This window comes from Caballeronia arationis (genome assembly GCF_001544975.2).
In the GTDB taxonomy this organism is placed as follows: Bacteria; Pseudomonadota; Gammaproteobacteria; order Burkholderiales; family Burkholderiaceae; genus Caballeronia; species Caballeronia arationis.
Genome location: NZ_FCOG02000003.1, coordinates 1 through 111,689, shown reverse-complemented (window position 1 = coordinate 111,689; position 111,689 = coordinate 1). Strand labels below are relative to the sequence as shown.

The 111,689-nt window shown below is 65.5% G+C and carries 108 protein-coding genes and 1 pseudogene (1 of these 109 running past the window's edge); 59 read left to right on the top strand and 50 right to left on the bottom strand.

Features of this window, described 5'->3' with window-relative positions; all coding sequences use genetic code 11:
- Window positions 1–2,468: the 3' portion of an alpha-ketoglutarate dehydrogenase gene (mdeB, locus tag AWB81_RS02780; protein ID WP_062632369.1), read on the top strand. It extends 232 nt beyond the left edge of the window; 2,468 of the gene's 2,700 nt are visible here — the last part of the coding sequence; its start codon lies off the left edge, out of view; it ends in the stop codon at window positions 2,466–2,468.
- Here the strand turns inward: mdeB and AWB81_RS02775 are convergent.
- From AWB81_RS02775 to AWB81_RS02755, 5 genes are read right to left on the bottom strand one after another with little or no spacing between them, the layout of a single operon-like run.
- On the bottom strand, window positions 2,465–2,797 hold the full coding sequence (locus AWB81_RS02775) for a c-type cytochrome (protein ID WP_062632368.1): 333 nt from the start codon (window positions 2,795–2,797) through the stop codon (window positions 2,465–2,467). The two genes, mdeB and AWB81_RS02775, sit on opposite strands and share 4 nt — an antisense overlap.
- A gap of 4 nt (window positions 2,798–2,801) precedes the next feature.
- Entirely contained in the window at window positions 2,802–3,128 is a 327-nt protein-coding gene (locus AWB81_RS02770; protein WP_062632367.1) for a ribbon-helix-helix domain-containing protein, read from the bottom strand.
- 58 nt (window positions 3,129–3,186) lie between these two features.
- A complete protein-coding gene (locus AWB81_RS02765) occupies window positions 3,187–4,755 on the bottom strand; it encodes a GMC family oxidoreductase (protein ID WP_062632366.1) in 1,569 nt (522 codons plus the stop codon).
- A gap of 49 nt (window positions 4,756–4,804) precedes the next feature.
- Window positions 4,805–5,419 carry a twin-arginine translocation signal domain-containing protein gene (locus AWB81_RS02760; RefSeq protein ID WP_062632365.1) on the bottom strand — a complete coding sequence of 205 codons (615 nt, stop codon included), beginning with the start codon at window positions 5,417–5,419 and terminating at the stop codon, window positions 4,805–4,807.
- A 48-nt stretch (window positions 5,420–5,467) separates the two neighbouring features.
- Window positions 5,468–5,863, bottom strand: coding sequence for a VOC family protein (locus AWB81_RS02755; protein WP_062632364.1), 396 nt, complete (start codon window positions 5,861–5,863; stop codon window positions 5,468–5,470).
- Between the two features lie 170 nt (window positions 5,864–6,033).
- Between AWB81_RS02755 and bluB the strand changes: the two genes are divergently transcribed.
- Window positions 6,034–6,711 (top strand): 5,6-dimethylbenzimidazole synthase, encoded by a 678-nt coding sequence (gene bluB / locus AWB81_RS02750; RefSeq protein WP_062632363.1) that lies wholly within the window; start codon window positions 6,034–6,036, stop codon window positions 6,709–6,711.
- Here the strand turns inward: bluB and AWB81_RS02745 are convergent.
- The gene (locus tag AWB81_RS02745; RefSeq protein ID WP_062632362.1) at window positions 6,703–7,383 is read right to left on the bottom strand and encodes a phosphoribosyltransferase; all 681 of its coding nucleotides are present in this window, start codon (window positions 7,381–7,383) and stop codon (window positions 6,703–6,705) included. The two genes, bluB and AWB81_RS02745, sit on opposite strands and share 9 nt — an antisense overlap.
- Window positions 7,384–7,828: 445 nt before the next feature.
- On the opposite strand from AWB81_RS02745, the gene AWB81_RS02740 reads away from it, so the two are divergent.
- The 4 genes from AWB81_RS02740 to AWB81_RS02725 all read left to right on the top strand — a co-directional run bounded on the left by AWB81_RS02740 (window position 7,829) and on the right by AWB81_RS02725 (window position 12,464).
- Complete coding sequence (locus AWB81_RS02740; protein WP_062632361.1) at window positions 7,829–9,031, top strand: ammonium transporter; 1,203 nt, start codon at window positions 7,829–7,831, stop codon at window positions 9,029–9,031.
- A gap of 75 nt (window positions 9,032–9,106) precedes the next feature.
- A complete protein-coding gene (locus AWB81_RS02735) occupies window positions 9,107–9,385 on the top strand; it encodes a hypothetical protein (RefSeq protein ID WP_062632360.1) in 279 nt (92 codons plus the stop codon).
- A 225-nt stretch (window positions 9,386–9,610) separates the two neighbouring features.
- Window positions 9,611–11,797 (top strand): hybrid sensor histidine kinase/response regulator family protein, encoded by a 2,187-nt coding sequence (locus AWB81_RS02730; protein ID WP_235025704.1) that lies wholly within the window; start codon window positions 9,611–9,613, stop codon window positions 11,795–11,797.
- A gap of 379 nt (window positions 11,798–12,176) precedes the next feature.
- Window positions 12,177–12,464: a DUF6723 family protein gene (locus AWB81_RS02725; RefSeq protein ID WP_374730467.1), complete on the top strand. Its 288-nt coding sequence runs from the start codon at window positions 12,177–12,179 to the stop codon at window positions 12,462–12,464.
- 37 nt (window positions 12,465–12,501) lie between these two features.
- Here AWB81_RS02725 and motB read toward each other — a convergent pair whose 3' ends face one another.
- The 3 genes from motB to AWB81_RS02710 form a co-directional block, all read right to left on the bottom strand.
- A complete protein-coding gene (gene motB, locus AWB81_RS02720) occupies window positions 12,502–13,467 on the bottom strand; it encodes a flagellar motor protein MotB (protein WP_062632358.1) in 966 nt (321 codons plus the stop codon).
- A 24-nt stretch (window positions 13,468–13,491) separates the two neighbouring features.
- Complete coding sequence (motA, locus tag AWB81_RS02715) at window positions 13,492–14,361, bottom strand: flagellar motor stator protein MotA (RefSeq protein WP_062632357.1); 870 nt, start codon at window positions 14,359–14,361, stop codon at window positions 13,492–13,494.
- Window positions 14,362–14,534: 173 nt separating this feature from the next.
- Window positions 14,535–14,909 (bottom strand): nuclear transport factor 2 family protein, encoded by a 375-nt coding sequence (locus AWB81_RS02710; protein WP_062632356.1) that lies wholly within the window; start codon window positions 14,907–14,909, stop codon window positions 14,535–14,537.
- 150 nt (window positions 14,910–15,059) lie between these two features.
- Between AWB81_RS02710 and AWB81_RS02705 the strand changes: the two genes are divergently transcribed.
- Together AWB81_RS02705 and AWB81_RS02700 are read left to right on the top strand one after the other, a co-directional pair.
- Window positions 15,060–15,884, top strand: a complete 825-nt coding sequence (locus AWB81_RS02705) for a helix-turn-helix domain-containing protein (protein ID WP_062632472.1) — start codon at window positions 15,060–15,062, stop codon at window positions 15,882–15,884.
- A gap of 154 nt (window positions 15,885–16,038) precedes the next feature.
- Window positions 16,039–16,311 carry a hypothetical protein gene (locus AWB81_RS02700; protein WP_062632355.1) on the top strand — a complete coding sequence of 91 codons (273 nt, stop codon included), beginning with the start codon at window positions 16,039–16,041 and terminating at the stop codon, window positions 16,309–16,311.
- Window positions 16,312–16,399: 88 nt separating this feature from the next.
- On the opposite strand, the gene AWB81_RS45610 is transcribed toward AWB81_RS02700, so the two are convergent.
- The 3 genes and pseudogenes from AWB81_RS45610 to AWB81_RS02690 all read right to left on the bottom strand — a co-directional run bounded on the left by AWB81_RS45610 (window position 16,400) and on the right by AWB81_RS02690 (window position 19,655).
- Complete coding sequence (locus AWB81_RS45610; RefSeq protein ID WP_159938813.1) at window positions 16,400–16,549, bottom strand: hypothetical protein; 150 nt, start codon at window positions 16,547–16,549, stop codon at window positions 16,400–16,402.
- Between the two features lie 237 nt (window positions 16,550–16,786).
- Window positions 16,787–18,228: pseudogene (locus AWB81_RS02695) on the bottom strand (MFS transporter).
- 125 nt (window positions 18,229–18,353) lie between these two features.
- Window positions 18,354–19,655 (bottom strand): MFS transporter, encoded by a 1,302-nt coding sequence (locus AWB81_RS02690; RefSeq protein ID WP_062632354.1) that lies wholly within the window; start codon window positions 19,653–19,655, stop codon window positions 18,354–18,356.
- A gap of 435 nt (window positions 19,656–20,090) precedes the next feature.
- Between AWB81_RS02690 and AWB81_RS02685 the strand changes: the two genes are divergently transcribed.
- Window positions 20,091–20,822: a response regulator transcription factor gene (locus AWB81_RS02685; protein ID WP_062632353.1), complete on the top strand. Its 732-nt coding sequence runs from the start codon at window positions 20,091–20,093 to the stop codon at window positions 20,820–20,822.
- A gap of 64 nt (window positions 20,823–20,886) precedes the next feature.
- Here AWB81_RS02685 and AWB81_RS02680 read toward each other — a convergent pair whose 3' ends face one another.
- Window positions 20,887–21,792 carry a dihydrodipicolinate synthase family protein gene (locus AWB81_RS02680; RefSeq protein WP_062632352.1) on the bottom strand — a complete coding sequence of 302 codons (906 nt, stop codon included), beginning with the start codon at window positions 21,790–21,792 and terminating at the stop codon, window positions 20,887–20,889.
- Window positions 21,793–21,978: 186 nt separating this feature from the next.
- Between AWB81_RS02680 and AWB81_RS02675 the strand changes: the two genes are divergently transcribed.
- The 6 genes from AWB81_RS02675 to AWB81_RS02650 all read left to right on the top strand — a co-directional run bounded on the left by AWB81_RS02675 (window position 21,979) and on the right by AWB81_RS02650 (window position 27,277).
- On the top strand, window positions 21,979–22,938 hold the full coding sequence (locus tag AWB81_RS02675) for a 4-hydroxyproline epimerase (RefSeq protein WP_062632351.1): 960 nt from the start codon (window positions 21,979–21,981) through the stop codon (window positions 22,936–22,938).
- Window positions 22,935–24,062, top strand: a complete 1,128-nt coding sequence (locus AWB81_RS02670) for an NAD(P)/FAD-dependent oxidoreductase (RefSeq protein WP_062632350.1) — start codon at window positions 22,935–22,937, stop codon at window positions 24,060–24,062. Before AWB81_RS02675 ends, AWB81_RS02670 begins: the two co-directional genes overlap by 4 nt.
- Window positions 24,055–24,303, top strand: coding sequence for a (2Fe-2S)-binding protein (locus AWB81_RS02665; RefSeq protein ID WP_062632349.1), 249 nt, complete (start codon window positions 24,055–24,057; stop codon window positions 24,301–24,303). The genes AWB81_RS02670 and AWB81_RS02665 overlap by 8 nt, the downstream gene beginning before the upstream one ends.
- Window positions 24,300–25,574 (top strand): FAD-dependent oxidoreductase, encoded by a 1,275-nt coding sequence (locus AWB81_RS02660; protein WP_062632348.1) that lies wholly within the window; start codon window positions 24,300–24,302, stop codon window positions 25,572–25,574. Before AWB81_RS02665 ends, AWB81_RS02660 begins: the two co-directional genes overlap by 4 nt.
- A 213-nt stretch (window positions 25,575–25,787) precedes the next feature.
- Window positions 25,788–26,516, top strand: coding sequence for an AraC family transcriptional regulator (locus tag AWB81_RS02655; RefSeq protein ID WP_374730469.1), 729 nt, complete (start codon window positions 25,788–25,790; stop codon window positions 26,514–26,516).
- Window positions 26,517–26,863: 347 nt separating this feature from the next.
- Window positions 26,864–27,277, top strand: coding sequence for a response regulator (locus tag AWB81_RS02650; protein ID WP_062632470.1), 414 nt, complete (start codon window positions 26,864–26,866; stop codon window positions 27,275–27,277).
- A 57-nt stretch (window positions 27,278–27,334) separates the two neighbouring features.
- Here the strand turns inward: AWB81_RS02650 and AWB81_RS02645 are convergent, their stop codons facing one another.
- Window positions 27,335–27,529, bottom strand: coding sequence for a hypothetical protein (locus tag AWB81_RS02645; RefSeq protein ID WP_062632347.1), 195 nt, complete (start codon window positions 27,527–27,529; stop codon window positions 27,335–27,337).
- Between the two features lie 126 nt (window positions 27,530–27,655).
- Here AWB81_RS02645 and AWB81_RS02640 point away from each other — a divergent pair, with 126 nt between their 5' ends.
- The 4 genes from AWB81_RS02640 (at window position 27,656) to AWB81_RS02625 (ending at window position 33,056) form a co-directional block, all read left to right on the top strand.
- On the top strand, window positions 27,656–28,327 hold the full coding sequence (locus AWB81_RS02640) for a glutathione S-transferase family protein (protein WP_062632346.1): 672 nt from the start codon (window positions 27,656–27,658) through the stop codon (window positions 28,325–28,327).
- A 789-nt stretch (window positions 28,328–29,116) separates the two neighbouring features.
- Entirely contained in the window at window positions 29,117–30,754 is a 1,638-nt protein-coding gene (locus AWB81_RS02635; protein ID WP_062632345.1) for an ATP-binding domain-containing protein, read from the top strand.
- Window positions 30,754–31,251: a putative pterin-binding protein gene (locus tag AWB81_RS02630; RefSeq protein WP_062632344.1), complete on the top strand. Its 498-nt coding sequence runs from the start codon at window positions 30,754–30,756 to the stop codon at window positions 31,249–31,251. Before AWB81_RS02635 ends, AWB81_RS02630 begins: the two co-directional genes overlap by 1 nt.
- A complete protein-coding gene (locus tag AWB81_RS02625) occupies window positions 31,248–33,056 on the top strand; it encodes an ATP-binding response regulator (RefSeq protein ID WP_235025703.1) in 1,809 nt (602 codons plus the stop codon). Before AWB81_RS02630 ends, AWB81_RS02625 begins: the two co-directional genes overlap by 4 nt.
- A gap of 16 nt (window positions 33,057–33,072) precedes the next feature.
- Here AWB81_RS02625 and AWB81_RS02620 read toward each other — a convergent pair whose 3' ends face one another.
- Together AWB81_RS02620 and AWB81_RS02615 are read right to left on the bottom strand one after the other, a co-directional pair.
- Window positions 33,073–33,927, bottom strand: coding sequence for a helix-turn-helix domain-containing protein (locus AWB81_RS02620; RefSeq protein WP_062632342.1), 855 nt, complete (start codon window positions 33,925–33,927; stop codon window positions 33,073–33,075).
- Window positions 33,928–34,148: 221 nt separating this feature from the next.
- Complete coding sequence (locus tag AWB81_RS02615; RefSeq protein WP_062632341.1) at window positions 34,149–34,451, bottom strand: hypothetical protein; 303 nt, start codon at window positions 34,449–34,451, stop codon at window positions 34,149–34,151.
- Window positions 34,452–34,995: 544 nt separating this feature from the next.
- Between AWB81_RS02615 and AWB81_RS02610 the strand changes: the two genes are divergently transcribed.
- From AWB81_RS02610 to AWB81_RS02600, 3 genes are all read left to right on the top strand, one after another.
- Complete coding sequence (locus AWB81_RS02610) at window positions 34,996–36,015, top strand: hypothetical protein (RefSeq protein ID WP_062632340.1); 1,020 nt, start codon at window positions 34,996–34,998, stop codon at window positions 36,013–36,015.
- A gap of 60 nt (window positions 36,016–36,075) precedes the next feature.
- A complete protein-coding gene (locus tag AWB81_RS02605; RefSeq protein WP_062632339.1) occupies window positions 36,076–36,414 on the top strand; it encodes a hypothetical protein in 339 nt (112 codons plus the stop codon).
- 152 nt (window positions 36,415–36,566) lie between these two features.
- Window positions 36,567–36,890, top strand: a complete 324-nt coding sequence (locus AWB81_RS02600) for a DUF4148 domain-containing protein (protein WP_062632338.1) — start codon at window positions 36,567–36,569, stop codon at window positions 36,888–36,890.
- A gap of 185 nt (window positions 36,891–37,075) precedes the next feature.
- Here the strand turns inward: AWB81_RS02600 and AWB81_RS02595 are convergent, their stop codons facing one another.
- On the bottom strand, window positions 37,076–37,522 hold the full coding sequence (locus AWB81_RS02595) for an RDD family protein (protein WP_062632337.1): 447 nt from the start codon (window positions 37,520–37,522) through the stop codon (window positions 37,076–37,078).
- 213 nt (window positions 37,523–37,735) lie between these two features.
- Here AWB81_RS02595 and AWB81_RS02590 point away from each other — a divergent pair, with 213 nt between their 5' ends.
- Entirely contained in the window at window positions 37,736–38,350 is a 615-nt protein-coding gene (locus AWB81_RS02590) for an NUDIX hydrolase (protein WP_087134786.1), read from the top strand.
- 32 nt (window positions 38,351–38,382) lie between these two features.
- Here the strand turns inward: AWB81_RS02590 and AWB81_RS02585 are convergent, their stop codons facing one another.
- Window positions 38,383–39,633: a tryptophan leader peptide gene (locus AWB81_RS02585; RefSeq protein WP_235025701.1), complete on the bottom strand. Its 1,251-nt coding sequence runs from the start codon at window positions 39,631–39,633 to the stop codon at window positions 38,383–38,385.
- Window positions 39,634–39,994: 361 nt separating this feature from the next.
- Between AWB81_RS02585 and AWB81_RS02580 the strand changes: the two genes are divergently transcribed.
- From AWB81_RS02580 to lra1, 4 genes are read left to right on the top strand one after another with little or no spacing between them, the layout of a single operon-like run.
- Window positions 39,995–40,747, top strand: coding sequence for an SDR family NAD(P)-dependent oxidoreductase (locus AWB81_RS02580; RefSeq protein ID WP_062632335.1), 753 nt, complete (start codon window positions 39,995–39,997; stop codon window positions 40,745–40,747).
- A gap of 34 nt (window positions 40,748–40,781) precedes the next feature.
- Window positions 40,782–42,101, top strand: coding sequence for an MFS transporter (locus tag AWB81_RS02575; RefSeq protein WP_062632334.1), 1,320 nt, complete (start codon window positions 40,782–40,784; stop codon window positions 42,099–42,101).
- Window positions 42,102–42,126: 25 nt separating this feature from the next.
- Window positions 42,127–43,308: an L-rhamnonate dehydratase gene (gene rhmD, locus AWB81_RS02570; RefSeq protein WP_062632333.1), complete on the top strand. Its 1,182-nt coding sequence runs from the start codon at window positions 42,127–42,129 to the stop codon at window positions 43,306–43,308.
- An 11-nt stretch (window positions 43,309–43,319) separates the two neighbouring features.
- The gene (lra1, locus tag AWB81_RS02565; RefSeq protein ID WP_062632332.1) at window positions 43,320–44,102 is read left to right on the top strand and encodes an L-rhamnose 1-dehydrogenase Lra1; all 783 of its coding nucleotides are present in this window, start codon (window positions 43,320–43,322) and stop codon (window positions 44,100–44,102) included.
- Here lra1 and AWB81_RS02560 read toward each other — a convergent pair.
- Window positions 44,089–45,036: a LysR family transcriptional regulator gene (locus AWB81_RS02560; protein WP_062632331.1), complete on the bottom strand. Its 948-nt coding sequence runs from the start codon at window positions 45,034–45,036 to the stop codon at window positions 44,089–44,091. The two genes, lra1 and AWB81_RS02560, sit on opposite strands and share 14 nt — an antisense overlap.
- A 147-nt stretch (window positions 45,037–45,183) precedes the next feature.
- On the opposite strand from AWB81_RS02560, the gene rhaM reads away from it, so the two are divergent.
- From rhaM to rhaS, 6 genes are all read left to right on the top strand, one after another.
- The gene (gene rhaM, locus AWB81_RS02555; RefSeq protein WP_062632330.1) at window positions 45,184–45,498 is read left to right on the top strand and encodes an L-rhamnose mutarotase; all 315 of its coding nucleotides are present in this window, start codon (window positions 45,184–45,186) and stop codon (window positions 45,496–45,498) included.
- Window positions 45,499–45,535: 37 nt separating this feature from the next.
- The gene (locus tag AWB81_RS02550; RefSeq protein ID WP_062632329.1) at window positions 45,536–46,426 is read left to right on the top strand and encodes an amidohydrolase family protein; all 891 of its coding nucleotides are present in this window, start codon (window positions 45,536–45,538) and stop codon (window positions 46,424–46,426) included.
- Window positions 46,427–46,496: 70 nt separating this feature from the next.
- On the top strand, window positions 46,497–48,020 hold the full coding sequence (locus AWB81_RS02545) for a sugar ABC transporter ATP-binding protein (RefSeq protein WP_062632328.1): 1,524 nt from the start codon (window positions 46,497–46,499) through the stop codon (window positions 48,018–48,020).
- Window positions 48,017–49,057 (top strand): ABC transporter permease, encoded by a 1,041-nt coding sequence (locus AWB81_RS02540; RefSeq protein WP_062632327.1) that lies wholly within the window; start codon window positions 48,017–48,019, stop codon window positions 49,055–49,057. Before AWB81_RS02545 ends, AWB81_RS02540 begins: the two co-directional genes overlap by 4 nt.
- Window positions 49,050–50,054 (top strand): ABC transporter permease, encoded by a 1,005-nt coding sequence (locus AWB81_RS02535; protein WP_062632326.1) that lies wholly within the window; start codon window positions 49,050–49,052, stop codon window positions 50,052–50,054. The genes AWB81_RS02540 and AWB81_RS02535 overlap by 8 nt, the downstream gene beginning before the upstream one ends.
- Before the next feature lie 83 nt (window positions 50,055–50,137).
- The gene (rhaS, locus tag AWB81_RS02530; protein WP_062632325.1) at window positions 50,138–51,151 is read left to right on the top strand and encodes a rhamnose ABC transporter substrate-binding protein; all 1,014 of its coding nucleotides are present in this window, start codon (window positions 50,138–50,140) and stop codon (window positions 51,149–51,151) included.
- A gap of 165 nt (window positions 51,152–51,316) precedes the next feature.
- Here rhaS and AWB81_RS02525 read toward each other — a convergent pair whose 3' ends face one another.
- Window positions 51,317–51,925 (bottom strand): copper-binding protein, encoded by a 609-nt coding sequence (locus AWB81_RS02525; RefSeq protein WP_062632324.1) that lies wholly within the window; start codon window positions 51,923–51,925, stop codon window positions 51,317–51,319.
- A gap of 42 nt (window positions 51,926–51,967) precedes the next feature.
- Window positions 51,968–52,372, bottom strand: a complete 405-nt coding sequence (locus tag AWB81_RS02520) for a helix-turn-helix domain-containing protein (protein ID WP_062632468.1) — start codon at window positions 52,370–52,372, stop codon at window positions 51,968–51,970.
- A gap of 870 nt (window positions 52,373–53,242) precedes the next feature.
- On the opposite strand from AWB81_RS02520, the gene AWB81_RS02515 reads away from it, so the two are divergent.
- Window positions 53,243–54,223 carry a SphA family protein gene (locus AWB81_RS02515; protein WP_087134776.1) on the top strand — a complete coding sequence of 327 codons (981 nt, stop codon included), beginning with the start codon at window positions 53,243–53,245 and terminating at the stop codon, window positions 54,221–54,223.
- A gap of 162 nt (window positions 54,224–54,385) precedes the next feature.
- Window positions 54,386–54,781, top strand: a complete 396-nt coding sequence (locus AWB81_RS02510; RefSeq protein ID WP_062632323.1) for a hypothetical protein — start codon at window positions 54,386–54,388, stop codon at window positions 54,779–54,781.
- Window positions 54,782–54,865: 84 nt separating this feature from the next.
- On the opposite strand, the gene AWB81_RS02505 is transcribed toward AWB81_RS02510, so the two are convergent.
- The 5 genes from AWB81_RS02505 to AWB81_RS02485 all read right to left on the bottom strand — a co-directional run bounded on the left by AWB81_RS02505 (window position 54,866) and on the right by AWB81_RS02485 (window position 58,516).
- Window positions 54,866–55,174, bottom strand: a complete 309-nt coding sequence (locus tag AWB81_RS02505) for an H-NS family nucleoid-associated regulatory protein (protein ID WP_062632322.1) — start codon at window positions 55,172–55,174, stop codon at window positions 54,866–54,868.
- Window positions 55,175–55,509: 335 nt separating this feature from the next.
- Window positions 55,510–55,755, bottom strand: a complete 246-nt coding sequence (locus AWB81_RS02500) for a hypothetical protein (RefSeq protein WP_062632466.1) — start codon at window positions 55,753–55,755, stop codon at window positions 55,510–55,512.
- A 236-nt stretch (window positions 55,756–55,991) separates the two neighbouring features.
- Window positions 55,992–56,984 (bottom strand): luciferase-like monooxygenase, encoded by a 993-nt coding sequence (locus AWB81_RS02495; protein WP_062632321.1) that lies wholly within the window; start codon window positions 56,982–56,984, stop codon window positions 55,992–55,994.
- A gap of 179 nt (window positions 56,985–57,163) precedes the next feature.
- The gene (locus tag AWB81_RS02490) at window positions 57,164–57,979 is read right to left on the bottom strand and encodes a phosphate/phosphite/phosphonate ABC transporter substrate-binding protein (protein ID WP_062632320.1); all 816 of its coding nucleotides are present in this window, start codon (window positions 57,977–57,979) and stop codon (window positions 57,164–57,166) included.
- Between the two features lie 21 nt (window positions 57,980–58,000).
- Window positions 58,001–58,516, bottom strand: coding sequence for a GNAT family N-acetyltransferase (locus tag AWB81_RS02485; RefSeq protein ID WP_062632319.1), 516 nt, complete (start codon window positions 58,514–58,516; stop codon window positions 58,001–58,003).
- A gap of 159 nt (window positions 58,517–58,675) precedes the next feature.
- Between AWB81_RS02485 and AWB81_RS02480 the strand changes: the two genes are divergently transcribed.
- On the top strand, window positions 58,676–59,080 hold the full coding sequence (locus AWB81_RS02480; RefSeq protein WP_143753550.1) for a hypothetical protein: 405 nt from the start codon (window positions 58,676–58,678) through the stop codon (window positions 59,078–59,080).
- Window positions 59,081–59,104: 24 nt separating this feature from the next.
- On the opposite strand, the gene AWB81_RS02475 is transcribed toward AWB81_RS02480, so the two are convergent.
- Window positions 59,105–59,950, bottom strand: a complete 846-nt coding sequence (locus AWB81_RS02475) for a DUF3667 domain-containing protein (RefSeq protein ID WP_062632317.1) — start codon at window positions 59,948–59,950, stop codon at window positions 59,105–59,107.
- A complete protein-coding gene (locus tag AWB81_RS02470) occupies window positions 59,848–60,984 on the bottom strand; it encodes a fatty acid desaturase (RefSeq protein ID WP_087134775.1) in 1,137 nt (378 codons plus the stop codon). Before AWB81_RS02470 ends, AWB81_RS02475 begins: the two co-directional genes overlap by 103 nt.
- 418 nt (window positions 60,985–61,402) lie before the next feature.
- Here AWB81_RS02470 and AWB81_RS02465 point away from each other — a divergent pair, with 418 nt between their 5' ends.
- From AWB81_RS02465 to AWB81_RS02430, 8 genes are all read left to right on the top strand, one after another.
- On the top strand, window positions 61,403–64,408 hold the full coding sequence (locus AWB81_RS02465; protein ID WP_062632316.1) for a bifunctional glycoside hydrolase/polysaccharide deacetylase family protein: 3,006 nt from the start codon (window positions 61,403–61,405) through the stop codon (window positions 64,406–64,408).
- Window positions 64,389–68,315: a tetratricopeptide repeat protein gene (locus tag AWB81_RS02460; RefSeq protein ID WP_062632315.1), complete on the top strand. Its 3,927-nt coding sequence runs from the start codon at window positions 64,389–64,391 to the stop codon at window positions 68,313–68,315. The genes AWB81_RS02465 and AWB81_RS02460 overlap by 20 nt, the downstream gene beginning before the upstream one ends.
- 28 nt (window positions 68,316–68,343) lie before the next feature.
- Window positions 68,344–68,895: a hypothetical protein gene (locus AWB81_RS02455; RefSeq protein WP_062632314.1), complete on the top strand. Its 552-nt coding sequence runs from the start codon at window positions 68,344–68,346 to the stop codon at window positions 68,893–68,895.
- A gap of 30 nt (window positions 68,896–68,925) precedes the next feature.
- Window positions 68,926–70,407, top strand: a complete 1,482-nt coding sequence (locus tag AWB81_RS02450) for a PelD GGDEF domain-containing protein (RefSeq protein WP_062632313.1) — start codon at window positions 68,926–68,928, stop codon at window positions 70,405–70,407.
- The gene (locus tag AWB81_RS02445) at window positions 70,394–71,464 is read left to right on the top strand and encodes a tetratricopeptide repeat protein (RefSeq protein WP_062632312.1); all 1,071 of its coding nucleotides are present in this window, start codon (window positions 70,394–70,396) and stop codon (window positions 71,462–71,464) included. The genes AWB81_RS02450 and AWB81_RS02445 overlap by 14 nt, the downstream gene beginning before the upstream one ends.
- Window positions 71,461–73,044: a GT4 family glycosyltransferase PelF gene (pelF, locus tag AWB81_RS02440; protein WP_087134773.1), complete on the top strand. Its 1,584-nt coding sequence runs from the start codon at window positions 71,461–71,463 to the stop codon at window positions 73,042–73,044. Before AWB81_RS02445 ends, pelF begins: the two co-directional genes overlap by 4 nt.
- A gap of 25 nt (window positions 73,045–73,069) precedes the next feature.
- On the top strand, window positions 73,070–74,440 hold the full coding sequence (gene pelG, locus AWB81_RS02435; protein ID WP_062632311.1) for an exopolysaccharide Pel transporter PelG: 1,371 nt from the start codon (window positions 73,070–73,072) through the stop codon (window positions 74,438–74,440).
- A gap of 115 nt (window positions 74,441–74,555) precedes the next feature.
- On the top strand, window positions 74,556–75,470 hold the full coding sequence (locus AWB81_RS02430; protein WP_062632310.1) for a formate/nitrite transporter family protein: 915 nt from the start codon (window positions 74,556–74,558) through the stop codon (window positions 75,468–75,470).
- Between the two features lie 23 nt (window positions 75,471–75,493).
- Here AWB81_RS02430 and AWB81_RS02425 read toward each other — a convergent pair whose 3' ends face one another.
- From AWB81_RS02425 to AWB81_RS02400, 6 genes are all read right to left on the bottom strand, one after another.
- The gene (locus AWB81_RS02425; RefSeq protein ID WP_062632309.1) at window positions 75,494–75,808 is read right to left on the bottom strand and encodes a hypothetical protein; all 315 of its coding nucleotides are present in this window, start codon (window positions 75,806–75,808) and stop codon (window positions 75,494–75,496) included.
- A gap of 181 nt (window positions 75,809–75,989) precedes the next feature.
- Window positions 75,990–76,298, bottom strand: a complete 309-nt coding sequence (locus AWB81_RS02420; protein ID WP_062632308.1) for a hypothetical protein — start codon at window positions 76,296–76,298, stop codon at window positions 75,990–75,992.
- 262 nt (window positions 76,299–76,560) lie between these two features.
- Window positions 76,561–76,839: a hypothetical protein gene (locus AWB81_RS02415; protein ID WP_062632307.1), complete on the bottom strand. Its 279-nt coding sequence runs from the start codon at window positions 76,837–76,839 to the stop codon at window positions 76,561–76,563.
- Window positions 76,840–76,864: 25 nt separating this feature from the next.
- Window positions 76,865–77,194, bottom strand: a complete 330-nt coding sequence (locus AWB81_RS02410) for a hypothetical protein (RefSeq protein WP_062632464.1) — start codon at window positions 77,192–77,194, stop codon at window positions 76,865–76,867.
- Window positions 77,195–77,303: 109 nt separating this feature from the next.
- On the bottom strand, window positions 77,304–79,010 hold the full coding sequence (locus AWB81_RS02405) for a peptidoglycan D,D-transpeptidase FtsI family protein (protein WP_062632306.1): 1,707 nt from the start codon (window positions 79,008–79,010) through the stop codon (window positions 77,304–77,306).
- A gap of 10 nt (window positions 79,011–79,020) precedes the next feature.
- Window positions 79,021–79,845 carry an arylamine N-acetyltransferase family protein gene (locus AWB81_RS02400; protein ID WP_062632305.1) on the bottom strand — a complete coding sequence of 275 codons (825 nt, stop codon included), beginning with the start codon at window positions 79,843–79,845 and terminating at the stop codon, window positions 79,021–79,023.
- Window positions 79,846–80,059: 214 nt separating this feature from the next.
- Between AWB81_RS02400 and zwf the strand changes: the two genes are divergently transcribed.
- Genes zwf through AWB81_RS02385 form a run of 3 tightly spaced genes read left to right on the top strand, consistent with a single transcriptional unit; the run spans window position 80,060 to window position 83,308 of the window.
- On the top strand, window positions 80,060–81,619 hold the full coding sequence (gene zwf / locus AWB81_RS02395; protein ID WP_062632304.1) for a glucose-6-phosphate dehydrogenase: 1,560 nt from the start codon (window positions 80,060–80,062) through the stop codon (window positions 81,617–81,619).
- Window positions 81,620–81,632: 13 nt separating this feature from the next.
- A complete protein-coding gene (locus tag AWB81_RS02390; protein WP_062632303.1) occupies window positions 81,633–82,421 on the top strand; it encodes an ROK family protein in 789 nt (262 codons plus the stop codon).
- A complete protein-coding gene (locus AWB81_RS02385) occupies window positions 82,418–83,308 on the top strand; it encodes an HAD family hydrolase (protein ID WP_062632302.1) in 891 nt (296 codons plus the stop codon). The genes AWB81_RS02390 and AWB81_RS02385 overlap by 4 nt, the downstream gene beginning before the upstream one ends.
- Window positions 83,309–83,437: 129 nt before the next feature.
- Here the strand turns inward: AWB81_RS02385 and infA are convergent, their stop codons facing one another.
- From infA to AWB81_RS02365, 4 genes are all read right to left on the bottom strand, one after another.
- A complete protein-coding gene (gene infA / locus AWB81_RS02380; RefSeq protein ID WP_061162366.1) occupies window positions 83,438–83,704 on the bottom strand; it encodes a translation initiation factor IF-1 in 267 nt (88 codons plus the stop codon).
- Between the two features lie 84 nt (window positions 83,705–83,788).
- Window positions 83,789–84,079, bottom strand: coding sequence for a hypothetical protein (locus tag AWB81_RS02375; RefSeq protein ID WP_062632301.1), 291 nt, complete (start codon window positions 84,077–84,079; stop codon window positions 83,789–83,791).
- A 547-nt stretch (window positions 84,080–84,626) separates the two neighbouring features.
- A complete protein-coding gene (corA, locus tag AWB81_RS02370; protein WP_062632463.1) occupies window positions 84,627–85,604 on the bottom strand; it encodes a magnesium/cobalt transporter CorA in 978 nt (325 codons plus the stop codon).
- A 164-nt stretch (window positions 85,605–85,768) separates the two neighbouring features.
- The gene (locus AWB81_RS02365) at window positions 85,769–86,179 is read right to left on the bottom strand and encodes a bactofilin family protein (RefSeq protein WP_062632300.1); all 411 of its coding nucleotides are present in this window, start codon (window positions 86,177–86,179) and stop codon (window positions 85,769–85,771) included.
- Window positions 86,180–86,258: 79 nt separating this feature from the next.
- Between AWB81_RS02365 and AWB81_RS45605 the strand changes: the two genes are divergently transcribed.
- A complete protein-coding gene (locus AWB81_RS45605) occupies window positions 86,259–86,561 on the top strand; it encodes a hypothetical protein (RefSeq protein WP_062632299.1) in 303 nt (100 codons plus the stop codon).
- Between the two features lie 36 nt (window positions 86,562–86,597).
- Here the strand turns inward: AWB81_RS45605 and AWB81_RS02355 are convergent, their stop codons facing one another.
- Window positions 86,598–87,578 (bottom strand): M23 family metallopeptidase, encoded by a 981-nt coding sequence (locus AWB81_RS02355; RefSeq protein ID WP_062632298.1) that lies wholly within the window; start codon window positions 87,576–87,578, stop codon window positions 86,598–86,600.
- A 499-nt stretch (window positions 87,579–88,077) separates the two neighbouring features.
- On the opposite strand from AWB81_RS02355, the gene AWB81_RS02350 reads away from it, so the two are divergent.
- Complete coding sequence (locus tag AWB81_RS02350) at window positions 88,078–88,476, top strand: hypothetical protein (protein WP_062632297.1); 399 nt, start codon at window positions 88,078–88,080, stop codon at window positions 88,474–88,476.
- Window positions 88,452–88,661, top strand: coding sequence for a hypothetical protein (locus AWB81_RS02345; RefSeq protein ID WP_062632296.1), 210 nt, complete (start codon window positions 88,452–88,454; stop codon window positions 88,659–88,661). Before AWB81_RS02350 ends, AWB81_RS02345 begins: the two co-directional genes overlap by 25 nt.
- Before the next feature lie 40 nt (window positions 88,662–88,701).
- On the opposite strand, the gene AWB81_RS02340 is transcribed toward AWB81_RS02345, so the two are convergent.
- Entirely contained in the window at window positions 88,702–89,664 is a 963-nt protein-coding gene (locus tag AWB81_RS02340) for a LysR family transcriptional regulator (protein ID WP_062632295.1), read from the bottom strand.
- A gap of 192 nt (window positions 89,665–89,856) precedes the next feature.
- On the opposite strand from AWB81_RS02340, the gene AWB81_RS02335 reads away from it, so the two are divergent.
- The 3 genes from AWB81_RS02335 (at window position 89,857) to AWB81_RS02325 (ending at window position 93,032) form a co-directional block, all read left to right on the top strand.
- Window positions 89,857–91,395, top strand: a complete 1,539-nt coding sequence (locus AWB81_RS02335; RefSeq protein ID WP_062632294.1) for a CoA-acylating methylmalonate-semialdehyde dehydrogenase — start codon at window positions 89,857–89,859, stop codon at window positions 91,393–91,395.
- A 64-nt stretch (window positions 91,396–91,459) separates the two neighbouring features.
- Window positions 91,460–92,386 carry a 3-hydroxyisobutyrate dehydrogenase gene (gene mmsB, locus AWB81_RS02330; protein WP_327371395.1) on the top strand — a complete coding sequence of 309 codons (927 nt, stop codon included), beginning with the start codon at window positions 91,460–91,462 and terminating at the stop codon, window positions 92,384–92,386.
- Between the two features lie 298 nt (window positions 92,387–92,684).
- Window positions 92,685–93,032: a hypothetical protein gene (locus AWB81_RS02325; RefSeq protein WP_062632292.1), complete on the top strand. Its 348-nt coding sequence runs from the start codon at window positions 92,685–92,687 to the stop codon at window positions 93,030–93,032.
- 83 nt (window positions 93,033–93,115) lie between these two features.
- Here AWB81_RS02325 and AWB81_RS02320 read toward each other — a convergent pair whose 3' ends face one another.
- The 4 genes from AWB81_RS02320 to pdxY form a co-directional block, all read right to left on the bottom strand.
- A complete protein-coding gene (locus AWB81_RS02320) occupies window positions 93,116–94,564 on the bottom strand; it encodes a dihydrolipoyl dehydrogenase (protein ID WP_062632291.1) in 1,449 nt (482 codons plus the stop codon).
- A gap of 82 nt (window positions 94,565–94,646) precedes the next feature.
- Window positions 94,647–96,500, bottom strand: a complete 1,854-nt coding sequence (locus AWB81_RS02315) for a glycoside hydrolase family 15 protein (RefSeq protein ID WP_062632290.1) — start codon at window positions 96,498–96,500, stop codon at window positions 94,647–94,649.
- Complete coding sequence (locus tag AWB81_RS02310) at window positions 96,493–97,293, bottom strand: SDR family oxidoreductase (protein WP_062632462.1); 801 nt, start codon at window positions 97,291–97,293, stop codon at window positions 96,493–96,495. The genes AWB81_RS02315 and AWB81_RS02310 overlap by 8 nt, the downstream gene beginning before the upstream one ends.
- Before the next feature lie 259 nt (window positions 97,294–97,552).
- Complete coding sequence (gene pdxY / locus AWB81_RS02305) at window positions 97,553–98,434, bottom strand: pyridoxal kinase PdxY (RefSeq protein WP_062632461.1); 882 nt, start codon at window positions 98,432–98,434, stop codon at window positions 97,553–97,555.
- 547 nt (window positions 98,435–98,981) lie between these two features.
- Here pdxY and glgC point away from each other — a divergent pair.
- A complete protein-coding gene (gene glgC / locus AWB81_RS02300) occupies window positions 98,982–100,253 on the top strand; it encodes a glucose-1-phosphate adenylyltransferase (RefSeq protein WP_062632289.1) in 1,272 nt (423 codons plus the stop codon).
- Between the two features lie 46 nt (window positions 100,254–100,299).
- Window positions 100,300–101,766 (top strand): glycogen synthase GlgA, encoded by a 1,467-nt coding sequence (gene glgA, locus AWB81_RS02295; RefSeq protein WP_062632288.1) that lies wholly within the window; start codon window positions 100,300–100,302, stop codon window positions 101,764–101,766.
- On the opposite strand, the gene AWB81_RS48690 is transcribed toward glgA, so the two are convergent.
- A complete protein-coding gene (locus tag AWB81_RS48690) occupies window positions 101,763–102,551 on the bottom strand; it encodes an IclR family transcriptional regulator (protein ID WP_062632287.1) in 789 nt (262 codons plus the stop codon). The two genes, glgA and AWB81_RS48690, sit on opposite strands and share 4 nt — an antisense overlap.
- A 7-nt stretch (window positions 102,552–102,558) precedes the next feature.
- Entirely contained in the window at window positions 102,559–103,308 is a 750-nt protein-coding gene (locus AWB81_RS48685) for an IclR family transcriptional regulator (protein ID WP_062632286.1), read from the bottom strand.
- A gap of 211 nt (window positions 103,309–103,519) precedes the next feature.
- Between AWB81_RS48685 and AWB81_RS02280 the strand changes: the two genes are divergently transcribed.
- Complete coding sequence (locus AWB81_RS02280) at window positions 103,520–104,479, top strand: MBL fold metallo-hydrolase (RefSeq protein WP_062632285.1); 960 nt, start codon at window positions 103,520–103,522, stop codon at window positions 104,477–104,479.
- A gap of 110 nt (window positions 104,480–104,589) precedes the next feature.
- Complete coding sequence (locus tag AWB81_RS02275) at window positions 104,590–105,918, top strand: MFS transporter (RefSeq protein WP_062632284.1); 1,329 nt, start codon at window positions 104,590–104,592, stop codon at window positions 105,916–105,918.
- Window position 105,919: 1 nt separating this feature from the next.
- On the opposite strand, the gene AWB81_RS02270 is transcribed toward AWB81_RS02275, so the two are convergent.
- Window positions 105,920–106,390, bottom strand: a complete 471-nt coding sequence (locus AWB81_RS02270; protein ID WP_062632283.1) for a hypothetical protein — start codon at window positions 106,388–106,390, stop codon at window positions 105,920–105,922.
- Window positions 106,391–106,456: 66 nt separating this feature from the next.
- Window positions 106,457–107,335, bottom strand: a complete 879-nt coding sequence (locus AWB81_RS02265; protein WP_235025699.1) for an alpha/beta fold hydrolase — start codon at window positions 107,333–107,335, stop codon at window positions 106,457–106,459.
- A gap of 100 nt (window positions 107,336–107,435) precedes the next feature.
- Here AWB81_RS02265 and AWB81_RS44520 point away from each other — a divergent pair, with 100 nt between their 5' ends.
- The gene (locus tag AWB81_RS44520; RefSeq protein ID WP_143753549.1) at window positions 107,436–107,708 is read left to right on the top strand and encodes a hypothetical protein; all 273 of its coding nucleotides are present in this window, start codon (window positions 107,436–107,438) and stop codon (window positions 107,706–107,708) included.
- Window positions 107,709–107,769: 61 nt separating this feature from the next.
- On the opposite strand, the gene AWB81_RS02260 is transcribed toward AWB81_RS44520, so the two are convergent.
- Window positions 107,770–108,042 carry a hypothetical protein gene (locus AWB81_RS02260; RefSeq protein WP_062632282.1) on the bottom strand — a complete coding sequence of 91 codons (273 nt, stop codon included), beginning with the start codon at window positions 108,040–108,042 and terminating at the stop codon, window positions 107,770–107,772.
- Window positions 108,043–108,238: 196 nt separating this feature from the next.
- Between AWB81_RS02260 and AWB81_RS02255 the strand changes: the two genes are divergently transcribed.
- Window positions 108,239–110,422, top strand: a complete 2,184-nt coding sequence (locus AWB81_RS02255) for an FUSC family protein (protein WP_062632281.1) — start codon at window positions 108,239–108,241, stop codon at window positions 110,420–110,422.
- Here the strand turns inward: AWB81_RS02255 and AWB81_RS02250 are convergent.
- Window positions 110,343–111,290: a LysR family transcriptional regulator gene (locus tag AWB81_RS02250; RefSeq protein WP_062632280.1), complete on the bottom strand. Its 948-nt coding sequence runs from the start codon at window positions 111,288–111,290 to the stop codon at window positions 110,343–110,345. The two genes, AWB81_RS02255 and AWB81_RS02250, sit on opposite strands and share 80 nt — an antisense overlap.
- Window positions 111,291–111,689: the final 399 nt, after the last annotated feature.

The window sequence follows — 111,689 nt, the reverse complement described above, 5'->3', positions numbered from 1 at the left end:
CGGAGCAGCCGCGCTATCCGGGCAATCTCGAGATCGAGGAAAGGCTCGCCGCCGTGCTGCGCTGGAATGCGCTCGCGATGGTCGTGCGCGCGAACCGCGCATATGGCGAACTCGGCGGGCATATCGCGAGCTACGCATCGGCGGCCGACCTGTTCGAAGTGGGCTTCAATCATTTTTTCCGGGCGTCGGGCGAGGATGAGCAGCACGGCGACCTCGTCTATTTCCAGCCGCATTCGTCGCCGGGCGTTTATGCGCGCGCGTTCCTCGAAGGCTTTCTCGACGAGGAGCATCTGCGACACTATCGACGCGAGATCGCGGGGCCGGGGCTGTGTTCGTATCCGCATCCGTGGCTGATGCCGGACTTCTGGCAGTTTCCGACCGGATCGATGGGCATCGGCCCGATCAACTCGATCTATCAGGCGCGCTTCATGCGCTATCTGCAGAACCGCGGGTTGCAAAAGACCGACGGCCGCAAGGTCTGGGGCTTCTTCGGCGACGGCGAGATGGACGAGCCGGAATCGATCGGCGCGCTCTCGCTTGCGGCGCGCGAGCAGCTCGACGATCTCGTTTTCGTCATCAACTGCAACCTCCAACGGCTCGATGGTCCCGTGCGCAGCAATGGCCGCATCGTCGACGAACTGGAGGCGCAGTTCACGGGCGCCGGGTGGAATGTGATCAAGGTCCTGTGGGGCTCGGACTGGGACGCGCTGTTCGCACGCGACCGCACCGGCGCGCTCTTGCGCGCGTTCGCGCATACCGTCGACGGCCAGTTCCAGACCTTCTCGGCCAACGACGGCCACTACAACCGTGAGCGCTTCTTCGGTCAGAACCCCGAGCTGGCCGCGCTCGCAGCGCATCTCTCCGACGAGGACATCGATCGCTTGCGGCGCGGCGGTCACGATGTGCGCAAGCTGCACGCCGCCTACGCGGCTGCGCTCGCGCACGAGGGCCAGCCGACTGTGATCCTTGCCAAGACGATGAAGGGTTTCGGCATGGGCGCGACGGGCCAGGGCCGGATGACGACGCACCAGCAGAAGAAGCTCGATCTCGACGACCTGAAGGCGTTCCGTGATCGCTTCCGCCTGCCGCTTTCGGATGCGGACGTCGAAGAGGTGAAGTTCTACAAGCCCGCCGACGACAGTCCCGAGATGCGCTATCTCCATGCACGCCGCGTGGCGCTCGGCGGCTATCTGCCGCGGCGTCGCAAGGTGGCGTCGCAAGCCCTGACGGTGCCGCCGATGCAAAGCTGGGCGCAGTTCGCGATCGAATCGAACGGCAAGGAAATGTCGAGCACGATGGCGATCGTGCGCATGCTCGGCAGCCTGATGAAGGACGCGCGGCTCGGGCCGCGCATCGTTCCGGTGGTCGCGGACGAAGCGCGCACGTTCGGCATGGCGAATCTCTTCCGCCAGGTCGGCATCTATTCGCCGCTCGGGCAGTTGTACGAACCGGAAGACATGGGTTCGATGCTCTATTACCGCGAGGACACGCGCGGACAGATCCTCGAAGAGGGCATCTCGGAGGCGGGCGCGATCTCGTCGTGGATCGCGGCCGCGACGTCCTACAGCGTGCACGACCTGCCGATGCTGCCGTTCTACATCTACTACTCGATGTTCGGCTTCCAGCGCATCGGCGACATCATCTGGGCCGCCGCCGACCAGCGCGCGCGGGGCTTTCTGATCGGTGCGACGGCGGGCAAGACGACGCTCGGCGGCGAAGGATTGCAGCATCAGGACGGCAGCAGTCACCTCGTCGCATCGACGATTCCGAACTGCCGGGCGTACGATCCCGCGTTTGCGTACGAAGTCGCGGCGATCGTCGACGAAGGCATGCGCGAGATGGTCGAGCGCCAGCACGACGTGTTCTACTACATGACCGCGATGAACGAGAACTACGCGCATCCTTCGGCGCCCGGTGGCCTCGACGACGCGACACGCACCGGCATTCTCAATGGTATCTACCGGCTTTCAGCGAAGGACGGCGCGCGCGTGCAACTGCTTGGCGCGGGCGCGATTCTCGGCGAGGTCATCGCGGCGCGGGCGCTGCTCGAAGCGGACTGGAACATCGCCGCTGACGTCTGGAGCGTGACGAGCTTTACCGAACTGCATCGCGATGGCGCGGCCTCCGAGCGGGACGACCGGCTCGGCGCCGCGCCTGCCGAACCGTTCGTGACGCGCGCGCTGGCGTCGACGAGCGGCCCGGTGATCGCCGCGACCGACTACGTGCGTGCGGTGCCCGAACTGATCCGGGCGTACGTGCCGCGCCGCTACGTGACGCTCGGCACTGACGGCTTCGGGCGCAGCGACACGCGACAGTCGCTGCGCGAGTTCTTCGAAGTGGACCGCGCGTCGATTGTCATTGCGGCACTGAAGGCGCTCGCGGACGGTGGCGCCATCGACGCGGCACTGGTCGCGAGCGCGCGCGAGCGTTACGGCAAGCGCCCGGCCGGCGCGCCGTGGCAGCGCTAGTGCTCCGGCGCACCGGCCAGTATCCACGCGATCACGGCGTGCAGGTCGTCGTCCGGGATGCCCGGATTCGGCGGCATCGCGACCTGTCGCCAAACGCCGGTGCCGCCGTTGCGGACCTTGCTAAAGAGCTTGTCGGGCGCGCCGGCGTCGCCCTTGTACTTCTTCGCGACGTCGCGATACGAAGGCCCCACGACCGGCGCATTCACCGCGTGACACGCGAGGCAGTTGTTCTTCTGCAGGATCTCCTTGAGCGCGGCGGCGTCGGGGGCGGCGAGTGCGGATGCCGTCGCGAGCAAGAGAACCGAAGCGCAAAGGTGTCGTAACGTCATCGGTCTACCCCGTCACTTTGTCGGCGACGGCCACTCCCGTCACCCGGCTGCGAAAACCAAGCGACGCATCGGCTTTTAAACCCTGATAGCGCAGGCACGTGACCCGCAGGAACGAAGCGAAGTTGGTCGCCTCGCCGAAGTGCTGCGTGACCTCCTCATGCAGCTTCGCAATCATTTGGTTGGTGGTCATGTCGTTGTCGGCGGCGAGTTCGGAAAGCGTCTGCCAGAAGAGATTCTCGAGGCGGATGGTCGTCGTCACGCCGCTGATGCGCATCGAGCGGCTTCGGCATTCGTAAAGGATCGGATCGGTTTGCGCGTAGATCTTGCACATGAGAGGTTTCCTCGTGACGGGCGGGCCACCGGAGCACAGTACCGGTCGCCCGCGCGGTTCAGATGTTGCGGCGGCGCATCTGGTCGGCGATGTAGTCGGACTGGCGAATAGCCAGCGTGACGATCGTGAGCGTCGGGTTTTCGGCGGCGCCGGTGGTGAACTGGCTGCCGTCGGAGATGAACAGGTTCTTCACGTCGAACGTCTGGCCGTACTTGTTGCACACGCCGTCGCGCGCATTCGCGCTCATCCTGCACGTGCCGAGATTGTGCGTCGACGGATACGGCGGCGTGCGCAGCGTCTTTGTCGCGCCTGCCGCCATATAGATCGCCTCGCCCTGCTGGTACGCGTGGTTGCGCATCGCGATGTCGTTCGGATGGTCGTCGTAATGGACATTCGCAACCGGCAAGCCATACTTGTCCTTCACGTCCCGATTGAGCGTCACGCGATTGCTCTCGCGCGGCATGTCTTCGCCGACGATCCACATGCCCGCGAGGTTCGTGTAGTTGTCGAGGTAGTAAGTGAAGTCCTGCCCCCACGCGCCGGGATTCAGGAAGGCCGCCGCAAACGGAAGGCCGAGCGAGATCGTCTCCATTTCGTAGCCGCCCGCGAAGCCGCGCTTCGGATTGAAGGCCGCTTCGTCGGTGACGATGCCCGCCATCACCGTGCCGCGATAGAAGTGCACCGGCTCCTTGAACACGGCGTAGACGGAGCCGGTCGTGTGCCGCATGTAGTTGCGGCCCACCTGGCCCGAGCTGTTGGCGAGCCCGTTCGGATGCTTCGACGACTCCGACAGCATGAGCAGCCGCGGCGTCTCGATCGAGTTGCCCGCGACGCACACGACCCGCGCGCGCTGGCGTTGCTGCTTTCCGTCGCCGTCCATGTAGACGACGCTGCTCGCCTTGCCCGCCGCGTTGGTCTCGATGCGCATCACGTGCGATTCGGGACGCAGGTCGAGCTTGCCGGTGGCTTCGGCGGCGGGGATCTCGGTGTAGAGCGTCGACCACTTCGCTCCCGACTTGCAGCCCTGGAAGCAGAAGCCGAGCTGCATGCAGCGCCCGCGGCCCGCGCGCGGCTCGCTGTTGATCGCCATGTGTCCGGTGTTGACGGTCTTGTAGCCGACCTTGGTCGCGCCGTCGTACATGATCTTGAAGTTGTTGTTGCCCGGCAGGCCCGGCACGTTGTTCGTGCGTGTCACGCCCATCTTGTCCTCGGCGCGCGCGTAGTAGGGCGCGAGGTCGGCGAGCGTGATCGGCCAGTCGTGCAGGTTTGCGCCGTCGATTGCGCCGTAAGTGGTGCGCGCCTTGAACTCGTGCTCGTGAAAGCGCAGCGACGCGCCCGCCCAGTGCGTGGTCGTGCCGCCGACCGTCTTGCAGATCCACGCGGGCAGCCCGGGAAAGTCCTGCGCGACGCGCCAGTTGCCCGATGTCGTGCGCTTGTCGGTCCAGGCAAGCTGCCCGAACGATTTCCATTCGTCGTTGATGAAGGTCGCGGATGACTCGCGCTTGCCGGCCTCCAGCAGCACGACCTTCACGCCCTTCTGACACAGCTCGTTCGCAAGCGTGCCGCCGCCCGCGCCCGAGCCGACGATCACGACGACCGAGTCGTCGCTATAGTCGAACTTGGCCATCTCTGCCTCCTCGGCATGGTTGGTATGGTTGACGCGTGAAGCGAGTCGTTCAGGTCGCGACGGGCGGACTCGCTTCCGGAGGCGGGTTCGGCAGCCAGGTCAGGTCGTTGAAGCCGCGGAAGATGTAGCCGCCCTTGCTGAACGCCTCGCCCTGATAGCCGAAGTGCGCATACGCCATGTCGTTGTCATAGAGCGACGTGATGCACTGGCCGCGCACGAGCTGCACGAACGGATCGGTCTGGTTCGCCGTGACGAGCGCAGTGCGCTTCTCGGGATCTAGGCTCGCGAACTTGCCGCCCGCCGCCTGGTCGAGCTTCGTGACGCCGGTCGCGATGAGCGCGGCGGTTGGCGGATCGCTTGCCTTCGCGTCGAGATCCTTGGGGACGAGTGCGTAGACTGCGTCGGGCAGCGTGGCGTGAGGGTAGAGCGTGCGCGCGAGCGCCATCAGCGCGTCGGCCTGTGCCTGGTCGATGTGGCTCAGTTCGACGGCCCACGCGCGGCTCGGCGCGAGGAGCGCGATCGGCGTGCCGGCCGCGAGCACGCCGGAGAGGACTGCGGAGCCTTGCAGGAAGCGCCGGCGCGCAATGCGCGCCCGGGGCGCGGCGGCAGCGGCGGAACCCGACGCGCTTGCCGAGACGACAGGGATGGGGATTGCCTTGGACATGATGCGTCTCCTTATATTTTGTGTACTGCGGGGTGCTGCTGTGCTACCTCATACGTAATGTCCCTCCCGTGAAAGCACTTCGATCTTGTAGCCATCCGGATCGGTGATGAAGAAGAAGCGTGCCACGAGCTGGTCGCCGTGACTGAGCGACTTGAGATCGCCGGGCGCGAGGCCGAGCGCGATCAGCCGGTCGCGGAACGCCTCGATGCCGTCGACGGCGAACGCCACGTGACCGTATCCGCTACCGTGCGTATAGGGCGTATCGGTGCCCTTGTTCAATGTGAGTTCGATTTCGCTGCCGCTCTCCGGCTCGCGCAGATAGACGAGGGTGAAGCTCGGGAAGTCGAGCCGGTGTGTCTCGGCCATGCCGAAAGCGTCCTGATAGAAGCGGATCGAGCGTTCGAGATGCGCGACGCGGATCATCATGTGAATGAGTTTTGGCATCGAAAGCCCCCGTTGAGTGGCGTCGGATCAGTATGCGACGTTGGCGCAAATTCGGGTAACAATCGGCTACTACGCTTGCGTCGCATCGGTAAGAATGCGGATGCGCCGATCCATTCTTCCTCGCGGACATCGCCAGTCAGCGAGCATCCACAGCACGGCAAGAAAACCCGATGACCGAACCCGACTCGTTCAACCGCTACTCCGACGCCGAAATCGCCGCCGTCTATCGCGCGATCCGCGAGCGGCGCGACATGCGCCACTTCACGGATCAACCGGTCCCCGCCGACCAGCTCGCGCGGCTGTTGCAGGCCGCGCATCACGCGCCGAGCGTCGGCTTCATGCAGCCGTGGCGCTTCGTGCGCGTGACCGACCGTGCGCTGCGTGTTGCGCTGCATGAAGTCGTCGAAGCGGAGCGCCGCGCGACCGCCGACGCGCTCAACGAACGTGCCGATGAATTCATGCGCCTCAAGGTGCAGGGCATTCTCGATTGCGGCGAAGTGGTGGTGGCGGGCCTGATGGAAAAGCGCGAGCGGCATGTCTTCGGGCGGCGCACGCTGCCGGAGATGGATCTCGCCTCGGTCGCGTGCGCGATCCAGAACCTGTGGCTCGCGGCGCGCGCGGAAGGGCTGGGTGTCGGCTGGGTGTCGCTCTTCGACGTCGATGCGGTGCGGCAACTGCTCCACATGCCCGCCGATGCCAAGCCGGTCGCGATCCTGTGCATCGGGCACGTCGAGCGCTTCTATGACGAGCCGATGCTGCAGTCGGAGGGCTGGGCGAAGCGGGTGCCGGGCGCGCTGTGCGTCGACGAGAACCGCTGGCCCGCGCCGCTCGCCGGCGATTCACGCTGAGGGTTTTTTCAGGCGCCGCGCTTCGCTGTCGCGGCGCGCTTCGCGCAGCAGGTCGAACACTTCCTCGTCGCTCGTCTGCGAGAAGTCGAAATAGAACTGCCCGACGCCGAAATAGCTGCGCGGCCGCATCGCGCAGACGAATTCGTCGACGACCGTTTCGACACGGGACTCCGAATCCGCCGGCGCGACCGGCAACGCGGCGACGATGCGCGCCGGCTTGCGGTCGCGCAAGGCCATCGCCGCGGCTTTCATGGTGGCGCCGGTGGCCATGCCGTCGTCGACCACGATCGCGATGCGTCCTTCCACTTCGACCGGCCCGCGATTGCCCCGATAAGCGCGTTCGCGCCGCGCCAGTTCGATGCGCTCGCTTGCGATCACGGCATCGAGTTCGGCTGGACTCACGCCCGCATAGCGGACGATGTCGTCGTCCAGATAGAACGCGCCGCCCGACGCGATCGCGCCCATCGCGAGTTCCGGCTGGACCGGCACGCCGAGCTTGCGCACCACGAGCACGTCGAGATCGGCGTCGAGCGCGCGCGCCACCTCGAACGCGACCGGCACGCCGCCGCGCGGCAGTCCGAGCACGAGGACGTCGTCGCGGTGCGCGTAGCCCGCGAGCAGTCGGGCGAGCACGCGGCCCGCCTCGGCGCGATTTTCATAGACCGATTCCATGCTGCGCTTCCATCGATGATCCCGGCGACACGAACGCACCCGACGCGCGCACGCGTTCCATAGGAACCTTAGTCCGCGCGTGGTGGAAGTCAACGCGGGCTTCGGGCAGCGACAGCGAGATGCTTCATGTCGCTCCGCCGTGGCGCCCCGCGACGGTAGCAAAGCGCGGCGCCCGCGAGCCATGTGCAAGTCATTGAATCGAAAGGATACTCGCCCGACGCGCGAGGGTGTTTCGCCATCACGGGGCATGGCTGCTCAAAATCGGTGCGCAAGCTTACGAAGGTTTCGGCGCAAGCACCGGATTCATGCATCGGTTGAATCCGCAACGGTGCGCGATGCACCATCCGAAACGGCTCGCAGCCCCGTCCCGCACCGGATCGGCGCGTATGGCACCAACATTGGTCCGGAACTTGCAATTAGAGCCGCTTTTTTTGGCCCGTCGAATATGCAGGCACTTCAATCCGGAACCAACACCCTTTTCCTGCTGCTGGGCGCGGCGATGGTCTTTGCGATGCACGCCGGTTTCGCGTTCCTCGAACTCGGCACGGTGCGCAAGGAAAACCAGGTCAATGCGCTCGTCAAGATCCTGGTCGACTTCGCGGTCTCGACGCTCGCGTACTTCTTCATCGGCTACAACATCGCCTACGGCGTGCAGTTCCTGCATGGCGCCCACGTGCTCGCCGAGCACAACGGCTACGCGCTCGTACGCTTCTTCTTCCTCCTGACCTTCGCGGCCGCGATCCCGGCGATCGTCTCGGGCGGTATCGCCGAGCGCTCGAAGTTCAACCCGCAACTGTTCGCGACCTTCGTGATCGTCGGCTTCATCTATCCGCTCCTGGAAGGCGTCGCGTGGAACGAGCGTTTCGGCATCCAGGCGTGGCTCAGAAGCGCCTTCGATGCCCCGTTCCACGATTTCGCCGGATCGGTCGTCGTGCATGCGTTCGGCGGCTGGATCGCGCTGCCCGCCGTGCTCCTGCTCGGCGCGCGCCACGGCCGCTATCACAAGGACGGGCGGATCGCGGCGCATCCGCCGTCGAGCATTCCGTTTCTCGCGCTCGGCGCGTGGGTGCTGGCGGTCGGCTGGTTCGGCTTCAACGTGATGAGCGCGCAGAGCGTCGACAAAATCAGCGGCCTTGTCGCGGTCAACTCGCTGATGGCAATGGTCGGCGGCACACTTGCAGCCTGGGTCGCCGGACGCAACGATCCGGGCTTCACCTACAACGGGCCGCTCGCGGGACTCGTCGCGGTGTGCGCGGGCTCGGACATCATGCATCCGCTCGGCGCGCTGATCGTGGGCGGCGTGGCCGGCGCGCTGTTCGTGCAGATGTTCACCTGCGTGCAGAACCGCTGGCGCATCGACGACGTGCTCGGCGTCTGGCCGCTGCACGGCCTGTGCGGCGCGTGGGGCGGCATCGCGGCGGGCATCTTCGGCCAAAAGGCGCTCGGCGGCATGGGCGGGGTGTCGGTGTGGTCGCAACTGATCGGCACGGGCGGCGCGATTGCGCTCGCGCTTGCGGGTGGCGCGGCCGTCTATGGCGCGATCAAATATACCGTTGGCCTGCGCCTCGATCGCGAAGACGAGTTCAACGGCGCCGATCTGTCCGTCCATCGGATCTCGTCCACGCCCGAGCGCGAGATGGCGGGCTGAGCGGCACATCGCTTGCTGAAACGGTTGACGAAGCGGCGGCTCTCGACGCCGTCCGCTCGGACAACCGGAGGAAACATGAAACATGGCAAGAAACTGGTCGTATCGACGCTGCTCGCGCTGACGTGCGGGGTCGCAATGGCGCAGAACGGCGGCGGCAGCGCCGGCGGACAGGGCGGCACGGGCGGCGGCAATGCGCACGGTGCGGCGACGGCCGGACCGACCGCGGGCGGCGATCCGGCATCGGGAGCGATGAGCGGCCCGAGCAAAAAGACGCACAAGACGCCAGGAAAGGCGGCGACCGACACCACCAATTTCCCCGGCGCCAACGCCAGCAGCGACGCCAAGGGGCAATGACACGCTCCCTGCCCGAGTCCGCGGATGCGTGCATCCACGGCTCATCCACGGCCTTCTTCGGCCTATTGCATTGCATCGCACCATGACGGGCGGCTGAGCCCGGGCCGGTGTGCCGACGTCGATTGACGCAGTGCCTAACACTGCATGAGCGTAGCCATCCGGCAAGCTCCATGCCGAGGCCCGCGCGCCGGTATGATATCGACTCGACATTCCGAGGCCCGACGCTTGAACCCCACAGAGACTGCGACCTTCGACCTGCCGCTGCCTTCGCGCAATTTTGCCGAGACGCGCCGCGTGCTCTTGATCGTGCTGATCGGGTCGATCCTGATCCCGCTCGCGTGTCTCACGGCTTACGGTTATTACGACTACCAGCGGCGCCTAGCCAATGCCGACGAACTGGTGGAGCGCGTGGTGCGGGTCGCGAACGAACACGCCGTCAAGGTCATGGACCTGAACCAGCAGCTCCAGACGCGCATCGTCGACATGCTGGGCGAAAGCGACGACGCCAGCGTCTCGGCCCGCGAATCGGCGCTGCATCACACGCTCGACGACATCGGCGGGGGCTTTCCGCAGGTCGCGGCGATCTCCGTGTTCGGCGTGAACGGCGATCTGCTTGCGAACAGCCGCTATTACCCGGTGCCGCGCGTGTCGATCGCGGAACGCGACGATTTCCGCTCGGCCCGTGCGATGGCGCCCGTCACGTATTTCTCGCTGCCGCTGCGCGGCAAGGTCGCGCAGGCGGACGTCTTCACCTCGACGATGGGCCGCGTATCGCACGGCGGACAGTTTCTCGGCGTGGTGTCGATCGCGCTCAAGCGCGAATATTTCAGCGACTACTATCGTGAACTCGCCGCCGGCGACCCCGCTCTGACCATCGGCCTGTACCGGCGCGACGGCGGCATCATGGTGCGCTTTCCGCCCGAGCCGGCGGGTGCGCAGCCGGCGAGCAACACGCCGTTTACCAACGCGTTTCGCAACAACGAACTCTACGGCCGGATGCGCATGACCTCGACGGTCGACAGCGTCGAGAAGCTGCTCGCCTACCGGCGTGTCGCCGACTATCCGCTCTACGTCGCGGCGGGCTACGCGACCGATTCGATCTTCCAGAACTGGTGGCGCAATTGCCTCCTGGTCGGCGCGATCGCACTCGTGCCGTGCGTGGTCGTGTGGCTGCTCGTCGTGTTCTCGATCCGCCGCCTGAACGCCGAGCAGGCCGCGTGGGAACGCTGGCGGGCCGAAGTGGCGATCCGGCTTTCCATCGAGGCGTCGAGCCGCCAGTTGCGCCGCATGGGCGCGCTCGGCAATCTCGTCGCGAACGTCGCGCACGACTTCAACAACCTGCTGATGGTCGTGTCGTCGAACATGGAACTGGCGCGGCGCAAGAATTTCAACGACGTCGAAAGCGAAGTGCTGGCCGTCGAACGCGCGACCGCAGGCGCGGAATCGCTCGCGCGGCGGCTCATGAGCGTCGCGAGAAAGCAGCCGCTCAAGCAGGAACTCATCGATCCGGCCGTCTGGCTGCAGGGCATCGCCGAACTGGTGAAGACTTCGGTGCGGCCGAATATCCTGGTGTCGATCGAACTGTCGCCGGATCTGTGGACCGTGATGGCCGATCCGGTCGAACTCGAACTCGCGCTCGTGAACATCGTCGTCAATGCGAGCGAGGCGATGCCGCGCGGCGGACGCATTGTGATCCGCTGCCAGAACGTGCGCGTGAAAGCGGGGGAAACCGAACTGCCGAACGGCGAATACGTGCTTATCTCGATCTCGGACAACGGCGAAGGTATGAGCGATGACGTGCGCCAGCGCGCGTTCGAGCCGCTTTTCACGACCAAGGTGCGCGGCGCGGGCACGGGTCTCGGGCTCGTGCAGGTGCTCGCCGCGTGTGAGCAGGCGGGCGGCTCCGCGCGCATCACGAGCGTGCCGGGCGCGGGCACGACGGTGCGGCTCTATCTGCCGCACCATCATGCGCCGCATGTCGAGGAGCCGCCGCTGTCTGTCGCGGACGAGCAACTCGTGACTGCGCCCGCCGAGGAGCGCGGGCAGGAGTTGCGCGGGATATCCGTGCTGCTGGTCGAGGACAACGTGGACGTCGCGGCGGGCATCATGGCCGTGCTGGAAGTGTTCGGCTGCGCGGTGCATCACGAGGAAAACGCCGATGCCGCGTTCGACCTGCTCGGCCAGGGCTACGGATTCGATCTCGTGCTGTCGGACGTCCAGATGCCCGGGCGCATGAACGGCATCGACCTCGCGGAGCAGATCATCACGCGGCTGCCTTCGCAGAAAGTGGTACTGATGACCGGTTACGCCGACGAACTCGAACGCGCAAAGCACCTCGGCGTACCGATTCTGGCCAAGCCGTTCGATATGGACGACCTGCGCGAGCGACTCGCGCCCGGCGTCGCGCAGTAATTCAAGGGGCGGCTTCCGTCCCGTTTCCCATCTTCCTTGCAGGTCCGTTCCCGAGAGGGAACGGCGCATGCGTATTGCTTAGCCAGCAGGCCGGGCATCAGCACGCATCGGGCGTCGCAAGCACGTACACATGCATGCACCCCAGCGCCGCTGCGCCTTGCGCCGCGGGCATGTGCCTGTACGAAACGCGGCCTTTAGGCGTCGCAAAGTCGATGCGCTGACGCCCGTCGCTACTATGTAGTCTTGCTAAGAATGTCCAGTCCATTGCACTTCGTCTGGCCGCCGCGTGTAAAAGCGCGCGCGACGCTGGCAGAAAATGCAGGGCGCCCGTCCGAGGCGGGCATCTGGCAGGTGACTGTGTGAAACGAGGAGGCACGCAGTGAGAAAACCGAAACTGGCCTATTCGAAGGCGATGCGCAAGGCGGGGCCGCAGGTGGGACCGCCGACGGAGCAGGATTTCGAAATCTACGCGTCGTACCAGGTCAACGCGGCGGGACTGTACATCGGCACGCTGAAGGTGGTGCGCAAGACCGACGGCCGGCTGCTGTTTCCGTTCACGGGCGCGCCGGTCATCGGTCCGTTTCCTACTCGCCAGGAAGCGCGCACGGCGGCGGCGTCGTTCGGGAGCCGGATCGTCGCGGGGGATATCGACAATCCGGAAGCATGACGCAAGGCCCGGCACGCGGCGGGGCAGACTTCCATGCTCAGGACGACTTGCCTACCGCCGCCACTGGCATCACGCCGCCGGTCCCCGCCTTCGTCTCATCGACGGTCGTACGGCCGCCATCCCTGAAGAATGCCTGTTCCGCCGCCTTGTTGAGCACGAGGATGCTGATGCGCCGGTTGGTCGGCTCGTCGGCGACGTCCTTGTTGAGCGGCAGCACGTCGGCGAGGCCGCGCACCTGCAGCACCTTGCGTTCGCTCATGCCGCCCGCGACCAGCGCGCGGCGCGCGGCGTTCGCGCGCTCGCCCGACAGTTCCCAGTTCGAATAGCCGGCCTGGCCGCCGGAGTAGGGCACGGCATCGGTGTGGCCGGCGATCGACACGCGGTTGTCGACGTCGTTCAGCGATGCGCCGATCTGCGACAGAATCGTCGTCACGTAGCCTTCGAGGCGCGAGCTGCCGGAGGCGAACATCGGCCGCTTCAGCGAATCGACGATCTCGATGCGCAGGCCTTCGCTCGTGATCGCGATGCGGATCTGGTCCTTGAACGCCCGCAGCGCCGGCGTGTTCTCGATGAGCGCGGTGAGCTTCTGCTTCAGTTGCTGCAGGCGCTGCGAGTCGTCGGCGGCGACGGCAGCGCGCGCGATCGACTGCGGCACCGGCTGCGTCTGGCTCTTGTTGGCTTCGCCCGGACGCGAGCTCGACAGGTCGCGCCCGCCGCCTTCGATCACGCTCGTATGCGCGGCGCCGCTGCCGTCCTTGCCGCCGAACACGGCGGCAAGCGGCGTGTTGAAGTACTCCTCGATGCCCTGCTTGTCGTATTTCGACGTCGAGCCGAGCAGCCACATCAACAGGAAGAACGCCATCATCGCCGTGACGAAGTCGGCGTAGGCGATCTTCCATGCGCCGCCATGATGGCCGCCGTGGCCGCCCTTCTTCTTGCGGCGCACGACGACGGTCGGCGCGAGCACGGATTGCAGCGGGTCGCGTGAAGGTTTCTCAGCCATGATCTCGTTCGTTCGCTGCGAAAATTAGGCCGACTTCGGCATCTTGGTGGCGCGCACGGCGTCGTCGAGTTCCTTGAAGCTCGGGCGGTCGGCGGTGAAGAGCACCTTGCGGCCGAACTCGACGGCGAGCGTCGGCGCATAGCCGTTCATGGAGGCAAGCAGCACGGACTTGACGCACTGATACGGCTTGGCTTCGGCCTGGCCCTTGGCGTTGAGCAGGTCCGCGAGCGGGCCGATGAAGCCGTACGCGAGCAGAATGCCGAGGAAGGTGCCGACGAGCGCGCCGGCGATCATCTCGCCGAGCACGGCGGGCGCGGCACCGACCGAACCCATCGTGTGCACGACGCCCATCACCGCCGCAACGATGCCGAACGCGGGCAGGCCGTCGGCCATCTTCTGAATCGCGTTCGCGGCCACCGAAGCTTCGGTGTGGTGCGTTTCGAGCTCTTCGTCCATCAGGTCCTGCATTTCGAGCGCGTTCACATTGCCGCTCGACATCATGCGCAGATAGTCGACGATGAAGTCGAGCAGGTGATGGTCCTTCATCACGTCGTCGTACTTCTGAAAGAGCGGGCTGGATTCGGGCGCGTCGACGTCTGCTTCGAGCGCCATCATCCCTTCCTTGCGCGCTTTCTGAAGCAGTTCGTAGAGCAGCGCGATCAGCGCGAGATATTTCTCCTTCGTATAAGCGCCGCTCTTAAAGATGCTCGGCAATGCCTTGAGCGTCTTCTTCAGAGTGGCGGTCGGATTCGACACGACGAACGCGCCGAGCGCCGCGCCGAAAATGCACAGCAACTCGAACGGCTGCACGAGCGCGCCCAGATGCCCGCCGACGCCGACAAAACTTCCGATCACCGAGCCGATGACCACCACCCATCCGATTACGACAAACATTGATTTCTCCGCGAGAGTCCGGGGCTTTGCGCGCGGCGCCGGCATTTTCGGGCCTGCAACGCGCGCAAAGTCGTCTTCGGTCTTAACGGCTTCGTTAATCGGAGATTTAGGGCAGCAGAGAATAAAGTTTCCGGCGAACGTTTGCGAGGTAATTTTTACGGCGTCGCGCCGCGTCAGCCGGGCACTTCGTCGAGGAAGCCCGTGATCGAAACGATGCGTTCGCTCTCGTCGAGCGTGCCGAAATCGGTGCCTTTCACGATGGCCTGGCCCTGCGGCGTGCGCAATTCCCAGCTGAAACGCAGATGGTTCGCGAAGCCGTCGACATCGGTCGTGCGCCGGAAGGTGTGGGCCGGAAAGCGCTCGTGAACGGCGCGAATCATCGTGTCGATGCCGGCGTGGCCGTCGCCGCGCAAAAGCGGATCGCGATACGTCGCGTGCTCCGCATAGCTCGCGCGAATCAGCGTGGCGCGCCGTTCGGCGTCGGTTTCGTTCCATGCGTCGAAGTAGCGGTCGATCAGGGCATCGCGGGAAGGGGACTGGGTGTTCATGGTGCCTCCATTGGCGGGTTGTTGAGTCCGGCGCGGCAGCGGATGCGTGGTGGCTTGCCGCGTGACGGAACTATCGGAGACGCGCGAGCGTGTGTCGATTACGCGGGAGGCAATGGAAAGCCCACGTTGCCTTCGACTATGATCGCCCTCATGAACTCGACCCTTGCCCACGCCGCGCCGCTCCAGCCCGTCGGCGCATTGCTGCGTGAATGGCGGCAGCGCAGAAGACTGAGCCAGCTCGACCTCGCGGGCGACGCGCAGGTCTCCACGCGCCATCTGAGCTTCGTCGAATCGGGCCGTTCCGTGCCGAGCCGGGAGATGCTGATGCGCCTCGCCGAACAACTCGACGTGCCGCTGCGCGAGCGCAATACGCTCTTCGTCGCGGCGGGTTATGCGCCGCTGTATCGCGAGCGCAATCTCGCCGATCCGCAACTGTCCGCGGCGCGGCGGGCAGTGGACCTGGTGCTGAAGGGGCACGAGCCGTATCCGGCGCTGGCGGTCGATCGCCACTGGACGATGGTCGCCGCCAACGCCGCGGTGGCGCCGCTCGTCGCGCTCGCCGATCCGGCGCTGCTGGAAGGGCCCGTGAACGTGCTGCGGCTGTCGCTGCATCCGAAGGGACTCGCAAACGCGATCGTCAACTGGCACGAGTGGCGCGCGCATCTGCTCGCGCGCGTGCGGCGGCAGGTCGACGTTTCCGGCGATCCGGTGCTCGCCGATTTGCTGGGCGAACTGGAGTCGTATCCGGCGCCGCTTCAGGCGGGCGCGGGGTTTGCTCACAGTCCGAATGGCGAGATCGATGCGGTCGTCGTGCCGTTCAGGCTGCGCACGGCAACGGGCGTGCTGTCGTTCTTCAGCACGACGACCGTGTTCGGCACGCCCGTCGACATCACGTTGTCCGAACTGGCGATCGAGGCATTTTTTCCGGCCGACGCCGGGACCGCCGCCGCCTTGCGCGAGGCGGCGTCTGCGTGACGGCCGGCGCGGGCAAAATTGAACCTCCGGCCGGGCCGCCGATCAATGAAACAGGGTCGCATACGGCGGGCGTCGTTCGCGAAGGCGCCGAATCGCGCCTGAAGCACGGCCCGGCGAACCATCCAACGAAGCATCAGACAAGGGCGAGAAAGCGATGATCCATACCTTCGAGCAAACCATCGGCGGACAGCGGATGGAGTTCTGCGCCAGCATCGCCGAGGGCGGCGGGCCGCAGCGCGTGATCATCAGCCGCGCGGATTCGGCCGAGTCGCTCGTGATCGTCGACGCGACCGGCATCATCGGTGCGATCAAGGCGGAGGTGGAGGCGCCCGAGAGCTTCGTCGCCGATGCGGTGCGCAAGGCGCAGCAGGAAGCGCTGATCGAGCGCGCGCTCGAAACTGGCGAGGTCCAGACCACGAGTCTGTAGGTTTTCGGGCTCTGGCGGCTGACCGCTACGACGGCGCCCGCCCGCGGTTTTGCGGCGCGGGCGCTTTTGCGTGAACAGCGCGGCGCGCCTATATCCGGGCTGAAGCGCCGGGCGTGAACAGCAAGATGGAATCGGGACCGTCGGGCAGGTCGGGATCGTCCGGATTCGGCGATGCATCGGGGTCGAGCAACTCGTCCGGATCGGGATCGAGCGGCGTGTATTCGGGCGGCGTGGACATGTTGGCTTTCCTCAAGCGGCCTGCGGATCGCGTGTTTGCACGAAAGGCGCTCGCCTGACGCTGCAAAGGGCGTTCCCGCAGATGATGATCGGGATGGGGAGTGTCGGCGACCTCGTGGGCCTGCCGCGCTCAGGGCCTTCGCGCCGAAGCAGATTCGTCGGCGCTTTCGCATCGACTGTACGCCCGGTTCGGCATTCCCGAAGCGATCTGCCTGTACCTGTTGCGCAGGCGGTACGTTTACGCCCTCGGCGCCTGTCCCGCCATGCCTTTCGCCGCCAGCTGCGCGGCGTTGCGCACCCTGCGCGCCGTCAGCGCGCCGCAGATCAGGAGCGCTACCGAAATCCCTGCCGACCACTTCACGCCCGCGACGATGCTCGCTGTCTGGCTTCCGCCCGTGGCGTGACCCGCGAGCGCGCCGAACGCCGCGACGCCGATCGCCCCCGCTGCTTGGCGCGCCGTGTTGAGCACTGCGGACGCCGTCCCCGCGCGCTCCTGAGCGACCGTGCCGAGGATGGCCGTCGTCATCGCGGGCACGGCGAGGCCCATGCCGGTCGGGATCAGCAGGAACGGCAACAGCAGTGCGGCGGTCGACGTCGATGCACCGACGAACATGAGCGCCGCGAAACCGGCCGCATCGATCAGCGCACCGGCGATCATCGGCCCGCGCGAGCCGAAACGCGCGACCACCGGTCCGCTCGCCAGGTTCGACAGCAGGAAGCCGCCTGTCAGCGGCAGGAACGCGAGTCCCGTCTGCAAGGGCGTGTGGCCGAGTACGCGCTGCAAATACAGGCTCAGCACGAAGACCATCCCGTAGTACGTCAGGTTGGCGAACCCGCCGAACACCACTGCCGCGCTGAACGTGCGGTCCGCGAAGAGCGAGAGCGGCAGCATCGGCGCGGCGCTCTGCCTTTCGACGGCGACAAAGGCAGCGCACGCGGCAATCGCGAGCGCGATCCCGCCGAGCACGAGCGGATGCGCGATGCCGAGCGGCCGCAGTTCGATCATCGCGCCGACGAACGCCGTCAGCGCGACGATCGCGAGCGCCTGGCCGGGCAGGTCGACGCCGCTTGCCTGCGCCGGGCGCGGGGTGTCGTCGACCCAGGCGAAGGTCGCGACGATACCAATGACGCACAGCGGCAGGTGACCCAGAAAATCCCGCGCCAGCCGAACGCCGCGATCAGCATTCCGCCGACGATCGGGCCCGCGGCGATCGACACCGCCCCCGCCGCCGTCCACAGTCCGACCGCGTGCGCGCGCAGGCGCCGGTCGTCGCCGCACGACTGGTTCAGGAGCGCGAGGGAGTTCGGCAGCATCGCCGCCGCGCCGACGCCCTGCAAGGCGCGCGCGGCGACGAGCTGCGGCGCGTCGGCCGCGAACGCGCAGCCGAGCGACGCCAGCGCGAAGAGCGCGAGGCCCGCGACGAACAGACGCCGCGCGCCGAAGCGGTCGCCGAGCACGCCCGCCGAGAGCATCAACGCGGCGAACGCGAGGGCGTAGGCGTCGACGGTCCATTGCAGGCTCGCGAGGCTCGCGTTCAGGTCGTGGGCGATGCTCGCGAGCGCGACGTTGACGATCGACACATCGAGTTGCGAGACGACGAAGCCGACGCTCGTCGTGCCGACGATCAGCAAGTGTCGCGCGTCGAGGCCGGAGGAAGGGGAGGTGGGGTTCGAGTTCATGCGGACATCGTAGGCGCGTCGCGCACACGATGTTTCGGGGTGGCGTGAAACGTGGCCGCAGCGTCGAAGGCAAAAAAAGCGCGCCCGAAGGCGCGCCTTGCAGCGAAACCGGCAATGCCGCGTCTTCAGCGTTTTTCCGGCGCGTGACGGATGAAAAGCGTCGTCAGCGCGCCGACGACGCACAGCGCCGCCACGTACAGCGCGGGCGCCATCGGATTGGATTTCATCATCAGCGAGACGACGATCGGCGTGAGGCCGCCGAAAATCGCGTAGGCCACGTTGTACGAGAACGAAATTCCCGAAAAACGCACGACGGCCGGGAACGACTTGACCATCACGAACGGAATCGCGCCGATCACGCCGACGGTGAAGCCGGTGAACGCGTACCACGGCACGAGCACGGACGTATCCACGGCCAGTTGCTGGAACAGCGTGTAGTACGAGATCGCGAGCGCAATGCCGCCGACGAAGATCGTCTTGCCCGCGCCGATCCGCCCGGCGATCGCGCCCGCCAGCACGCAGCCTATCGTCAGGCAAAGCGTCGCGACGCAGTTCGCGATCAGCGCGGTCGCCGCGGGGATGTGGAACTGCTTCTGCAAAAGCGTCGGCGTCATCAGGATCACGACGACGATCGCGGCGGACAGCATCCACGTGAGCAGCATCGAGACGATCACGGCGCGGCCGTGGTCGCGCAGCACGGCCTTCAACGGAATCTCGGCCGCAAGCGACTTGCGCTTCTGCAGTTCGGCGAACACCGGCGTTTCATGCAGCCAGCGGCGCAGATAAACCGAGAACAATCCGAAGACGCCGCCGAGCAGGAACGGAACGCGCCAGGCGTAATCCGCGACTTCAGCCGGCGCGAAGTTCCGGTTGACGGCCGCCGCGATCAGCGAGCCGAGCAGGATGCCGGCCGTGAGACCCGCGGTGAGCGTGCCGCACGCGTAGCCGATGTGCCGCGACGGCACGTGTTCGGACACGAACACCCACGCGCCCGGGACCTCGCCGCCGACCGCCGCGCCCTGCATCACGCGGAACAGGAGCAGCAGCACCGGCGCCATCAGGCCAATCGACGCGTAGGTGGGAAGGAGGCCCATCAGGAGCGTCGGAACGGACATCAGCAGCACGGAAAGCGTGAACATGCGCTTGCGGCCGAGCAGGTCGCCGAAGTGCGCCATGATGATCCCGCCGAGCGGCCGCGCGAGATAGCCGGCCGCGAAAATGCCGAATGTCTGCAACTGGCGCAGCCAGTCCGGAATCGTCGCGGGGAAGAACAACTGGCCGATCACCGGCGCGAAGAACACGAAGATGATGAAGTCGTAGAACTCGAGCGCGCCGCCGAGTGCCGCGAGCGACAGGGTTTTATAGTCGCCGCGCGTGAGTGCGCGGCCAGCGGCGGGGGCGGCGCCCTTGAGTGGTGTTGCTTGCATCGATGAAAGAAGTCGGTAAATGGAAAAGCCGCGCGCACGGGGTTCGAAGGGTTGGGAGCGCGCAGGACGAGGCATCGCCCGACTGCGGAAAAGTTGCGCCGGATCAGCGCGAAAACCGCGGCCGCACGGCGCGGCTCAGAGCCGCGGCGCAGCCTGCTTTTACGATCTGCGGGTGGCAGCGCGAAAGCGGGAACTTTTTGCCAAACGCGGGATGTTACAGGATGCCGCGCGACGCACTGCCGAATGCGCCCTCTAGTTGAATCATTGTGTAAAAAAATAAGACTTATCCAATGTGACACGCCCAGGCCCTTCTTCAGAATCCGGCGTCTGTACTGGCTTTTGCGAAGCGACTGCTTCCGGAGCCAAGGCGAACCAAGCTCCGGCAGCCCCGGACCCCTTGTCGCCGCATTTTCCGACTCACCGGGCCCGACTTTCATGCGTGTCGCCGTTCTTCAAACCGATCCCACCCACCGTCTGCTGCTTGGCGAACTCGTCAAGCGGCTCGGCCATACCTGCGTCGTCTATGGCGATGGCCTCGTGCTCTCGAAAGCATTGTCGCGCTCGACCGTCGACATGCTGATCCTCGACTGGCATTCCACCGGCCTCTGCGGCCTCGACCTGCTGAAGTCGGTGCGTGCAAGCTTCGGCGAGCGCGTCCCGGTGTTGTTCGTCACCGCCGACGGCGCCGAGCACAACATCGTGCGCGCGCTAACGGCCGGCGCCGACGACTTCCTCGCCCACCCGGTGCGCGCCGCCGAATTCGGCGCACGCGTCGAGGCGCTTTTCCGGCGCGCGTATCCGTCGCAGACGTCCGCGGGCCTCGACGTCGGCTGCTATCACTTCGACGCGCGCCAGCAGAGCGTCACCGTGCGCGGCAAGCCGGTGCAACTGAGCGGCACGCAATTCCGGCTCGCGATGCTGTTCTTCTCGAACGTGGGGCGCGTGCTGTCGCGCGATCACATCTTCGCGATGGTCTGGGGGCGCGAGTTCCGCGAAACCACGCGTACCATCGACAGCCACGTGTCGCGCCTGCGCCTTGCACTGGACATCGAGCCAATCAATCACTTCCGGCTGCAGCCTGTCTACAAGAGCGGATACCGGCTGCTTCATCTCTACGGGGACGAAGCGGAACAACTCGAGCGTGAATCGCCGGGGGTCGCTGCCTGACGACTCCAACGAAAAATGCCGCCGCAAGACGGCATTTTTTTCGTCCGTACGCCTCGCGTATGCGTTACAGGGAAGGCAGCGCGGGCCGCGTTTCGATCGAGCGGCGGATCAGCGCTTCGACTTGCCGGCGCTCCTCGCCCGCGAGCGGCAGGCGCGGCGGCCGGACCGGCTCGGTGCCGAGCCCGACGATCGCTTCGGCAAGCTTGATGTTCTGCACGAGCTTGTGCGAAACGTCGAGCGCGAGCATCGGCGCGAACCAGCGGTAGATCGTCCGCGCTTCCTCGATGCGCCCGACGCGCAGCAGCCGGTAGATCGCCACGGTCTCGTGCGGAAATGCGCACACGAGTCCGGCAACCCAGCCATGCGCGCCCATCAGGATGGCTTCCATCGCGAGGTTGTCGACGCCGCAGAAGAGCGCGTAGCGGTCGCCGGTCTCGTTGATGAGATCGGTGATGCGGCGCACGTCGCCCGACGATTCCTTGATCGCGGCGAATTTCTTGTCTTCGGCGAGTTCGGCGAACATCTGCGGCGTCACGTCGACGCCATACGCGAGCGGATTGTTGTAGACCATGATCGGCAGCGGGCTCGCGTCGGCGACCATGCGGAAGTGGTTCAGCGTCTCGCGGCGGTCCGACAGGTAACGCAGGCCCGGCAGCACCATGTAGCCGGCCGCGCCGTGACTGGCCGCGCGCTCGGCCTGCCGGCAGCCGTCGAGCGTGCTGTTTTCCGCAATCGTCAGGAGGACCGGCACGCGGCCGCGCGACGCGTCCACGGCGATGTCGAGCACATCGAGCTTTTCGTCGAGCGACAGAGTAGACGCCTCGCCGAGCGATCCGCCCACGATGATGCCGTCGACGCCCGCGTCGATCTGCGCTTCGATATTCTTCTCCGTCCAACTGCGGTCTATGCTGAAATCCGCGTTGAACTTGGTGGTGACGGCGGGAATCACGCCTTCCCAGATATGCGCCACGGCGGCTCTCCTCGAGTGAATGTAGCCGCCAGTTTAGGCAGCGAAAATGGACGCGTCTTGCGCAAATCAAGCGTCTCGCGTGCCGATTTCGGCATAGTCCTGGAAACGCCCCGCTGTGCCGAAATCGTCACGAAAACCGGGTAGCTGCGCCAAGACGCGCCGCCGCCGCGTTTCTACGATAGCAGCATGAAAACACTCGACATCATCGATTCGCACACGGGCGGTGAGCCTACCCGCCTCATCGTGTCGGGCGGGCCAGATCTGGGGCGCGGCTCGCTCAGGGAAAGGCTCGACGTCTTTCGCACGCAATTCGACGGCTGGCGCGCGGGCATCGTCACGGAGCCGCGCGGCTCGGACGTGGTGGTCGGCGCGCTGCTGTGCGAACCGGACGATCCGGCGAGCACGGCCGCGGTCATCTTCTTCAACAACGTCGGCTATCTCGGCATGTGCGGGCACGGCACGATCGGGCTCGTCGTCTCGCTCGCGCATCTGGGCCGGATCGCGCCGGGGCCGCACCGGATCGAGACGCCGGTCGGCATCGTCGAGGCGACGCTCAACGAGAACGGCAGCGTCAGCGTGCGCAACGTGCCGGCGTACCGGCACCGGCAGGCGGTGAAGGTCGATGTGCCGGGCCACGGCGCGCTCACGGGCGATGTCGCGTGGGGCGGCAACTGGTTCTTTCTCGTCGCGGACCACGGGCGTGAACTCGTGCCGGCGAACATCGCCGGCCTGACGGCTTTCACCGACGCGATCCGCGACGCGCTCGCCGCGCAGAACGTCACGGGCGCCGACGGCGCATATATCGACCACATCGAACTGTTCGCGGATTCGCCGCGCGCGGGGCTCGACAGCCGCAGCTTCGTGCTATGCCCGGGCAGCGCCTACGATCGCTCGCCGTGCGGGACCGGCACGAGCGCGAAGGTGGCGTGCCTCGCTGCCGACGGCCTGCTGGCGCCGGGCGAAGTCTGGCGGCAGGAGAGCGTGATCGGCAGCGTGTTCGAGGCGAGTTACCAGCCGGGCGACGCCGGGATCATCCCGACGATCACCGGCCACGCCCACATCATGGGCGAAGGGCGTCTCTGCTTCGATCCCGCCGATCCGTTCGCGTGGGGCATTCCCGCCGTTCCCGCGAACGCGATCCGATGAGCGCGGATGTCATCGTCGTCGGGGCGGGGATTGTCGGCGCGGCGTGCGCGGCGGAACTGGCGGCGCACGGTCTCGCGGTCGAGGTGCTGGAGTCGCGCGGAATCGGCGGCGGGGCGACGGCGGCGGGCATGGGCCACATCGTGGTGATGAACGATTCGGCACCCGAATTCGCGCTCGCGCGTCATTCGCGCGAACTCTGGCTCGATCTCGCGCCGCAACTGCGCGCCTGCGATGCCTTCGCGCGCTGCGGCACGCTGTGGGTCGCGGAGGACGACGAGGAGATGGCCGCCGCCCGCGACATGCGTGAGGCGTTCGCGGCGCACGGCGTGCGCGCGGAAATGCTCGATACGCAGGCATTGCGGACGAGCGAACCTGCGCTGCATCACCGGTTTGCGGGCGGCCTGCTGGTCGGGGACGACTCCATCGTCTATGCGCCGCGCGCCGCCGAATGGCTGCTGACGCAGTCGCCTCATGCCTCGCGCATCCGCGTGTCGACGGGTTGCAGCGCGGCGAAAATCGGGCGCGGACGCGTCACGCTCGCGAATGGCGAGGCGCGCACGGCGGCGCATGTCGTCGTCGCGAACGGGCTGGCCGCGCGCGATCTGCTGCCGGGCGTGCCGCTCGCCGCGAAAAAGGGACATCTGCTGATAACCGACCGCTATCCCGGCCTGATCCGTCATCAACTGCTCGAACTCGGCTATATCAAGAGCGCGCATCACGCGACCGGGACCTCGGTCGCGTTCAACGCGCAGCCGCGGCCGACCGGCCAATTGCTGATCGGATCGTCGCGGCAGTTCGACACGCTCGATCCCGCTGTCGAATCGGACGTACTCGCCGCGATGCTCGCGCGGGCGGCGCGTTATCTGCCGAACTTGCCGGCGCTCAGCGCGATTCGCGCGTGGACCGGGTTTCGGGCAGCGTCTCCGGACGGCTTGCCGCTGATCGGCGCCGCGCACGACGTCGACGATGGCATCTGGCTCGCCGCCGGCCACGAAGGGCTCGGCGTGACGACTTCGCTCGGCACGGCGAAACTGCTCGCGGCGCAGATGCTGAACCACGCCTGCCCGCTCGATCCTGCTGCGTTCGCGCCGCGCCGCTTTTCGACAGAGCACGCGCATGACTGACACCGTGACCGTCACGATCGACGGGGAAGCGCTCAGCGTTCCGGCGTTCACGACCGTCGCCGCGGCGCTGGCGATGCACGGCGCGCTCGCGACGCGGCTTTCGGTGACGGGCGAGCCGCGCGGCCCGCTGTGCGGCATGGGCGTGTGTCAGGAATGCCGCGTGAGCATCGACGGACGCCCGCACGTGCTCGCCTGCCAGGCGCTTTGCCGCGACGGCCTCGCGATCGGGACCGTGCGATGAAGGTCGAACGCTACGACATTGCGATCATCGGCGCGGGGCCGGCGGGCTTGCGTGCCGCGCAAGTGGCCGCGGGCGAGGGCGCGCGCGTCGCGCTGATCGACGACAATCCGCGCCCCGGCGGACAGATCTGGCGGCAGGGCCCGGGCGTCGTGCCGCAGCCCCCGCTCGCGCTTTGGCTCGCCGACACCGCGCCGCGCCCGAACCTCGACGTGATGCAGGGCGCAAAGGTCATCGCGGCGATCGGCGCGAACCGGCTGCTGCTCGAATGCGCCGACCGACCCGCCTGCATCGAATCCACGCACCTGCTGCTCGCGACCGGCGCCCGCGAACGCCTCTTGCCCTTCGACGGCTGGACGCTGCCCGGCGTCACCGGCGCGGGCGGCTTGCAGGCGCTGATCAAGGGCGGCATGCCGGTCGCGGGCGAGCGCATCGTGATCGCGGGCAGCGGACCGTTGCTGCTCGCGGCGGCATCGACGGCGGCGCGGCGCGGCGCTGACGTGCGCGCGGTCGTCGAGCAGGCGGGCGCGGCCCGGGTGCTGCGCTTCGCCGCAACGCTCGCACTCACGCCGGCGAAGCTGGCGCAGGCGGTTGCGCTGATGCGCACGATCCGCAGGTCGCGCTACCGGACGGGCGCCGTTGTCGTGAAGGCGCATGGCGCAAAGCGCGTCGAAGCGGTGAGGATCCGCGCCGCTGGGCGCGAGCGGTCGATCGAAACGGACCGCGTCGCGTGCGGCTACGGGCTCGTGCCGAACGTTGCGCTCGCGCAGGCGCTCGGTTGCACGCTCGATTCGCACGGCGCGATTCGCGTCGACGACTCGCAGCGCACGTCGGTGCGAGGCGTGCTGGCCGCGGGCGAATGCACGGGCGTCGGCGGGATGGAACTCGCAAGCGTCGAAGGCGCGCTCGCGGCTTACGCGGCGCTTGGCATCGACGATGCGCGCGTCGCGACCGAACGTCGCTCACGCGAGCGCTGGCGGCGCTTTGCCGCACGTGTTGCCGCCGCGTTCGAATTGGGCGAAGAGGCGCGCCGGCTGCCTTCGCCCGACACGCTGATCTGCCGCTGCGAGGACGTGAGCATCGGCTCCGTCTCGACGCATGCGAACTGGCGCGACGCGAAGCTGCACACGCGCTGCGGCATGGGCCCGTGCCAGGGCCGCGTGTGCGGCGCGGCGGCTTCGACCTATTTCGGGTGGAACGTAGAGGCGCCGCGCGAGCCGTTCAGCCCGGCGCGCATCGACACACTGATCGCAGCCGGCGACATCGGCCCATAGAGCGGTCAAGTACTCACTTTTGAATGCCGCCGCGCGCCCTATAATCGAGCGCAGCCATGCCGCGCGACGACCGGCCGCGCGCATCCGTCCATGACAGGCAAAGTCGACCACGACGCGAGCGATACGCGCATGACCATCACGATGGACCGCCCCGCCGACGAACTCGGTACTGCCGCATTGCGCGCGAGCGCGGGCGGATCGACGCTCAACGCGATGCTCGGGCACTTCATGCTGCTCGAACCGGTCTTCGACGCCATGCCCGACGTCGTGTTCTTCGTGAAGGACGAGGAAGCGCGCTATGCGATGGTCAATCGCACGCTTGCACGGCGCTGCGGCCAGAAGGACAAGCGCGCGCTCATCGGCAAGACGGCCGAAGACGTGTTTCCGCGCCGCTTCGGGCGGATCTATACCGCGCAGGACAAGGCGATCATCGCGCAGGGCAATCAACTGATCGATCAGCTCGAACTGCATCTCTATGCCGGACGCGAGCCCGGCTGGTGCATGACCTGCAAGCAGCCGCTGCACGATGCGTCGGGCAAGGTGGTCGGCCTCGCGGGCATCTCGCGCGACCTGCAGGCGGCCGAAGGCACGCATCCCGCGTACAGCCGGCTCGCCGCCGTCGTGCAGCACATCCAGGAAAACTTCGTGCAGCCGCTCACGATGCGCGAACTGGCCTCGATGGCGAACATGTCGATCGCGCAACTCGAACGATATTTCCACAAGGTCTTTCACCTCACGCCGCGCCAGGTGCTGCTCAAGACGCGCCTCGACGCCGCCACTGCGCTGCTCGTCACCCACGACAAGGTCACCGATGTCGCCGCGCTGTGCGGTTACACCGACCACAGTGCATTCACGCGCCAGTTCAAGGCGACTGTCGGCATTACGCCGACCGAATATCGCGCGCTCCTGCACGCCGGCGCGGTGCCCGAAAAGTCTGACTAGAAAGCGGGCACGATCAATGGAGGATTTACACGGTCGTGCTTATCGCTGGAGGCGGGCAGTAGGCGCGCATGCCGCCGCGAGCCGCCCCGAAAGGGCCTGGCGGGTGCTGCAAGGCTCCGGCCTGCTTTTTGCTCAATCGGGTGCGGACGGGACCGGCGGCGAGTCGCGCTGCCGTTTCCTCCAGGCACCGCGCGCGTTCCGCACCGGACAAGCGTGGCCCACCAACCGATCAACAACGGTGCTGTCGGAATCCATGTCGCGACCCTGAAGCGAACAGGCTTAGGGGTCGAGCGGCTAGCAGTAGAATCGCCGGTATATGAATTCCGCTTTTGCAGTTTCAAAACAAAATGATGAACGAAGTAGCAAGACTGGGGCACACGAGGATCGTGCTGATCGAAGACGATCCGGAGAGCAGGGAATCATTGCAGATGTTGCTCGAGGAGGAAGGCGCGGATGTGGTTGCCGTCGCCGATGCCGAGGAGGGCGTGGAAACCGCGATCCGGCTTCTGCCCGATGCAGTGATTTGCGACATCGACCTTCCCGTGATGGATGGTTTCTACCTGATACAACGTTTGCGCGATCACGAGATTCGCGGCAACCTGCCGCCATCGGTGGCGATCGCGCTAACGGGCCACGACGGCGATGAATATCGATTGCGAAGTATCGGCGAGGGCTTCCAGCACTTCATGATGAAACCCGCGCATCCCGACGAACTGGTGATGTTGATCCACGACTCGCTGAACGCGCGCGCGGTGTCCTGAGTGAAGCGCTGGCTGGAGGCGCGCCGCGCGCGCTTCCTGGCTTGGTCGACGGCGATGCTATGACCGGTCGCGGTTGCGCGCTCGCGTTGCGCCCGTGATGACGGCGATGCCGAGCAGGATGACGGCCACGATGGCGATTGTGTGCTGCGCGACGTGCATTGCGACGAGCGCCCACGCCACGCCGCCGATGAAGATCAGCCAGCCGACCAGATAATGATGAGTGTCATTGAATTCTCCCTTTGCTTGCGTCATTGGTTTTGATCGAACGCGGCCGCTCTGGAAGAGGCCTTCTACATTCGACGCTTCGGCGCCGCGGATTCATTGGTATGCTGCGGCGCAACTCACCACGCCTTTGCAAATCACATTCCATCCCTGCACATGCTCACTGTCCATCACCTCAACAATTCCCGTTCGCAGCGTGTGCTCTGGATGCTGGAGGAACTCGGCGTCGAGTATGAACTGAAGCGCTACCAGCGCGATCCGAAGACGATGCTTGCACCGGCTGAGCTGCGTGCCGTGCATCCGCTCGGCAAGTCGCCGGTCATTACCGACGATGGTCTCACGATCGCCGAGTCGGGTGCGATCATCGAGTATCTGGTCGAGCGCTATGGCGAGGGACGCTTTGCGCCGCCGCACGGCGTGACGCCCGAGCGCGTGCGTTATAGCTACTGGATGCATTATGCGGAAGGCTCGGCGATGCCGCCGCTTCTGCTCAAGCTGGTCGCATTGCGTATCGGCAGTGCGCGGATGCCGTTCTTCGTCAAGCCGGTCGCGCGCCGGATTGCGGAGACGATGCAAAGCAGTTTCATCGATCCGCAGCTCAAGCTGCACTTTGGGTATGTCGAGGGAGAGCTCGCCAAGTCGGAGTGGTTCGCCGGTGATGCATTCACGGCGGCCGATGTGCAGATGAGTTTTCCGCTCGAAGCGGCCAGTCATCGGGCAGGGGCTAAGGCGCTTCCTCATATTCGCTCTTTCCTCGAGCGCATTCATGCACGAGATGCCTATAAGAGGGCGCTGGCGCGTGGGGGGAAGTATGACTTTGCTGATTGAGGGCTGATGTTAGTCGGGCTGTTGGGGCTGGTCGGGTTGCTTTCCGCCTCCATGGAACTTGATTTCTTAGTGGTCTATTAGCTCTGCCCCTGTCCGGGGCGGGACTTACTTTCTTTTCTGCTGCAAAGAAAGTAAGCAAAGAAAGCAGCTTTTTCAGGCAGCAGTCACAACACGTCAACGCACGAGCAATACCGAGTGGCCCAGCGCCTGAGTGTCGCCCTCAAAGGACCGCCCCGGCTTGGCGCGCGCACGCACTGACACCCCTCGCACCCCAACAGAGCGGTATGCACTCCGCTTCGGTCCGTCCGCGCTTCGCTCGGACGAGGGGCACAACCGAAAACCAGCGGACTGCAACCTCGACCGCGACCCTAAACCGCACGACTAATGCACCTTTCGTCCAGCGAAGCGAAAACGGATGAATGACTGCTGTGCCAATGTGCTCACTGCGCGATGACACAGTGCGCGCCGCGCACCAAGCCCCTGAAGTCCTTTGAGGGCGACACTTAGGGGCTGGGCCACTCGGTATTGCGAGGGTGGTCACGTCCTAATACCGTTGGCCCCCTAGCTGCTTTCTTTGCTTACTTTCTTTGCAGCAGCAAAGAAAGTAAGCCCCGCCCCGGACAGGGGCAGAGCAAATAGACCACAAAGAAAGCAAGTTCCATAGAAGCGCACATCAAACACCCGGCCCGAAGGGCGAAACCGCAAAAACGCGCGAGGCCCCGAGCGTCATGCGTACAATTGCGACTACCGTCCCCAACACCTTGCGCTGACGCGCAAAAAAGGCTGAGCATGGCTCGCATCGTCCCCGACGACTGGAAGAATCTCGAAGCAACCGGCGCCGCCGTGCGCGAACTCGAGACGCTGTCGCTCCTGGAAAAGCTCCCCGACGACTACACCGTCTACCACGGCGTTCACTGGACTCGCATCAACGAGGGGTTCTCGGTCTTCGGGGAAGCGGACTTTGTCGTCGTTGCCCCATCGGGCCGCGTGCTCGTCATCGAACAGAAGGCGGGCTTCCTGCGCGAAACGCCCTCCGGGCTCGTGAAGGTCTATCTGCAGAAGGAACGCAACGTCGCCGTACAACTTGCGCGCACGCTGGAAAATCTCCACCGGCGCTTCACCGCAGCGTTCGGCGCAGGTACCTATCGCATCGAAGAACTCCTGTACTGCCCCGACTACACGGTCAAGGACGACTCCATCGCAGGCGTGCCGCCCGCCCGCATCGTCGATGCGAGCCGCAAGCGCAAGCTGCCCTCCGTGGTGCTGGACATCCTGCCGCCCGATGAACCGCGCTTCGAATCGTCGACTCGCATCCATCACTTCCTCGCCGACGAACTTGCGCTCACGCCCGATACCAATGCGCTCGTCGGTCAGGCCGACATGCTCGTCACGCGCCTGTCCGGCGGCCTCGCGACCTGGGCGCGCCGCCTCGAATTCGAGCCGTTTCGTCTGCGCGTGATCGGCACGGCCGGCTCCGGCAAGACGCAACTCGCCGTGCAGGTGATGCGCGATGCGGTTGCGAAGTGCAAGAGCGTGCTGTACGTCTGCTTCAACCGGCCGCTTGCCGATCACATCCGGCTCGTCGCGCCCTCCGAGGCGAAGATCGCTAACTATCACCAACTGAGCGCGGCGGTCGCGCGCGATGCGGGCAGTCCGCCCGACTTCAGCCAGCCGAATGTATTTGCAACGCTTGAAGAACGCTTTGCGAACGTCGAGGTTCCGGAGCACTGGAAGTTCGATGTGTTGATCGTCGACGAGGGGCAGGATTTTCACGCGGCGTGGGTCGATGCCCTCGCGCGGCTCCTTAAGCCCGAAGGCGCCTGGTGGTGGCTCGAAGACCCGATGCAGAACCTTTATTTCCGCGAGCCCGTTCCGCTGCCCGGCTGGACGACGCTGCGCGAGAACACCAACTACCGCAGCCCGCGTGATCTGCTCGCCTACATCCGGCGCATCGTCGGAAACGAGGTGCGGCTCGATGCGGGCAGTCCCTTCGACGGCTCCGATGTCAGCATCTCGACCTACGCAAGCGGTCACGCCGACGAAGTGATCGAGGCGACCAAGCGCGCGATCACGCAGGCGCTCTCGCTCGGCTTTCGCAAGCAGGACATCGCGGTGCTGTCGTTTCGCGGGCGCGAAGGTTCGGTGCTGACCGCGGTCGAGCAGCTCGGCCCGCACCGGTTGCGCAGCTTCACCGGCGGCTACGACCTGTTCGGCAATCCCGAGTACCGCGAGGGCGATGTGCTGCTCGAATCGATCTATCGCTTCAAGGGGCAATCGGCCCCGTGCGTGATCCTGACCGAAGTCGACTTCGATGCGCTCGACGAACAGGCCGCGCGCAAGTTCTTCGTCGGCGCGACGCGTGCGACGATGAAGCTGATCGTCGTGGCTTCGGAGCGCGCCGCGAAGGCGTTCGACGAGGCGCGCTGATGGCGATCCCGTACTTGCGCATCGCCGTCCTGTGGCTGCTGTTCGCCATCGCGCCACTGGTTCGCGCGGCGCCGCCCCTCGCACTCGAAGTGCAGGGAAAAATTTCAAGAACCAACGACGCGTCGCACACGGTCTATCGCATTTCCGAAGCGGAACTGCTGAAGCTTCCGGTGCATACGATCGTCACTTCGACGCGCTGGACGCCCAAGTCGACCTTCACCGGACCGCTCTTCTCCGACGTGCTGAAGCTCGTCGGCGCGACGGGCCGCACGGTCGAATTTCTCACGCTCGACGACTACACGGTAAGCATGCCCGCAAGCAACGCCGAGCGTTACGGCGCGATCCTCGCGTACACCATGAACGGCAAGCGCCTCGAAGTGCGCGACTTCGGCCCGTTCTTTCTCGTCTATCCCCGCGACACGTATCCGTCGGAACTGACGGGCGCGGCCGCCGATGCCCGATTCGTATGGCAGGTCAAAGCACTGATCCTCAAATGACGCGCCCGTGGTACAGGCGCGTGTGGTACGCGGCGCTGATCGCGCTCGCGATTGCGCCGCCGATCGGCGCCGTCGCCTACATGCTCTACACGGGCCTGCTCGTGAAGCAGACGCCGCAACAGATCGTCGTTGCCTACGACGGCTTCTATTGGGACGCCGCGCAGCTGGAGATCGCCTACGAGCGCTTTGCGAACCAGGTGCTGCTGTATCGCGGCGGTATCGACGAGGACGCCGACGCGGTCCGCCTGCGCTACCAACTCGTCGAATCGAAGCTCAACGTCGTCGCCGGGTCCACGCAGATGCTCGGCAACCATGAGGCGTTGCGCAACCGGCAGGAAGAGATCTTGCGGCAGCTGGCGAACGCGATCGGGTCGATTTCTTCTGACGTCGATACGATCGACCAGGACCCCCAGCGCACGCTGCGCATCACGGGCGTGCTGCGGCAGAACCTCGCGGCGGTGAGCGAGCTGTCGAACGGCAGACGCATGGTGGACGTGGCCGAGCGAGAGGGCATCGTGAGCGACTTCGAGACCAAGCGGCGCTATCTGATCTATGGCGGCATCCTGCTCGCGCTCCTCTCGGCAGCGGCGACCACGCTGCTGCTGCTGAACGGCTACCGGCGCACGCGCCTGATCGAGCAGCAGCGCGCGGCACTGGCGGCCGAACATCAGGCGACGCGCGCCGCGCGCGAGGCGAGCGTCGCGAAGGACACCTTCCTCGGCATGATCAGCCACGAGTTGCGCACGCCGCTGCATGCGATCGTATCGTCGGTGGAATTGCTGGGCCTGAGCCTGCGCGACGACGCCGACCGCAAGATCATCCAGCGTCTGGAAACCGGCGCGCGTCATCTGGAAGCGCAGATGCGCGACCTGACCGACTACGCACGGCTCGGCGCCGGCAAGCTCGAACTGCGCATGACGGTGTTCGATCCGCTCGAACTGCTCGATTCCATCGTCGATGCGAACACGCCGGGCGCGACGGCGAAGGGCCTCGAATTGCGCGGCGAGTTCCTCGGACAGCGCGGCCCGCTCGAGAGCGACCAGCACCGCCTGAGGCAGATCGTGACGAACCTCGTCACCAACGCGATCAAGTACACGGACGCAGGCTCGATCGACGTGCGCTTCGAGCGCGCCGACGACCGCCTCGACATCTCGGTGATCGACACCGGCCCCGGCATCGCGCGCGAGCAGCTTCCGCTGATCTTTCAGGAGTTCACGCAGCTCGATTCGTCGAGCACGCGCCGTTTCGACGGCGCAGGCATGGGGCTCGCGGTGGTGCGCGGCCTCGTCGAACTGCTGGGCGGCAGGATCGAGGTATCGAGCGAAGTCGGGCAGGGCGCGGCGTTTCGCGTGAGTCTGCCGGCCGTGTCGGCGGACGCGCTGCCGGAGCGCCGCGAGCAGGCCGCCGAAAGCGCGCCGCTCAGGAAGTCGCGCGTGCTCGTGATCGACGACCACGAATCGATCCGCGAGTCGCTCACGGAAATGCTGACGCATCTCGGCTACGCTGCCGTCGCAATGGGCGACGTGGACAGCGCGCTCGCGTGGCTCGCGTCGAATCAGGCGGACGTGATCCTCGCGGACCTGCACATGCCCGGCAAGGACGGCTATTCGTTCGCACAGGAGTATCGCGCGCGGCTCGCGCCCGGTGCGAGCGTGCCGATCATCGCGGTGAGCGCCTACGCGCCCGAACTCGTCGACCCGGCCGCGACCATCCTGTTCTTCGATTATCTGCTGAAGCCGGTGCGCTACGAGGTGCTCAAGAGCGCAGTGGCACGCGCAGTGTCGGCGACGCGGCGCATCGCCTGAGCGCTCATGTTGATGCTCAGGCGCGCAGCAGGCGCTTGGAGAGATCGGCCACCAGAATCGCGAGACGAGCAGGCTTTTCGAAGCACGCGACGTTGTAGTCGCGAATGACCTGGCTGATGTCGGATTCGCTGGCCTTGCCCGTTGTGAGTTCGCCGGTGAGGACGAAGACCGGCGCGTCCGGGTTGTCGGACTCGCGCACCGCGCGAATCGCGCCCGCCGACGTATGCACGCCGAACAGCCAGTCGATCACGACCGCATCGAACACTTGCGTCTGCAGCGATTCCAGGAACGCGTCGAGGTTGTAGAACGCGATGGCCGTGAAGCCCGTGCATTCCAGATAGTCATGCAGGTTGTCGGCCGAGGCCTGATCGTCGTCGACGACTGCAATTACCGGCTTTTCCATGTCCGCGCGACGCGGCTGGATTTCGATCTTGTGGACGTCGAACGCTGCGTGGAGCAACACACCCTCGTGCTTGGTCACGAGCCAGCGGTTGTTCAGCTTTTGCACGATGAAATCGGGTCGACTGCCCGCATCGAGCGCCGCGCCGACCCACGCTGTGCACGGGATCTCCGTCGAGCCGATCTTGAACACGGCGTCGTGGGCGGTGCCTTCGGTATCGTCGACGTCGGTGTTTTTTGCATCGAAGAGCTGCAGCGCGGGTTCGTCGAATGCATCGGCGACGCGGCGGATCTGCGTGAGCGTCCACGGGCTGTTGCCGCGCAGCTTGCGATGGCCTTGCGAGAAACTGAGGTCGAGGATGCGGCACAGTTCGGCGGTCTGCTGCCGCTTGCCGATGCCATGGCGGCTCATGAGTTCGCGCACGCGCTCCGCGACGGCGAGCGATTCCGATGAAGATGTTTCAGTGACCATTGCCGGTTCGACGGTGAGAGAGGCGCCTCGTTCCCGCATGCGCGGTCCGCGAGGGTGTGATGCGTTCGACCGATTTCGTGTTTCGTCTTCTCGTGTTCGACTGCGGCGTCATTGTAAAGCGGAACGGCCGAGGCCCGTGTGCGGGATGCAATGGAAACGGCCGGAAACCGGTCCGGCCGTTTCATGGGCTGAAAGGCTTTCGTGATGCAAAGCCCGGAGCTTTACTGACTGCCGGAAGCGGGTGCGTCCATCGTCGAGGAGCCCTTCTTCTGCGTCTTCTTGTGCGACATGTTGGACTTCGACGAGCCCATCGAGTTGCCGCCGGTCGCGTTGGAGTTCGCGCCCGTTTCGCCGTTCGCGTTCGGCGTGCTCATGCCGGTGCCGCCCTGGCCCGCGCCGGTGCCGCCCGCAGTGCCGCCGCCCGCGCCACCGCCGCCGCCGGCCTGCGCATAGGCGGCTCCGGACAGGCTTAGGATGAACGCCGATATCAGCAGGCCTCTGGTTCCCTTCGCAGCGAGTTTCATGGTTATCTCCTTGAGTTTGGATAGGAGTCGCATTCAGTGCGATGCGACCCGCATGACTCTCACTGCAATCGTCGTGCCTCGGCCGAAAGGTCCGGTAAAGCGCAATGAAAACCCTGGCCGCCGATCTCATCGCGTCTGGCCAAATCCGACGACGACGCCACGCAAATGGTAATCTTTGGATTCAGTCCGGTCTTTTTCGGGGCCGCATCGATCGCACGCGGGCTTCATCGAAGTCCGCCTCCGCGCGAACGCCGGACCCTCTGGCGCGACGCCGGGTGGAACGGATTGCGCCACGCTTTGCACTCGACTGCCTTCGTCTCGTCACGCGTTCGCCTCGAGTGCGACCCGCCCCGCAGCCACGCGCGAACCAGCGAGCCTCGATGCCCGCCCGAAACAACCGAATGACCGGCATCGCCGCCCGCGCTTTCAGTCGCCTGCTCTGGATGGCGAAGGCAGTACGGGCTTTCTCCGGCGATGTCTTGCAGTGCTGCCACCGGGTACTCCCACACGGCGGTGTTTTTTCACGAACGACCGGGAGATGAGGATGAGCCACGCTGACACTCTGGAACGGCGCATCTGCCCTGTATGCAAGCGCTTTCCCGCGGGATACGCGGACAGCGACGTCTGCCTGATTTGCGGAGCCGATACGGTCCCCGTGCCGGGAACGGCCGACGGGCAGCAAAACACGGATGCGATGCATCCGGAAACCCGCGCGTCGCGTGGACGTGCCGACCGGTCGAATCCGGACCCGGCCGGTGGCGTGTTCTTTCCTTTCGAAAGCCATCGTCCGGTACGCAAACCGGTGTGGCCATATGTGCTCGCCGTTCTGGGCGCGGCCTTGTTCGTCACCGTCTACTTTCGTCACGAGAGTCCGCAGCAGCAGTCGCTGCAGCCCGAAATCGAATCGCAGCGCGGCTACGATTCGGGTGCGGTCGTCGCGCCGCCTGCGGGAGCGGCGCCGGATGCCGTGGCCGCAGCGAGCACGCCACCGCAGATGGCTCCAGTTCCTGCGCCGACCCCGGCTCCAGGTAATGCCAACGGCGAATCGACGGCGGACTCCGCTTCGCCGGAAGCTGCCGGCACGGTTTCCTCCGCTCTGACCGATGCGGCACCGCCGAGGCCAGCTGTCCCCGTTCCAGCGCCGAAAGCCGAGATTCCACCGGCGAAGAACGCGGTCACGGCGTCGGAACTGAACATTCTAAACAGCGTGCGCTACGCGCTGAAGCAGGGAGACCTCACCGACGCACGCGAGCGCTTTGGACGGCTGCGCCAGGGTGTACAAGCGCGACCGGAGGCTCGGCAGGTGTCGGACGAATTGATCCGGCGCGAGCGCGAGCGTGATGCCGCCTTGCAGCGCGCTCGCTATTGCGAAACGGGTAAGGACTGGTCCTGCATGGCGCAGAATGCCGCTCACGCAAAGGATCTCGATTCGGGCAGCGCGCAATCGCAGGTAATGCTCTCGATGGCGACGAGCCAGCTTCGGTGGGCGAAGAGCACGAGGCCTGCACCGCCGCCGAGGAGCGCCGTGCCGACGCCCGCGGGTCCGGTTGCTGCTGGCCAATGATTTTCAGGCGCGATGCATTGATTGCTCGCAACTCAGACAGGCATATACGACGGAGCTAGCATGACTACTGGTTCTGGTTTGGCTGACGGTCCGCTGGAAGAAACGCCCGGGGCGCTGCGGACGCTGATCGGGTACCTCGAGCTATCGCTCGACTCGGGGAAGGGCGTCGTCATGATGCGTCGCGATCCCGAGGTCTTTGCCGTCTGCCTCGGCAACCCCGAGAACGAGGAGGAGGGTCTGAAAAGCCAGGGAACCATTACTGCGGCCGTGGCGAGCGAGATCCTCGAACTGACGCACGTCGGCGTTAACCGGCTGACGGTCGGCGACCAGACCTACCGGTTTTTCAGGAGCTTTACGCACATCGCCGATGTCGGAGCGGTGGTCTTCGTTCCCGCGTAGGCCGCTTTGCGCTATATGACCGGAACCTGACCTCAAGCGGTCTGCGGTGTCATTCGCCACTCCATCGAGCTATGGTCGACTATCCTTAAGACAGTACTGTCAGACCATCGTTTTGTAACGAGCTAAAGCGCAAGCTTCGGAGGCAGGCGGTCATGAAATCCCTAATCTATTCAGTCGTTGCGGCGTCGGTGCTGGCCGCTCCGCTGGTGTCATTCGCACAATCGGATTCGTCGCTGACGAGAGCGCAAGTGCGCACCGAACTCAAGCAACTGGAATCGGCGGGCTATACGCCGGGCGGCGGCGACGAGCCGAATTATCCCTCCAACATCCAGGCCGCCGAGGCACGTATATCCCCGAGCGACGCTGCTACCGGTTACGGCGGAGCGGTCAGCGGTTCGTCGGCCTCCGGGGGCGGAACGGCGGTAAGGCCCGCCTCGCCTGCCGAAATGAACAAGCTGTATTTCGGCGGTCAGTGAATCGGGTGTCATTCGTCGGCAGCTTTCGCGCGGAAATCGCCGGAATCGCCGTGCGTTGATTGGTCTCACCACGTTCTCCGAGCGGCTGCGACCGTGAGAGCGTTAGGGCGCCACGAGAATCCTCGATGTGGCGCCTTTCTTTTTCTCATAGCCGTATCGGGTTCATCCGAAACCCAGCGTGACCGCTACGCCGCAGGACGACTGCCATCGCCGGACTCTTCCTCGATGACGATCGTATTCGCCATGCGATCGTGCAATCCCTGTCTTCGTTCGTTGAACAGAATCGACAGGAAGCCCGCGCCACACGTCGCGAAACAGATCAGGTAGCCGAGAGTGCGCAGAGCAGCCTGCTTCGCGGTCATCCGCTGCCCGCTATCCGCATCGACTATTCTCAGATGTAGCGCTCGTTTGCCCGGCGAAGTGCCCCAGATGACCCACATCAGGCCGGTAAGCAGTATCGGAACGCATTGGGCGAGGAGCGTCCACAGAAGGATCGTTGCAACGAGGGACTCCGGTTGCGCGAGGAGTTCCTCGGTCGACGGACCGAGCGGGACAAAAAGCACGATTACGGTCCACCAGATGGAATCGATGCCCAGTGCGCTCATGCGTCGGGAGTGTTTGGCGTATCGCATCAATGGCACGACGTCCGTATCGGGAGTAAGTCCATGTCCGCTTTCAGGAAATAATTTTCGAGGGCGCATGTGTCATAGTTCGGCTGGTTACTACGCGGAAAAACACATGGTGACATTAGAACAAATCCAGGCGCGCATGACGAAGCCGCAAGCGGCGGTGTGCGATGCACGCGGCTTGTCATTGTCAAGCCAACACAGATCGTAGAGGTCCGCTTGTCCATTCGACGACTGGAGCAAGCGCGCCGCTTGCTGGCACTGGCCCAAAGCGGCCTGCACTACACCGATGGCGCATTCGACAAGGAGCGCTATGAGGAGATCGCCGCTATCGCTCACGCGCAGCTTGGCGAACTGGCTGACATGGATGCGGAGAAGGTCGCTGAACTCTTCGCGCACGAAGCAGGCTATGCGAACCCGAAGCTCGACGTCCGATGCGCAGTGTTCAACGACGCAGGCGAAATCCTTCTGGTGCGCGAGGTGGCGGACGGATTGTGGTCACTTCCCGGCGGCTGGGCGGATGTCGGCGCATCGCCCTCCGATAACGCTGCCAAGGAAGTGCGGGAAGAAAGCGGATATACGGTTACCGTAGAGCGGCTGCTGGCCGTGTGGGATACAGCGAAGCATCCGCATCCGCCTTCGGTCTTTCATATCTGGAAGCTCATTTTTCTGGGCAGGATCGTGGCCTCGGGCGATGTCATCGGCGTTGAAACGGACGGCGTCGGCTTTTTCGATATCGACGCGTTGCCGCCACTGTCGCTTGGTCGAATCCTGCCCGAGCAAATCCGACGGCTCGACGCGCTTCGACGCGATGGCGGCATAGCGTTCGACTGAGGAGGGCGCAGCGGTTTGCGCTGCGCCGCCGTTCATGACGGGTCGTCCTGCGCCAACGCTTTAGGCTGCGTCTCGTCGAGGATCCGCAGCTTTTCGTCGATATCCGCAAGCGGATGGCCGCTCGCGCGGACCTCGGCCACGAGCCGGTGCGCGTAGGAGCGACAGTTCTCCAGCGTTCCATGCAACTCGGGCTCGCTTTTCAGCGCGGAAACTGCCGCTTCCATTTCGGCCGGGGTGTCGCTCAGCAACGCGGCGACAACCTCCTGGGGCGGGATGGGTGAAGCGTGACTGCGCAACTGGCGCATCCAGTCGGTCGCATACAGGGCGGCGCGTCGTCGATGCTCGTGCGCCTCGGCCGTATCGAGCGAGGAGAGGCTTTGTCTGCTGTTCCCGAGTGCGGAACGCCAGAGCGTCATCACGTTGCCTCGCATCTCGGCAATCGAGGTGCCAAGGGCCGCATTCTCGCCGCCAGTCATGAGACGCCGGTCTTCCAGCGAATCGAGCCGCCCGCGGAAGCCATTCAGGAACGGATGCCAGTCCGAGGGGAGTTCCTTGTGAGCGTAGAACTCGCTCGTCAGTTCCGTCAGCTCCTTGCGAATCTCGGCGAGCGTCTGATGGTCCGCGAGACGCGCCTCGTACACGTCCTTCGACGTCACGACCTGTCGATGCAGCGGGAAAAGCGGGTTGTTGTAGCGACGCTGCAAATGGCGCTCGATGGCGCCGGGGGCCGCGCTCCATTTCCACTGAGGCAGGGCGTGAGCGTCGAACTCCGGCAGGCCGCGAACCATTTCCCGAAAAAGGGGCATGGCGTGCTCGGTCGCATTGCGCAGGCAGGCGGCAACCCGGATGTCGTTGCCCTCCAGATCGCTGCCTGTCCGGCCGTAGTAAGGAGAGTCCGGAGCCTGTAGCAGGAAGCCTGTCGCCAGCACGAACTCCATCGGCAGTTCCAGAAGATTTCCATCGACGACGAAACTGCGTTGCTCGACGGGCGTAGCGTCGAAGGATTGAATGAGGCGGTTCTCGAGTTCGATCAGCGTGTCGAGCACGTCGCCGGTCGCAGGCTGGGCTTCATCCGCGAGCAGGCAGAACGTGTCGCGCGCCATCCGCGCCGCGACCACGCCGTGTTTTTCGGCGAACAGCCAGAACCAGAGCGCGAGTGCGTAGCCCTTGGTCGCGCTCTGAGCCGTGTTCTCGACTTCCGGGGTGAAAACGATGCCGGCCACGTTCCAGTTGGAAAAAGGCGGAGCGTCCGCCCTCATGAGCATGCCCAGCAGTTTGCGCAACGCTCCGTAGGTGTCCGAGGCCGACTCGGACGCTCCATGGGAAGGGGATGATTTGTTCCAGAACTTCCAGTCCACATTGTCCTCAGCTGAGCAAGGGAACACTATTCGGGGCGCGATACGCGCGCGCGTTCGAAGTCCAGCCAATCATCGCGGTTTGCGCCCGCGCAGGCAAGGTCCGCCTCGCGACGACGCGCGCCAGCTATGGTCAGAGCATTCCGCCCGGTCTCGCGGATTCGGCGCGCACCCGCCATGGCACTAACGATCCACTTTCGCTATCGCGTCATCATCAAGACGAATTGTCCGGCTATTGCCACTTCACTATAGTGGCTTGACTCGTGAAGACAACAGACAAGGAGACGCGATGAACCAGGTCGATCTGGCAGGACGCACGGTGGTGATTACGGGAGGCGCTCGCGGCATCGGTTATGCGGTTGCGCAGCGGTCGCTCAAGTCGGGCGCGCAGGTTGCGCTTTGGGACATCGACGCCGAGCGCCTGCAGCGCGCCGCCGATGAACTCGACGGGGCGGACAGGGTCAGCGCGACGGTGGTCGAACTCACCGACGAGGCATCCGTCGAAGCCGCCGTGCAGAAGACGCTCGCCGCGCACGGCAAGATCGACGTGCTGGTCAACAATGCGGGCATCACGGGCGGCAACGGCACGACCTGGGAACTCGCGCCCGACGTGTGGCGCCGCGTCATCGACGTGAACCTGACCGGCCCGTTTCTCACCTGCCGCGCGATCGTGCCGCACATGCTGAAGAACGGCTACGGGCGGATCGTCAATATCGCTTCGGTGGCGGGCAAGGAAGGCAATCCGAACGCGTCGCACTACAGCGCGTCGAAGGCAGGGCTGATCGGGCTCACCAAGTCGCTCGGCAAGGAACTCGCGACGAAGAACGTCCTCGTCAACGCGGTCACGCCGGCTGCGGCGAAGACCGAGATCTTCGATTCGATGTCGCAGCAGCACATCGACTACATGCTCTCCAAGATTCCGATGAACCGCTTTCTCCTGCCGGAGGAAGCCGCGTCGCTGATCCTCTGGCTCTCTTCCGAAGACTGCGCGTTCAGCACCGGCGCAGTGTTCGACCTGTCGGGCGGACGCGCCACCTACTAGCCGCCGCGCGGGACAAGAATACCGGAGACAACCCATGAGCGATCCGCGCCACGCGGAGGACGCAGTGACCGCGAAGGTCATGCGTCGTCTGCTGCCGTTCCTTCTACTGATGTACGTGCTCGCGTTTCTCGACCGCGCGAACATCGGCTTTGCGCAAAAGGCCCTGCAGCAGGACACGGGGCTCTCGAACGCCGCGTTCGCGTTCGGCGCGGGCATCTTCTTCGTCGGCTATGCGCTCTTCGAGGTGCCGAGCAACCTGCTGCTGCATCGCGTGGGCGCGAAGCTGTGGATGTGCCGGATCATGGTGACGTGGGGGCTCGTCTCGGCGGCGATGGCCTTCGCCCATTCGACCACCACGTTCTATGTCCTGCGCTTTCTGCTCGGCGTGGCGGAGGCGGGCTTCTTTCCGGGCATCGTCTATTACCTGACGCGCTGGTTTCCGCAGTCGGCGCGTGCGCGTGCGCTCGGCGTCTTCTACTTCGGTGCGCCGCTCGCGTTCATCTTCGGCAGCCCGCTGTCGGGCTTGTTGCTCGACCTGCATGGCGCGCTCGGTTTCGCGGGCTGGCAGTGGCTCTTCCTGATCGAAGGCGGCCTCGCATCGATCGTCGGCGTGTGGGCGTTCTGGTATCTCGACAACGAACCAGCCAGGGCACGCTGGCTCACGTCCGACGAGCGTTTGCTGCTCGCTGCGCGGATCGAAAGCGATGCGCGCGCCGCATCGTCGCATGGGCCGCACAGCGTGCTCGCCGCGCTCGTCGACGTGCGCGTGCTGATTCTCTCGACCGTCTACTTCCTGATCCAGGTGGCGGTCTACGGCGTGATCTTTTATCTGCCGCAACAGGTGTCCGCGCTGCTCGGCGCGAAAGTGGGCCTGAAGGTCGGACTCGTGACGGCGATACCGTGGATCTGCGCCGTCGTCGTCACGTGGATCGTGCCGCGCTATGCGGATGCGAGCGGCCTGCACCGGCGCCTCGCGGTGCTGATGCTGCTGGTCGCGGGCGCGGGCATCGCCGTGTCCGGGCTCGCGAGCCAGCCGGTCGTATCGATGATTGCGCTCTGTTTTGCCGCGAGCTGCTTCATTGGTGCGCAGCCGCTCTTCTGGACTTTCCCCACCCGCTATCTCACAGGCGCAGCGGCCGCGGCGGGCATTGCGCTGATCAATTCGCTCGGCAGCATTGGCGGCTTCGTCGCGCCGATGCTGCGAACGGCGGCCGAGGCGGCGTATGCATCGAAGAGTGCGGGGCTCGTCGCGCTCGGTGCGGCGAGCGTGCTGGCAGCGCTTGTCATCGTCGTGTTCGTGCGCCAGCCGAAAGCCGCCGGGTATGCCCGGGCCAAGCCCGTGAAAGCGTCATAACCAGAACATTCAACGGAGTCAGATCATGTCCATGCCAACCATCCGGCAAGTGCGCGCCTTCACCGTGCGGGGCGGCGGCGCCGATTACCACGACCAGGGCGCCGACCACTGGATCGACGACCATGTCTCGACGCCGATGGCACGCTATCCCGAGTATCGGCAGAGCCGGCAGTCATTCGGGATCAACGTGCTCGGCTCGCTCGTCGTCGAAATCGAGGCCAGCGATGGCACCGTCGGCTTCGCAGTGACGACGGGAGGCGAAGTGGGTGCGTTTATCGTCGAGAAGCATCTGGCGCGGTTTCTCGAAGGGCAGCGCGTGACCGACATCGAAAAGATGTGGGACCAGATGTACTTCGCGACCCTTTACTACGGCCGCAAGGGCATCGTGCTGAACGCGATTTCGGGCGTCGATCTCGCACTCTGGGACTTGCTTGCCAAGGTTCGGAAGGAGCCGGTGTTTCATCTGCTCGGCGGGCCGGTGCGCGACGAACTGCAGTTCTACGCGACGGGTGCGCGTCCGGATCTCGCGAAGGAGATGGGCTTCATCGGCGGCAAGATGCCGTTGCAGCATGGCCCGGCCGAGGGCGAGGAGGGGCTCGCGAAGAACATCGCGAAGCTGGCCGACATGCGATCGAAGGTCGGTGATGATTTCTGGCTGATGTTCGATTGCTGGATGAGCCTGGATCTGAACTATGCGAAGCGCCTGGCGTCGGCGGCGCACGAGTATGGGCTGAAGTGGATCGAGGAGGCGCTTCCTCCTGACGATTATTGGGGTTACGCCGAACTGCGCCGCTCGGTGCCGCGCGGCATGATGGTGACGACCGGCGAGCACGAGGCGACGCGCTGGGGCTTCCGGATGTTGTTCGAGATGGGGTGCGCGGATCTGGTCCAGCCGGACGTGGGCTGGTGCGGTGGCATCACGGAGCTGATCAAGATTTCCGCGCTCGCGGATGCACATAACGTGCTTGTCGTGCCGCATGGCTCCTCGGTGTACAGCTATCACTTCGTGGTCACGCGGCATAACTCGCCGTTTGCGGAGTTCCTGATGATGGCGCCGAAGGCCGATGAGGTCGTGCCCATGTTCACGCCGCTGTTGCTTGATGAGCCGGTGCCGGTGAACGGACGAATGAAGGTGCCGGAGACGCCAGGGTTCGGGGTGCGCCTCAACCCCGAATGTGCTCTTGTTCGGCCTTACACACACGATTGAGGAGCAAGCCCGTGCTACTGGAGAACAAGGTGGTCATCGTCACCGGCGGATCGCGAGGCATCGGCCGCGCGATCGCTGTAGCAAGCGCCAAAGAGGGCGCGGACATCGCCATCAACTACTGGGGCGACAATGACAAGTCCTACGGCCGCATGTCGGCGGTCGAGGAAGTGGTCGGCGAGATCGAAGCGCTGGGCCGCCGCGTGATCGCGATAGAAGGCAATGTCGCGGACCGCGAAACCGGCGTGCAGCTCGTCAAGCGCACCGTCGAAGCGTTCGGCCACGTGGAAGTGCTCGCGAGCAACGCAGGCATCTGCCCGTTCCACGCATTCCTCGACATGCCTGCATCCGTCTACGAGACGACCGTCGCCGTCAATCTGAACGGTGCGTTCTACGTGACGCAGGCGGTCGCAAACCAGATGAAGGAGCAAGGCACAGGCGGCGCGATCGTCGCGACCAGTTCGATCAGCGCGCTCGTTGGCGGCGGCATGCAGACGCACTACACGCCGACGAAAGCCGGCGTGCATTCGCTGATGCAATCGTGCGCAATCGCGCTCGGGCCGTACGGCATCCGTTGCAACTCGGTGATGCCGGGCACCATCGCGACCGACCTGAACGCCGACGACTTGTCCGATACGGAGAAGCGCGCGTATATGGAAAAACGCATCCCGCTCGGCCGTCTCGGCGACCCCGACGACGTCGCGCAGTGCGTCGTGTTCCTCGCATCCGATCGCGCGCGCTACGTGACGGGCGCGGCGCTGCTCGTCGATGGCGGGCTCTTCGTCAACCTGCAATGAGCGAAGACGCCGAATACTTGCGCAAGAGCGCGATGAAGTATTCGGCGGGCTCGGAGAGCGTCTCATGCTTGCGCCGCAACAGGCCGAAGCCCGCCAGGCTCTTGCCGATCTCGACAGGCAATTCGACCAGCAATTGCGCGCGCAGGTAATCGCGCACGACGGATTCGGGCAGCATCGCGACCGCTTCGCTGTTCTGCAGCAATTGCAGCGTGGCGAAGATCGACGCGCACTCGACCACGTTCGAAGGCGACGTGAGGCCCGCCCGCGCGAGTTCCTCCTCGAACAGGCCGCGCGCCGGGCTCGTGATCGGCTGGAGAATCCACGGCCACGCGATGAGCGCATCGAGCGCGAGCGGCGTCTTGCCGGCAAGCGGATGTTTTGCACGCACGACGAGCCGCATGGCTTCGCGCGCGAGCGGTTCGAAATCGAAATCGTTGTGTTGCAGCGGCGTCGTAAGCCGGCCGAGCGCGAGATCGACTTCGCGGCGGTGCAGCAGTTGCACGACCTGATCGCTCGTTTCACCGAGGATGCGTACGTTGAGAAGCGGCCGTTCCGACTTCAGTTCGGCAACGGCCATCGCGAGCACGTCGGGCGCGGCGCCCATGATCGCGCCGACCGTCAGTTGGCCGTGGCCGCCGCGCCGCTTGCTGTCGAGGTCGGCGGCGAAGCGCGTCAGGTCCGCGAGCGAGCGGCGCGCGTAGGCGAGCGTCGCGGTGCCGAGCGGTGTCGGCTGCATGCCGCGCGCGTTGCGCTCGAACAGCTGGAAGCCGAACGCTTCCTCGATGTCGGACAGCATGCGGCTTGCGCTCGGCTGCGCGACGTTGATGGTGTCCGCGGCCTGATGCAGGTTGCGTGCGTCGTCGAGCGCGACGAGCAGCGCGAGATGCTTGAATTTCAGCCGGTTGACGAGTGCGTGGGAGATGTTTTCGTTCATCGCGATTCGCCTGGGCGATACGGTTTTGCGATCGGCCAATCCTGCAATCGGATTGTGATGTTATCGGTCGGCGCATTATAGTCGCAGCACAAGAGCCTGGACGCACCTGATTCAACGATCACAAAACCATCGAAAGGGCAGGCCGCAATGGAGACACTTGCGTTTCGAATGACCCTCAAGCCGGGCATGCGCGATGAATACGAGCGGCGTCATCGCGAGATATGGCCCGAGCTGGCCGAGGTGCTTCGCGCCGCCGGCATCCGCGATTACTGGATCTTTCTCGACGAATCGACCGGACACCTGTTCGCGACATTCAAGCGCGAGGCATCGCATTCGACCGATGCGCTGCCTACGTTGCCGGTGATGCGCAAATGGTGGGATTACATGGCGGAACTGATGGCAACGAATCCGGACAACTCGCCGGTATCGACGCCGCTCGTTCCTGTCTTTCATCTTCCCTGAATCGCTGGCTTTTTCGAACCGGCACGAGGACACCGCCATGCAGGTTGTCGATCCGCATATTCATCTGTGGGATTTGAAGACGCATCACTATCCGTGGCTTGCGAATCCGCAGACGTCGTTCGTCGGCGATGCGCGCGAGTTGCAGCACGATTATCTGATCAGCGATCTCTTGCGCGATGCCGGCGACATCGAAGTGCTGAAGCTCGTGCACGTCGATGCGAATCACGATCCGGCCGACCCGGTCGAGGAAACGCGCTGGCTGCAAGGCATCGCCGATGGCGAGGGGCGCGGCATGCCAAACGGCATCGTCGCTTACGCGGATCTTTCGTCCGATAACGCACCGGCGCTGCTGGAAGCGCACGCGGCGTTCAAAAACACCCGCGGCATCCGCCAGATTCTCAACGTGCACGAGAGTCCGCTTTATGACTACGGCGGCCGTCATTTCATGCATGAGGCGGTATGGCGCAGGAATTTCGGCTTGCTGAAACGCCATTCGATGTCGTTCGATATGCAACTATATCCGTCGCAGATGAACGATGCCGCCGCGTTGGCACGCAAGCATCACGACACGCAGTTCATCGTGAATCACACAGGCATGTTCGTGGACCGTTCGTCGGTCGAAGGCTACCGCGCATGGCGTGACGGCATGCGCGCGCTTGCTGCCTGCGAGAACGTCGCAGTGAAGATCAGCGGACTCGCGATGTTCGATCACGCATGGACCGTCGAGAGCTTTAGGCCCTACGTGCTGGAAACGATCGATGCATTCGGCTGCGAGCGCGCGATGTTCGCGTCGAACTTTCCGGTCGACAGGTTGTTCGGTTCGTACGGCGCGTTATGGAACGCGTATGCGTCAATAGTTGCGGATGCAACCGATGGCGAAAGGGAAGCGCTCTTCAGGCGCAACGCGGAACGCATCTATCGCATTTGAAGGTCGCAACAACCATGTTGCACGAGACCAGAGTGAGCGCATTGGATTACGCTAAGCGCCAGGAGACAGCATGACAGACACGAAAACGCCGAGGCTCGAGCTTCGGCATGCGAGCAAGTCGTTCGGACGCGTGCGCGCGCTCGGCGACGGCAGTCTCGCGCTATGGCCGGGCGAAGTGCATGCGCTGCTCGGTGAGAACGGCGCGGGCAAGTCGACGCTCGTGAAGATTCTCGCGGGCGTGCATCAGCCGGATACGGGCGAACTGCTCGTCGATGGCATCGGGCGCCGCTTCGCGAACCCCGCCGAGGCACGCGCTGCCGGGCTCGCTGTGATCTATCAGGAGCCGACGCTTTTCGCCGACCTCTCGATTGCCGAGAACATCTACATGGGCCGGCAGCCGCGCGATGGCCTGCGTCGCATTCGCTACGACGAAATGAACCGCGAAGTCGATACGCTGCTCGCGACGCTCGGCGTGAACCTGTGCGCGGAACGGCTTGTGCGCGGCTTGTCGATTGCGGACCAGCAGGTGGTCGAGATCGCCAAGGCGCTGTCGCTCAACGCGAACGTCCTGATCATGGACGAGCCGACCGCGGCGCTGTCGCTGCCCGAAGTCGAGCGGCTCTTTGCCATCGTGCGCGCGCTGCGCGAACGCGACGTCGCGATCCTGTTCATCACGCACCGGCTCGACGAAGTATTTGCGCTCACGCAGCGCATGACGATCATGCGCGATGGCGTGAAGGTGTACGACGCGCTTACCGCCGACATGACCATCGACGCGATCGTGAGCAAGATGGTCGGCCGCGATCTCGATACGTTCTATCCGAAGGCCGATGTCGAGCGCGGCGAAGTGCGCCTTTCCGTGCGCGGCCTGACGCGCGAAGGCGTCTTCAGCAACGTCTCGTTCAATGTTCACGCGGGCGAGATCGTCGCGCTCGCGGGTCTGGTCGGCGCGGGACGCAGCGAAGTGGCTCGCGCCGTCTTCGGCATCGATCCGGTCGACGCTGGCGAAGTGAAGATCGCGGGCAAGCCGCTCTCGCTCGGCAGGCCAGCCGCAGCGGTCCGCGCGGGCCTCGCGCTCGTGCCGGAAGACCGCCGGGCGCAGGGTCTCGCGCTCGAACTCAGCATTGCGCGCAATGCGTCGCTCACGGTGCTCGGCAGGCTCATGAAGCACGGCCTCATCTCGGCGAAAAGCGAATCGACGCTTGCCGCCGACTGGGGCAAGCGCCTGCGCCTGAAGGCGAGCGATCTCGATGCGCCGGTCGGCACGCTCTCGGGCGGCAACCAGCAGAAGGTCGTGATCGGCAAGTGGCTCGCGACGAATCCCAAGGTGCTGATCATCGACGAACCGACGCGCGGTATCGACGTCGGCGCGAAGGCGGAGGTGTATCGCACGCTCGCGGACCTGGTGCGCGAAGGCATGGCGGTATTGATGATTTCGAGCGAGCTGCCCGAAGTGCTGGGCATGGCCGACCGCGTGCTCGTGATGCACGAAGGCCGGATCAGCGCCGATATCGCGCGCGCGGATGCGAACGAGGAACGGGTGATGAGCGCCGCGCTCGGTGCATCGCCGCAAGCTCTGGGGCGCGCAGCATGACTCGACACTCATCCACCATGCCCGCGATGCATGCCCCCAAGCCCAAGCGGCCGAATCTCGTCGCCGGACTCGTGAAGAGCCGCGAAGCCACGCTCTTCATCGTGCTGATCGCGCTCGTCGCTGCGACGGCCGCCGTCAAGCCGGAGTTCCTCAATCTGCAGAACCTGCGCGACGTGCTGCTCAACGTATCGATCATCGGCCTGCTCACGGCGGGCATGACGGTCGTGATGCTCATGCGGCACATCGACCTGTCGGTGGCGTCGGTGGTCGGCGTGAGCGCGTATGCGGTCGGCAGCCTGTTCGTGATGTTTCCGCACATGCCAGTGGTGCTCGCGATGCTCGCGGGCATCGGCATCGGTCTCGCGATCGGCGCGCTGAACGGGGCGCTCGTGACGTTCGGCCGCGTGCCGTCGCTTGTCGCCACGCTCTCGACGCTCTACATCGTGCGTGGCGCCGATTACGCGTGGGTGCACGGCGGCCAGATCAATGCCACGAGCCTTCCCGATACCTTCGCGCTGATCGCTACCGGCTCGCTTCTCGGCATACCCAATCTCGTGTTGATCGCGTTCGTGGTGCTCGTCGCGCTTGCAATCTATCTTCGGCAATATCGCGGCGGACGCGAGCACTACGCGATCGGCTCGAACCCCGAGGCCGCGCGGCTCGCGGGCATTCGCGTCGAACGCCGCGTGATGATCGGCTTTCTGCTCTCCGGTGCGATTGCGGGGCTGGCCGGCGTGCTCTGGCTCGCGCGCTTCGGCACCGTCGATGCGAGTACCGCAAAAGGCATCGAGCTGCAGGTGGTCGCCGCGGCGGTAGTCGGCAGCGTTGCGATCACGGGCGGCGTCGGCACCGTGATGGGCGCGACGCTCGGCGCGCTCGTGCTCGGCGTGATCAACATCGCGCTCGTGGTGCTGCGCGTGTCACCGTTCTGGCAGCAGGCCATTCAGGGCCTGCTGATCGTCGCGGCCATCACGCTCGATACGCTGCTTGCCCGCTCCGTCGCCAAACGCATGATGAGGAAACGCGATCATGGCTAAACCCGATTCCGCTCTCTCCACGACCAAGCGCCGCCACCTGCAATGGGAAGCGATGCTCGCAATCGTGCTCGCCGTATCGCTCGCCGGCGGACGCGTGCTCTCGCCGATGTTCCTGTCGTCGGCGAATCTCTCGAACATGCTCGCCGACTTCACCGAGATCGCGCTGATCGCCTTGCCGATGACGCTCATCATCATCGCCGCCGAGATAGACCTGTCGGTGGCGTCCGTGCTCGGCGCTTCGAGCGCGCTGATGGGCGTGCTGTGGCACATGGGCCTGCCGATGCCGCTCGTCATCGCCATCGTGCTGGTTGCCGGCACGCTCGCGGGGCTCTTCAACGGGCTCGTGATCGTGCGGTTCAACCTGCCGTCGCTCGCGGTCACGATCGGCACACTCGCGCTCTTTCGCGGGCTCGCGTACGTGCTGCTCGGCGATCAGGCGATCGCGGATTTCCCCGCGGCGTACACCGCTTTCGGCATCGACACGATCGCGGCCACGTTCCTGCCGATGCCGTTCATCCTGGTGATTCTCGGCGCGATCGTGTTCACGGTGCTGTTGCAGGCGACGCCCTTCGGCCGCAGCCTCTATGCGATCGGCGCGAACCCGGTGGCCGCGCAGTTCTCCGGCATCGATGTCGCGAAGACCAAGCTCAGGCTCTTCATGCTGTCGGGCGCGATGGCGGCACTCGCGGGCGTCGTCTATACGCTTCGCTTCACGAGCGCGCGCGGCGATAATGGCGAAGGCTTCGAGCTTTCCGTGATCGCGGCCGTGCTGTTCGGCGGCGTGAGCATCTTCGGCGGACGCGGGTCGATGATCGGCGTGCTGCTCTCGCTTCTCATCATCGGCGTGCTGCGCAATGCGCTGACGCTCGCGGATGTGTCGAGCGAAACGCTGACCATCGTGACCGGCGCGCTGTTGCTGTCGTCGGTGCTGATACCGAATCTCGTCGCGCGCTTCCGGGCGACACGAGAAAAGCGCTTCATGACTCAGACGCTTTAACGCAGGTTTTATAACCGGCGCGCGGAGGACTTCGAGACTTCGCACTTAGCGAAGCCGCGCGCGATATCAGGAGACTCAAGGCCATGTTCAAACCATTACGCTCGATCCGCCATCCGGCGCTCGCGGCCGCGCTGCTGGCGGCCTGCGTCGCGATGACCGCCAACGCCGCCGACCTGAAGAGCGGCCTGAAGATCGCGTTCCTGCCGAAGCAGATCAACAACCCTTACGAAGTAATCGCGGACGACGGCGGCATGGCCGCGATCAAGGAAATGAACGGGCAGGGCAAGGTGGTCGGCCCGTCGGATGCGGGCGCGTCTTCGCAGGTCTCTTACATCAATACGCTCATCACGCAGCGGCAGGACGCGATCGTAATCGCCGCGAACGATGCCAATGCGGTCGTGCCGTATCTGAAGAAGGCGATGTCGCAGAACATCAAGGTCGTGACCTTCGACTCCGACACCGCGCCGGACGGCCGCCAGATCTTCGTCAATCAGGCCGACTCGGAAGCCATCGGACGCGGGCAGATCCAGTTGCTCTCGAAGCTCGTCGGCGGCGAGGGCGAGTTCGCCATTCTCTCGGCCACGCCGAACGCGACGAATCAGAACACGTGGATCAAGTGGATGCAGGAGGAACTGAAGAAGCCCGAGTATTCGAAGCTCAAGCTCGTGAAGATCGCGTACGGCAACGACGACGACCAGAAGTCCTTTGTCGAGACGCAGGGCCTGCTGCAGGCGTATCCGAATCTCAAGGGCATCGTCGCGCCGACATCCGTGGGGATTGCGGCGGCGGCGCGGTACGTCCAGTCGTCGCCGGCGAAGGGCAAGGTTGTCGTGACGGGGCTCGGCACGCCAAACCAGATGCGCGCGTTCGTGAAGAACGGCACCGTGAAGGCGTTCCAGTTGTGGGACCCGGGCCAGCTTGGTTATCTCGCGGCGTTCGCGGCGGCCAACCTCGCGTCGGGCAAAATCACCGGCAAGGAAGGCGATTCATTCGAAGCGGGCAAGCTCGGCAAGCGCACGGTGGGCAAGAGCGGCGAGGTGATTCTCGGGCCGCCGACCACGTTCGATGCGGCCAACATCGACAACTTCAACTTCTGATTTCGAGCACGTCAAAAGGCGCAGCGCCCGTCGGTCGCTGCGCTTTTTTCATTCGCTGCCGCTTCCAGGCACCGCGGGATAAATCCCTTGCCGATCAGCGCGTTGCCTGGTCCGCGCACGGGCTGTCCACAGGTCTGTCAACAGAATCTGTGGACAACTCCGCGCTCATTTCACCGCCGACCCGCCGCGCAGCACCTGGATCGCCGTGGCCGACACGAACTCGGCCCGCACGGTGTCGCCGGCCTTCAATCCGTCGAGCGAGACATCCGGCGCAAGCTCGAAGACTTCGGTGCGGTTCGGTCCGCGCAAAGTAATCTGGCGCTTCTTCGGATCGATCTTCTGGATCGTCGCGAGAATCTGCACGCTGCGTGCCGTCGAGGTCACGCCCCCGGAAGCGGGAATGGTCGCCTCGGTGTCGATGCGCTCGCGAATCCCCGTCGACTTGACCTTCGTTGCACGCACGACCAGCGCGTTCCGATACTGGATGTTGACCGTATCGCCGATACGCAGCTTCTTCACGTCGCCGACTTCGGGATTGACCGCGATCTCGACGATGCGTCCCTGCGGCCCCTGCAGGGCCACGCTGTTGGTCGCCGGATCGATGCCGACAACATGCGCCTGAACCTCCGCGACCGTCGCGGCGCCGCGGGCTTCGCCCGCCGCGCCCGATGCCGCGTCTTGCGCCAGGACCGGGTGTGCGAGCGCGATTGCGGCGATGGCGGCCGCGCGCACGAGGGCCGTATGCAGGACACGTGATTGAGCTTGAAGTGACATGCGGTACTCCTTGTGAGTGAAAAGACGTCCCGGGCGGCGCGACTAGCGCCGCGATTTCGACAGCAGGTGTCCGAGACCGAGGTTGGTTGCGATCTGCCAGATATAGACGCGCGAGAAACGCACGCCATAACGTTGTTCGATGAGCGCGCGCAGGCGTGAGTTGGTCCACGCGTCGCTTTCGAAGCCATGCGCGCGCGCCGGGCCTTTCAGTGCCGAGGCGATCCATTCGAGCGCCTGCTGGTCGAGCACCGAGGAGCGGCCGCCGACGCCCATCTTCTGCAATGCTTCGAGCCCTCCCGCCGACACGATGGCCTGATAGCGCTTAACTGTCTGCGTGGAAAGATGCAACTGCTCGGCAACGGCCTCGATCGACGCGCCGTCGAGCAGCATCTGCCCGGCTGTCATTCTCCGGACGACACTCGGAAGGTTTTCTGGTCGGGAAAGCATCTGCGCACTCGTCGTTGTGATCGCAGGAAAGCGGCTGATGCCGTGCGTGCGGCGAATGCCGCTACCGCCAGGACCGAAGCCGTTCGTGGAAAGCACAATCCGTTTTCCGATGCCGAAACCTCGGACTCCCTTACAGCATGTATCAATATACGTTTTCTCGGGAATTTGGGAAAAATGAACCGAAATTTTTTGCTTGAAATTCGATTTTCTTTTTCCTATGGCAAGAAATTCGTATTGAATCGGTCAGGGGAATACGTGCGGTGAAATGACGGGCGTATGTGTTGCGTTTTTCGGCGCGGTTATAAAAATGTTCTTGGCATGGACGAAAAACGTTTGTTAGCATCTGTAAAAAGAGGCAAAGAAGCTCTTTGTAAGAAACTCATCCGCGCCACCGCGGCTTCACGCGCCGCCCACGTTGTCCGAGGAACGTGTATGGCTTTCCCTCCCTAGCTGCCTGCAAGCCAGACTCGCCAGTCGAAGGCGCACGGACGCTTGCGTCCCCCTTTCGACTCATTGGCCGAGTCCGCCAGCGTAATCCGTATCGAGCGTTTTTCTAATTGCCCACGCAAAGGGCGGGAGAATTCGCGCGCGTTTTTTATCGATGTTCCGTTAAGACCAACGCAAGGATTGCCTTGAAATGGATCGTCGGAGTGGGGTAATGGCGCGGTTTCGATTTGCGGTCGTTTTCACCGCGGCACCTTTAATGTGCGTCGCTTTCGATCCCATTTTGCATCGAAGCCTGGCCGGTCAATTCGGGTTATTGCCCTCGCCATTACTGCCGTTCGACCCGTTCGGATCGCGCGAAGATCTCAAGAGCGACTCCATGAAGCGCGTCGTCTCACATCGCAACCGGTCGCCGGGGAGTTCGACATGACCGCATCGTGCTTCAAAGCGCATTCACGGCAGCGCTCGCGCAAGGCCGCCACGGCGTTCGCGATGGCCGGCGCATGCGCGGTGCTGGCTGCATCGATGCCGGCTCGCGCGACCGAAGGCGGCGTCGGGCGTCCGATCACGGGCATGCAACTGACGCCATACGCCGGCGTCGTTCCGCCCACCTCCGACTGGATCGTGACGCTCGCGACCATCTACTACGAAGGCTCGCTCGGCTCAAGCAAGACCTTGCCAGTGGCGGGCACGATCACGACAGGGCTCAACTACACCGTCGTCTATTCGCAGGCGAATTTGATCAAGACCTGGGGCATCACGGTGGGCGGCTGGAACTTCGCGACGTCGGTCGGCGTGCCGGTGCAGTACACGAACGCGTCGTCGTTTCGTGGCGTCCTGCCCGACGACCACGGCACGCAGTTCGCCGATCTCTTCTTTACGCCGGTGATCGCGGGCTACCACCTGACGAAGACCGATCACATCGCGCTGAGCCTGCAGATCTACGCGCCGACCGGCGCCTACAACCCGAACCGCCTCGCCAACGCAGGCCAGAACACCTGGACCTTCACGCCGACGGTGTCGTACACGAAGCTGTTTCCCGCGCAGGACGTGGAGCTCTCGCTGAACTACGGCGTGAACTTTTACACGACCAACAACGCGACCCAGTACCACAACGCCCCGCTCTCCGTGCTCGACCTGCTCGCGCTCAAGCGCTTCAAGAACGGCTGGGGTGTCGGCGTGGTGGGCGGCTGGATCCAGCAGCTCGGCGACGATACCGGCGGCCTCGCGGAACTCACGAACGGTGCGCGAGGCAATTCGGTCGGCCTCGGGCCAGTCATCACGTGGGCGGGGAAGGTCGGCAAGACGCCGGTTTCGGCGGGACTGCGCTGGGTCAATGAATTCGAGGCGCGTAACCGCCCGAAAGGAAACGCCGTGCTGCTTTCGCTCAGCGCGACGTTCGAGTGAGCGCGCCATGAGCACGCCACGCGTCATGCGGACAGATTCGCCCGGGTCCGGCGGGCGACGCACATAGGCATCGGCTTCGTGCGAACCGTTCCGCTCTGCAAGAAAGTGCACGCGAATCCGCGCACGCAAACCCGGACCTGAGCCTATGAAAAAGGAGCCGTCATGGACACCCCGATGACCGAACGCATCACCCGCGCCCTGGCGCGCGCCGCGGCGAACGAAGGTGTGCTGCCCTATGTGAAATTCCACGCGATGTTCGAGCGCACGGTGCCGCTCACCGAGCGTTATCGGCTGCTGGAGGCGGTCGTGCGCTCTTTTGCGGATGTCTCGTCGGTCGACTACGGCGTGCTGCTCGCATGCGACAACGGCCTGCCGGGCCCCGATTTCTTCCAGCGCTTTCGCCGGTGCCGCAACGGAGAATATGCCGCGGTGGTCGGATCTTCGCCGCTGCAGAACGCAACGATGAAGCAGAAGCGCCTCATCGCCGTCGCGGAGCGGGCTCGCGTGTACGAGCATGCGCGCGAGAAGGCCGGGCGAGCGGAAAAGGCGGTCGCGTAGCGTGAGTCCACGAGCGCTGCGCGCACGGCGGCGCAGCGCGGGGTGCGCTGCATGGCACTTTGTCGCGCGCTTGCGGACCCGCTGTCAGACCCGGTAGAACTCGATGTCCTGCCCGGCGTGAACGGCGCGCTTGAGCCACTCGGGCATGTCGCCGATGCCGTCCCACGTGTCGCCGCTGGCGTTCATGAACGCAGGCTTCGCGCCGTTGCCGGCATGCGGCACGGAGGGCAGTTGCGGCATGGGCCGCTTCGTGCCGTTCGTCTTCGGGGGGAGGGGAGTCGCTGCCACGTTTGCTTCGGCCAGAGCCTCGGCGAGCGCCGTTTCGGTTATGCCGAACTCGACCATTCGGCCACGCAAATAGGCAATGATGCTGTCTCTCTTTCTTTCGTCCACGGCTGTCCTGATTCAGCTTATTACTTTCTGGAAGGCGAACCGATATCCCGCGCGGACCGGGCGGTTCGATGAGTTAAATGGTTTTTACAAAGCGTGGCGCGCGGCGAACCACGCGTCAATTAGTGTAATACCGCAATTGCCGTAATTCCCCTGAAAACGCGATGAGGGGACGGCGGCGCTTCGGCTTTGGCTGGCGGACGTTGCGAAGGACAGGCGCGAAAGATGACACGTCAGGGTGCTCTTACGGAATCCGGGAAGCCGGCCAGCGATGCCAGGGCGCTTCGAAACCACGAACCCTTCTATTGTATGCCGCTTATTGTAATCGCTAAATCCTTTTAACGATTATGTTGCTCACCCGGCAATTCGGCGCCGTGCGCGCGAATGGCCGCGATCAATTCCGACGGCGTAATCTCATAGCGCACTTCGCGGTGAATGCCGGCTTTACGCTCGTCGATTTCGATCAGGAGGACGGCCTTGCCGTCGTCGGCCGGCACGAGACGCAGCGTGCGCAGTTCCTGACCGGTTGCTTCATCGCACTCCGTCAGCAAGGTCATCGATCCTGTGGCGGGACTTCTTGGCATCGACATTCTCCGTTCCGGTTATCGACGTGATCGCGTTCTCGTGCGCGCCTCGTCCCGCAGCGCACGGAAAATGTGCCGCGACAGGCGCAGCGCCCGCAGCCGCGTCAGCCGGACGAGCCGGCGACGATTCCATTATTGCTTGCCAAATCTCCGCGCGTCCAGAGGCGCGCGGATTATCGCGGGTGCGGGCGCCGACCGCCGTCGCGGCTCTGGACGCGCATCTCCGCGCCTCTCGCTCAGCGCGCTGCCAGCGCCGCGTGTGCTTGAGCAGTGATCTCGAACGAGCGCAGCCGCGCCGCGTGATCGAAGATCTGCGCCGTCACGATGAGTTCGTCGGCCTGCGTCTGGTCGATCAGCGAGGCCAGTCCGGCTTCGACCTCGGCCGGGTCGCCGACCACGGAGCACGCGAGCGAATGCTCGACGCCCGCGCGCTCCGCCTCGCTCCAAGCGATGTCGCGCGTCGGGGGCGGCAACTGGCCGGGCGTCCCGCGCCGCAGGTTGATGAACTGCTGCTGCAGCGACGAGAAGAGGAACTCGGCGTCCTCGGTGCGATCGGCGGCGAATACGTTCACGCCGACCATCGCGTAGGGTTTGTCGAGCGTCTTCGATGGACGGAACTGCGCGCGATACACCTGCAGCGCCGTCAGCAGGTAGTCCGGCGCGAAGTGCGACGCGAACGCGAACGGCAGGCCGAGCGCCGCGGCAAGCTGCGCGCTGAAGAGCGACGAACCGAGCAGCCAGATCGGCACGTTCAGCCCGGCGCCCGGCACGGCGCGCACGCGCTGGCCTTCGACCGGATCGGCGAAATAGCGCTGCAGTTCGACGACGTCGTCGGGGAACGAGTCCGCGCTGCCCTGCAATTCGCGGCGCAGCGCGCGGGAGGTGGTCTGGTCGGTGCCGGGCGCGCGGCCGAGACCCAGGTCGATGCGGCCCGGATACAGCGACGCGAGCGTGCCGAACTGCTCGGCGATCACAAGCGGCGCGTGGTTCGGCAGCATCACGCCGCCGGAGCCGACGCGAATCGTCTTCGTGCCGCCCGCGATATGACCGATCACGACCGACGTGGCCGCGCTCGCGATACCCGTCATGTTGTGATGCTCGGCGAGCCAGTAGCGCAGGTAGCCCCACTTTTCCGCGTGCTGCGCGAGGTCGAGCGAATGTCGAAAGGCGTCGGCGGCGGTGGCGCCCGCCGGAATCGGGGATAAATCGAGTACAGAAAAGGGGATCATTCGACGTGTCCGGTGTCTGGAGGCGCCGGGGCGCGCAGTGCGAATTGCACGGGGCGTGTGCAGATTGCGGGCGCGTCTCGCGACGCTGGATGAAAAGCCGATTGTGCCGAAAGTCGGGAAAACGTGCCCGTCACACCGGGTGTAGGGTTATTCGCGCGGCTTTTTTGGAACCTTGGCGATCACGCGAGCGCCGGATAACCGCGCTCGATGGCCGCGCGCTCGATGTCGAGGATCGACGCGTAGTCGGCGGCGGGGCGGCGCACGAAGCCTTTGAGTTTCAGCCGGCGCGCCAGCGCGGGATTTGCGTGGACGGCGTCGTCGAGCGCGTCGGCGAGAAGGGCGGCCGCTTCCGCCGGCAATGCCTTCGATGCGATGAACGGCAAGCCCGGCGCGCTTTGCGTCACGCCGATCTCGCGTATTGCACCGGCCAGCTCGGGCAGCAGGTCGCGCACGAACGCCAGCGTCACGCAGTCGATGGCGGCGACGTCGGCGCTTCGGTCGATCGCGAGCGCGCGCAGGGATTGCAGGTGGCCGCCCGTTCGCAGCACCGCGGAAAAGAACGGCTTGCCGAGCGCAAGCGGCGCGACGGCCGCGCGAAACAGGTTCATGCCGCTGTTGGAGTCGTCGTCGTTGAAGGCTGCGCGCAGGCCCTGGCATTGCGCGAGCGTCGTCGCGGTGACATGCGCACCCGTCACGAGCACGCTGCGATAGTTGCCATCCGCGCAACCGTCGATGTCGAATGCGGGCGTCGCGATCACGCGAACCCGCTTCCAAAGTGCGTGAACCAGCGGGTAGCCGCAGGTCTGCGACAACAGCAGATCGTCGCGCAGCCAGAAGCGTTCGAGCGGCTCGTCGGGCTCGACGAGTGCGAGCGAATCGCCGCGTGCCGCCAGCCAGCGTTCGAGCCGCCCTCCGGCATGCGCGAGGAGCGCGCGCCAGTCGGCGGCGAGCTCGGGCGTCACGTTGTACATCGGCAGGGCGGCGATCCAGTTCATGGGCGTTGGGAGCATTGGCTGCTATGGCGCGATGACATACCGGCGATCCGTCACAGGCGTTTCGCCGATGTAGCCGTCCACCGAGCCAGCGCGTTGCCAGCCGTTTCGTTCGTAGAATGCGATGGCGCGCGCGTTGCCTTCGAGCGTGTAGAGGTGCATCTGTTTTTCGCCCAGTTGCCGGGCCCAGGCGCGGGCTGCGTCGATCAGCAGTTTTCCCGCTCCGTGGCCCTGAAAAGGCGCCAGCACGTGGAGACAGTCGAGGAGCACGCCATACGCCGGATTAGGCAGCTTCTCGGCGCTGACGAAGCCGATGGGGTTGCCCTGCATCTCTGCCACCTCGACGAGGCCCCACATCGCTTCGGGGCGCGCCAGGTAAGACTGCCAGAGGGCCAGATGCTCCCGGGGCGCCTGGACGGCGAGGTACTCCTCGGGAAGAATATGGCGATACGCGGTTTGCCAGCTCGCGGTATGCAGCCCGGCGATGATTCGTGCGTCGCCGGGAGTGGCTCGGCGCAGGATGATCGGGTTTGCTGACATGACGTATCCATCTGCCAACCAGTCGGAATCGATGCGGCGAGCGTTTCTCGACGCAGAGGTGCAGTATAGTCGCCGGCTCCCGCTGCGTTGAAATCGCCGACGCGCGAGAGCGGGCCAGGGATGCCCGGGTTCGCCCGACATGACTTTGGGAGGCCGTCCGTGAGACTCATGCGATTCGTCGCTCTGGCGGGAATCCCGATATGCGCGTGCCTGCCGCCGGCAGTTCCCGTTGCGTACTCCGCACAATGGACGTTGTTCGCGAAAACGGGCGACGCGCTCGTCTATCTTGATCTCACGACGTATCGGCGCGCCGGGACGACGCGCTCCGGTTGGACCCGCGAGACTTTTTTCCGTCCGGTCACGATTCCGGGCACGCGAAAGCAGGGCGATATGCGTGATGTCCGCTTCGTCATCGATTGCGCGACGCGAAGCAAGTCCGACGGTGAATACAACTTCTATCTGCACGGCGCCTGGCTGGACCACGGCTGGGGCACGCCCGACGTGTTCAGCGTGCCGCGGGACGGCAGTGTCGACGAAATGCTGGTGGCGAAGCTTTGCCGCTAGCGGGACGCCCATATCGCTGGCCGGTTACGCGGTGTAGAGCGTGATCAGAAAAATGGCGAACCGGTAACCGAGCACGATGACGCCCGCCGCTAGCGCCATCGCGACCGCCTTGACGACGCGCCAGATTCCACGCGACGCGAACACGGGCTTCAGGGCCAGAAACGCATAACCACCGCAGACGCCGAGATTGACGATGGAAAGAATCTTGTCGACGACGGGCGAGCCGAGCCCCGCGCCGCCCAGCCTGACGTCGATGGCCGCGACGGCAAGCGCGAGCGAGACCAGCAGCAACAGGAACGCGTAGAGGTGCAACGAGAAATAGACGAACGCGACGAACGGCTTGCCCGCACGAAGCAGGATCAGCCACGACATCAGCGTGAACGGGACGACCATCAGAATGATCAGCGACTTGGCGTTGAGCACCGCGGCACGGTCGAAAACGAGGGTGTACTGCGCTGGATCCATCCGCAACTTCTCGACCCGTTCGGCCACCAGGGACTGCGCGAGCGGACTCCAGTCCTGATGATGAAGATGCGATTCGAGCGTCGAACCGAAGATCTGGGTGTCGGTCAGCGACTGCATCGCGAAGAAGAACGCGTTCGCGATCAGAAACAGCTGGAACGGCGGCACATACGGCATGCGCTGGCCGTTCAGGTGCGCGACCGTCAGCCGGCCCGGATGACGCAGCAGAAGCCAGAGCGTGCGAACCAGCTTGCCGTCGATGCTCGTTGCCGCGTGCAGCAGCTTCGTGCCGATCCCGCGCAGCGTCAGGTCTGGCGGCCGAACAGGGCTCTCGCCGCACTGTGGGCAGAAGGGGGTGGCGACGCGGATTGCGCACGTCGGGCATGTCCAGGGCTCGGTGGCAGACATGGCTTCCTCGGTTGGACCGCGCGCACGATGGCGGCGATTCCTGCGGCCGTCGCGTGCGTGCCGGACACCGCCGGACGATGCAGGATGCCGGCCGAGGTCCGGACATGCACGGGATGCGCTACAGCGGCGAACGCGAGGCGACGCGCCATCGCCCAATAACCCGCGTACATGAAGCCGTTACAACGTTTCAGGTAGGCCGGGCGGGCCTTCTCGTAGATTCCGGGGAGAGCGAACCAGGGGACGTGCGGCAGGTCATGATGGACTAAATGATAGTTGTTGTTCAGGAACAGCAGTCGCCAGAACCAGCCCGCTTCGTTGATGACGGTGCGCTCTGCCGGATCGGCGGCCTCGCGGTGTTCGTGAAACGAGCGGATCGCGCCGAGCGCGAGGGCCGGATAGCCGACCCCGAACAGGAACGCGAACCAGCCGATGCCGCAGCGGCTATCGAGCCAGTCGATCAGCACCGCGAGCAATGCGCCGTGCAGCGCCCAGCTGCCGGCGGCGCGCAGGTCCCCACGAACGATCGACGATGCCGCGCCGCGCAGCGTGCCCGCGATCGCGAACGCAGGCCCGATCAGCACGCGGCCGGGCAGCGTATTGCGGAATGCGAAGAGCGCGCGCAGGCACGTTCCGGCGCGCTCCCAGCGTTCGGCCGACACGAAAAAGCTCTCGGGATCGCGCGCGGGGTCGGTCAGATGGGCGTCGTCGTGATGACGCAGATGCGACTCGCGATACACCGCATACGGAAACCAGACCGCGAGCGGCGCGACGCCGAAGAGCGCGTTGACGAGGGGAAAGCGCGTCGGATGGCCGTGCAGCAGTTCATGCTGCAGCGACATGTACCAGCACGACAGCAGTGCCAGTGCGCCGAGCGCGAGCGGCATGCCGAGCGTGCGCGCATTGAGCGCGACGGCGAACCATCCGCCGTACACGCAGGCGATCAGGAGCCACGTCGGCCATTGGCTGCGCCAGCGCCACGAGGCGCGCAGACGGTGGATGTCGTGGCGTTGGGCATCGTCGAGATAGATGGACATCGGCGTTCGGTGACATGGCGAGCCCAAATGGTAGCGACGCCCGCCGCCCGGCCCAACCAACCATTGCGCCTAACCATGTGCCGCTGACGGGAAAGCTTTGCGCATCGAGGCGACGCGGTACGGCATTTGCTACCGGAGCCACGTCGCTTCGTGCCTTCTGACGGTTTTGGCACTAGTCTGAGTAAATCCGCGCAAAACGTTGAAGATGTCGCCGTTTGTGAGTGCGTGAGCGCCGGCTTAAAAAAAACTGAGAACAACAGATGACTTCCAATAACGCCCGTTCGGGATCGGCTGTCCCGGGCGCAAACGCAGCGCCGCAGCATCCGGGCCCGCGCCCGCTGCCCCGCGCGCACGGCGGCGCAGCGCGCCGCCCGGTCGACTGATGCGGTCTGCACGCCGCGCTCGCGCGTGCCCCCGCATGTGCCAGAAGCGCCGCCGCCGGCTGCAGGCCGTCGCGCTGGCGTGGTTCTCTGCCTTCGCCGCGATGCTCCTGCCGTGGTGCGCGCACGCCGCCCCAGCGGCCCGGCCGTCGATCGCGCTCTTCTATGGGTCGAAGGTGCCGGCCGCGCAGTTGTCTGCGTTCGATGCGGTCGTCGTCGAGCCGGACAGCGGCTTCGATCCGCGTACGCAAGCGGCACAACCGGCAGAAGCGGCACAAGCGGCACAAGCGGGCCAAGCGGCACAATCCGCGCCGGCCTCGAAATGGTTCGCGTATGTGAGCGTCGGCGAGGTGACGCCGTCGCGATCGTACTATCGCAAGATCCCGCCGTCCTGGCTCGTGGGCGGCAATGCGGCGTGGCAATCGCATGTCGTAGATCAGTCGGCGGAGGGCTGGCCGCGGTTTTTCGTCGACGAAGTGATCGCGCCGCTGTGGGACAAAGGCTATCGCGGCTTTTTCCTGGATACGCTCGACTCCTACCAGCTCGCAGCCCGAAGCGACGACGCTCGCGCGCGCCAGCAAGCCGGCCTCGTTGCGGTGATCCGCGCGATCAAGACGCGCTATCCCGACGCGCGGCTCATCTTCAACCGCGGTTTCGAACTGATGCCGCAGGTCCACGATCTCGCGTACGCGGTGGCCTTCGAGTCGCTTTATCGCGGCTGGAATCAGGCTCGCAAGCAATACGTCGCGGTCCCGCAGGCGGATCGCGACTGGCTGCTCGCGCAGGCGAAGACGCTGCGCGAGCAGTATGGCCTGCCGGTGCTCGCCATCGACTATTGCGCGCCCGCCGACCGTCGCTGCGCGCGCGAAACCGCCGCGAAAATCAGCGCCGACGGCCTGATTCCGTATGTCACCGATGGCGCGTTGAGCACGGTCGGCGGCGGCGCGGCGACAACTTCGGCCGATGAGCCGCAGCAGAACGCGCGGCAAAGCGCGCCGGGCGACCAGCAGGCGCTCGCCCGCACCATCCTCGTCGTTCAGAACGTGCCTGCGGGCACGAACCTGAACGTGACGCCGGGCGTGCGCTATGTGTCGATGCCGCTCAACTACCTCGGCTACCGCGTCGAATTCGCGGATGCATCGAAGCCGCTGCCCGCCGCGCCGCTCGACGGGCGCTATGCGGGCATCGTCGTCTGGCTCGACGGGCCGCCGCCCGATGCCGGCGCACTCCGCGCGTGGCTGCTCGCGCAGATCGACAGCGGCATGCACGTCGCGATGCTGACGAGCTTCGGCATGAATCTCGACGACGCGCTCGCCGCTAAGCTCGATCTGGAGCCGGTTCTAGGGCTTCCGGGCAAACGTTTGCGGGTCGATTCGATGGATGACGCGATGATGGGCTTCGAAATGAAGCCGCGTCCCGATCCGCGCGACACCACCGGCGTACGCGCGGGCCCGCACAGCCGTTCGCTCCTGCGCCTTCGCTCGGCGGACCTCGGCAACGACTACGCCATCGACGCCGCCGCGATCACGCCTTGGGGCGGCTACGCGCTGCGGCCGTTCGCGGTGTTCGACATGTCGCTGGCGAACCAGGCGCGCTGGGTCGTCCAGCCGATCCGCTTCTTCAAGGCGGCGCTGCGGCTGCCGGACGACATGCCGGCGCCCGATCCGTCGACGGAAAACGGCCGGCGTTTGCTGATGACGCATATCGACGGCGACGGCCTCGCGTCACGCGCCGAGTATGCGGTGGACGGCGGCGCGATGAACCCGAAGGCGCCGCAGTATTCCGGCGACGCGCTCTACGAGGTGATCCGCGAATTCGGCCTGCCGACGACCGTCTCCGTGATCGAGGGCGAGATTTCCGACGACGGCCCGTATCGCAGCATCGCGCCGCGCCTGCGCGAGATCGCGCGCAGGATGTTCGCGCTGCCAAACGTCGAGATGGCGAGCCACACCTACACGCATCCGCTGCAATGGATGCGCGTGACCGGCCTCGCCGCGAAACCCAGCGAAGACACCACGACCGAGGGCGGCAGCCGCGCGAACTACAACGGACTGTCGATCGACATCCCCGGCTACCGGTACGACACCGCGCGCGAGATCGGCGGATCGATCGGCTATATCGACCGCCTCGCGCCGCCCGGCAAGCGCGTGAAGGTGCTGCTCTGGAGCGGCGACTGCCAGGTGCCCGCGAGCGTGATCCAGGCCGCCGACGCGGCGGGCGTCTACAACATGAACGGCGGCGACACGCTGATCACGAAGAGCGACCCGACCTGGAGCGCGATCGCGCCGCTCGGCGTGAACAAGGACGGCTACTTCCAGGTGTTCGCGCCGAACCAGAACGAGGAGCCGTACACGCAGCTGTGGCAGGGACCGTACTACGGCTACACGCGCGTGCTCGAAACCTTCGACATGACCGGTACGCCGATCCGCTTCAAGCCCGTCGATGTCTACTACCACATGTTCAGCGGCACCAAGTTCGCCTCGGTCGAGGCGCTGAAGAAGGTGTACGGCAGGCTGCTCGCCGAGCCGCTGATGCCGGTGTACGCATCGGAATATGCGCAGAAGGTGCTCGATTTCGAGCGCATGAGCATCGCGCGCGACGGCGATTTCTGGCGCGTCCACGGCGGCGGCGCGCTGCGCACCGTGCGGCTGCCGCCGGGACGCGCGCCGGAGCTTGCAAGCGCCGAAGGCGTCGCGGGCTATCTCGCGGGGCCGGGCGGCGTCTACGTGCACCTGACGGGCACCGACGCGCGCTTTCGCACCGTCGATGCCGCGCGGGCGCAAAGCCTCCCGTATCTCGCCGATGCGAACGGCGCGATCTCGCGTTTCGCGCGCACCGCGAATGGTTTGTCGTTCGATCTCGCATCGCATGTCGCGCCGCGCTTTTCGCTCGCCGGGGCGCGCGCATGCCGCGTGAGCGCCGACGGCCGCGCGCTTTCGGCCACGCTGTCTCCCGGACCGCAGGGACGCGCCGGGTACGCGCCGCCGCGCCGGTCTTCCGCTGACACCACCACGGTCCACGTCGATGTCGCCTGTGGAACCTGATCGCGAGCGTTTGTTCTCGCCCTTCGTCATCGCCGCATTCGGGCTCCTCGTGATGCTCATGCTGATGCTCGCATTCCCCCGCGAGCGCCTGCAGGAGCGGCTGCTGCAGGGCCAGAAGACCGACACGCTGACCATCGCGTATCTGGAGGCGTGGCTGCGCATCGCGCCGGACAACGCCGAAGTGCTGACCGAACTGACGCGGCAGTATCTGAAGGCGGAACGCATCGCGGATGCCGAGCGGATGCTCGCCCGGCTCGCAATGTCGTCCGACGAGGACGCGCAGGCGCGCTCGCTGAAAGTGCGCATCGAACTGGCGCAGACGCAGGCGTATGCGTTGAAACCGGGCGATCCGGCGCGCGTCGAGCGGCTTCGGGAACTGGACCGGCTGCTTACCGTGGCGGCCGGGAAGCCGTGGCCGCCGGGCGAACTGGAAGCGTTCGCGGCGAAGGCGGCCGCGCTCGGCGACGCCGCGCTCGCGGGCCGCTACTACGCGCGTCTCGCGGAGGCCGAACCCGCGCGCGCGGGCGAATGGCTCGAGGCGAGCGCGAAGCTGAAGCTCGGCGCGCGCGACTATGCCGCAGCGGCCGACGCGTTCTTCGCGGCGCGCAGGAAGGCGCGCACCATCGACGAAGAGCGGCGTCTCTTCCTGAGCGGCGTGCAGGCGCTTCAGTCAGGCAACCAGTTGAACGAAGCATTGCTGGCGGCCGATCAGCAACTCGGCTCGCTCGCGCGCGACCGCGAGACGCTGCGCTTTCTGACGCGGCTTGCGCTGGCGGCGGGGCGGCCGGATGTCGCGGATCGTTATGCGCGGCGGCTCATCGACATGTCCGCGCGCGGGCGTGTCGATGGGGAGTCGCGGCAGGCGTCGTCGCAAATGGCCGCGGTGTGGCGGCGCGCGACGTGGCGTACCGAAGCGGCTTCCGAAGCGCCGGTTGTCCACGCGGACATGGCGTCGAATCGGGACGACAACCGCGCGGTCGGCGTAGTGAATGCAGTCTGGTCGCCCGGTCCGCGAAACACGCTGCACGACGGCCTGCGCCGGATCGCGTCCGATGCTCCGTCCGCAACGTCGCGGGAAGCCGCCCCGCGCGCCGCCTTCGACAACGACGACTACGAACTCGCCTTCAAGGTCTTCCTCGCGAACGGCAACGTGGCGAGCGCGCAGCGCGTCGCGCAAAGCGCCGTTGATCACGATCCCGATTCGATCGTCTGGCGCGAGCGTCTCGCGCAGGTCGCCGAATGGAATCATGCGCCGGACGTCGCGCTGAAGAACTACGCGATCCTCGCCCGCCGCCGCAACGACGCGGCAAGCTGGGCGCAGGTCGAGCGCCTCGCCCCGGCACTCGGCGACGACGCGGCGCTCCTCGAAGCGTCGATCTTCGAAGCGGACCGCGATCCCGCGGACATGAAGCGCGTCGATCACGTCGTGAATGCCTACGAACTGCTCGGCGATCCGGATTCCGCGCTGCGTTTCCTGAAGGAGCGCATCGATCGACAGCCGCGCGGCCCGAGCCGCCGCGCCTTGCTCGAACGCTACGCGGCGCTCGCCGAGCGCAAGGGCGACGACGATCTCGCGCTCTCCACCTACACGCGCCTGAACAACGAGTTCGGTCCCGACCCGAAGTACGCGTTCAAGCTCTGTATCCTGTATTACGTGCGCACGGACTTCGAGCGCTCGCTCGCGGTCCTGCAAAGCGCAAGGCGCGCGGCCTCGCCCGGCGACGGCGACTTCTGGCATCTCTACACGATGATGGCGTCCGTGAGTCAGGACGACGCCGCCGCGAAGGAGGGCTATCAAGAGCTCTTGCAGGGCGGAAAGGCGTCGCCGGAAGACATGGCGTCGATGGTCGGCCTCTACGACGACGCGCCGCTCGAAGCGGGGAGGCTTGCCGAATTCGCTTATCGCTCGACCGGCCGCGAGCGCCTGCTCGAACTCGCCGTCTACGAGTACACGCGCGCGCATGCGACGGCGCGCATCGCGTCGCTCCTGGCGTCGCTCGATCCGGCGCAGCTTGCCGCCGCCGAACGGCGCCCGGCGTTCCTGCTCGCGCGGGCGCAGTATCTGCGCGACGCGGGCGATCCGGACGGCGCGTTGCGCGACGTGCGCGCGGCGCTCGCGCTCGCGCCCGGCAATGCGGAAGCGCGCGCGGCGCTGATGTGGGCGCTCGTCGAGCGCGGCAGCGATGCCGAACTGCGCGCCGCGCTCAAACGCTACGCCCGCGATGCCGACGACGACGGTTCGCTGTGGGGACCGTTCGCGGCAGGCTATCTGCGTCTCGGCGACGGCCGCGGCGCGCTGCACATGATGCGCAAGCAAGCCGCGACGCGCCGCGACGATCCGCTCTGGGCGCTCGGCTATGCCGATGCGCTGGAGTTGAGCAGCCGTATCGACGAAGCCGGGCGCGTGCGCAATGCCGTCTGGCGCCGGCAGATGGCGCAACGCGCGGGCGGCGCCGGCGCGAGGCTCGACGAAGCGCAGCGCGCCGATCTGCGCGCGCGGATGGTCGGCCTCACGGACCTGTTCCGGGGCGGCGATGCATCGCGGGCCGTGCTGATCGAATTGCTGCGTGAAGACCGCGAAGCGGGCGCGGATGCCGCCGCGCCAGCCGATGCCTTGCCCGCGAGCGAAGCGGCGCGCATCGCGGGCAGGCAGCGCCTTTATTCGGCGGTCGCGCGCGAGGCGGCGCTCGGCTGGGCGCAGTCGCACGAAGCCTACGACTTGGAACGCCTGTGGCTTTTGCGCCAGTACATCGACAGCGCGACGCGCCCCGTCTACGCCGAGATGACGATCGCGCTCGCCGAACGCGATACGCCGGAGATCGAACGCCTGCTCGACACCGAGCCGGACTGGGTGCCACGCCAGAACCGTCTGGATGCCGAAGCGGTGACGGGCCGCTTCGGCGCCGTGCAGACCCACGCGTACGAACAGCAGTTCGCGCTGCCCGACGACGAGATCGTCAACGCCGTGCTGCGTGAGCAGTTGCTGCGCAACGCGCAGGCGCTCGCGCCGCGCTTCCGGGTAGTGGATCAGGGCGGGCTGCGTTTCACCGAGAGCGGCATCGGCGCGGGCATCCGTCTTTCGCCGACGCAGTCGCTCACGCTCGACTACAGCGAGCGCAACCAGACCGGCAGCGATTCGCTGCCGGGCGTGCCGCAGCACGATCGCCGGCTCGATCTGACCTTCCGCAACCTCAGCCTCGATCACAGCGAAAAGGCGACGCTCGGCCGCCGCAATGCACTCGACGACTTCACGACGTTCCGCCTCGACGGCACCTTGCGCGATACGCAGAATCTGAGCTTCAGCTACGCGCTCGGCGTGCATCAGATGGCGACCGAGACGAGCCAGCTGATCGTCGGCGGGATGAAGAACCTCGCGAGCGTCGGATTCATGTACCGCCCCGATCCGCACGTGTTCCTGAACGGCCGCTTCGAGTACGACCGCTTCTACGGACAGGACGAGTCGTTCCTCGGCACCGGCGCCGTCTACGACCTGAGCGCCGGCTACAAGCTGCGCACGGGCTACCCCGATTACACGGTGCGCGCGGTTTTCACGCACGGGCAATACAGCGCGTCGGGCACGCCGGGCGGCCAGCTGGCGCGCCTTCTCCCGGCGGGCACGCCGCTCACCGCATCGCAGTTCATGCCGCAGACGTTCACGCAGGCGGGCGTGCTGTTCTCGGTCGGCGACGATCTCGACGGCGGCTACACCCGCCGCTGGCGTCCTTTCCTTGCGGCAGGTCCGGTCCACGACTCGAATCAGGGCTGGGTGGCGCAAGTGCGCGCCGGGCTGGCAGGCAGCGTCTTCGGCAATGATCAGGCAGTCGTCTACTACGAGCATGCGGGCGCGAGTTCGGGCCGCTCGCAGCCCTTCACGGAATACGGCGTGCGGTATCGCTGGCTTTACTGAACCGGTTTGCAGCAAACGGAGAATCGACATGAAGAACATGATTGCCAGTGTCAACGGCGGCGCCGTCCGCGTGACCATCGCGCTCGCGGCGGCGCTCACGCTCAACGCGTGCGCGGTCGTGGATCACGGCGATGCGGTGACGGGCGTTTCAAAGGACGACAGCTTCACCGTCCTGCCGATCGTCAACCAGACGGAGACGCCGCAGGCGGGCCAGCGGGCGGCGTCGATTGCGCAGAGCCTGCTCGCGTCGAGCGGCTTCCGGCAGATGACGCGCTATCCGGCCACGGGCGACGAGGAAAATCTCTTCGACCCCGCCAGACCCGACGCCGCCGCCAAAGCGCTCGACTGGGCGCGCTCGCAGAAGATCCGCTACGCACTCACGGGCACCGTGACGGAGTGGCGCTATAAAGTGGGCGTCGACGGCGAGCCGGCCGTCGGCCTGACCTTCGACGTGATCGACGTCGAGAGCGGCAAGGTGCTCTGGAGCGCGGCGGGCAGCCGCGCCGGCTGGAGCCGCGACGCGCTCTCGGGCGTCGCGCAGAAGCTCGAGAAGCAGCTGCTCGCGCCGCTCACGCGGTAAGGCAGGCGCCGGGCAATGAGGAGAGATGACGTGGCGAACCAGACAGGGCGTGCCGCAGGCGAAAAGCGCGGCGACTCGCGCGTGCGCCGCTACAGCTCGCAGGGCGGACAGAGCATCGCGCAGGACATGCTGTGGGCGCGGGTGATCGCGCCGTCGCGCATTTCAAGGAAGCGCGCCGCATATGTCGCGGTGGAAGTCGTCGTGGCGACGCTCGTGCTCTTCGTGATCTGCCGGCTCGTCGATCCCGCCGATCCGCTCCTCGTGCGCACCGGGTTCGGCTGGGTATGGCTCGTGCCGATCGTGCTCGCGCTGCGCTACGGGACGATCGCCGGAACCGCGAGCGGGCTCCTGCTGCTTGCCTGCTGGTATGTGTCGGCGCTCGGGCCGATCGGGCCGCTCACGCCGGGCGCGCACGCGGGCGCGCATGTCCGCACCGCGTTTCCGGGCGCGTTTTTCTTCGGCGGCTTCATCGCGACGCTGCTCTGCGGCCAGTTCGGCGATATCTGGATCGGGCGGCAGCGGCAGGCGCGGGTCGCGAACGACTATCTCGCCGAGCGCCTGTCGATCCTCACGAAGAACCAGTTCCTGCTGCGGCTTTCGCACGAGCGGCTCGAACAGGACCTGCTCGCGCGGCCCGCGACCCTGCGCGATTCGCTCGGGCGGCTGCGCGCGCTCGCGTTGCGCGACGACGACCCCGGTGCGCTCAAGGGCGCCGCGCGCTTTCTGGAAGCGACCGCGCAGGCGTGCCAGATCGAGACGGCCGCGCTGTATGAATGGCGCGACGGCGGCGTCGTGGCGACGCCCGCGGCGACGGTAGGCTCGCCGTTCGAACTCGATCTCGCCGATCCGCTCGTCGTGGAGGCGCTCGACAAGCACGCGCTCGCGCATCCGCGCCCGGCCGAGGGCGAGGTCAGCGGCGGCGATACCCGTTTGCAGACGCGCTATCAGGCGGTGGCGCCGTTGCTCGATGCGGGCGGGCGGCGGGTGGCGCTCCTGGTCGTCGAGCGCATGCCGTTTCTCGCGCTCACGCGCGACAACCTGCAGTTCCTGCTGGTGCTGTGCGGCTATTACGCCGACGGCGTGCGCCACGCCGAGATCACGCGCGCGCTCATCGAAGCGTTTCCGGGCGTCCCTTACGACTTCGCACTCGATTACGCGCGCCTCGAACATCTGCACAAGGATACCGGCATCGAATCGTCGCTCGTCGCGCTGGTGTTCGATGCGAGCGCGCTCTCCGCGTCGCTCTTCGAGCACGTGCTGCGCTCGCGCCGCTCGCTCGACGTGCAGTGGCCGATCGCGCGGCAAGGCCAGCGCGCCGTGCTGACGCTCATGCCGCTTTCGGGCGAAGGCGCTGTCGACGGCTATCTGCTGCGCATCGAGGAGAACCTGCGCGCGCAATTCGGCACCGACTTCGAAACGGCGCACGTCGCGACCTATTCGATGCGCGTCGGCCGCGCGGCGCCCGTCGAGGCGCTGCTCGCTTTCCTGAGGCTCTGCCATGTCGATCAGTGATTCGCGCGTAGCTGCCGCGTTCGCGCTCGTCGCGGCAATCGCCGGGGCGGCGCTGCAGATCCATGTATTCGTAATCGCGGCGGGCAACGGGCCGCAGACCGCGTTGCTCTTGCGCTGTCTCGAACTGCAGGCGCTCGCCGCCGTGCTGATCGCGCTCGCGGCGTGGCAGGTGCTGCCGCGCCGCTATCAGATTCCGGGCAAGGCGTCGTGGTTCTATCTGTGGTTCTTCAACTTCAGCGTGCCGGTGGGCGGCGTGCTCGCCACCGTTTGCGCGATGACGCTCGCGCTTGCGCTGCCGCGCCGTGTCGAGGCGAGCGGCATCGCGTATGTGGAGGAACCGCAGTTCGCGACCCACCTGATCCCGCATGTGTCGTACGGGCGCGGCGCGCGCCTGAAGGCCGAATTGCAGAACGCCGAAGCCGCGACGTCGCTGCGCATGACCGCGCTGCTCGCGATGCAGTCGATGCCCGCGCACACCATCAGTCCGCTTCTGCGCGGCATGCTGGCCGACCCGCTCGACGACATCCGGCTGCTCGCCTACGGAATGCTCGACAGCCAGGAGAAGCTCCTGACGCAGAAGATTCTCGCCGAACGCCCGAAGCTCGCGCGCGAACTCGCGCCGCGCGAACGGTATCGCGTGAACAAGACGCTGGCGGCGCTCTATGGCGAGCTGATCTACGGGCACCTCGTGCAGGGCGACGTCTACCGCAACGCCGCCCAACAGGCCGATGCCTACGCCCAGGCGGCCCTCGCAATCGAGCCGGGCGATGCGTCGCTGTGGCGCATGCGCGGGCGGCTCGCGCTCGACCGGCGGGATCTCGACGACGCGGAAGCGCTGCTCGCGCGCGCGATCGAGTGCGGCTTCGCCCGCGACCGCATGCTGCCTTATCTCGCGGAAGCCGCGTACCTGCGCGGCGACTACGTCCGCGTGCGGTCGCTGCTCGCGCAGATGAACCCGTCCGCCGTGCTGCCGGTGATGAAGCCCGTGCTCGACTACTGGCTGCCCGGCGGCGCTTCCGCTTCGTCTCCCGCTTCAATGAAAAAGGCGCTGTCATGAGTACCGTCGAGCACGCCCCGTATCAGACCGAGTGGCCGGCGGCCAGCACGTCGCTGCTGAAAGCGCCGAAGGCCGATGTCGTCCTGCTGCTCGAAGGCACGTTTCCGTATGTGAGCGGCGGCGTGTCGAGCTGGGTCAACCAGATGATCCGCGCGTTCCCGGAGCATTCGTTCGCGCTGTGCTTTCTCGGCAGCCGGCCGCAGGATTATCCGAAGCTGTCGTATCCGCTGCCGGACAACGTCGTGCATCAGGAAAACCACTTTCTCTACGATTTCGCCGCGCCGCCGTCGATCGAGAAGGGTCGCGGCGACCGCGCGGCGTTCGCGCAGTCGGCGCAATTGCACGACGCGATGCGCAACCCCGCAATGCGCGCCGCGGCCGGCGCGATGCTCAAGGACATGCTCGGAGAACTCGCGCCCGGCGGCAAGCTCTCGGAGCAGGAGTTTCTCTACTCGCGCGAGGCCTGGAAGTTCATCACCGAGCAGTATCGCGAGCGCTGCACGGACCCCTCGTTCGTCGATTACTTCTGGACCGTGCGGATCATGCACAAGCCGCTCTGGCAACTCGCGCGGATTGCCGAAACGCTGCCGCTCGCGGGCGTCTATCACACGGTATCGACGGGCTATGCGGGCTTTCTCGGCGCGCTCGCGCATCACCGGACCGGGCGGCCGCTGCTCGTCTCGGAACACGGCATCTATACGAAGGAACGCAAGATCGACCTGTTCCAGAGCCAGTGGATCCGCGACAACCGCAGCATCTTCGAGCGCGACGTGTCGCAGGTCGGCTATTTCCGCGACCTGTGGGTGCGCTTCTTCGAGACGCTCGGACGCGTGTGCTACGACGCCGCCGCCGACATCATCGCGCTCTACGAAGGCAACCGGCAGCGCCAGGTCACGGACGGCGCGCCCGCGCACAAGACCGCGAGCATTCCGAACGGCGTGAATCTCGCGCGGCTCGCGGCGTTACGCGACAAGCGCGCGTCGAAGGTGCCGAAGACGCTCTGCCTGATCGGCCGCGTGGTGCCGATCAAGGACATCAAGACCTTCATCCGCGCGATGCTGACGGTGGTGCGCGAGGAGCCGGAGGCAGAGGCTTGGATCGCCGGCCCCGAGGACGAAGACGAAGAATACGCGAAGGAATGCCGCAGTCTCGTCGAGAGCCTCGGACTCGAAGAGAAGGTGAAGTTTCTCGGCTTCCAGAAGATCGACGAACTGTTGCCGCGCTGCGGCGTGCTGATCCTGAGTTCGATTTCGGAGGCGCTGCCGCTCGTCGTGCTCGAAGGGTTCGCGGCCGGCGTGCCGTCCGTCACGACGGACGTGGGCTCCTGCCGGCAACTGATCTACGGCCTGCCGGGCGAGGACGCGGCGCTCGGTGCGGCGGGGCGTGTCGTGCAGATCGCCGATCCGCGCGCGCTCGCGCAGGCCGCGCTCGATCTGCTCGACGACAGGAACTGGCACGCTGCGCAGGCGGCGGGCATCGCGCGAGTCGAGCGGTTCTATACGCAGGACATGATGGTCGGCGCCTATCGTTCGCTCTATGCGCGCCTGATCGCGGCGCCGGGGGACGCGAAGGCCGGCTGAGCACTCACTTCTTTCGGGCACCGACATGGCTGGAATCGGCTTCGAACTGCGCAAGATGCTCCGGCGCGACACGCTCGCGGGACTGATGCAGGCCTACGCATACGCGGGCCTCATCAGCGCGGGGCCGTGGATTCTCTCGATCGTCGGCATTCTGCTGATCGGCATCCTGAGCCTGCCTTTCGTGCTGCCGACCGGGCTCATCACGCAGTTCCAGGTGTCCGTCACGTACCTGATTTCACTGAGCCTCGTGCTGACGGGGCCGCTGCAGCTCGCCTATACGCGCTTCACGTCGGATCGTCTCTTCGAGAAGCGCGCCGATCTCGTGCTGCCGAATTTCCACGGTGCGGCGCTCGTCACTTCGGTGGCCGCGACGGTGCTGGGCGGGCTCGCCGTCGTGTTTCTGTTTCCTGCGCAAAGTGCCCCCTACCGGCTGCTGATGCTTGCTGGCTTTGTCGTGATGAGCAACATCTGGCTCGCGACCATCTTCCTCTCCGGCATGAAGCAGTACATGTCGATCCTGTGGGTGTTCTTCATCGGCTATGCGTTGACGACCGGCGCCGCGATCACGCTAAACGTGTTCGGTCTGACGGGGCTGCTCGGCGGTTTCGTCGGCGGGCAGACGGTGCTGCTCGCGGGGCTTCTGACGCTCATCTATCGCGACTACACGGGCAGCCGCTTCATGGCGTTCGAGCTGTTCATGAAGCGCTACCGCTATCCGACGCTGATGCTCACCGGCTTCCTGTACAACCTCGGCATCTGGGCCGACAAGTTCATGTTCTGGTATTCGCCGGCGACCGGGCAACACGTGATCGGACCGCTGCGCGCGTCGATCATTTACGACATTCCGGTGTTCCTCTCCTACCTCGCGATCATCCCGGGGATGGCGGTGTTCCTGATGCGCATCGAGACGGACTTCGTCGAGTATTACGACGAGTTCTATAACGCCGTGCGCGAGGGCGCATCGCTGCAGCACATCGAGCGCATGCGCAATGCGATGGTCGAGGCCTTGCGCAACGGACTCTATGAAATCGTGAAAGTGCAGGCGACCGCCGCGCTGATGCTGTTCGCGATCGGCACCGTGCTACTGAACTGGCTGCGGATTTCGACGCTCTACCTGCCGCTGCTTTACGTCGACGTGATCGCCGCGAGCCTGCAGGTGATCTTCATGGGCGTGATCAACGTGTTCTTCTATCTCGACAAGCGCCGCGTGGTGCTCGTGCTGGTCGCGCTGTTCGTGCTGTTCAACGTCGTGTTCACTGGAATCACGCTCGCCCTCAACCCGGGCTGGTACGGCTACGGCTTCGCGCTCGCGCTGCTCGCCGTCGTGCTCCTGAGCCTCTACTGGCTCGACCGAAAGCTCGATACGCTCGAATACGAGACCTTCATGCTCCAGTGATGCGATTGCCGGGCATCGTTCGTGCTTGACCGGGACGTCGTTTCCGAAAATACACGGACGCGCAATTCCCGCTCATTCGCTCATTCGTCGGCGAGCATCCCGGAGAAACAAGTCCATGTCAGACCAGCAGAACCGTTCCCATACGCGTTCCGGATCGGGCGCGCCCGCTGCCACCCCGGAAGCTTCGGAAGCCGGCGCGAATTCCCCCCATCTGAACCGCGACGAGCAGGACCAGGCCGCCGAGCATTCGACACCACGCGCGCTAGTGATCCACGAGATCGTGCGCGAGGAAGGCGAAGCGGCGATGGACCGCACCGCCGGCGCACTGATCTGGTCGGCGCTGGCGGCGGGGCTGTCGATGGGCTTTTCGTTTCTCGTGCAGTCGATCCTCGAAAGCGCGCTGCCCGAAACGAGCTGGCGCGGGCTCGTGTCGAGCTTCGGCTATACGGTCGGATTCGTGATCGTGATCCTCGGGCGCCAGCAGCTTTTCACCGAGAGCACGCTCTCCGCGGTGCTGCCGGTGCTCACGCGGCGCGACATGAAGACGTTCCTCAAGACGCTGCGCCTCTGGTCGATCGTGCTGCTCTTCAACCTGATCGGCACGGTGATCTTTGCATCGATCCTGCAGTTTCCCGGCGTGTTTTCGCCCGAAGTCACCGAGTCGCTGGCGAAGGTCGCGCAGACGCCGCTGACGGGAAGCTTCGGCGTGACCGTCGTGCGCGGCATGTTCGCGGGATGGCTGATTGCGCTGATGGTGTGGCTGCTGCCGAGCGCGCGCTCGGCGCGCCTGCTCACGATTCTCCTGATCACCTACACGGTCGCGGTGAGCAAGCTGTCGCACGTGATCGCCGGATCGGTCGAGGCGTCGTACGCGGTGATGACGGGTGCGGCAAGCATCGGCGATTACTTCGGCGTGTTCCTGCTGCCGACCTTCATCGGCAACATGATCGGCGGGATCTCGCTCGTTGCGATCGTCAATCATGCGGCGATCGCGCCGGAGATCACCGGCGCGCCGAACCGGCAGGACTGATGCGTTAGGGCGGCGCGGTGGCGTTATTTGTTGCTGCCGGCGCCCGTGCCATAAAGGCCGTTGTTGAAGCCGCCGGCGCCTTCGGTCTTGTGGTCTTTGCCGGCGGTCGCGCCGCGGTTCTTGCCGGCGGCGTCCTTCGACTGGGGCGCCTGCGATTCGTGAACGGCCGAATTGGCGGCGGCCGGCTGCGTGCCCATCGCGGACGCGCGATTCTCCTGCTGCTCGGAGCCGCTGCCGCTCGTGATCTGCGCGAAGCCGTACGTGCTGTACACGGCGATCGAGCATGCGAACGCGGCCGCGGCGATGCGGCGCAGGGAAGTGGAATCGAAACGGGACATGCGCGCTCCAGAAAGACTCAAGGTCTTTGAAAGGAGCAGGAAGAATGCCTGACGGCGTCGCGCGAAGCGGCTCCGCCTTGCATCCTGCATCGACTGGAACACTTACAGGAAAACTTGCGCGTCGTCGCTCCGCGACGACGCTCGTGGCTCGCGCCGCAGCGCGAAGGGGCGAAAGCGGCGGTTAGGCCGCTTTCGCCCAAAGCCTATTGGTCGTTCTCCTGCGACCCGGCGTGGAGTCGCGTGGTCCTTTGCCGACCGCGTCGAGCGCGCCCCGCAATGCCTCGATGCGTCGCTTCTGCGCCGGCACGAGCGCGTACTGCGTGCCGACGGCATTGAGCCGCTCGCGCCAGTATTCGACGTTCAGTGTTCCGGAGGACTGCGTGCTCATCGTCCGAAGCTGAGCGAGCGCGCGTTCGATATGCTGAAGTTCAACATCGGCCATGGCCGAGGGCAGCAGGCTGCCCGTGGTCTCGGATTTCTTCTTTTTCATTTACTCGTCACCGTTTCAGCCACGCGGCAGCGGACGCGAATGAACTCGTCCGTCGCCGCGCGGGCACCCCGTTCGCCTGAACGCTCGTCGTCGTTTCAGGCGGCCCCTCGGTTTATGCGACCGTTTTCAAAAATGTACGCAAGGCGAGGGCAGGTGCTCCGTCTGGCATCGCACATTGTTGCGCCGAACAGCGCCACGTTTGGCTCGTGCTGTGGCGCGGCGAACAGGGATGCCGGCAAGCGGAGTGAAATGGTGCGGGCGTTCAGCCCTCGCCGGGATCGCGCGCCTTGCCGCTGCGCCTGATCTGCTCTTCCATCGCGAGATCGAGCTTGCTGGTCTTGCGCGGCTTCGCGGGCTGGATCGCGTTGACGAACGTGACGAATTCGTCCATCGGCAGCGGCGCGCAGACTTTCTGGTCGCCGTCGGCCGATTTGTCGACGAGATAGAACAGGCCGCCGCTCATGCCGACGGCCGCGTATTGCGGATTGCCACTGCGGGTCTTGAGCCGCTCGACAGCGGCGATTGCCTTGGTGGAGCGCATCGTCAGGCTTCCGTTCCGGGATCAATCAAGGCGCGCACTTCTTGCCCGCGCCCTCGATCCACAGATTCGACGTGTGGCGCTGGCCCGGATAGAAGCGATAGCTTGTCTCGCCGTTGTCGAAGCGCACTTTGATCACGTTCGAGTCGCCGAATTCGAGCATCACGCCCTGCGGGATCGGCGTCTTCTTGTAGGGCGCGTCGTGCTTGTCGGCTTCCTTCGTGATGCACTGCACGATGCTCTCGACGGAACTGTTCGAGGCTTTCTCGACTTCCGGCTCGCCTGCGTCGGGGTTGTGAAAGTAGCCGCATGCGTTGAGAAGCAGGGGAAGCGCGAGCAGCGCTGCGAGTTTTTTCATGGTCTCTCTGAGCATTCGTTCTCTCGATCTGAAGGCGTCATTAGAGCACGGCGCCCTTACGGTTTCGACAGAATGACGGCAGCAAGGCGCGCGCCCGCCGCGTTGCGCATCACGCGTCGGGCGGCACGCCGAGCAGTTGCATCGTCCCGCCGACAATCCCCGAAAACACCGGCCCCGCCACCGTTCCGCCGTAATAGGAACCCGTCGACGGCTCGTCGATCATCACCGCGACGATCACGCGCGGCGAGCTCATCGGCGCCATGCCGACGAATGACGCGCGGTATTTGTTCTTCGCATACGCGCGCCCGACCTGCTTTCGCGCCGTGCCCGTCTTGCCGCCGACGCGGTAGCCCTCGACGTTCGCCGCGCGCCCGGTGCCCTCGGGTCCCATCGCCATTTCGAGCATGGTGCGGATGGCCGCGGCGGTCGCCGGCTGCGTGACGGCGAGCGGCGCGGGGCGCTTTTCGTCGAGCACGAGCGTCGCCGGATGGAAGTGGCCGGTTCCGGCGTAGGCGGTGTAGACCTGCGCGATCTGCAACAGCGACAGCGAGAGCCCGTAGCCGTACGCCATCGTCGCCTGCTCGATCGGCTTCCAGCGCTCGTGCGAGCGCAACCGGCCGGTGGCGGCGCCTGGAAACGTCAGTTCGGGCGCGCTGCCGATGCCGTATTCGCGATACTTCTGCCACATCGTTTCGGGCCGGAGCTTGAGCGCGAGCTTGGTGAGCGCGATGTTGCTCGACATCTGCACCGCCTGCGACACCGTGATGACGCCGTGATTCGACGTGTCGTGGATCACGTTCGGCCCGAGTTTGAAGGTGCCCGGCGAGGTATCGATGCGCGTGTCGGGCCGTGCGACGCCGAGATCGATCGAGAGCGCCGCGACGAGCGGCTTGATCGTCGAGCCGGGCTCGAAGGTGTCGGTGAGTGCGCGGTTGCGCAACTGCTCGCCGGTCAGCCGGGCGCGGTCGTTCGGATCGAAGGTCGGATAGTTCGCGAGCGCGAGGATTTCGCCGTTGCGCGCATCGAGCACGACGACGCTGCCCGCGCGCGCCTGGTGCTTCGTGATCGCCGCCTTCAGTTGCGTGTGCGCGAGCTGCTGGATGCGACGGTCGATCGTCAGGTGAATCGTCTCGCCGTTCTGCGGTGGCGCGGTCTCGCCGATTTCTGAGATTACGCGGCCGAGCCGGTCGCGGATCACCTCGCGCTGGCCCTGTTCGCCCGTCAGCCGCGCGTTGGCGGCGAGTTCGATGCCTTCCTGGCCGCTGTCCTCGCTGTTCGTGAAGCCGACGATGTGCGCCGCCGACTCGCCTTCCGGATAGAAGCGCTTCGTGTCCGGCACGAGCGTGACGCCCGCGCGGCCCGTCTCGGCAATCCGCGCCGCCGTATCCGCGTCGACCTGGCGCCTGAGCAGCACGAACGAGCGGCTCGCGTTGAGGCGCCGCAGCAATTCCTTCTCCGGCATGTCGATCAGGCGCGCGACGTCGCGAGCGCGTCCGGCGTCGAAGAGCTTCGGCGTCGCCCAGATTTCGTAGGTGGCGAGGCTCACGGCGAGCATCGCGCCGTTGCGGTCGACGATCCGGCCGCGCGTCGCCTCCAGTTCGAGCGTGCGCTGATAACGCTTCTGGCCTTCGTTGATGTAGAAGTCCTGGTTGAGCACCTGCACCCACAGCGCGCGGCCGGCGAGCGCGGCGAACGCGCCGGAAACGCACAGGAGGACGAGCGTCGAGCGCCACTTCGGCAGGCGGCTCGCCAGCATCGGATTTGGGTGCGGCGTCTGGTAGGCGACCCGGCCGGGCGTTTTCTTCTTGTTGAACATGGGCGATCGGTCAGGGCAGGCGTGCGAGCATCGCGTCGAGACCGGAGTTCGCGTCATCCGGCAGACGAATGCCGATTTCGTGTTGCAGCACGTCGCGCAATGCGTCCACCGTCGTCAGTTCGCGCTGCGACGGATTGGCGCCGTACACACTCAGCCGCCGGTTGAACATCGCGTAGCGCGAATCCGCCGCGACGCGCGCCACCAGCAGGTTGCTCACGAAGATCGACTGCGGATGCGTCGAAACGAAGTGGTTCGCGATTTCGTAGTCGATGTCGAACTGCGGTTCGAGGTCGAAGCGGTAGACCGGCGCCCACGCGTCGTCCAGCTTCACCTGCAGCAGGTAGTTGTGCGCGTCGATGGCGTCGATACGGAAGGGCTCGTGGGGCGTCGCCTGCTCGCGCCCGGTTTCGAGGACGAGCGGCGCGGTGAGCGTCACGCCGCCGAAGCCGACGTCGGCCAGATAAGTGACGCCTTCCAGATCGACCAGCAGTAGCATGTGCGTGCGCGCCGGCACTTGCGGATCGGTGCGGCCCCACACGACGCGCGCAGCGAAACTGCGGGTTGTAAAGCCGAGCGCGTCGAGCGCGCCGCGAAACAGCAGGTTGTGCTCGAAGCAGTAGCCGCCGCGCCGCGCGCCGACGAGCTTCTGCTGAATCGATTGCAAGTCGAGCCGCACGGGGCGCCCGAGCAGTGGGTCGAGATTTTCGAAGGGAATCGTTTGCGGATGCAGCCGGTGAAGCGCCGCGAGCGTGTCGAGCGAGGCCTCGCGCGGACCGTCGAAACCGATTCGCTCGAAATACGCGTCGAGGTCGATCGAAGTGTTAGGTGCGTTCATTATTCGAAGTCTTGTCCGTGAAAGCGTGCCGAGGCGCGACCGTCCGCCGCCGGAATGGCGCATATTTTACGACACGAAAGGTTAAAAATTACAAAATACCTACGATGTCACGCGTTTTCGACGCGCGATGCCGACGTTTTGAACTGTGCCGCAGGCAGAGAGGTCTTTCCAGATTCAAGTCCCGCACATCGCTTCACTCACTTACGGACGGACCATGCCCACCGAACACGACCAACCCGCCACGAACGCCGATGCCGCCCAGGCCGCGCCGCTCGCCGGCAAGCATCCGGCGCCGCCCTGCGCGCTCGTCATCTTCGGCGCGGGCGGCGACCTGACGAAACGCCTGCTGATGCCGGCGCTGTACAACCTTTCGTCGGACGGATTGCTCGACGATGGCATGCAGATCGTCGGCGTGAATCATGGTCAGCGCGAGACCAGCGACTTTCGCGACGAGCTGACGCAGTCGCTGCGCAAGTTCGCCGCCGACCGGGCGAGCACCTTCCACACGTCGCAACTGAACGAAAAGGCGTGGAACTGGGTTGTGGAGCGCACGCAGTACTTCGCGGGCGAGTTCGAATCCGACGATACCTTCAACGGCCTGAAGCAGCTCCTCTCGACGATGAAGACCGGCAACGTCGTGTTCTATCTCGCCGTGACGGCGCGCTTCTTCAACCCGATCGTCGAGCATCTCGGGCGCGCCGGGCTGCTGAAGGAAGAGGGCGGCAACTTCAGTCGGCTCGTGATCGAGAAGCCGTTCGGCACCGATCTCGCCTCGGCGAAAGCCCTCAACGCGCACATCCTGAGTTACGCGAACGAACAGCAGGTCTATCGCATCGATCACTTTCTCGGCAAGGACACGGTGCAGAGCATTCTCGCCGTGCGCTTCGCGAACGCGCTCTTCGAGCCGATGTGGCGGCGCGAATACATCGATCACGTACAGATCACGGCCGCCGAGACGATCGGCGTGGAAGGGCGCGGGCGCTTCTACGAGCAGACGGGCGCGTTTCGCGACATGGTGCCGAACCATCTGTTCCAGCTGCTCGGCATGATCGCGATGGAGCCGCCCAATTCGTTCGACGCCGAAACCGTGCGCGACAAAAAGGCCGAAGTCTTCGACGCCATGAAGCCGCTCACCGCGCAGGATGTCGTCTTCGGGCAGTACGAGAAGGGGCCGGCGGGCCCGGGCTACAAGGAAGAACCCGACGTCGCGCCCGACAGCCGCACGGAGACGTATGCGGCGGCGCGCGTCTTCATCGACAACTGGCGCTGGGCCGGCGTGCCGTTCTACCTGCGCACGGGCAAGCGGCTCGCGGCGCGCCGCACGGAACTGTCGGTGCAGTTGAAGACCGTGCCGTTCCGCCTGTTTCGCGATACGTCCGTCGATCGCCTGACGCCCAACGTGCTCACGCTGCGCATCGACCCGGCGCACGGCACGAGCTTCGATTTCAACGTGAAGGTGCCGGGGCCGGTGATGCAGATCGGCGCGGTGCAGTCGTCGTTCAATTACGGCGACTTTTTCGCCGAGCGCGCGAACGTCGGCTATGAAACGCTGCTCTATGACTGCATGCTCGGCGACGAGACGCTTTTCCAGCGTGCCGACAGCATCGAAACGGCCTGGGCCGCCGCCGATCCGGTGTTGCATCCGAAAGACGGTCCGTTGCCGGTGCACGGTTATGCGGCGGGCAGCAGCGGCCCGGCCGAAGCCGACGCACTGCTCGCCGCCGACGGCCGCGCCTGGCGGCCGCTCGTCGATACCCGCAAGAAAGAAGACTAAGGAGACCCAACACGTGGCAACTGGAAAAAAACAAGGCAAGCCCGAGCGGATCCTCGCGATCGACGTCGGCGGAACGGGCCTGAAGGCGGCGATCATCGGCGCGGACGGCCACATGGAGAGCGAGCGCCTGCGCGTCGCGACACCGCATCCGTGCACGCCCGAGCAACTCGTCGACACGCTCGCCCAACTGGTCGCGCCGCTCGCCGAACCGCCGCCGACGCACGTCTCGATCGGCTTTCCCGGCGTCGTGCGCAACAACCGCGTGCTGACGGCTCCGAATATCGGCGACGAGAGCTGGCACGACTTTCCGCTCGCCGACATGCTCGCCGCGCGGCTCGGCAACCCGCCGGTGCGCATGATCAACGATGCCGAAATGCAGGGCCTCGCCGCGATCGAAGGGCACGGCATCGAGTTCGTGCTGACGCTCGGCACTGGCGCGGGCACGGCGGTCTTTCGCGACGGCGAGCTGATGCCGCATCTCGAACTCGCGCATCATCCGGTCGCGAAGAAGAAGACCTACGACGAGTACATCGGCAACGCGGCGCGCGAGAAGGTGGGCGGCAAGCGCTGGAACAGGCGCGTCGAGAAGATCATCGGCGTGCTGGCGTCGCTCGTGAACTACGACAAGATGTGGATCGGCGGCGGCAATGCCGCGCATCTCAAGTTCGACCTGCCGGCGAACGTGGCGGTGGTGTCGAACGCGGCGGGCATCGAGGGCGGCGCGAGGCTCTGGCATCCGCGCTCCGTGCGCGAGTCGCGTCAATTGCCCGCCGCCAATCAGCGCACAGGAGCGTTCGAATGACGGCTCATCGCAAATACGGACTGCGCGCGGTGATCGGCGACGGCCAGGCCGCGTTCGACGCGCTCGCGCAAATCGACCTCGTGATCACCGATTGCGACGGCACGCTGCTACATACCGACAAGACGCTCAGCGCCGCGGCCGTCGACGCGGTTCGGCGCCTGCAGGCGGCGGGCGTCAAGTTCACGGTCGCGAGCAGCCGGCCGGGCGCGGGCATGCGAAAGATCGTCGAGGCGCTCGACGTGAACCTGCCGTTCGCGTCGTACAACGGCGGCAATATCGTGGCGCCGGGCACGTGGGAAGTGCTGGGCGCGCACAAGCTGACGCGCGAGGCGGTCGATACCGTGCTCGCGCGTTTCGGGCACGACGGTATCGACGCGTGGGTGTTCATCGGCGACGCGTGGTATCTGACGAACCCCGGAGGCGCGTACGTGCCGCTCGAGCGGCGCACGGTCGGGTACGACGGCGTACTGGTGCAAAGCTTCGACGAACTGGATCTCGCAGCCGTCGATAAGATCGTCGGTTCGAGCGCGGACGGTGCGCTCCTCGCGCGCGTGGAAAGCGAATTGCAGACCGCGCTGCACGGCCGCGCGATCGCCGCGCGTTCGCAGAGCTATTACCTCGACGTCACGCACGTGCTCGCCAACAAGGGCGAAGCGGCGTGCGAACTGTCGCGGCATGCGGGCGTGCCGCTCGGCCGCGTGGCCGTACTCGGCGACATGGCGAACGACGTCCCGATGTTCGATGCAGCGGGGCTCGCGATTTCGATGGGGCAGTCGTCGGAAGCCGTGCAGGCGCGTTCGTGCCTGGTGTCGGCGAGCAACGACGAAGAGGGATTTGCCATCGCGATCGATGCGCTGCTGGCTGCGCGCGCCGAGGTCGCGGGATAGGGCTTGAGGGAAGTGGAACGGGAGAGGGCGGCTTCGACGCGCGCGCACTGCCGGCGGCAATGCCGGGCGACGTCGAACCGTGCTCTTCCTGGCGTTTGTCCGCGAAATTGCCGGACGCAGGCCGATGCATCAGCGGCGACGCATCTGGGGACGGGGTCCGCCGCCGCCGGCGCGCTCGTCCTTGTGCCGGAAGTTGATACGGCCCTTGGTCAGGTCGTACACCGACAATTCCAGCGTCACGCGGTCGCCCGCGAGAATGCGAATGTGATTCTTGCGCATGCGGCCCGACGCGTAAGCACCGACCACGACGCCGTTATCTAGCGTAACGCGGTAGCGGCTATCGGGAAGCACTTCGTCGACAATGCCGTCCAACTCGATGAGTTCTTCTTTCGCCATATGAAGCTCCTGTCTGAACAATAATGAGATTGTAGGTGACGCGCGGGCTTTACGCTCCCGCATCACACGGTATCAATGCGCGTCTCAGAGATCCGCGACCGTCTGGCCGTCGATTTCTCCGTCAATCAGCTTTTCCGCATGCGTGAGGCATGCGCGGCGCGCCTGACCGCCGTTTTCGAACGCTTGGGGCTGGGTTACGCGAAACACGCGGCTGTCGCCGGCGGCTTCCTCGCCTTCGGGCACCGCGCGGCGGATTCGCACCGACGCCTCGTAGCCCGCATCCGCAGCGCGAACCGCGACGCCGTCACGCGCGCCGCGCGGGTAGATCAGCGGATGGATCTCGTATCCCTTATACGTCTTGATCGTGTCTTTCATGTTTCCTTTGTCCTGTGTTGCGCTCGCCCCCGGAACGCACATGTGAGCGGCCATGATGCCGCGGACGCGAGCCATCGAGGCTCGGCAAGCGGCTGCGAACAGCCACAAGCGGCTCAAAGACGGCTCAGCGGCCTAAACGGCCAGGCGCGGCTCGTGTGCCAAGCGAGCAAAAAACGAAACGCAGCGCTTCGGCGGCGCGGTCGCTTCATGGGCTTTTCGTGATGAAGAACGTGACGGTCACGAACCGCCGACGTCGCTGAAACTCAACTGTGGCCCGAACCCGGGCCAAAACTTGAAGGCGAATGCCGGGAAAATGCTGCCGACATTGCCGGGGCGATGACATTCAGCGCCTGTTTCTGGAATTTCGCGCTGACATGCTGGGTGGTCGCTGCTGCCGGTGAGATCCTGCCACGCATGTGGTGCCGCGCTCGCGCAAGATCAAGTAAGACATCGAAATCGGAAAATAGTTCCGCTGTCGCCGGAAGCCCCGCCTCTCGATGCCGCGAATCGTGTTTTCAATGTCGCGTCCAATGCACCGAAGTATCCATTATAACCAACCCGCCTTCCGGAACCGCCAATACAGCACGATGTCGACCAACAGCATCACGCCGAGGCACACCGGATAGCCGTACGCCCACTCAAGTTCGGGGATGCGGTGGAAATTCATCCCGTAGATGCCGGCAATCATCGTGGGCACGGCGAAAAGTGCCGCGAACGAGCCGAGCCGCTTGGTCACCTCGCTTTCCGCGAGCGAAATCAGGCCGAGATTCACCTGGATCGCGGTGACGATCATTTCGCGCCGTCCTTCGATCGTTTTCACGATGCGCAGCAGGTGGTCGTAGACGTCGCGGAAATATTCCTGCATGCCCGCGCAGACGCCCGGCGGCCGCCCGCCATACAGTTTGCTGACGGCTTCGAGCAGCGGCGCCGTGTGATGCTGCAACAGCACGAGCCGGCGCTTGAGCGAGTAAAGATCTTCGATGATCTCGCGCGACGCCGCCAGTCCGTTGCGCTCGAAGATGCGCTCCTCGACTTCGTCGAGTTCGGCGGCGAGCTGTTCGAGCACCGGAAAATAGCGGTCGACGACGTTATCGAGCAGCGCATACATCACGAACGCCGGACCGTGCCGCAGTAGATGCGGTTCGCGCTCGCAGCGCTTGCGCACTTCCTGAAAGCCCTGCGTGGTCCGGTTGCGCACGGACAGGACGTAGTTCGGTCCGACGAACACGTTGATCTCGCCGACGAGCAGTTCGCCTTCGTGGTCGAATTCGACGGTGTGGAACACGGCGAAGAGCGAGTCGGCGTACTCCTCGATCTTCGGCCGCTGATGGCCGTGCTGGGCATCCTCGACCGCGAGTTCGTGCAGGCCGAACTGATGCATCATGTGCGCGAGCTCGCCCGGGCCGGGCTCCTTGAGCGCCACCCAGATGAAGCTGTCGGGCAGGTCGCGATACGCGTTGATATCGTCGATCGGCACATCGGCGAGCTTGCGGCCGTTCTGATAGGCCGCGCAATTGACCAGCATGAATGAGTGCCCCGGGTCCGGTGTATTGAGGTCCGCGCGCGCCGCCGGCTTACAGCGCGCTTGTATCGCGACGGTTTGTCGCGCGTCGCTCTTGTTTTGCATCTTAGCGGATTTGCCCGGGCTTGCCCGGCGCATGGCGCGCCGGACGGGATGGTTGCGCGGGATCAGTCGGTGGTGAAGTCCGCGATGGCGTCGGGTCGCGGGGGCGCGGGTTCGCGCTTGGTGAGCTTGCCCTCCACCGAAGCGCCGACGTCCATCCGCAGTTGCTGGTAATAGATGTTGCCGTTCACGTGCGCATTGGACTGAAGCTCGACGAAATGTTCGACGGTGACATCGCCAGTGATCGTGCCGTTGATCACGATGTCATACGCGCTGACGTTGCCCGTGATCGTCCCCTGGTCGCTGACGACGAGCAGCGTCTGTTCGCCCGGGCGCCCGGTGACATTACCGGTGATCTGGCCGTCCATGCGCAGGCCGTCGCTGAATTCGAGATTGCCCTTGATGTGAACGTCGTGGGCGATGAGCGTGGCGAGCTTGGCCTGCTGGATGCCGGGGGATTTCTTCTTTGCAAACATGGCGGGGTTCTTCCGTTGCGTCGGTTCGTTGAAAAGCGGGTGGTTCGGTAGGACTTCGGTTGGATCAGTCGGACTTGTCGTGCTGGCGTCTGAAAAAGGCGAGGTCGGTGCGCAGGCGGCTCAGCTCGGCCGCCGTGCCTTCCGCCTGCTTCTCGAGCCCGGCGCGCGTGGCGGCGTCGTGATCAAGCGCGAGTTGCGAATGTGTGAGCTGGTCACGCAGTTCCTGCTCGGAGACCGGGGCGCGCAGATCGCGTCGACCTGCCGGCTGTGCTCGCGCGAACTCTTCAGCGCGAAGCCTGCTGCGGCCAGCGCCGAAATCGCGCACGCCGCCGCGATGCCGCCGAGCAGGAGCGTCGGCGTGCGCCGGGGCGTGAGGGAATAGGTGCGCCGCGCGAGCCGGTGCGTCGCTCGGTTCCGGTCAACTTTGCGCATGAGACTTGAGCCTGAAAAGTGCCAGATACGGCGTCGGATTGATCTGAGCGCCATCGACGATCACTTCGAAGTGCAGGTGCGGTCCGGTCGAGCGCCCGGTCGAGCCGACTTCGGCGATCTTCTGCCCGGGCATGACGACGTCGCCGACGCGCACGAAGATCTTCGACGTATGGCCGTAGCGCGTGACGATTCCGTCGCTGTGCCGGATGTCGACGGCATTGCCGTAGCCGCCGTGCAGACCCGCCTGGATCACACGGCCGCCCGCGGTCGCGAGGATCGTGGCGCCCGTCGGCGCCACGAGGTCGATGCCGGGATGGAAGCTCGCATGCTTCGTGAACGGATCGATGCGGTTGCCATACGGCGAACCCGCGAGCGAGCCGGGCGCCGGGTCGCGCCCCGGGAACGCCATATACGACGCGTAGTGCGGCAAAACATCGCGTTCGAGTTGCGAGAGCGTGTCGCCGAGACAGTCGATGATCTTCTGCGTGCGTTTCAGGCGCTGCGGCGCGCTGCCTTCTTTCGCCGCGTCCCCGGCGCCGCAGAGCCGCGGCGGCGGGAGCGGCCCGCCGGCGCCGTCGAGCGGCGCGGTTTCCTCGCTGTCGGGCAGCGGCGGGACGATATGAACGTCGGGGCCATCGGCGGACTTGCGCGACGCCTTCAGGCGATCCTCGAAGTCGCGCAGCTCACCGACCTGCGCGCTCAGTTGCGCGACGCGCGGCTCGATCCTGGTCAGGGTCGCGCTGACCTTGCCGAGTTCCTCCAGCTCGTAGGAATGACGCGCGGACTGCGCGCGCTCGTCGAAGGCGTGGCTGCTGCCTAGCGTCGAACCGATCGCGATGCCGAGTGCGAGCGCCGCCAAAATCAGCGCGATGCCGGCGACGATCGCGATCACGCGCGCCGTGCGCGCTTCGACGAAGCGCACGCGCTGGCTGGAGACGGATCGGCGGGACCAGATGACGAATGCCATCAGCGATCCTTGCCCGTGAAGGCGGGCGATGCGGCCGCCGGGCGCGCGGACTGCGCGGCCTCTTTGATCAGATTGATTGTCACGTCGTGGAAAAGATGCCTGGGCAAGTCGCGGGCCATATTTGAATCGGGCGGCAATTATGCATGGCCTCGCGAATACCGCATCTCAAAATATCAGGAGTGCAATGTTTTTGCCTCGGGATTCGCCGGTTTTGACGCCTGCGGTCTTTCCCGTCGCACGACTTGACGAGCGTTGTCGAGGCCGTTTTCAACCGTGCCGGCGATGGCCGGCTCCGCTTAAGTGACGCGGACTTGCGCTATCTGCCGCGCTTTTGCGATCGCGTGCGGGTGGCCACCGTTGACAAACGCTATCCCGAAAAACACACTGCGTTCGGATCACCCGTTCAGATAATTCGGAAAACCAATCAAGCCGACTTTGACGGGCTCATCCCGGCGTTCCGCCACGCTTCGCCACTCTCTTTTCGACGTACCGAGGAAACATGCATAACAACGCTTTCAACATCGTCGCCGGCGCGTTGATTTCGATTTCGCCCGCGTTCCTCTCGATCGCCCTCGCGGCGCCTTCGCCGGCCGCCGCGATGCCTGCCGCGGCTGTCAGCGCCTCCGCGCTGCCGGGCGGCGTCGAAGGCGTGAGCGTCGTCGAGATGGTCGGCTCGATCCAGGCGGTCAACCGCACCACGCGCGAAGTGACCATTGGCGACAGGCAGGGCGGCAGGACGAAAATCACCGTCCGGCCCGACGCAAAGCATTTCGCGCAACTGAATGCCGGCGACGAAGTGCGCGTGCGCATGACGCGCGACGTCGTTATCGAGTTCGGGAGCGCAGCGCCGTCGCGACCGCCGATGCCGCGTCGATGGCGCGTTCCGCGTACCCGATGACGGTGGTGGCCGACGTCGTGAAGGTCGATCAGGCGAGCGGCGTCGTGCAGGTGAAGGGGTTGCAAGGCAATCTTCTGAACGTGCAGGTGCATGACCGCGCGAAGCTCGCCGGCGTCACGCCGGGCGTACAGGTGACGCTCGCCTATACGGACGCCGTATCGGTCGCGGTCATGCCGGTGCACTGAACCGCAACGCCGTTGTTCGTGCTAACGGGGCGCCGGCCAGTCACGGCGTCCCGCTTTCGTTCCACGCCATCGCGTTGTCTTCGCCCATCAGCAGCGCGCGATTCGATCCCGCCGCCGCGCGCAAGTAGTCCCACACCGTCGTGATGCGCTTGAGCTTGCGCAAATCCTCGCGGCACGACAGATAAAACGCGCGTGTCACCTCGATCTCGCCGGGCAGCACGGGCACGAGCCGCGGGTCCTGTGCGGCCATGAAGCACGGCAGGATCGCGAGCGCGCCGCCCTGCAGCGCCGCGAAATATTGCGCGATCACGCTCGTGCTGCGCCAGCGCGATTGCGCGCCCGGCACCGCGCGCTCCAGATACAGCAGCTCGTAGCTGAACGCGAGGTCGTCGATATAGCTCGCGAAACGATGGTCGCGCAGGTCGTCGGCGGAAGCGATCGGTTCGTGGCGCGCGAGATAGCCGGCGGTTGCGTAGAGCTTCAGCCGGTAGTCGCAGAGCTTCGTGTAGACGTACTGTCCCTGTTCAGGCCGTTCGAGCGTGACCGCGATATCGGCCTCGCGCTTCGACAAGCTCACGAAATGCGGCACTGGCAGCAAATCGATCGTGATGTTCGGATGCGCGTCCTGAAAGCGCGCGAGTTGCGGCGCGAGGAAAAAGCATCCAAAACCCTCCGTCGATCCGACCCGAACGTGGCCCGACAACGCGTGACCTGTATTGGCGATCTGCTCAGTTGCGGACTGCACCGTGGTTTCGATCGAATCGACGTAGCCGAGCAGCCGCTGGCCCTCGGCCGTCAGCACGAATCCTCCGCTCCTGGATTTGTCGAAGAGCAGGGTGCCGAGCGCGTCCTCCAGCGCGCGCACGCGCCGCGCGACCGTCGTGTAGTCGACGCCCAGACGCTTCGCCGCGCCGCTCGCGCGCTGCGTGCGGGCGACTTCGAGGAAGTAGCGCAGGTCGTCCCAGTTCAGTCTGGCGAGGTCCAGCTTGATGCTTTTCTGCATATCAGACGGGTATTTTTATCGATGGTTGATGGACTTTTGCATAACTATACTCAATGAGAGAGACCCGCCGCCAGATCGGCGGGCAAATCGAAAACGGAGACGACATGCCTTTCCCATCGACGCCGCCACCGCGTCCGACCTCGCGCATCCATCCCCGCCGTTTCTCTTCGATCAAGCCCCAAGGAGCCTCACGTGAACATCGCTGCTGAACACCCGGCGCAAGCCACAAAGCAAGGCCTGCGCACCGCAAAACTGCTGATCGACGGCGAATTCGTCGAGTCGAAATCGGCCGAATGGCGCGACATCGTCAATCCGGCGACGCAGGAAGTGATCGGCCGCGTCCCGTTCGCGACCGTGGACGAAGTGAATGCGGCCGTCGCGGCGGCGCACAAGGCCTTTCAGACCTGGCGTACGACTCCGCTCGGCGCGCGCATGCGCCTGATGCTCAAGTTCCAGGACCTCGTGCGGCAGAGCATGAAGCGCGTCGCCGAGACGCTGACGGCCGAGCAGGGCAAGACGCTGCCCGATGCCGAGGGCGACATCTTCCGCGGGCTCGAAGTCGTCGAGCATGCGTGTTCGATCAGCACGCTGCAGCAGGGCGAATTCGCGGAAAACGTCGCGGGCGGCGTCGATACGTACACGCTGCGCCAGCCGATCGGCGTCTGCGCGGGCATCACGCCGTTCAACTTCCCCGCGATGATCCCGCTCTGGATGTTCCCGATGGCAATCGTCTGCGGCAATACGTTCGTGCTCAAGCCTTCCGAGCAGGACCCGCTTTCCACGATGGAACTCGTCGAGCTTGCCGTGCAGGCGGGCATTCCGCCGGGCGTGCTGAACGTCGTGCACGGCGGCAAGGAGGTGGTTGACGCGATCTGCACGCACCCCGACATCAGGGCGATTTCGTTCGTCGGATCGACGGCGGTCGGCACGCACGTGTACAACCTCGGCAGCCAGCACGGCAAGCGCGTGCAGTCGATGATGGGCGCGAAGAACCACGCCGTCGTGCTCCCCGACGCCAACAAGGAGCAGACGCTCAACGCGCTCGCCGGCGCCGGTTTCGGCGCGGCCGGGCAGCGCTGCATGGCGACGTCGGTGGTGGTGCTGGTCGGGTCGTCGAAGGAGTGGCTGCCGGATCTCGTCGAGCGCGCACGCGGGCTGATGGTGAACGGCGGCACCGAGCCGGGCACGGACGTCGGCCCCGTTGTCTCGCGCACGGCGAAGGAGCGGATTCTCGGGCTGATCGAGAAGGGTGTGGGCGAGGGCGCGACGCTGTCGCTCGACGGGCGCGGCGTCGCGGTGAAGGGCTACGAGAAGGGCAATTTCATCGGCCCGACGATTTTCTCCGGCGTCACGACCGACATGTCGATCTACAAGACCGAGATTTTCGGACCCGTGATCTGCGTGGTGGAAGCCGCGACGCTCGACGACGCCATCGCGCTCGTCAACCGCAATCCGATGGGCAATGGTGTCGGGCTCTTCACGCAAAGCGGCGCGGCGGCGCGCAAGTTCCAGAGTGAAATCGACATCGGTCAGGTCGGCATCAACATTCCGATTCCGGTGCCGGTGCCGTCGTTCAGCTTCACCGGTTCGCGCGGCTCGAAACTCGGCGATCTCGGGCCTTACGGGAAGCAGGTCGTGCAGTTCTACACGCAGACGAAGACCGTGACCGCGCGCTGGTTCGACGATGCCACGGTCAATGACGGCGTCAACACGACCATTTCGCTGCGGTAAGAACCGGCGCAACTACAGTGCATGGGACCAGAGTAAGCGCATGGGGCCAGAGTAAGCGCTAATTCTGGCCGACAGCGCCAACTCTGGTCGACAGGAGAGTGAGATGCAAATCGGTTTCATAGGACTGGGACATATGGGCGGCCCGATGGCGGCGAACCTGCTGAAAGCGGGTCACGCGCTGACGGTGTTCGACCTGTCGGAAGCGGCGCTCGCCGAAGCGAAACAAAACGGCGCCACGCTCGCGGCGTCCCCGCGCGCAGTGGCCGAGGCGAGCGACGTCGTCATCACGATGCTGCCGGCGTCCGCGCACGTGAAGGCCGTCTACCTGAACGAGGACGACGGCGTGCTCGCCGGCGTGCGCACGGGCGTGCCGCTCATCGACAGCAGCACGATCGATCCGGCGACCGCGCGCATGATCGGCGAAACGGCACGCGCGCGCGGCAATCCGTTCGCGGATGCGCCGGTGTCGGGCGGGGTCGTGGGCGCGCAGGCCGGGACGCTGACGTTCATGGTCGGCGCCGATGAAGCGCTTTTCGAAACGCTCAAGCCGGTTTTGGCAGGAATGGGCAAAAACATGGTGCGCTGCGGCGAAACCGGCACCGGACAAATCGCCAAGCTCTGCAACAACCTGCTGCTCGCCATTTCGATGATCGGCGTCGTGGAGGCGATGAAACTCGGCGAAACACTAGGTATCGACCCGCAGAAGCTGGCGAGCATCGTGAACACGTCGACCGGGCGCTGCTGGAGTTCGGATACGTGTAATCCCTATCCCGGCGTCCTGCCGAATGCGCCTGCGTCGCGCGGCTATTCCGGCGGATTCGGCGCGGACCTGATGCTCAAGGATCTCGGCCTCGCCGTCGATGCCGCCCGGCAGGCGAAGCAACCCGTTTTTCTCGGCGCGCTTGCGCAGCAGCTTTACCAGTCGATGAGCCAGCAGGGCATGGGCGGAATCGATTTTTCAGGCATCATCAAGCTGTACGGGAAGGAATGAAAAGTGCATTTAATGCGGGTTCAGGCACGTACGTGCGTGCCTGTTTCGATTCTTCCTATAACTGCTTTATTAAGTTGCACTGCACAACGACGCCCGGAGTGGCTTATCGCACTTAAGCATCGGGAATACGATGATTCGCTTTCCCTAAATTTGTCCTATTCTGAAAGCACGACGTTCTGCGCTACCGAAAACGACTCGCTGAGAAAGTATCGTATTTTAGCGATCCGAATCGTGGGCCGGAACTTTGGATGCACGTAGAAACTTCGGCATTTCGCCGACAAGGACAAAGGAGCACGCGATGCAAGTTACCCGTCACCTGAACATGGAATTGCGCCACGCCACGATGCCTACGTACGTGGCCAGCTATCTATTCCCGTTGCTGCTACTGGCTTATGAAGCGTGGCGAGTGGGGTCGTGGGTTTCGGTCAACGGCTTCAACTTCATGAACTTCAAGTCGATGGGCTATGAGTTCGCGCTGATGATCGCGGTGTTTGCGATGCAAGTGATCGTCGAACTCGCTTTTCTCGCTGCCGCGGGACTCAGCAAACATCACGATTTCGGGCATCGTCTGAGCAATCTGCTGCTTGGGCTGTTCTGCTCGGTGGTCGTGCTCGGATTCGACCTCGCGCTGCAATACGCGATCTGATCGCTGAAATCGACGCTTGAGTTAAAAGGCCGGTTGCTCGCAACCGGCCTTGTTGTTTCACGGCTCGTCCGGATGCGATTTGATCAGCATCCCGCAGCAGTCGGCAATGCGGGCGGCGTTTCGGACCGTTCCTCATAAAACCTGCGACTCGCGTCCTTGAGCGCCGTGCGCAATCCTTCTTCCACCACCGGATGGTAGAACGGCAGCTTGAGCGCCTCGTCGACCGTCAATTCCAGTTGCAGCAGCCACGCGAGCAAATGCCCGAGATGCTCGACCACCGGGCCGCACGCCTGCGCGCCGCGCAACCTGCCCGACGCCGCGTCGGCGTAGACGTGCAGCAGGCCGCGATTCTGCCGCATCACGCGGCTGCGTCCCTGCGTTTCGAATGACGCCGAGCCGGTCACGGTCATCTGCTTGTCGAGGTCGTCGTAGGATGCACCGACGATCGCCACCTGCGGCTCGCAGAACACCAGCGAAAACGGCACCTTGCGCTTCACAGACTGCACGTCGGGAAAGCGCGCGGCGTTGTCGCCGGCAATCTTGCCTTCGTCAGCCGCATCCGAGAGCCACGGACGCGTGCCGTCGCAATCGCCCGCGATGAAAATGCTGCTCTTGCCGCATTGCATCGACGATTCGTCGAAGAGCGGCACGCCCTTGTCGTTCAGCCCGATGCCGGTTTTCGCCAGATTGAGCGCCTTCAGATCCGGCGCGCGCCCCGTCGCGACCAGCACCATGTCGAACTGCTCCGTGCGCGCCTTGCCGTCGAGCGCCTTAAAGCGGATCGTCGGCACGCCGTCCTGCAGCGACATCGCTTCGATCTTCGCATCCGGATCGAAAAAGAACTCGTCGGAGAGCGCCGCCGTGAGCGCGTCGCGCACCGGCGTGTCCGTGAGCCCCGCCACGCGGCCGCCCTGGCCGAACATGAATACCTCGACGCCGAGTCGCGCGAGCGCCTGCCCGAGTTCCAGCCCGATCGGCCCGGCGCCGAACACGGCCGCGCGTTTCGGCAGGGTCTTCAGGTCGAACACTGCGTCGCTCGTTATCAGGCGGTCGCCGAATACCTTGATGGCGTCGGGGATGGCCGGGACGGCGCCGGTCGCGATCACCACGCTCTTCGCCTCGATGCGCCGCGCATTGTCGATCGAAAGCACGTGACGCCCTGCCGAGGATGACTCGAAGCGTGCGCGTCCGCGAATCACGCAGTCGGCGGGGAAAGAGTCGATCTCTTTCAGGATCGCACCGACGAAATAATCGCGCTCGCGCCGCACGTAATCGAGCACCTGCGCGCCGCTGGCTTGCAGCGCTTGCGTGCCCTCGATGCCGCGCGGCGCGAGCGCCTTTGCGTCATGCAGGCCGTTCGCTGCCGCCAGCAGAAGTTTCGACGGCATGCAGCCGATGCGAGCGCAGGTCGTGCCGAACTCGCCGGCTTCAATGAGCACCGCGCGCCCGCACGCCGAGCGCGCGGCGCGAAAGGCGGACATGCCCGCCGTTCCGGCACCGATCACGGCGACGTCCACCTGGATTTCTTTCATCTGATTCCTTTGTCGGCCAGAGTTCGCGCCTTGGTGCCCGCTCTGATCGCATGCACGCGTTGTCCTGAAGCGTTTGCACCACTCACGACCACGGCGCATGCCGGCCTTCGAGACTGCGGTCGAGCTGGAAGGCCGTGCTGATCAGCGCGAGGTGCGTGAGCGCCTGCGGAAAGTTGCCGAGCGACGCGCCGTCCACCGCGACTTCCTCCGAGTAGAGCCCCACATGGTTCGAATAGGCAAGCATCTTCTCGAAGACGAGCCGCCCTTCGTCGACGCGTCCCGCCCGCGCGAGCGCTTCCGCGTACCAGAACGAGCAGGCGGAAAAGCCGCCTTCCTCGCCGTCGAGGCCGTCGAGCGCGCCGCCGCGGGTGTAGCGGAAGATCAGCGGATCGACGCGCAGGCCGCGGCCGATCGCATCGAGCGTCGAGAGCCAGCGCGCGTCCTTCGGCCCGATGAAGCGCACGAGCGGCATCATCAGCACGGAGGCGTCGAGCACGGTCGAATCGGGCGTCTGCACGAAGCTTTGCAGTTCGTCATTCCAGAAGTTCTCGTGGATTTCTTCGTGGATGCGATCGCGCACTTCGAACCATTGCGCGAAGGGCGCGGGCAGCGAGCGCTTTTGCGCGAGGCGCAGCGCGCGATCCACCGCGACCCAGCACATCAGCCGCGAATGCAGCAGGGGGCGTGCGCCGTTGCGGAATTCCCAGATGCCGTGATCCGGCTCCTGCCAGTGCTCCGCCACGTAGTTCACGGTGCGCATGATGTGCCGCCAGCCGTCGTGCGACACCGCCTCGCCGTACTTGTTGTACAGGTAGACCGCGTCCATCAGCGCGCCGTAGACGTCGAGCTGCATCTGGTCGCGCGCCGCATTGCCGACGAGCGGCGGCTCGACGCCGCTGCCGTGCAACCGGTCGGCGACGGCTTCCTCCGGCGGCCTGGCACCGTCGACGGCGTACATCACGGAGAGCGAGCCGTCGGAATCGCAGCTCCGGTTTCGTTCGGCGATCCAGTGCATGAAATGCTGCGCCTCGCCGGTATAGCCGAGCCGAAGAAGCGCATACACGGAAAACGCGGCATCGCGAATCCAGGTGTAGCGGTAGTCCCAGCGGCGGCCGCCCTGCGGCGTCTCCGGCAGGCCGAAGGTCGGCGCTGCGACGATGGCGCCGTGCTCGCGCGAACTCAGCAGCTTGAGCAGCAGCGCCGAGCGCATGACGACTTCACGATAGCGTCCGCGATAGGTCGAATCGGCGGCCCACGCGCGCCAGAACGCGACGGTTTCGTCGAGCGAAGCCTCGCACGGCAGCGCGCGTTCCAGCGGCTCGGACGCCGCGCCGAGCACGAAGCAAGCGGTATCGCGCTCGTCGAGGTCGAAGCGGGCGCAGGCGTCGCCGTCCTCGATCGAGACCGCGACGGTCGCCAGCAGCGTGAGCGGCTCGCCGCCGCCCGCGGGCTCGAAGCGCACGCGGTGCGCGTCGGCCTGCACGGCCGTGTGAGCGGTGCGCGCGTAGTCGAAGCGCGGCGCGCAACGCATCGCGACCGAAATGCGCCCGAACACCGAGCGCACCACGCGCACGACGCAGTTCGGCGCATCCTCGCCCGAGCGCGTGAGCGGCATGAAGTCGAGCACCTCGCACACCGCGTCCGGCGACATGAAACGCGTCACCAGCACGTTCGTTTCCGGCAGGTACATCTGCTTGACGCGCGGACGTTCGAAGGCGGGCGCAACCTGAAAACGGCCGCCGCGCGCCGCGTCGAGCAGCGCGCCGAAGAGCGTCGGCGAATCGATGCGCGGATAGCACATGAAGTTGAGCGCGCCGTCAGTAGCGACGAGCGCCGTCGTGATCATGTTGCCGATCACGCCATGTTCTTCGATCGGCGTGCTGCACGGCACGCGTTTGCGCGCGCGGGCGTCCTGTGCGCGGGTGTCGTCAGCCATTGTCCGCAAAGCCCGGATAGAGCGTCATGCCGCCGTCGACGTAGAGCGTCGCGCCGACCACATAGTCGCTTTCGTCCGACGCGAGCCAGACGACTGCGCGCCCGATGTCGTCGACTTCGCCGATGCGCCCGTACGGCACAAGCGTCAGCAGCTTGTCGAGTGCTTCCTTCGAGTCCCAGGCGTCCCGGTTGATCGGCGTGCGGATCGCGCCGGGCGCGATGGCATTCACGCGGATCCGCTGCGGCGCGACCTCCTGCGCGAGCGATTTCATCATCATCTGGATGCCGCCCTTCGACGCCGAGTAGTTCACGTGGCCCGCCCACGGAATGATCTCGTGGACCGAACTCATGCAGATGATCTTGCCGAGCGCCTTCGACACCGGGCGCGGACCGCGCCGCACGAATTCGCGCACGGCGCGCTGCGCGGTCAGGAACTGGCCCGCGAGATTGACGCTCATGACGGTGTTCCAGTCGTCGAGCGTCATGTCGACGAAACGCGCGTCCTTCTGCAGGCCCGAATTCGCCACGACGATATCGACCGTCCCGAAGCGCTCGCGGACCGCGTCGAACATGGCGTCGAGCTGGGCTTCGTCGGAGACGTCGGCGCCGACGGCAAACGCGGTGCCGCCGGCCTTTTCGATCTCGGCGGCGAGCTTTTCGGCCGGCTCTCCGTGCGAGTGATAGTTGATCGCGACGGCCGCGCCGGCTTTCGCGAGCGCTTCGGCAACGCCGAAGCCGATGCCGGAACTGGCGCCCGTGACGAGCGCGGTCTGGCCTTCGAGGGGTTTGTGCATGACGATCCTCTGGGACGCGCGCATCCGGTGGCCGATGCCAGCCGGAGCGGCGCGTTTTTGGCGAGGCAGCAAGTGCCGGACCCGACGAGGCGCGGCGACTGCAGGAGCGCGTGCGATCCGGCAATCGCGGATTGCCGGAGAATCGAAATGGCTAAACGGAAGGTGAACTGCGTGATTTGCGCGAGGAGACAGGCGCCGCGCCAAGCCATGCGTAGATCGCAACCGCCTGATTCCGCCCGATTTTTGCGCGGCGCGCGCCTCAGGCCCGCTGGGCGCTGTCGTTGCCCGATACCCGGATTGCCGGGAACCGGTCGGTCGGCTTGGCGATTTCATCCTGCGAGGCGACGATCTCCAACTCGTACCGCCCGGCGTTGTAAGTTGCCTTGACGACCGCGTTGACGGCCGCGAGCGTGTGCTCCAGCGCGTCGCGCAACGAGTCGCCCTGCAGCGTGCGTGCGACGAACACCGCGCTCGTCAGGTCGCCCACGCCCACCGGCTGGCGCGCAAACGGATAGAGCGGCCGTTGCGCGAACCACGCTTCGGTCGCGCTGACCACCAGCATGTTGAAGGTATCCGCGCGGCTGTTGCGGTCGATCAGATGCTTCACCAGCAGAAAGCGCGGCCCGCGCCCGATCACCTCGCGACACGCGTCGACGGCATCTTCCACCGTTTCGATCGGCCGGCCGACCAGCCTTTCCAGTTCGAGATGGTTGGGCATCATCGCGTCGGCGAATTCGGGCATCGTCGTGACGAGGAAGTCTTCAATGCCCGGCTCGACGGTGCAGCCCCCCGTGGCGCCCATCACCGGATCGCAGAAGAAGAGCGCGCGCGGATTGACGGCCTTCACCGTTTTCACGATCTCGACCACCGCGCGCGCCTGATCGGTCGCGCCGAGGTAGCCCGAGAGCACGGCGTTGCAGCGCGCGAGCATGCCGATCGCGCCGATTCCGTCGATGACGTTCTGCAGCTCGTCGGCGTCGAAAACGCTGCCGGTCCAGCGGCCGTATTGCGTGTGATTCGAGAACTGCACGGTATTGAGCGGCCACACATTGACGCCGAGCCGGCGCATTGGAAACACGGCCGCGCTGTTGCCCGCGTGACCGAAAACCACATGCGACTGAATACTGAGGACGTTGTTCATGATCTCTTCCGGGATTCGGACGGCGCCCTGCAAGACGGGATGCTCGGTTGATCGAAGGACTCGCGCCGCGATGCGCGAGCCGCATAAAGCATGGATTGTCGCGACGCGCGCCGAAACACCGCGATCCGGACAGAAACAGCACGGAACCGGAAAGAGGGCGGGGCGGCGCGTAAGCCTATTGTGCCGCGCCGCAGCGCGCCGTGGCATCGCGACAAGGTGATTAATTGCAAACTCGTCGCTTCTTCGCATCCGATGTGCTTGCGCAGTGCGCGAATGGTCGCGCCGTTGCAACACCGACGCGTCGGGCGCGGCCCAAACGGCATGGCAATTGCTCGCGAGGCTCATCGGCTGTGGATCGAAAACCGCGTCAATCGCGTCTTGCGCGATAAAAAATCGAATATTCCAAGCACACTATTTCGTCCACGCGCCGGATAATGTTCCGACGCGTGCAGGGCACGCCAACCTTCATACGATAAATAGGACAACAGGGCGATCCAAAGACGAAAAGACAGACACTAATAACCGCAAGTCAAATCAGGAGGCTGGAATGGAGACGCTGGCAAAGAATCGCACCGATTTGCAGAAGTCCACGCTTGCTATTGTTCTCGCCGGCGGGCGCGGAACCCGGCTCGGACCCCTCACCGACAAGCGCGTGAAGCCCGCTGTCCACTTCGGCGGCAAATACCGCATCATCGACTTCGCGCTGTCCAACTGCCTGAACTCCGGCATTCGCCGCATCGCGGTCGTCACGCAATACAAGGCGCATTCGCTCTTGCGCCATCTCCAGCGCGGCTGGGGTTTCCTGCGCGGCGAGTTCAACGAATTCATCGATATCTGGCCGGCGCAGCAGCGCGTCGATTCGAGCTGGTATCGCGGCACGGCCGACGCCGTGTTCCAGAACCTCGACATCATCCGTTCGATCGCACCGGAATTCATCGTCGTGCTAGCGGGCGATCACATCTACAAGATGGACTACACGCGCATGGTGCTCGACCACGTCGAGAGCGGCGCGGACTGCACGGTCGGCTGCATCGAGGTGCCGCGCATGGAGGCGGTGGCGTTCGGCGTGATGCACGTCGATGAGGACCGCCGCGTCACGGCCTTCCTGGAAAAGCCCGCCGATCCGCCGCCGATGCCCGGCAAGCCGGACATTGCGCTCGCGAGCATGGGCATCTACGTGTTCAGTGCGAAGTACCTGTTCCAACTGCTGGAGGAGAACATCGCGGCGTCGAATACGGATCACGACTTCGGCAAGGACATCATCCCGCGCGTCGTGACGAGCGGCCGGGCGATCGCACATCCGTTCGGCATGTCGTGCGTCACCTCCGACAGCGATCCGAACGCGCCCGCCTACTGGCGCGACGTCGGCACGGTGGACGCCTACTGGGCCGCGAATCTCGACCTCGCCTCGACGATCCCCGAACTCGACCTCTACGACCGCAAATGGCCGATCTGGACCAACCAGGAGCAGCTTCCGCCCGCCAAGTTCGTGCGCGACCTGAACGGCCAGCAGGGCGAGATCACCAATCTGCTTGTCTGCGGCGGCTGCGTGATTTCCGGCTCGACCGTGGGGAAGTCGGTGCTGTCGTCGGCCGTGCGGGTGCATTCGTTCTGTCACATCAACGAGGCAGTATTGTTGCCGCAGGTGACCGTCGGACCGAATTGCCGGCTGACGCGCGTCGTGATCGACCGCGGTTGCACGGTGCCGGAAGGGCTCGTGATCGGCGAGGATCCGGAAGACGACGCGCGGCGCTTTTTCCGCACCGAGAACGGCATTACGCTCGTCACGCAGGAGGCGCTGCGGCGACTCGGGAAGTAACGCCAGCGGCCGACGTCCGCGACACAATCAATAAAAGGAATCGCAGATGACCGTTTGCGTGCTGCACGTCGCAGCTGAAATGTATCCGCTGTTGAAAACCGGCGGACTCGCCGATGTCGTGGGCGCCCTGCCGCCCGCGCAATCGCAGCTCGGCACCGACGCCCGCGTGATCCTGCCGGCCTTTCCGGCCGTCCTCGCGGGCTTGACCGGTGTAGAGCCGGTCGCCGATCTCGGGCACGCGTTCGGCATCGGCGACGTGCGGCTGGAGCGCGGTGTGCTCGAACCGCATGGCGTCGTCGTGTATGTCGTGCGCGCCGATGCGTTCTACGACCGGCCGGGCAATCCGTACCTCGACGCGTCGCATCATCCTTACGCCGACAACGATCGCCGCTTCGCGCTCCTCAGCTGGGCGGCGGCGCGCGTCGCGACGGGCGCCGACCCCGACTGGACGCCGCATCTCGTGCACGCGCACGACTGGCACGCCGGCCTCGCGCCCGCGTACCTGCGCGCGTTCGAGCGCGCGAGCGGCTGGCGGCGCGTGCCGTCGGTGATGACGGTGCACAACCTTGCCTATCAGGGCGTCTTTCCCGCGGCGCACTACGGCGTGCTGCAACTGCCGCCCGATTTCTACGCGGTCGAGGGCCTGGAGTTCTACGGCCACGTCTCGTTCCTGAAGGGGGGCCTCTACTACGCCGAGCGCATCACGACGGTCAGCCCGACCTACGCGCGCGAAATCCAGACGCAGCATCACGGCGCGGGTCTGCACGGCCTCTTGCAGACGCGCTCGCACGACATCAGCGGGATCCTGAACGGCGTCGATTATTCGATCTGGAATCCGTCGACCGACCCAACGATCGACACGCGCTACACGGCCACTAAACCTGCCGGCAAGGCGAAGTGCAAGGCAGCGCTGCAGGCGCGCATGGGGCTCGAACAGAACGACGGCGCGCTGCTGTTCGGCGTCGTTTCGCGCCTGACGGAGCAGAAGGGGCTGGACCTGCTGCTCTCGGCGATTCCCGATATCGTTCAGCGCGGCGGCCAGCTCGCCGTGCTCGGCACGGGCGACCCGGCGCTCGAAACCGGCATGAAGAACGCGGCGGCGGCGCATCCGGGCGCGGTGGCGGTGGAACTGGGATTCGACGAAGCGCTCTCGCACTCGATCATCGCGGGCAGCGACATCGTGATGGTGCCGTCGCGCTTCGAGCCGTGCGGGCTGACGCAGTTGTATGCGCTCGCCTACGGGTCGCTGCCGCTCGTGCATCGGGTGGGCGGGCTCGCGGATACGGTGGTCGATTCGTCGCTGGAAAATCTCGCCGACGAACTCGCGACCGGCTTCGTCTTCGAAGCTTTCGACCGCGCGGGCATCGTCGCGGCGATCCGGCGCGCGTTTGCACTCAAGGCGCGGCGCACGGAGTGGAAAGCGGTGACGCGCCGCGCGATGGACCAGAACTTCGGCTGGGAAGCGGCGGCGCTGCAATACGACGAGGTGTATCGCGGGGTGCTTGGCGCCTAAGCCTCGACGTAGCCGAATCGCCAGGACAGCCGGCGCGTCGCAGCCAGAAGGCGCGTGGCGAGCGCGCCGTGCGGATCGCTGTCGAACCCGCCCGACGAGCCGATGACCGCAATCACCAGACACACGCTCCCCGTGTGATCGAAAACCGGCGCGGCCAGCGTGTGGATGCCGGGCACCGGCGCGCCGAGCGCCGTGTCGAGGCCGCCGGTGCGGATCTCGGCGAGCCGCTGCCGGTAGCCTTCATCGGGTGCGAGCGTCGCTCCGGCGAGCCGGATTCCATCCTGCTGCAGGAGTCGCAGCAAGACATCGTCGGGGAGGTGCGCCGCGTACACGCGCCCGATCGCCGTATTCACGAGCGACATCACCGTTCCGATCCGCAGGCTCACGTGCTGCGGCCGCGCCGATTCCTCCAGCCGCACGACGGTCGGCCCGAGCGGTCCGAGCGCGGCAGCCGCGACGCTCATCCCGGTATCGGCCGCGAGGGCGGCGATTTCCGGTTCGGCGTCGCGGATCGGCGAAAGGCGCTGAAGCGCGATCAGCCCGAGTTCGAGTGCAAGCGGCCCGGCTTCGAACAGGCCGGCGTCGTCGCGCGCTAGCAAGCCGGTTTTCACCAGACTGACCAGATGCGGAAACGCCTTCGCCGCCGGCATCCCGGCTGCCGCCGCCAGATCGCGCAACGAAAGCGGCTTGCCCGCGCCGGCCAGCGCGACGAGCAGTTCGCCCGTGTTGTCGAGCGCGTTGATGCCGCGCTGGGCGCGGGTGTCGTCGATTAGAGGGGAGTTCATGGCGTCGTCAGAGCAGTTTGGCGATGTCTTGCGCGGTCGCAAGGAGCGCCCGCGCGACGGGCCCGTCCCACGCGACGTCGATCGAACCCGACGATCCGATCACCGTCAGCGCCAGTTGCATGCGCCCGTTCGCGTCGAAGACCGGCACGCTCATGCTGCTGATGCCGGGGCTCGGCGCGTCGATGCTGCGCTCGATGCCGCGCCGGCGGAGTTCGTCATCGGCGAGCGGGGCGTCGTCTTTCTGATGGGCGAGCATCGCGGCGACGCGCGCCGGATCGTAGAACGCGCGGAACACGCGCCCCGTCGACGTGGCCGACAGCGACATCACTGTGCCGACGTGCAGGTTCACGTGCAGCGGAAACCCGCCGCGCTCGTAGCGCACGATGGTCGGCCCCTGCGGCCCGCCGACACACACCGCGACGCTCGCGCCCGTCGCTTCCGCCAGCGCCGCGACATGCGGCACGGCCACGCGGTACGCGCTCTGCTGCTCCAGCTGCATCAGGCCGAGCCGCAGCGAAAGCGGGCCCGGCTCGTAGTCGCCGCTCAGTGCGTCGCGCTTGACGAGCCCGAGCCGCGTGAGACTCACGAGATAGGTATGCGCCTGCGCGGTCGACAGTTGCGCGGCGTCGGCGAGTGCGCTGAGCGCAAGCGGAGTTCGATGGCGCGCAAGCGCGTCGAGCAGCCGGCCGCCCACTTCGACGCTCTGGATACCGCGCTGCTTTTTCCCGGGCGTGTCGTTTGTTGATGGCTGAACCAAGAAAGTCCCGGTAGGCAAGTGATCGAGAAAGGGAGATGGTAGCCGACGTGCTGCTCAATCGGGGTCAGTCCGGCGCAGCCCGCAGTCACCCGGAGTTTACCCGTAATTTGCAAATAGCAAGTCGACTTGCTGTTGACAAATATCTAGGCGCGGACGATCATGGCCTCATACCACTCAGGCTTCATTCCCCACGAACACGCAGGAGACGAACATGGCAAAGGCATTTGCATCCCAGGCCGATCTGGAAGAGAAGAAGATCACGTTCACGCAGCTTTCCGAGAACACCTACGCGTACACGGCGGAAGGCGATCCGAACTCGGGCGTGATCGTCGGCGATGACGGCGTGCTGATCGTCGATACGACCGCCACGCCCGCGATGGCGCAAGACCTGATCGCGAAGATCCGCAGCGTCACCGACAAGCCGATCAAGTACGTCGTGCTCTCGCACTACCACGCGGTGCGCGTTCTGGGCGCGTCGGCGTATTTCGCGGAAGGCGCAGAGCAGGTGATCGCGAGCCGCGGCACCTACGAAATGATCGTCGAGCGCGGCGAGCAGGACATGAAGTCGGAGATCGAGCGCTTTCCGCGCCTGTTCGCGGGCGTCGAGACCGTGCCGGGCCTGACCTGGCCGACGCTGGTCTTCGAGAAGGAAATCACGCTGTGGCTCGGCAAGCTCGAAGTGAAGATCGCGCATCTCGGTTCGGGGCACACGAAAGGCGACACGGTCGTCTGGCTGCCGTCGCAGAAGGTGCTGTTTTCGGGCGATCTCGTCGAGTACGACGCGGCCTGCTATTGCGGCGACGCCCAGCTCGAACAGTGGCCGACGACGCTCAAAGCGCTGCGCGCGCTCGATGCCGACAAGCTCGTGCCGGGACGCGGCCCCGCGCTCCTCTCGCCGGCGGAAGTGAACAAGGGTATCGACTACACGAAAGACTTCGTCACGACGCTGCTTCAGGCGGGCCGTGACGCGGTCGCGGAAAAGCTCGACCTGAAAGGCGCGATGGCGCTCGCGCGCAAGTCGATGGACCCGAAGTTCGGCCAGGTGTTCATCTACGAGCACTGCCTGCCGTTCGACGTCTCGCGCGCCTACGACGAAGCGAGCGGTCTCGCGCATCCGCGCATCTGGACCGCTCAGCGCGACAAGGAAATGTGGACCGCGTTGCAGGACTGACCCTTTGAGGTAGCCCAGCGAACGGCGCTCGCCCTTCGCCTCTCATCCCGAACCGACGGCGCGCGAAGACGCCGATCCATCCCGCTTTTTCCGCTTTTCTGGAGTGAGACATGTCGAAGCCGATCAATACGGCGACGGTCCCCGTGACCGTCGTCGCGGATGAGGACGACCTGCTGCTGCGCAAGGTCGCGTGGCGCATCATCCCGTTTCTGTTTCTTTGCTATGTGGTGTCGTTTCTCGATCGCATCAACATCGGCTTCGCGCAGTTGCAGATGAAGCACGACCTCGGTTTCAGCGACGCGATGTACGGTCTCGGCGCCGCCGTGTTCTACGTCGGCTACGTGATGTTCGAAGTGCCGAGCAACCTGCTGCTCGCGAAGTACGGCGCGCGCCGCACCTTCACGCGGATCATGCTGCTGTGGGGGCTCGCTTCGGTCGGCATGATGTTCGTGTCTACGCCGGGACACTTCTATCTGCTGCGCTTCTTGCTCGGCGTGTTCGAGGCGGGGTTCTTTCCCGGCATCGTGCTCTATCTGACCTACTGGTTTCCCGCGAACCGGCGCGCGGCGGTGCTCTCGGTGTTCTTCGCGGGCGTCGCGGTGGCGGGCGTGTTCGGCGGACTCGTCTCCGGCTGGATCATGCGCGACATGGGCGGCGTGATGGGCCTCTTCGGCTGGCAATGGATGTTCGCGCTCGAAGGCGCGCCGGCGGTGCTGCTCGCGTTCGTCGCGCTTGTCTATCTGGTCGATTCGCCGCGCGACGCGAAGTGGCTCACGCCGCACGAACGCGACAGGCTGGAAACGCTTTGCGCCCAGGGCCACGCCGCGGCAGGCGCCCACGATTCGGACAGCCTCTTTGCAGCGCTGAAGAATCCGCGCGTCTATCTGTTCGCGTTCATCTACTTTTCGCTGACCTGCGCGTCGCTGACGCTGAGCTTCTGGATGCCGCTGATGATCCGCGATTTCGGCATCAAGGACGTGGTCTCGGTGAGCCTGTATTCGGTCGTGCCGAACGCGATCGGCGCGGTCGGCCTGATCCTGATCGCGCGCCATTCGGACCGCGTGAAGGAGCGCCGCAAGCATTTCGCGTGCTGCACGATCGGCGGCGGCATCGCGCTCGCCGCGCTCACGCTGCACCTGCCGAGCTTTCCCGCGATGCTCGCGATCCTGTCGCTTGCCTGCGTGCTGATCTTCGCCGCGCTGCCGATTTTCTGGTCGGTTCCGTCGAGCTATCTCACGGGCAAGACGGCCGCGGCGGGGATCGCGTTCATCAGCAGCATCGGCATCACGAGCGGCATCGTGAGCCCGTGGGTGATCGGCCAGATCCGTACGACGACCGGCAGCATGGACCTCGCCGTCTATCTGCTCGCCGGATTGCTGCTCGCGAGCGGCCTCGCGCTGATGTTCGGCATCGCGAAGGAGCCGGTCAGGCACGCGTAGATCAGCGCGGCGCGGCGTTCGCGATCGCGCGGAAGTTTTCGGGCGTCGCGAACGCCAGATAATCGGCTTGCATCTCGGCCGTCAGGCATTCGATCAGCGTCGCGTTGTCGATCCAGAGTTCGATCACGTCGAAAAAGTGATTGCCGCGCGTGCAGCGCTCCGCGCGCCAGCCTTCGCGTTGGCCGAGCGCGATCACGTCCTCCGCCGACAGCTTTGTCGCGACCGCCAGATGGAATGCGCTGTAGCGCGCGGGCGGCGCGTCGGCGGGCACGAAGCCCGGCTCGGCCTCGGAGGGATGGAGGACGCGGTCGGCCGGATGCACCTCGATGACCGTGCCGCGCTCGTCGCCCGCGACGGCGACCCACGAGCCGGGAAATACGGCGAATGGCGCGATGAAGCCGCCCCACAGTTCGGCGAGTACGGTCGCGGCGCGTTGCGGATCGCGGGCGGGTATCGATGCATGAAAAATCATCGCGATGCTCCGGTTTCGTGGACGCCTTGTAAGGTATCACCGCCCGTTCGCGCGATTCAGCTTCGTTTACCCGGTCACCCGCGTCCTTTTCGGCGAGGCGCTCAGGCGGCGCTCGCGAACCGTTGCAGATCGGCATTGAGCCCGCTCCGCGTGGCTCAGAAACACGCCGTGCGGCGCGCCTTCGTACACGACGAGCCGCGCATCCGGCATCAGCGCAGCCGTGCGCCGCGAGGTCAGTTCGAGCGGGTTCGAGACGTCGTCGTCGCCTTGCACGATCAGCGTCGGCACGTCGAGCGCAGCGAGTTCCACTCGGAAGTCGCCGCCATTGATCGTCTCGTAGCACGCGGAGAGCGCGAACTGCGACGTGCGCAACGCCATCTCGCGAATCCACTCGATCATCGCCTCCGATACGTCCGGCCCCGCGAACGGCCGCGCGTTTTCCGCGAGCCAGCGCGGGTAGTCGGTGACGAGATCGCGCTGGAACAGCTCGACATGCGCGGGTTCGAAGCCGTCGGGATTGTCGGGCGTTTTCGCGAGCATCGGCAGCGTGGACGCGATCAGCGCGAGCCGCGTGACCCGCGCCGTCCCGTGACGCGTGAGATAGCGAACGGCTTCGGCGCCGCCCATCGAATAGCCGACGAGCGTCGCATCTTCAAGGTCGAGCGCGTCCATGACGGCGGCGATGTCGTCGGCGAGCGTGTCGTAGTCGTAGCCTCGGCCGGGGTCGCTCGAACGCCCGTGGCCGCGCCGGTCGAACGCGATGCAGCGAAAGCCCGCGCGCACGAGCGGCAACATCTGATAGGCCCACATGTCGCCCGGCAGCGAAAAGCTCGCGACGAATACGAGCGGCCGGCCCGTCCCCCAGTCGCGATAGAAGAGTTCGGCGCCGTCGCGAGTCGTGACGTGGCCCGGACGGCTGATGAAAGGCGTGGCGGCGGTGAGCATGGTGTTCTCCTCGGAGTGGCGGGAAGTTCGCACGGCACGCGCCGTTCGATGACTTCATCGTCGCAGTTCGAGGGAGGGGGAACAAATTACGTCACAGGTAATGGCGCGCCACAACAGACTGACCAATCTCGACATCCGGAAAAATGACGCGTTAGACTTATTCCGCATCGCGTCGTCCCGCACACGCGATGCGTCAACCGAATCAACCCCGCGAACTCACCATGTGGACCGTCCGATGAAAAATGTCGTCAAGAAAGGCCTTGCCGTTTTGCTTCTCGCTTCCTTCGCCGTTTCGACCGCAGCGCTCGCCAAGAGCACGCATCATCATCACAAGCACCCGCCTGCCAAGCACGTGAAGCACGAAGCGCACTGATTCGTCGCGATTGTTCGGCACCCGGTCGTCGCAGCCGTTTCTACGCGCGACGGCCGGCCCCTCATTCTTCGTCGCCGGATTCGAGCTTGCAGCGCGCGCCGCCGTCAATCGAGCCTCGCAAGTCGACTTGCACGCGGTGCGCATGTGCGCCGCACAAACTGTCGTAGCGCATCCGGACGACCGGCCCCGGCCGCGCGGCGGCTTCTGCGACCAGCATCTCGCCGTCTTCCGGCGAAGCCTGCCGGCTGCCCTGGCCAGCCGTGATCGCCGACTGGCCAGGAACCGACGTCGATGCCACGACGATCACGGAACCGCACAGGATGATTTTCCACATGACGCACCTCGCGCACGAAAAGGAACGGAAGGTCGGAAGCGGCTTGCCAGGATGGCTCGCGTGCTGCGTTGCAACACAAAATTGCGCGCGTCAAAAACGTGTGTCAATGCCGCGAAAATTCATGCCGCAAAAACGCGGGACGGCCGCATGAACGCGACCGGCCGTTCGATTCCAGCGAGTTCGAGGGCTGCGCCCCATGCGCCGCCTGGCTGACTGGCGTGCGTGGTCCGCGACCCTAGCCGGCCGCCAGGCGCGCGCGTGGTCGGCGTTTCTCGACACGCTCGCGCGCCGTCGTCCCGCGTGGATGGTGTCGCTCGCCTTCGCCGAGGCGAACCTGTCGGAAGGACTGCGCGCCGCATGCGCATCGACGGCGATGCTGCTCGTCGGGAATTTTCTGCACGAGCCCGATTTCTCCTACGCGGCGATCGGCGCGTTCTGGACCTGTCTCGCCGACGCGGCCGGTTCGAACCGCATGCGCTTCGCGTCGATGACGGCGTTCGCGCTGCTCTCGACTGCCTGCGGCGGCGTGACCGCGTGGGCTTCCGGCCACGGCTTCGCGGCGGCCACGGCGGCAATCCTCGTTTTCTCGACGCTGGGTGCGCTCGGGCGGATCTGGGGCGCGGCGGCGGCGCAGGTCGCAATCCTCGCGGCGACGGCCTGTGTCGTCATGGTCGACCGGCCGGTTCACGGCGGCGCGGCCGAGTGGCGCTTTCTCGCGCTGTACTTCGGCGGCTGTGCGTTCGCGACGTTCCTGAGCTTCACCGTCTGGCGCATCCACCCGTTCGGGCCGGGACGCGCTGCACTGCGCGCGGCGTACCAGCGTCTCGCGGACATGGCGCGCGACTGCGCCCGTCTCGTCGAAGACAACGAAGCGGACGCGACGCACTGGGCGGCGCACGCTGCGACGTTCCGCAGCCGCGCGCGAATCGCCGTGGAAACGGCGCGCACGGCGCTCGGCAAGATTCCGCCGGCGAAGGCGGACCGGCGCCGCAGCTACAGCGACCTCCTGATCGCGTTCGCGAACAGCGAGCAGATCTTCGCCTACCTGATCGCCGCGAGCGACGCCTGCGAGCGGGGCCGCGCCGCGTCGACGAATCCGCTGCCGAGCCCGCACCGCGCGGCGCGCGCATTGAAAGCCATCGCGGCGACGCTGCAGCACATCGGAAGCGCGGTGACGGATGAATCGTGGGCGTCGTCGGCAGGGTCGCCGAAATTGCACGAGCGCCTGCGCACGCTCGGCAGACGGCTCGATGCGGCGATCGGCGAGCGGACGTCGCTCGAATTCTGCACCGAGCCCGCCGAAGTGAAAGCGGCCTCGGAGCCGTTGCAGGACTGGCGCGCCGCCGCCGCGAGCGTGCTGCGCCGTGCGCGCGAGACGGTGAGGGCGAACGCGTCGGGCGAGTCGATCGGCGTGCGGCACGCGGCGCGCGTAGGCGTGGCGACGACGCTCGCGTTCTTGATCGTGCGAGCGCTTGCCGTTCCGTTCGGCTACTGGGCGACGATGGCGACGCTCCTGATTCTCCAGCCGTCGATTGCGACGAGCTGGCCGCGCAGCGTCGAGCGCGCGGCGGGCAGTGTCGCGGGCGCGCTCGTTGCAGCCGGACTCGGCCTCGTCGTGCATACGCCGCTCGGCATCTCGCTCTTCGTCTTCCCGCTCGTCTGCGCGACGATGGCGCTGCGCACCGTGAGCTATGCGCTCTTCGTGTTCTTCATGACGCCGACTTTCGTGCTGGTCGCCGACTTCGCGTCGCAGACCGGCCCCGCCCTCGCGTTCGCGGCGATGCGCCTCGGCAACAACGTGCTCGGCTGCGGGCTCGCGATCGCGGCGACCTTTCTGCTCTGGCCGAGCCGCGAGAGCGCCGGTTTCGATGACAAGCTCGCGCGCGCCATCGACGCGAATCTCGCCTACCTGGCCGCCGCGCTCGCAAAGGCGCGCACGAACGATGCCGAACTGGAGCGGCTGCGGCGCGCGGCGGGCCTCGCGAGCAACAATGCGGAGGAAACGCTCACGCGGCTGCGGCTGGAGCGGCTCAACGCGTCGGCGACCGAAAAGCTCGGTTCGACGGCGCTCGCGCTGTTGCGCCGGATCGCGGGCACGGCCACGCGGGCACGTCTCAGCAAGGACGCGCCCGCGCCCAACGAACGGCTGGTGGCGTGGGTACGAGCGACCGCCAATGTGCTCGACGAACGCCTGCGCGCGCACGCGGGAGCCACAGTCGCCGCCGCTCGCACGTTCCCGTCGATCCGGCTCACGCGGCTGGAAGCCGACGCCGTCAATCAGGTGAGCGTGCTGACGACGCTCATCGAACAGGCCGGCCGCGAAGCGCCTGGGGTGCCCGATCGGCTGGCGCATCCAGCACTTCCGTCACGAAATCGATGAAGGCGCGCACTTTCGCCGCGGGCAGATGACGCGACGGATAGAGCGCGTAGAGATCGAACGCTTCGCCGGTCCAGTCTGCGAGCAGTTCGACGAGCCGACCCTTTTCGACGAGTTCCCGCACGCCTCCCGCCTTGAGCCGTGCGATGCCCGCGCCTGCGAGGCATGCGCCGAGCAGCGTGCCTGCGTCGTTGACGCTCAGCCGGCCGTTCGTCCTGGCGGTCACCGTCTTGCGGCCCGAGCGGTATTGCCATTCGAGCGGCTCGCCCGTCAGCGTGTTGCGCATCTGGATGCAGGCGTGGCGCGCGAGATCGTCTGGCGTCTCGGGTCGTCCGTGCCTGCGGACGTACGACGGCGCGGCGACGGTGATCGTGCGCGTGTCGAGCAGCTTGCGCGCGACGAGCGACGACGACGGCGGCTGGCCGAAGCGCACCGCGACGTCGAAGCCTTCCGCGACGAGGTCGCCTAGCTGATCGCGCGCTGCCAGTTCGAGCGAGATGTCCGGGTAACGGTCGAGAAACTTCGCGATGTGCGGCGCGAGCATGCGGCGCGAGAAGTAACCATCGACGTTCACGCGCAGGCGGCCGCGCACCGCCTCGGAGGAACTGGACGTGAGCGTCACTGCATCGCCGATGCCTGCGATGAGCGGAGCGATTTCCGCGTAAAGCTGGCGGCCTTCGTCGGTGAGCGAGACCGAGCGCGTCGTGCGGTCGAAGAGACGTACGCCGATCTTCGCTTCGAGCCGGCCGAGCGCGCGGCTCACGCCCGAAGGCGTCAGGCCGAGCGCATCGGCGGCGCGCGCGAAACTGCCGCTCTCGACTATTGCCGCCAGGACGCTGACGTTCGCCAGCATGCGTCCATCGAAACTCATGTTTTTTTGCCTCCTGGTCTGGGGTGGTTACACCGTTTGATGCTTCTGCGCTTCTATGGAACTTGCTTTGCCTTGGTCTATTAGCACGCCCCTGTGCGGGGCGGCAGTCACTTTCTTTGCTGCTGCAAAGAAAGTAACCAAAGAAAGCAGCTTTTTCAGGCAGCAGTCTTAGGACGGCAACGCACTGGCAATATCGATTGGCCCAGCGCCTAAGTGTTGCCCTCACAGAACTTTAGGGGCTTGGTGCGCGGCACGCACTGTGTCATCGCACAGCCAACAAATTGGCACAGCAGTCATTCATCCGTTTTCGCTTCGCTGGACGAGAGGTACATCCAGCCGCGCAGTTGAGCTTCGCGGTCGAGATTGCGATCCACTGGTTCTCGTTGTGCCCGTCGTCCG

Coding starts and splice junctions, on each gene's coding strand:
- rhaM (WP_062632330.1), top strand. CDS start 45,184: ATGGAGACACTTGCGTTTCGAATGACCCTCAAGCCGGGCATGCGCGAT.
- AWB81_RS02275 (WP_062632284.1), top strand. CDS start 104,590: ATGTCGAAGCCGATCAATACGGCGACGGTCCCCGTGACCGTCGTCGCG.
- AWB81_RS02445 (WP_062632312.1), top strand. CDS start 70,394: ATGTCGATCAGTGATTCGCGCGTAGCTGCCGCGTTCGCGCTCGTCGCG.
- AWB81_RS02640 (WP_062632346.1), top strand. CDS start 27,656: ATGCTCACTGTCCATCACCTCAACAATTCCCGTTCGCAGCGTGTGCTC.
- AWB81_RS02425 (WP_062632309.1), bottom strand. CDS start 75,808: ATGTCCCGTTTCGATTCCACTTCCCTGCGCCGCATCGCCGCGGCCGCG.
- AWB81_RS02675 (WP_062632351.1), top strand. CDS start 21,979: ATGAAAACACTCGACATCATCGATTCGCACACGGGCGGTGAGCCTACC.
- AWB81_RS02345 (WP_062632296.1), top strand. CDS start 88,452: ATGGCGCGTTCCGCGTACCCGATGACGGTGGTGGCCGACGTCGTGAAG.
- AWB81_RS02690 (WP_062632354.1), bottom strand. CDS start 19,655: ATGCAAGCAACACCACTCAAGGGCGCCGCCCCCGCCGCTGGCCGCGCA.
- infA (WP_061162366.1), bottom strand. CDS start 83,704: ATGGCGAAAGAAGAACTCATCGAGTTGGACGGCATTGTCGACGAAGTG.
- AWB81_RS02660 (WP_062632348.1), top strand. CDS start 24,300: ATGAAGGTCGAACGCTACGACATTGCGATCATCGGCGCGGGGCCGGCG.
- AWB81_RS02385 (WP_062632302.1), top strand. CDS start 82,418: ATGACGGCTCATCGCAAATACGGACTGCGCGCGGTGATCGGCGACGGC.
- AWB81_RS02400 (WP_062632305.1), bottom strand. CDS start 79,845: ATGAACGCACCTAACACTTCGATCGACCTCGACGCGTATTTCGAGCGA.
- AWB81_RS02575 (WP_062632334.1), top strand. CDS start 40,782: ATGAGCGATCCGCGCCACGCGGAGGACGCAGTGACCGCGAAGGTCATG.
- AWB81_RS02560 (WP_062632331.1), bottom strand. CDS start 45,036: ATGAACGAAAACATCTCCCACGCACTCGTCAACCGGCTGAAATTCAAG.
- AWB81_RS02710 (WP_062632356.1), bottom strand. CDS start 14,909: ATGAACACCCAGTCCCCTTCCCGCGATGCCCTGATCGACCGCTACTTC.
- AWB81_RS02500 (WP_062632466.1), bottom strand. CDS start 55,755: ATGCCAAGAAGTCCCGCCACAGGATCGATGACCTTGCTGACGGAGTGC.
- AWB81_RS02475 (WP_062632317.1), bottom strand. CDS start 59,950: ATGTCTGCCACCGAGCCCTGGACATGCCCGACGTGCGCAATCCGCGTC.
- zwf (WP_062632304.1), top strand. CDS start 80,060: ATGCCCACCGAACACGACCAACCCGCCACGAACGCCGATGCCGCCCAG.
- AWB81_RS02580 (WP_062632335.1), top strand. CDS start 39,995: ATGAACCAGGTCGATCTGGCAGGACGCACGGTGGTGATTACGGGAGGC.
- AWB81_RS02775 (WP_062632368.1), bottom strand. CDS start 2,797: ATGACGTTACGACACCTTTGCGCTTCGGTTCTCTTGCTCGCGACGGCA.
- pdxY (WP_062632461.1), bottom strand. CDS start 98,434: ATGAACAACGTCCTCAGTATTCAGTCGCATGTGGTTTTCGGTCACGCG.
- AWB81_RS02355 (WP_062632298.1), bottom strand. CDS start 87,578: ATGGCATTCGTCATCTGGTCCCGCCGATCCGTCTCCAGCCAGCGCGTG.
- AWB81_RS02255 (WP_062632281.1), top strand. CDS start 108,239: ATGCGCCGCCTGGCTGACTGGCGTGCGTGGTCCGCGACCCTAGCCGGC.
- AWB81_RS02490 (WP_062632320.1), bottom strand. CDS start 57,979: ATGAACTGGATCGCCGCCCTGCCGATGTACAACGTGACGCCCGAGCTC.
- AWB81_RS02755 (WP_062632364.1), bottom strand. CDS start 5,863: ATGCCAAAACTCATTCACATGATGATCCGCGTCGCGCATCTCGAACGC.
- AWB81_RS02455 (WP_062632314.1), top strand. CDS start 68,344: ATGAAGAACATGATTGCCAGTGTCAACGGCGGCGCCGTCCGCGTGACC.
- AWB81_RS02635 (WP_062632345.1), top strand. CDS start 29,117: ATGGCTCGCATCGTCCCCGACGACTGGAAGAATCTCGAAGCAACCGGC.
- AWB81_RS02375 (WP_062632301.1), bottom strand. CDS start 84,079: ATGAAAGACACGATCAAGACGTATAAGGGATACGAGATCCATCCGCTG.
- AWB81_RS02495 (WP_062632321.1), bottom strand. CDS start 56,984: ATGATCCCCTTTTCTGTACTCGATTTATCCCCGATTCCGGCGGGCGCC.
- AWB81_RS02340 (WP_062632295.1), bottom strand. CDS start 89,664: ATGCAGAAAAGCATCAAGCTGGACCTCGCCAGACTGAACTGGGACGAC.
- AWB81_RS02770 (WP_062632367.1), bottom strand. CDS start 3,128: ATGTGCAAGATCTACGCGCAAACCGATCCGATCCTTTACGAATGCCGA.
- motB (WP_062632358.1), bottom strand. CDS start 13,467: ATGGCTGAGAAACCTTCACGCGACCCGCTGCAATCCGTGCTCGCGCCG.
- motA (WP_062632357.1), bottom strand. CDS start 14,361: ATGTTTGTCGTAATCGGATGGGTGGTGGTCATCGGCTCGGTGATCGGA.
- AWB81_RS02765 (WP_062632366.1), bottom strand. CDS start 4,755: ATGGCCAAGTTCGACTATAGCGACGACTCGGTCGTCGTGATCGTCGGC.
- rhmD (WP_062632333.1), top strand. CDS start 42,127: ATGTCCATGCCAACCATCCGGCAAGTGCGCGCCTTCACCGTGCGGGGC.
- AWB81_RS02760 (WP_062632365.1), bottom strand. CDS start 5,419: ATGTCCAAGGCAATCCCCATCCCTGTCGTCTCGGCAAGCGCGTCGGGT.
- AWB81_RS02670 (WP_062632350.1), top strand. CDS start 22,935: ATGAGCGCGGATGTCATCGTCGTCGGGGCGGGGATTGTCGGCGCGGCG.
- AWB81_RS02470 (WP_087134775.1), bottom strand. CDS start 60,984: ATGTCCATCTATCTCGACGATGCCCAACGCCACGACATCCACCGTCTG.
- AWB81_RS02620 (WP_062632342.1), bottom strand. CDS start 33,927: ATGGTCACTGAAACATCTTCATCGGAATCGCTCGCCGTCGCGGAGCGC.
- AWB81_RS48690 (WP_062632287.1), bottom strand. CDS start 102,551: ATGAACTCCCCTCTAATCGACGACACCCGCGCCCAGCGCGGCATCAAC.
- AWB81_RS02610 (WP_062632340.1), top strand. CDS start 34,996: ATGAGCCACGCTGACACTCTGGAACGGCGCATCTGCCCTGTATGCAAG.
- AWB81_RS02430 (WP_062632310.1), top strand. CDS start 74,556: ATGTCAGACCAGCAGAACCGTTCCCATACGCGTTCCGGATCGGGCGCG.
- AWB81_RS02700 (WP_062632355.1), top strand. CDS start 16,039: ATGATCCATACCTTCGAGCAAACCATCGGCGGACAGCGGATGGAGTTC.
- AWB81_RS02550 (WP_062632329.1), top strand. CDS start 45,536: ATGCAGGTTGTCGATCCGCATATTCATCTGTGGGATTTGAAGACGCAT.
- AWB81_RS02645 (WP_062632347.1), bottom strand. CDS start 27,529: ATGACGCAAGCAAAGGGAGAATTCAATGACACTCATCATTATCTGGTC.
- AWB81_RS02460 (WP_062632315.1), top strand. CDS start 64,389: ATGTCGCCTGTGGAACCTGATCGCGAGCGTTTGTTCTCGCCCTTCGTC.
- AWB81_RS02600 (WP_062632338.1), top strand. CDS start 36,567: ATGAAATCCCTAATCTATTCAGTCGTTGCGGCGTCGGTGCTGGCCGCT.
- AWB81_RS02615 (WP_062632341.1), bottom strand. CDS start 34,451: ATGAAACTCGCTGCGAAGGGAACCAGAGGCCTGCTGATATCGGCGTTC.
- AWB81_RS02655 (WP_374730469.1), top strand. CDS start 25,788: ATGCTCGGGCACTTCATGCTGCTCGAACCGGTCTTCGACGCCATGCCC.
- AWB81_RS02350 (WP_062632297.1), top strand. CDS start 88,078: ATGCATAACAACGCTTTCAACATCGTCGCCGGCGCGTTGATTTCGATT.
- AWB81_RS02515 (WP_087134776.1), top strand. CDS start 53,243: ATGACCGCATCGTGCTTCAAAGCGCATTCACGGCAGCGCTCGCGCAAG.
- AWB81_RS02605 (WP_062632339.1), top strand. CDS start 36,076: ATGACTACTGGTTCTGGTTTGGCTGACGGTCCGCTGGAAGAAACGCCC.
- AWB81_RS02410 (WP_062632464.1), bottom strand. CDS start 77,194: ATGAAAAAACTCGCAGCGCTGCTCGCGCTTCCCCTGCTTCTCAACGCA.
- rhaS (WP_062632325.1), top strand. CDS start 50,138: ATGTTCAAACCATTACGCTCGATCCGCCATCCGGCGCTCGCGGCCGCG.
- AWB81_RS02630 (WP_062632344.1), top strand. CDS start 30,754: ATGGCGATCCCGTACTTGCGCATCGCCGTCCTGTGGCTGCTGTTCGCC.
- AWB81_RS02320 (WP_062632291.1), bottom strand. CDS start 94,564: ATGAAAGAAATCCAGGTGGACGTCGCCGTGATCGGTGCCGGAACGGCG.
- AWB81_RS02420 (WP_062632308.1), bottom strand. CDS start 76,298: ATGAAAAAGAAGAAATCCGAGACCACGGGCAGCCTGCTGCCCTCGGCC.
- AWB81_RS02510 (WP_062632323.1), top strand. CDS start 54,386: ATGGACACCCCGATGACCGAACGCATCACCCGCGCCCTGGCGCGCGCC.
- AWB81_RS02315 (WP_062632290.1), bottom strand. CDS start 96,500: ATGGCTGACGACACCCGCGCACAGGACGCCCGCGCGCGCAAACGCGTG.
- AWB81_RS02525 (WP_062632324.1), bottom strand. CDS start 51,925: ATGTCACTTCAAGCTCAATCACGTGTCCTGCATACGGCCCTCGTGCGC.
- pelG (WP_062632311.1), top strand. CDS start 73,070: ATGGCTGGAATCGGCTTCGAACTGCGCAAGATGCTCCGGCGCGACACG.
- AWB81_RS02365 (WP_062632300.1), bottom strand. CDS start 86,179: ATGTTTGCAAAGAAGAAATCCCCCGGCATCCAGCAGGCCAAGCTCGCC.
- AWB81_RS02740 (WP_062632361.1), top strand. CDS start 7,829: ATGCAGGCACTTCAATCCGGAACCAACACCCTTTTCCTGCTGCTGGGC.
- bluB (WP_062632363.1), top strand. CDS start 6,034: ATGACCGAACCCGACTCGTTCAACCGCTACTCCGACGCCGAAATCGCC.
- AWB81_RS02685 (WP_062632353.1), top strand. CDS start 20,091: ATGCGTGTCGCCGTTCTTCAAACCGATCCCACCCACCGTCTGCTGCTT.
- AWB81_RS02545 (WP_062632328.1), top strand. CDS start 46,497: ATGACAGACACGAAAACGCCGAGGCTCGAGCTTCGGCATGCGAGCAAG.
- AWB81_RS02520 (WP_062632468.1), bottom strand. CDS start 52,372: ATGCTTTCCCGACCAGAAAACCTTCCGAGTGTCGTCCGGAGAATGACA.
- AWB81_RS02650 (WP_062632470.1), top strand. CDS start 26,864: ATGATGAACGAAGTAGCAAGACTGGGGCACACGAGGATCGTGCTGATC.
- AWB81_RS02535 (WP_062632326.1), top strand. CDS start 49,050: ATGGCTAAACCCGATTCCGCTCTCTCCACGACCAAGCGCCGCCACCTG.
- AWB81_RS02280 (WP_062632285.1), top strand. CDS start 103,520: ATGGCAAAGGCATTTGCATCCCAGGCCGATCTGGAAGAGAAGAAGATC.
- AWB81_RS02595 (WP_062632337.1), bottom strand. CDS start 37,522: ATGCGATACGCCAAACACTCCCGACGCATGAGCGCACTGGGCATCGAT.
- AWB81_RS02735 (WP_062632360.1), top strand. CDS start 9,107: ATGAAACATGGCAAGAAACTGGTCGTATCGACGCTGCTCGCGCTGACG.
- AWB81_RS45610 (WP_159938813.1), bottom strand. CDS start 16,549: ATGTCCACGCCGCCCGAATACACGCCGCTCGATCCCGATCCGGACGAG.
- glgA (WP_062632288.1), top strand. CDS start 100,300: ATGACCGTTTGCGTGCTGCACGTCGCAGCTGAAATGTATCCGCTGTTG.
- AWB81_RS02485 (WP_062632319.1), bottom strand. CDS start 58,516: ATGTCAGCAAACCCGATCATCCTGCGCCGAGCCACTCCCGGCGACGCA.
- AWB81_RS02625 (WP_235025703.1), top strand. CDS start 31,248: ATGACGCGCCCGTGGTACAGGCGCGTGTGGTACGCGGCGCTGATCGCG.
- AWB81_RS02250 (WP_062632280.1), bottom strand. CDS start 111,290: ATGAGTTTCGATGGACGCATGCTGGCGAACGTCAGCGTCCTGGCGGCA.
- AWB81_RS02265 (WP_235025699.1), bottom strand. CDS start 107,335: ATGCTCACCGCCGCCACGCCTTTCATCAGCCGTCCGGGCCACGTCACG.
- AWB81_RS02465 (WP_062632316.1), top strand. CDS start 61,403: ATGTGCCAGAAGCGCCGCCGCCGGCTGCAGGCCGTCGCGCTGGCGTGG.
- corA (WP_062632463.1), bottom strand. CDS start 85,604: ATGCTGGTCAATTGCGCGGCCTATCAGAACGGCCGCAAGCTCGCCGAT.
- AWB81_RS02665 (WP_062632349.1), top strand. CDS start 24,055: ATGACTGACACCGTGACCGTCACGATCGACGGGGAAGCGCTCAGCGTT.
- AWB81_RS02270 (WP_062632283.1), bottom strand. CDS start 106,390: ATGATTTTTCATGCATCGATACCCGCCCGCGATCCGCAACGCGCCGCG.
- AWB81_RS02325 (WP_062632292.1), top strand. CDS start 92,685: ATGCAAGTTACCCGTCACCTGAACATGGAATTGCGCCACGCCACGATG.
- AWB81_RS02260 (WP_062632282.1), bottom strand. CDS start 108,042: ATGTGGAAAATCATCCTGTGCGGTTCCGTGATCGTCGTGGCATCGACG.
- AWB81_RS02415 (WP_062632307.1), bottom strand. CDS start 76,839: ATGCGCTCCACCAAGGCAATCGCCGCTGTCGAGCGGCTCAAGACCCGC.
- AWB81_RS02310 (WP_062632462.1), bottom strand. CDS start 97,293: ATGCACAAACCCCTCGAAGGCCAGACCGCGCTCGTCACGGGCGCCAGT.
- AWB81_RS02745 (WP_062632362.1), bottom strand. CDS start 7,383: ATGGAATCGGTCTATGAAAATCGCGCCGAGGCGGGCCGCGTGCTCGCC.
- glgC (WP_062632289.1), top strand. CDS start 98,982: ATGGAGACGCTGGCAAAGAATCGCACCGATTTGCAGAAGTCCACGCTT.
- AWB81_RS44520 (WP_143753549.1), top strand. CDS start 107,436: ATGGCGCGCCACAACAGACTGACCAATCTCGACATCCGGAAAAATGAC.
- pelF (WP_087134773.1), top strand. CDS start 71,461: ATGAGTACCGTCGAGCACGCCCCGTATCAGACCGAGTGGCCGGCGGCC.
- AWB81_RS02540 (WP_062632327.1), top strand. CDS start 48,017: ATGACTCGACACTCATCCACCATGCCCGCGATGCATGCCCCCAAGCCC.
- AWB81_RS02405 (WP_062632306.1), bottom strand. CDS start 79,010: ATGTTCAACAAGAAGAAAACGCCCGGCCGGGTCGCCTACCAGACGCCG.
- AWB81_RS02705 (WP_062632472.1), top strand. CDS start 15,060: ATGAACTCGACCCTTGCCCACGCCGCGCCGCTCCAGCCCGTCGGCGCA.